The organism is Streptomyces sp. NPDC031426, from assembly GCF_055581585.1.
Genome location: NZ_JBVIJE010000001.1, coordinates 501,765 through 614,379, shown reverse-complemented (window position 1 = coordinate 614,379; position 112,615 = coordinate 501,765). Strand labels below are relative to the sequence as shown.

89 protein-coding genes, 7 pseudogenes and 1 riboswitch are annotated in these 112,615 nt (G+C 69.4%); of the genes and pseudogenes, 48 read left to right on the top strand and 48 right to left on the bottom strand.

Features of this window, described 5'->3' with window-relative positions; all coding sequences use genetic code 11:
* Positions 1-1,278 precede the first annotated feature (1,278 nt).
* From ACZ5NH_RS02960 to ACZ5NH_RS02945, 4 genes are all read right to left on the bottom strand, one after another.
* Entirely contained in the window at positions 1,279-1,551 is a 273-nt protein-coding gene (locus tag ACZ5NH_RS02960) for a hypothetical protein (protein WP_468772678.1), read from the bottom strand.
* A 169-nt stretch (positions 1,552-1,720) separates the two neighbouring features.
* A complete protein-coding gene (locus ACZ5NH_RS02955; protein ID WP_468772643.1) occupies positions 1,721-3,013 on the bottom strand; it encodes an NRAMP family divalent metal transporter in 1,293 nt (430 codons plus the stop codon).
* On the bottom strand, positions 3,010-4,356 hold the full coding sequence (locus ACZ5NH_RS02950; protein ID WP_468772641.1) for a magnesium transporter MgtE N-terminal domain-containing protein: 1,347 nt from the start codon (positions 4,354-4,356) through the stop codon (positions 3,010-3,012). The genes ACZ5NH_RS02955 and ACZ5NH_RS02950 overlap by 4 nt, the downstream gene beginning before the upstream one ends.
* A 346-nt stretch (positions 4,357-4,702) precedes the next feature.
* Positions 4,703-4,874, bottom strand: a riboswitch (M-box (ykoK) riboswitch).
* 109 nt (positions 4,875-4,983) lie between these two features.
* Positions 4,984-5,256 carry a hypothetical protein gene (locus ACZ5NH_RS02945; RefSeq protein WP_468772640.1) on the bottom strand — a complete coding sequence of 91 codons (273 nt, stop codon included), beginning with the start codon at positions 5,254-5,256 and terminating at the stop codon, positions 4,984-4,986.
* Positions 5,257-5,525: 269 nt separating this feature from the next.
* On the opposite strand from ACZ5NH_RS02945, the pseudogene ACZ5NH_RS02940 reads away from it, so the two are divergent.
* From ACZ5NH_RS02940 to ACZ5NH_RS02930, 3 genes and pseudogenes are all read left to right on the top strand, one after another.
* Positions 5,526-6,704: pseudogene (locus ACZ5NH_RS02940) on the top strand (NRAMP family divalent metal transporter); the annotation flags it as partial.
* 127 nt (positions 6,705-6,831) lie between these two features.
* Positions 6,832-7,260 carry a hypothetical protein gene (locus ACZ5NH_RS02935; protein ID WP_468772639.1) on the top strand — a complete coding sequence of 143 codons (429 nt, stop codon included), beginning with the start codon at positions 6,832-6,834 and terminating at the stop codon, positions 7,258-7,260.
* 139 nt (positions 7,261-7,399) lie between these two features.
* Entirely contained in the window at positions 7,400-7,972 is a 573-nt protein-coding gene (locus ACZ5NH_RS02930) for a HutD/Ves family protein (RefSeq protein ID WP_468772676.1), read from the top strand.
* 179 nt (positions 7,973-8,151) lie between these two features.
* On the opposite strand, the gene ACZ5NH_RS02925 is transcribed toward ACZ5NH_RS02930, so the two are convergent.
* Complete coding sequence (locus ACZ5NH_RS02925; protein WP_451557507.1) at positions 8,152-9,012, bottom strand: helix-turn-helix domain-containing protein; 861 nt, start codon at positions 9,010-9,012, stop codon at positions 8,152-8,154.
* Positions 9,013-9,324: 312 nt separating this feature from the next.
* Between ACZ5NH_RS02925 and ACZ5NH_RS02920 the strand changes: the two genes are divergently transcribed.
* A complete protein-coding gene (locus ACZ5NH_RS02920; RefSeq protein ID WP_468772638.1) occupies positions 9,325-9,690 on the top strand; it encodes a peptidoglycan-binding domain-containing protein in 366 nt (121 codons plus the stop codon).
* 279 nt (positions 9,691-9,969) lie between these two features.
* On the opposite strand, the gene ACZ5NH_RS02915 is transcribed toward ACZ5NH_RS02920, so the two are convergent.
* The 6 genes and pseudogenes from ACZ5NH_RS02915 to ACZ5NH_RS02890 form a co-directional block, all read right to left on the bottom strand.
* Positions 9,970-10,173, bottom strand: coding sequence for a cold-shock protein (locus ACZ5NH_RS02915; protein WP_055492756.1), 204 nt, complete (start codon positions 10,171-10,173; stop codon positions 9,970-9,972).
* Between the two features lie 230 nt (positions 10,174-10,403).
* Positions 10,404-10,928 (bottom strand): annotated as a pseudogene (locus tag ACZ5NH_RS02910) (IS701 family transposase); the annotation flags it as partial.
* An 86-nt stretch (positions 10,929-11,014) separates the two neighbouring features.
* Entirely contained in the window at positions 11,015-12,130 is a 1,116-nt protein-coding gene (locus tag ACZ5NH_RS02905) for a MerR family transcriptional regulator (RefSeq protein ID WP_468772637.1), read from the bottom strand.
* 107 nt (positions 12,131-12,237) lie between these two features.
* Positions 12,238-12,528: a hypothetical protein gene (locus ACZ5NH_RS02900; protein ID WP_468772636.1), complete on the bottom strand. Its 291-nt coding sequence runs from the start codon at positions 12,526-12,528 to the stop codon at positions 12,238-12,240.
* 354 nt (positions 12,529-12,882) lie between these two features.
* Complete coding sequence (locus tag ACZ5NH_RS02895) at positions 12,883-13,965, bottom strand: PP2C family protein-serine/threonine phosphatase (RefSeq protein ID WP_468772635.1); 1,083 nt, start codon at positions 13,963-13,965, stop codon at positions 12,883-12,885.
* Positions 13,966-15,864: 1,899 nt separating this feature from the next.
* Positions 15,865-16,035, bottom strand: a complete 171-nt coding sequence (locus tag ACZ5NH_RS02890; RefSeq protein ID WP_468772634.1) for a hypothetical protein — start codon at positions 16,033-16,035, stop codon at positions 15,865-15,867.
* A 22-nt stretch (positions 16,036-16,057) separates the two neighbouring features.
* Between ACZ5NH_RS02890 and ACZ5NH_RS02885 the strand changes: the two genes are divergently transcribed.
* Positions 16,058-17,950, top strand: a complete 1,893-nt coding sequence (locus ACZ5NH_RS02885) for a LuxR C-terminal-related transcriptional regulator (protein ID WP_468772633.1) — start codon at positions 16,058-16,060, stop codon at positions 17,948-17,950.
* Positions 17,951-18,499: 549 nt separating this feature from the next.
* Here ACZ5NH_RS02885 and ACZ5NH_RS02880 read toward each other — a convergent pair.
* A complete protein-coding gene (locus ACZ5NH_RS02880) occupies positions 18,500-19,336 on the bottom strand; it encodes an alpha/beta fold hydrolase (RefSeq protein WP_468772632.1) in 837 nt (278 codons plus the stop codon).
* 335 nt (positions 19,337-19,671) lie between these two features.
* Here ACZ5NH_RS02880 and ACZ5NH_RS02875 point away from each other — a divergent pair, with 335 nt between their 5' ends.
* From ACZ5NH_RS02875 to ACZ5NH_RS02860, 4 genes are all read left to right on the top strand, one after another.
* Positions 19,672-20,397 (top strand): alpha/beta fold hydrolase, encoded by a 726-nt coding sequence (locus tag ACZ5NH_RS02875; RefSeq protein WP_468772631.1) that lies wholly within the window; start codon positions 19,672-19,674, stop codon positions 20,395-20,397.
* Between the two features lie 37 nt (positions 20,398-20,434).
* The gene (locus ACZ5NH_RS02870; protein WP_468772630.1) at positions 20,435-21,415 is read left to right on the top strand and encodes a pirin family protein; all 981 of its coding nucleotides are present in this window, start codon (positions 20,435-20,437) and stop codon (positions 21,413-21,415) included.
* 10 nt (positions 21,416-21,425) lie between these two features.
* On the top strand, positions 21,426-21,767 hold the full coding sequence (locus tag ACZ5NH_RS02865) for a GNAT family N-acetyltransferase (protein ID WP_468772629.1): 342 nt from the start codon (positions 21,426-21,428) through the stop codon (positions 21,765-21,767).
* A gap of 202 nt (positions 21,768-21,969) precedes the next feature.
* The gene (locus tag ACZ5NH_RS02860) at positions 21,970-23,214 is read left to right on the top strand and encodes an MFS transporter (RefSeq protein ID WP_468772628.1); all 1,245 of its coding nucleotides are present in this window, start codon (positions 21,970-21,972) and stop codon (positions 23,212-23,214) included.
* A gap of 23 nt (positions 23,215-23,237) precedes the next feature.
* On the opposite strand, the gene ACZ5NH_RS02855 is transcribed toward ACZ5NH_RS02860, so the two are convergent.
* Positions 23,238-25,988 carry an ATP-binding protein gene (locus ACZ5NH_RS02855; protein WP_468772627.1) on the bottom strand — a complete coding sequence of 917 codons (2,751 nt, stop codon included), beginning with the start codon at positions 25,986-25,988 and terminating at the stop codon, positions 23,238-23,240.
* 237 nt (positions 25,989-26,225) lie between these two features.
* On the opposite strand from ACZ5NH_RS02855, the gene ACZ5NH_RS02850 reads away from it, so the two are divergent.
* From ACZ5NH_RS02850 to ACZ5NH_RS02820, 7 genes are all read left to right on the top strand, one after another.
* On the top strand, positions 26,226-27,590 hold the full coding sequence (locus ACZ5NH_RS02850) for a helix-turn-helix domain-containing protein (RefSeq protein ID WP_468772626.1): 1,365 nt from the start codon (positions 26,226-26,228) through the stop codon (positions 27,588-27,590).
* Positions 27,591-30,338: a helix-turn-helix transcriptional regulator gene (locus tag ACZ5NH_RS02845; protein WP_468772625.1), complete on the top strand. Its 2,748-nt coding sequence runs from the start codon at positions 27,591-27,593 to the stop codon at positions 30,336-30,338.
* Between the two features lie 91 nt (positions 30,339-30,429).
* Positions 30,430-31,191 (top strand): alpha/beta hydrolase, encoded by a 762-nt coding sequence (locus ACZ5NH_RS02840; RefSeq protein ID WP_468772624.1) that lies wholly within the window; start codon positions 30,430-30,432, stop codon positions 31,189-31,191.
* A 181-nt stretch (positions 31,192-31,372) separates the two neighbouring features.
* Entirely contained in the window at positions 31,373-32,581 is a 1,209-nt protein-coding gene (locus tag ACZ5NH_RS02835; RefSeq protein ID WP_468772623.1) for a sugar ABC transporter substrate-binding protein, read from the top strand.
* Positions 32,553-33,482 carry a carbohydrate ABC transporter permease gene (locus ACZ5NH_RS02830; protein WP_468772622.1) on the top strand — a complete coding sequence of 310 codons (930 nt, stop codon included), beginning with the start codon at positions 32,553-32,555 and terminating at the stop codon, positions 33,480-33,482. Before ACZ5NH_RS02835 ends, ACZ5NH_RS02830 begins: the two co-directional genes overlap by 29 nt.
* Entirely contained in the window at positions 33,479-34,294 is an 816-nt protein-coding gene (locus ACZ5NH_RS02825) for a carbohydrate ABC transporter permease (protein ID WP_468772621.1), read from the top strand. The genes ACZ5NH_RS02830 and ACZ5NH_RS02825 overlap by 4 nt, the downstream gene beginning before the upstream one ends.
* A gap of 161 nt (positions 34,295-34,455) precedes the next feature.
* Positions 34,456-35,430, top strand: a complete 975-nt coding sequence (locus tag ACZ5NH_RS02820) for an AraC-like ligand-binding domain-containing protein (RefSeq protein ID WP_468772620.1) — start codon at positions 34,456-34,458, stop codon at positions 35,428-35,430.
* A gap of 409 nt (positions 35,431-35,839) precedes the next feature.
* On the opposite strand, the gene ACZ5NH_RS02815 is transcribed toward ACZ5NH_RS02820, so the two are convergent.
* On the bottom strand, positions 35,840-37,501 hold the full coding sequence (locus ACZ5NH_RS02815; RefSeq protein ID WP_468772619.1) for an MFS transporter: 1,662 nt from the start codon (positions 37,499-37,501) through the stop codon (positions 35,840-35,842).
* A gap of 203 nt (positions 37,502-37,704) precedes the next feature.
* Here ACZ5NH_RS02815 and ACZ5NH_RS02810 point away from each other — a divergent pair, with 203 nt between their 5' ends.
* The 10 genes and pseudogenes from ACZ5NH_RS02810 to ACZ5NH_RS02765 all read left to right on the top strand — a co-directional run.
* Positions 37,705-39,069 (top strand): cytochrome ubiquinol oxidase subunit I, encoded by a 1,365-nt coding sequence (locus ACZ5NH_RS02810; protein WP_468772618.1) that lies wholly within the window; start codon positions 37,705-37,707, stop codon positions 39,067-39,069.
* A complete protein-coding gene (locus ACZ5NH_RS02805) occupies positions 39,062-40,342 on the top strand; it encodes a cytochrome d ubiquinol oxidase subunit II (RefSeq protein WP_468772617.1) in 1,281 nt (426 codons plus the stop codon). Before ACZ5NH_RS02810 ends, ACZ5NH_RS02805 begins: the two co-directional genes overlap by 8 nt.
* Positions 40,339-42,105, top strand: a complete 1,767-nt coding sequence (locus ACZ5NH_RS02800) for an ABC transporter ATP-binding protein/permease (protein WP_468772616.1) — start codon at positions 40,339-40,341, stop codon at positions 42,103-42,105. The genes ACZ5NH_RS02805 and ACZ5NH_RS02800 overlap by 4 nt, the downstream gene beginning before the upstream one ends.
* Positions 42,102-43,784, top strand: coding sequence for an ATP-binding cassette domain-containing protein (locus tag ACZ5NH_RS02795; RefSeq protein ID WP_468772615.1), 1,683 nt, complete (start codon positions 42,102-42,104; stop codon positions 43,782-43,784). Before ACZ5NH_RS02800 ends, ACZ5NH_RS02795 begins: the two co-directional genes overlap by 4 nt.
* A gap of 10 nt (positions 43,785-43,794) precedes the next feature.
* Positions 43,795-44,223: a hypothetical protein gene (locus tag ACZ5NH_RS02790; protein WP_468772614.1), complete on the top strand. Its 429-nt coding sequence runs from the start codon at positions 43,795-43,797 to the stop codon at positions 44,221-44,223.
* Complete coding sequence (locus ACZ5NH_RS02785) at positions 44,220-44,831, top strand: DUF6262 family protein (RefSeq protein ID WP_468772613.1); 612 nt, start codon at positions 44,220-44,222, stop codon at positions 44,829-44,831. The genes ACZ5NH_RS02790 and ACZ5NH_RS02785 overlap by 4 nt, the downstream gene beginning before the upstream one ends.
* A gap of 195 nt (positions 44,832-45,026) precedes the next feature.
* Positions 45,027-45,773 (top strand): hypothetical protein, encoded by a 747-nt coding sequence (locus ACZ5NH_RS02780; protein WP_468772612.1) that lies wholly within the window; start codon positions 45,027-45,029, stop codon positions 45,771-45,773.
* A complete protein-coding gene (locus ACZ5NH_RS02775; protein ID WP_403403520.1) occupies positions 45,770-46,108 on the top strand; it encodes a winged helix-turn-helix domain-containing protein in 339 nt (112 codons plus the stop codon). The genes ACZ5NH_RS02780 and ACZ5NH_RS02775 overlap by 4 nt, the downstream gene beginning before the upstream one ends.
* 89 nt (positions 46,109-46,197) lie before the next feature.
* Positions 46,198-46,725: pseudogene (locus ACZ5NH_RS02770) on the top strand (alpha/beta hydrolase); the annotation flags it as partial.
* 494 nt (positions 46,726-47,219) lie between these two features.
* Positions 47,220-47,676, top strand: a pseudogene (locus tag ACZ5NH_RS02765) (thiamine pyrophosphate-dependent enzyme); the annotation flags it as partial.
* Positions 47,677-47,763: 87 nt separating this feature from the next.
* Here ACZ5NH_RS02765 and ACZ5NH_RS02760 read toward each other — a convergent pair.
* From ACZ5NH_RS02760 to ACZ5NH_RS02745, 4 genes are all read right to left on the bottom strand, one after another.
* Positions 47,764-48,501 (bottom strand): YoaK family protein, encoded by a 738-nt coding sequence (locus tag ACZ5NH_RS02760; protein ID WP_468772611.1) that lies wholly within the window; start codon positions 48,499-48,501, stop codon positions 47,764-47,766.
* Positions 48,482-49,006, bottom strand: coding sequence for a DoxX family protein (locus ACZ5NH_RS02755; RefSeq protein ID WP_451556882.1), 525 nt, complete (start codon positions 49,004-49,006; stop codon positions 48,482-48,484). Before ACZ5NH_RS02755 ends, ACZ5NH_RS02760 begins: the two co-directional genes overlap by 20 nt.
* Before the next feature lie 56 nt (positions 49,007-49,062).
* Positions 49,063-49,725 carry a hydrolase gene (locus tag ACZ5NH_RS02750; protein ID WP_468772610.1) on the bottom strand — a complete coding sequence of 221 codons (663 nt, stop codon included), beginning with the start codon at positions 49,723-49,725 and terminating at the stop codon, positions 49,063-49,065.
* A gap of 149 nt (positions 49,726-49,874) precedes the next feature.
* Positions 49,875-51,761 (bottom strand): amidohydrolase, encoded by a 1,887-nt coding sequence (locus ACZ5NH_RS02745; RefSeq protein WP_468772609.1) that lies wholly within the window; start codon positions 51,759-51,761, stop codon positions 49,875-49,877.
* Positions 51,762-52,139: 378 nt separating this feature from the next.
* Here ACZ5NH_RS02745 and ACZ5NH_RS02740 point away from each other — a divergent pair, with 378 nt between their 5' ends.
* Complete coding sequence (locus ACZ5NH_RS02740; protein ID WP_468772608.1) at positions 52,140-53,111, top strand: alpha/beta hydrolase; 972 nt, start codon at positions 52,140-52,142, stop codon at positions 53,109-53,111.
* Positions 53,112-53,498: 387 nt separating this feature from the next.
* Positions 53,499-53,819 carry a transposase gene (locus tag ACZ5NH_RS02735; protein ID WP_468772607.1) on the top strand — a complete coding sequence of 107 codons (321 nt, stop codon included), beginning with the start codon at positions 53,499-53,501 and terminating at the stop codon, positions 53,817-53,819.
* Between the two features lie 341 nt (positions 53,820-54,160).
* Here the strand turns inward: ACZ5NH_RS02735 and ACZ5NH_RS02730 are convergent, their stop codons facing one another.
* Positions 54,161-54,703, bottom strand: a complete 543-nt coding sequence (locus ACZ5NH_RS02730) for a GNAT family N-acetyltransferase (RefSeq protein WP_468772606.1) — start codon at positions 54,701-54,703, stop codon at positions 54,161-54,163.
* A 253-nt stretch (positions 54,704-54,956) separates the two neighbouring features.
* Here ACZ5NH_RS02730 and ACZ5NH_RS02725 point away from each other — a divergent pair, with 253 nt between their 5' ends.
* From ACZ5NH_RS02725 to ACZ5NH_RS02710, 4 genes and pseudogenes are all read left to right on the top strand, one after another.
* Positions 54,957-55,535, top strand: coding sequence for a Dps family protein (locus ACZ5NH_RS02725; protein ID WP_468772605.1), 579 nt, complete (start codon positions 54,957-54,959; stop codon positions 55,533-55,535).
* A gap of 246 nt (positions 55,536-55,781) precedes the next feature.
* Positions 55,782-56,066, top strand: a complete 285-nt coding sequence (locus tag ACZ5NH_RS02720) for a LysR family transcriptional regulator (protein WP_468772604.1) — start codon at positions 55,782-55,784, stop codon at positions 56,064-56,066.
* Positions 56,057-56,413, top strand: a complete 357-nt coding sequence (locus ACZ5NH_RS02715) for a type 2 periplasmic-binding domain-containing protein (protein WP_468772603.1) — start codon at positions 56,057-56,059, stop codon at positions 56,411-56,413. The genes ACZ5NH_RS02720 and ACZ5NH_RS02715 overlap by 10 nt, the downstream gene beginning before the upstream one ends.
* A 33-nt stretch (positions 56,414-56,446) precedes the next feature.
* Positions 56,447-56,808: pseudogene (locus ACZ5NH_RS02710) on the top strand (helix-turn-helix domain-containing protein); the annotation flags it as partial.
* Position 56,809: 1 nt separating this feature from the next.
* On the opposite strand, the gene ACZ5NH_RS02705 reads toward ACZ5NH_RS02710, so the two are convergent.
* Positions 56,810-57,652: an NmrA/HSCARG family protein gene (locus ACZ5NH_RS02705; protein ID WP_388636936.1), complete on the bottom strand. Its 843-nt coding sequence runs from the start codon at positions 57,650-57,652 to the stop codon at positions 56,810-56,812.
* Between the two features lie 352 nt (positions 57,653-58,004).
* Between ACZ5NH_RS02705 and ACZ5NH_RS02700 the strand changes: the two genes are divergently transcribed.
* From ACZ5NH_RS02700 to ACZ5NH_RS02690, 3 genes are all read left to right on the top strand, one after another.
* Positions 58,005-58,703 carry a TMEM175 family protein gene (locus tag ACZ5NH_RS02700; RefSeq protein WP_468772602.1) on the top strand — a complete coding sequence of 233 codons (699 nt, stop codon included), beginning with the start codon at positions 58,005-58,007 and terminating at the stop codon, positions 58,701-58,703.
* Between the two features lie 930 nt (positions 58,704-59,633).
* Positions 59,634-59,948: a hypothetical protein gene (locus ACZ5NH_RS02695; RefSeq protein ID WP_468772675.1), complete on the top strand. Its 315-nt coding sequence runs from the start codon at positions 59,634-59,636 to the stop codon at positions 59,946-59,948.
* A complete protein-coding gene (locus ACZ5NH_RS02690; protein ID WP_468772601.1) occupies positions 59,920-60,090 on the top strand; it encodes a 2Fe-2S iron-sulfur cluster-binding protein in 171 nt (56 codons plus the stop codon). Before ACZ5NH_RS02695 ends, ACZ5NH_RS02690 begins: the two co-directional genes overlap by 29 nt.
* A 95-nt stretch (positions 60,091-60,185) precedes the next feature.
* On the opposite strand, the gene ACZ5NH_RS02685 is transcribed toward ACZ5NH_RS02690, so the two are convergent.
* A complete protein-coding gene (locus ACZ5NH_RS02685; RefSeq protein WP_468772600.1) occupies positions 60,186-60,800 on the bottom strand; it encodes an FMN reductase in 615 nt (204 codons plus the stop codon).
* Positions 60,797-61,912, bottom strand: coding sequence for an LLM class flavin-dependent oxidoreductase (locus ACZ5NH_RS02680; protein WP_468772599.1), 1,116 nt, complete (start codon positions 61,910-61,912; stop codon positions 60,797-60,799). The genes ACZ5NH_RS02685 and ACZ5NH_RS02680 overlap by 4 nt, the downstream gene beginning before the upstream one ends.
* A gap of 390 nt (positions 61,913-62,302) precedes the next feature.
* Here ACZ5NH_RS02680 and ACZ5NH_RS02675 point away from each other — a divergent pair, with 390 nt between their 5' ends.
* Complete coding sequence (locus ACZ5NH_RS02675) at positions 62,303-62,710, top strand: hypothetical protein (protein ID WP_468772598.1); 408 nt, start codon at positions 62,303-62,305, stop codon at positions 62,708-62,710.
* On the top strand, positions 62,656-63,525 hold the full coding sequence (locus tag ACZ5NH_RS02670) for a glycoside hydrolase family 6 protein (protein ID WP_468772597.1): 870 nt from the start codon (positions 62,656-62,658) through the stop codon (positions 63,523-63,525). Before ACZ5NH_RS02675 ends, ACZ5NH_RS02670 begins: the two co-directional genes overlap by 55 nt.
* A 300-nt stretch (positions 63,526-63,825) precedes the next feature.
* Here ACZ5NH_RS02670 and ACZ5NH_RS02665 read toward each other — a convergent pair whose 3' ends face one another.
* A complete protein-coding gene (locus ACZ5NH_RS02665; RefSeq protein WP_468772674.1) occupies positions 63,826-64,731 on the bottom strand; it encodes a LysR family transcriptional regulator in 906 nt (301 codons plus the stop codon).
* 145 nt (positions 64,732-64,876) lie between these two features.
* Here ACZ5NH_RS02665 and ACZ5NH_RS02660 point away from each other — a divergent pair, with 145 nt between their 5' ends.
* Complete coding sequence (locus ACZ5NH_RS02660; protein WP_468772596.1) at positions 64,877-65,995, top strand: PrpF domain-containing protein; 1,119 nt, start codon at positions 64,877-64,879, stop codon at positions 65,993-65,995.
* On the top strand, positions 65,992-67,407 hold the full coding sequence (dctA, locus tag ACZ5NH_RS02655) for a C4-dicarboxylate transporter DctA (protein ID WP_468772595.1): 1,416 nt from the start codon (positions 65,992-65,994) through the stop codon (positions 67,405-67,407). The genes ACZ5NH_RS02660 and dctA overlap by 4 nt, the downstream gene beginning before the upstream one ends.
* 323 nt (positions 67,408-67,730) lie before the next feature.
* On the opposite strand, the pseudogene ACZ5NH_RS02650 reads toward dctA, so the two are convergent.
* The 3 genes and pseudogenes from ACZ5NH_RS02650 to ACZ5NH_RS02640 form a co-directional block, all read right to left on the bottom strand.
* A pseudogene (locus ACZ5NH_RS02650) lies at positions 67,731-67,944 on the bottom strand (hypothetical protein); the annotation flags it as partial.
* Between the two features lie 3 nt (positions 67,945-67,947).
* Positions 67,948-68,085 carry a hypothetical protein gene (locus ACZ5NH_RS02645; protein WP_468772594.1) on the bottom strand — a complete coding sequence of 46 codons (138 nt, stop codon included), beginning with the start codon at positions 68,083-68,085 and terminating at the stop codon, positions 67,948-67,950.
* A 168-nt stretch (positions 68,086-68,253) separates the two neighbouring features.
* Entirely contained in the window at positions 68,254-69,747 is a 1,494-nt protein-coding gene (locus tag ACZ5NH_RS02640; protein ID WP_468772593.1) for an RICIN domain-containing protein, read from the bottom strand.
* Positions 69,748-70,059: 312 nt separating this feature from the next.
* Here ACZ5NH_RS02640 and ACZ5NH_RS02635 point away from each other — a divergent pair, with 312 nt between their 5' ends.
* The 3 genes from ACZ5NH_RS02635 to ACZ5NH_RS02625 all read left to right on the top strand — a co-directional run bounded on the left by ACZ5NH_RS02635 (position 70,060) and on the right by ACZ5NH_RS02625 (position 74,970).
* Positions 70,060-71,985: a glycoside hydrolase family 97 protein gene (locus ACZ5NH_RS02635; protein WP_468772592.1), complete on the top strand. Its 1,926-nt coding sequence runs from the start codon at positions 70,060-70,062 to the stop codon at positions 71,983-71,985.
* A gap of 137 nt (positions 71,986-72,122) precedes the next feature.
* Complete coding sequence (locus ACZ5NH_RS02630; RefSeq protein ID WP_468772591.1) at positions 72,123-73,376, top strand: RICIN domain-containing protein; 1,254 nt, start codon at positions 72,123-72,125, stop codon at positions 73,374-73,376.
* Positions 73,377-73,428: 52 nt separating this feature from the next.
* Positions 73,429-74,970: an alpha-L-arabinofuranosidase B gene (locus tag ACZ5NH_RS02625; protein WP_468772673.1), complete on the top strand. Its 1,542-nt coding sequence runs from the start codon at positions 73,429-73,431 to the stop codon at positions 74,968-74,970.
* A gap of 16 nt (positions 74,971-74,986) precedes the next feature.
* Here the strand turns inward: ACZ5NH_RS02625 and ACZ5NH_RS02620 are convergent, their stop codons facing one another.
* From ACZ5NH_RS02620 to ACZ5NH_RS02585, 8 genes are all read right to left on the bottom strand, one after another.
* The gene (locus tag ACZ5NH_RS02620) at positions 74,987-75,094 is read right to left on the bottom strand and encodes an RICIN domain-containing protein (RefSeq protein WP_468772590.1); all 108 of its coding nucleotides are present in this window, start codon (positions 75,092-75,094) and stop codon (positions 74,987-74,989) included.
* A 208-nt stretch (positions 75,095-75,302) separates the two neighbouring features.
* Positions 75,303-78,386, bottom strand: coding sequence for an RICIN domain-containing protein (locus ACZ5NH_RS02615; protein WP_468772589.1), 3,084 nt, complete (start codon positions 78,384-78,386; stop codon positions 75,303-75,305).
* Positions 78,387-78,673: 287 nt separating this feature from the next.
* A complete protein-coding gene (locus tag ACZ5NH_RS02610; RefSeq protein WP_468772588.1) occupies positions 78,674-79,552 on the bottom strand; it encodes an amidohydrolase family protein in 879 nt (292 codons plus the stop codon).
* 36 nt (positions 79,553-79,588) lie between these two features.
* Positions 79,589-79,936 carry an L-rhamnose mutarotase gene (locus ACZ5NH_RS02605; protein WP_468772587.1) on the bottom strand — a complete coding sequence of 116 codons (348 nt, stop codon included), beginning with the start codon at positions 79,934-79,936 and terminating at the stop codon, positions 79,589-79,591.
* Positions 79,936-81,918, bottom strand: a complete 1,983-nt coding sequence (locus ACZ5NH_RS02600) for a DUF8034 domain-containing protein (RefSeq protein ID WP_468772586.1) — start codon at positions 81,916-81,918, stop codon at positions 79,936-79,938. The genes ACZ5NH_RS02605 and ACZ5NH_RS02600 overlap by 1 nt, the downstream gene beginning before the upstream one ends.
* 65 nt (positions 81,919-81,983) lie before the next feature.
* On the bottom strand, positions 81,984-82,886 hold the full coding sequence (locus ACZ5NH_RS02595) for a carbohydrate ABC transporter permease (RefSeq protein WP_468772585.1): 903 nt from the start codon (positions 82,884-82,886) through the stop codon (positions 81,984-81,986).
* A gap of 55 nt (positions 82,887-82,941) precedes the next feature.
* Positions 82,942-83,856 carry a carbohydrate ABC transporter permease gene (locus ACZ5NH_RS02590; RefSeq protein ID WP_388635213.1) on the bottom strand — a complete coding sequence of 305 codons (915 nt, stop codon included), beginning with the start codon at positions 83,854-83,856 and terminating at the stop codon, positions 82,942-82,944.
* Positions 83,853-85,214, bottom strand: coding sequence for an ABC transporter substrate-binding protein (locus ACZ5NH_RS02585; RefSeq protein ID WP_468772584.1), 1,362 nt, complete (start codon positions 85,212-85,214; stop codon positions 83,853-83,855). The genes ACZ5NH_RS02590 and ACZ5NH_RS02585 overlap by 4 nt, the downstream gene beginning before the upstream one ends.
* Before the next feature lie 379 nt (positions 85,215-85,593).
* Between ACZ5NH_RS02585 and ACZ5NH_RS02580 the strand changes: the two genes are divergently transcribed.
* The gene (locus tag ACZ5NH_RS02580) at positions 85,594-86,391 is read left to right on the top strand and encodes a FadR/GntR family transcriptional regulator (RefSeq protein ID WP_468772583.1); all 798 of its coding nucleotides are present in this window, start codon (positions 85,594-85,596) and stop codon (positions 86,389-86,391) included.
* Between the two features lie 453 nt (positions 86,392-86,844).
* Here ACZ5NH_RS02580 and ACZ5NH_RS02575 read toward each other — a convergent pair whose 3' ends face one another.
* The 12 genes from ACZ5NH_RS02575 to ACZ5NH_RS02520 form a co-directional block, all read right to left on the bottom strand.
* The gene (locus ACZ5NH_RS02575) at positions 86,845-87,552 is read right to left on the bottom strand and encodes a FadR/GntR family transcriptional regulator (RefSeq protein WP_388635219.1); all 708 of its coding nucleotides are present in this window, start codon (positions 87,550-87,552) and stop codon (positions 86,845-86,847) included.
* Positions 87,543-88,556: an aldo/keto reductase gene (locus ACZ5NH_RS02570; protein WP_468772581.1), complete on the bottom strand. Its 1,014-nt coding sequence runs from the start codon at positions 88,554-88,556 to the stop codon at positions 87,543-87,545. The genes ACZ5NH_RS02575 and ACZ5NH_RS02570 overlap by 10 nt, the downstream gene beginning before the upstream one ends.
* Positions 88,557-88,617: 61 nt before the next feature.
* Positions 88,618-89,712: a PfkB family carbohydrate kinase gene (locus ACZ5NH_RS02565; RefSeq protein ID WP_468772579.1), complete on the bottom strand. Its 1,095-nt coding sequence runs from the start codon at positions 89,710-89,712 to the stop codon at positions 88,618-88,620.
* Positions 89,709-90,341 (bottom strand): bifunctional 4-hydroxy-2-oxoglutarate aldolase/2-dehydro-3-deoxy-phosphogluconate aldolase, encoded by a 633-nt coding sequence (locus tag ACZ5NH_RS02560; protein WP_468772577.1) that lies wholly within the window; start codon positions 90,339-90,341, stop codon positions 89,709-89,711. Before ACZ5NH_RS02560 ends, ACZ5NH_RS02565 begins: the two co-directional genes overlap by 4 nt.
* Entirely contained in the window at positions 90,338-91,099 is a 762-nt protein-coding gene (locus ACZ5NH_RS02555; protein WP_468772575.1) for an SDR family oxidoreductase, read from the bottom strand. The genes ACZ5NH_RS02560 and ACZ5NH_RS02555 overlap by 4 nt, the downstream gene beginning before the upstream one ends.
* Positions 91,096-92,139 carry a zinc-dependent alcohol dehydrogenase gene (locus ACZ5NH_RS02550; protein WP_468772573.1) on the bottom strand — a complete coding sequence of 348 codons (1,044 nt, stop codon included), beginning with the start codon at positions 92,137-92,139 and terminating at the stop codon, positions 91,096-91,098. The genes ACZ5NH_RS02555 and ACZ5NH_RS02550 overlap by 4 nt, the downstream gene beginning before the upstream one ends.
* Positions 92,136-92,573, bottom strand: a complete 438-nt coding sequence (locus ACZ5NH_RS02545) for an RbsD/FucU domain-containing protein (protein ID WP_468772572.1) — start codon at positions 92,571-92,573, stop codon at positions 92,136-92,138. Before ACZ5NH_RS02545 ends, ACZ5NH_RS02550 begins: the two co-directional genes overlap by 4 nt.
* Positions 92,564-93,466 (bottom strand): amidohydrolase family protein, encoded by a 903-nt coding sequence (locus ACZ5NH_RS02540; RefSeq protein WP_468772570.1) that lies wholly within the window; start codon positions 93,464-93,466, stop codon positions 92,564-92,566. Before ACZ5NH_RS02540 ends, ACZ5NH_RS02545 begins: the two co-directional genes overlap by 10 nt.
* Positions 93,459-94,784: an L-fuconate dehydratase gene (locus ACZ5NH_RS02535; protein WP_388635235.1), complete on the bottom strand. Its 1,326-nt coding sequence runs from the start codon at positions 94,782-94,784 to the stop codon at positions 93,459-93,461. The genes ACZ5NH_RS02540 and ACZ5NH_RS02535 overlap by 8 nt, the downstream gene beginning before the upstream one ends.
* Before the next feature lie 93 nt (positions 94,785-94,877).
* Positions 94,878-95,918, bottom strand: a complete 1,041-nt coding sequence (locus ACZ5NH_RS02530; protein ID WP_451555781.1) for an ABC transporter permease — start codon at positions 95,916-95,918, stop codon at positions 94,878-94,880.
* On the bottom strand, positions 95,911-97,476 hold the full coding sequence (locus ACZ5NH_RS02525; protein WP_388635239.1) for a sugar ABC transporter ATP-binding protein: 1,566 nt from the start codon (positions 97,474-97,476) through the stop codon (positions 95,911-95,913). Before ACZ5NH_RS02525 ends, ACZ5NH_RS02530 begins: the two co-directional genes overlap by 8 nt.
* Before the next feature lie 47 nt (positions 97,477-97,523).
* Complete coding sequence (locus ACZ5NH_RS02520) at positions 97,524-98,582, bottom strand: sugar ABC transporter substrate-binding protein (RefSeq protein WP_468772569.1); 1,059 nt, start codon at positions 98,580-98,582, stop codon at positions 97,524-97,526.
* 466 nt (positions 98,583-99,048) lie between these two features.
* On the opposite strand from ACZ5NH_RS02520, the gene ACZ5NH_RS02515 reads away from it, so the two are divergent.
* From ACZ5NH_RS02515 to ACZ5NH_RS02505, 3 genes are all read left to right on the top strand, one after another.
* Entirely contained in the window at positions 99,049-101,280 is a 2,232-nt protein-coding gene (locus ACZ5NH_RS02515) for an alpha-L-fucosidase (protein ID WP_468772567.1), read from the top strand.
* Positions 101,281-101,600: 320 nt separating this feature from the next.
* A complete protein-coding gene (locus tag ACZ5NH_RS02510) occupies positions 101,601-103,538 on the top strand; it encodes an autotransporter (protein WP_468772566.1) in 1,938 nt (645 codons plus the stop codon).
* A 174-nt stretch (positions 103,539-103,712) separates the two neighbouring features.
* Positions 103,713-105,494: an RNA polymerase sigma factor gene (locus ACZ5NH_RS02505; protein ID WP_468772565.1), complete on the top strand. Its 1,782-nt coding sequence runs from the start codon at positions 103,713-103,715 to the stop codon at positions 105,492-105,494.
* Positions 105,495-106,526: 1,032 nt separating this feature from the next.
* On the opposite strand, the gene ACZ5NH_RS02500 is transcribed toward ACZ5NH_RS02505, so the two are convergent.
* A complete protein-coding gene (locus ACZ5NH_RS02500; RefSeq protein ID WP_468772564.1) occupies positions 106,527-107,201 on the bottom strand; it encodes a hypothetical protein in 675 nt (224 codons plus the stop codon).
* Positions 107,202-107,478: 277 nt separating this feature from the next.
* On the opposite strand from ACZ5NH_RS02500, the gene ACZ5NH_RS02495 reads away from it, so the two are divergent.
* Positions 107,479-107,733: a DUF6332 family protein gene (locus ACZ5NH_RS02495; RefSeq protein WP_468772563.1), complete on the top strand. Its 255-nt coding sequence runs from the start codon at positions 107,479-107,481 to the stop codon at positions 107,731-107,733.
* 122 nt (positions 107,734-107,855) lie between these two features.
* Here the strand turns inward: ACZ5NH_RS02495 and ACZ5NH_RS02490 are convergent.
* A pseudogene (locus ACZ5NH_RS02490) lies at positions 107,856-108,070 on the bottom strand (hypothetical protein); the annotation flags it as partial.
* A 342-nt stretch (positions 108,071-108,412) separates the two neighbouring features.
* Here ACZ5NH_RS02490 and ACZ5NH_RS02485 point away from each other — a divergent pair.
* On the top strand, positions 108,413-112,585 hold the full coding sequence (locus ACZ5NH_RS02485; RefSeq protein WP_468772562.1) for a beta-galactosidase: 4,173 nt from the start codon (positions 108,413-108,415) through the stop codon (positions 112,583-112,585).
* Positions 112,586-112,615 lie beyond the last annotated feature (30 nt).

Sequence of the window (112,615 nt, the reverse complement as noted above, 5' to 3'; positions counted from 1 at the left end):
CCGCTACGAGCGCAAAGCCGAACACTTCATGGCCTTCACCGCCATCGCCTGCAGCCTCATCTGCTACCGCAGACTCACCAAATGAGACGAGGTCTTAAGAAACCAGCCTGGAACCAGGACGCACCCAGCAGGTCGCATGACATGCCGATCCACAGGTCTTGACTATTCCTCCGAGCAATTTCGTCGGCGGAGACCCGGCCCGTCTGTGGCACGGCGCGACGGACTCCTCCTGGTGCGGGCCCACCGATGCACTGATCGCCCCCCTCCTGAACCGGGTCATGTCCGACACGATCAACCGGCTCTTCTCCGCAGGACAGAGCTTCGCCGATCCCTCGTCACGCGTCATGACGATCGCGCCGACCAGCGCGTCCAGGCCGGCATCGCAGACTCGGCGAAATGACCCGCTCGATTCAGCGAGCCGTCGTCGAAATCGGCGTCCCCGGCGAGATGCGCCCTTCCGGCACACCACAGGCGTTCAGGCGCCCCGGTCGCCCGTCCGCCAGGGTCGACGCCTCATCGTCCAGGTCTGACTCCACTGCGCGGCCCTGAGCGTGCGTCCTATGCGGTGATCGGGTTGGTGGCGCCGCATGTCCGCCGTCGGTGCGCCAGGATGGCCGTCCTCAAGTCCGCAGGCGGATCTCACCGCCCCCGCCCTCCCCCGGACTTCCCAACACGCTCAGCGAGTCACGGCTTCGTGCGCTGCCTCGGCGCGGAGCCTCCGCACCGACGCCGTCACCTGCGCAGATGGTGGTCCAGCGCCGGCCAGGACAGACGCCGCCACGGAAGCGGATGGACCGGTTCCAGTCAGATGCTTCCGCGAAAATCAGACCGGCGTTCGTCGCCCATACCGGAGACGTCCGGAACCCCGGTGCCCACACCGCCGTCACCTCATCTTCCTCCATCCCGTATCCCACAGGTCGGGTGGGAGGCGTGTGCGACCGGGAGCGTGTGGATGGATACGCAGGTCACCGAGGTCCGCGTCCACCATGCCTGGCACCAGTCCGCGCTGGGCCGCCAGACGCCGCAAGGCCGAGCGCAGCTCGGCATGCTCGTCGGTCACCAGCCAGGCCCCCAGCGGGCCCCGGGCGGCTCCGCCTCCGGTCCGACACGCCGACGGCCGTATGCCAACAGCAGGCCGGCGAGCGCGAAACGCGGCGACGCCATGGCACCGATGCCCAGACGCGGACGCACGGTCTGCGGGCGGTGCGTAGCCAGTGCGGCGCCGCCGATGTCGTCTTACGGTCGTGGCAGGGGACTCAACAACCTTTCCGCCTCAGCTCATGAAGGGCAGGCGAGACCCATGGAAGCTCCCGGCATGCGCGTGATCGTCGTCGGGGCCACCGATGTCCACTGAGTGGCTGCGGGCGCGGATCGTGTCAGCGGGCAGCGAGGCGGTGAAGCCACCCCGTGGGTCACGTCGATCGGCCGGTACCAATGCAATGCACGCAGTCGCTGTTCTCGATCGCGGCGCGCGCGTGCGGCTCGCTCGCCCCGCCGTTCGGTCAGGCGTGCCCAGCCGTCCCAGTCGTCCTCGCCGAGGCCGTCCTCGATCGACCAGATCGGAAAGCGGTCGATCAGCTCCTCGTAGCGGTCGATGAGTTCGTCGCTGGGTCAGTGCCTCGCCCGCGACGAGTGGCGATCCAGGCGGACCAGGGCAGTACGTGCCGGGCAGGGGCCGTACTTCTTCACGGCGGGCCTTCTTCTCAGGCGGGGACCGGGGTCAGCCGAGGCCGAACCAGCCGAGGACGGTCTGGACGAGCAGGATGGTGGACATGCCCGCGACGCCGACGACCACGGCGGTGGCGCCGATCCGGTAGCGGGGGCCGTTGGCCGCCGCGCCGAGCACGGAGCGGCGGTTGGTGAGGACCAGGAGGTAGACCAGCACGACGGGGCTGATCAGGCCCTGGAGGACCTGGGTGCCGATGAGCAGCTGGATGACGTTCACCGGGGTCATGGCGACCACCGCGCCGAGCACGATCTGGACGGTGAACAGGCCCAGGAAGAGCGGTGCGTCGCGGAAGCTACGGGACACGGAGCGTTCCACTCCGGCGGCCTCGCCGACGGCGTAGCTGGCGGAGAGCGGGACGACGGCACCGGCGAGCGCGGAGGCACCGATCAGGCCCACGGCGAAGAGGAGTTCGGCGTTCTGACCGGCGACCGGTTTGAGGGCCTCGGCGGCCTGGGCGGCTGAGTCCAGCGGGCCGGTGCCGCCGATCGCGGCAGCGGTGGCGATGATGATCGTCAGGCTGATGAGGCAGGCGAACACCGCACCGATCACGGCGTCCAGCTTGATGAGCCGGTAGTCCTCGGGCTTGGCGCCCCGGTCGACGACGCCTGCCGCGGCGTAGAACTGCATGTACGGGCTGACGGTCGTGCCGATCAGGGCGACGGCGAGCAGGATGAAGCTCTTGTTGGGCTCGATGTGCGGGACGACGAGGTGCTTGCCGACCTCGCCCCAGTGGGGGTGGCCGAGGATCATCGCGATGGGGTAGGCGAAGAACGCCAGCGACATGATGAGGAAGATGCGTTCGGCCCACCGGTAGGAGCCGAACAGTACCAGCGACCAGAGCAGGATCGCGGCGGGCGGGATGACCGCCCACTTGGGTACGCCGAGGAGCTCGAAGGCGGCGCCGATGCCGGCGAACTCGCTGACGACCAGGCCGGTGTTGGCCAGCAACAGGCAGAAGACGGCGAGGGCGGTCAGCCGGAGGCTGAACTGTTCGCGGATCAGCGCCCCCAGGCCCTTGCCGGTGTGGGCGCCGAGGCGTACGGCCATCTCCTGGACCATGACCAGGGCGACGGTGACCAGCACCATGAAGAACAGCGTGCCGTAGGCGAATTGGGAGCCCGCAGAGGCGTAGGTGGCGATGCCTGCGGCGTCGTTGCCGGCATTCGCGGCGACCAGGCCGGGACCGGCGATGGCAGCGACCATCGCGAGACGGCCCAGGCCCCGCCGCCGCGTGGCGGGGGCGGCGGGGGACGCGGCCGAAGTGGTGTCCAGGTCGCCGGTCACTGCAGAAACCTCCGGAAGTGCAGACGCCCGCGCTCGGGCAGCAGATGGTCGAGCAGGTCATCGGCAAGGATCCGGCCGAGCGGGCGGTCGGTGTCGTCCACCACCAGAAGTGAGGAGGCGCGGGAGGCGACCAGCTGGTCAGCGGCCTCGCCGAGGGGAGTGTCGGGGCGGACGGTCACCGGAGGGCCGAACTGGGATCGCCAGGTCACCAGGTCGGCCATCAGGGTGGTGTCCTCGGCGACGGCCAGGTCGAACAGGGGCAGGTCGCACAGCAGCCGGCCGTTGTCGTCCACGACGGCGATCGCGTCGATCTCGGTGCGGTGCTCGGCCTGTTCCGCCAGCTGCGCCCGCACCTTGGCGACGGTCTCGTCCGGGCGGGCGATGATCAGCAGGGTGGTCATGGCACCGCCGGCGGTGCCCTCGCGGTGGGTCAGCAGCCTTCGCAGCTCCGCGGCCTCCCCGCTCGGCATGCGGGACAGCAGGGCCTCGCGCTCCTCGCGGGTGAGGTCGCGCAGGGCGTCGGTAGCCTCGTCCGGCTCCATCTCGTCCAGCAGGCGGGCGGCGTGTTCCGGCTGGGCCTCGCGCAGCAGGTTCTCCAACTCGTGCGGTTCCATCTCCTCCAGCGCGTCGGCGGCCTGCTCCGGCTCCAGCCAGCCCAGCAGCTGCTGGCGTTCGTCGCGGCCGAGGTCCTCGAGGATGTCGGCGAGGTCAGCCGGGCGCAGCCGCTGCAGGGCGGCCCGGGAGGCGCGCAGCCGGACCTCCGGCGGGCCCTCGGTGGCCTGTTCGGCGAACGGTGCCACGGCCTGCCAGTCCAGCACCCGCTCCGGGGTCGGCCGGGCCTGCCGGCGCCGCGGGCCGAGCCGACGCAGCAGGGTCGGCAGGGAGACGTCCACGCCGACCAGCACGACCTGGCCGACCAGGGGCGCGAGGTACAGGTCGGCGGCCCGGGTGACCTGGACGCCGTCCACGTCCACGAGCTGGTGGTCAAGGATGTCCTTGGCCAGCAGCACCTCGCCGGGGCGGCGGGAGAAGTCGCGCAGGTCGACGCGGGCGGTGCGCAGCTGTACGTGGCCTGCCTGCACCTTGCCGATCGCGTCCGAGGCCACGAAGGTCTGTCGGCGGCCGATGCGCAGGATCAGCCCGGTGACCGGCGGGTACGGCTCCGTGCCGTACAGCCGGGCGACCACGTCGACGACGCGGCCGACCTCCTCGTCCGCCTGGTTGGTGACCGGTCCACCGATCAGGCCGGCCAGCGAGACGAGGGAGGCGCGGACGGTTTTGGTGGCGGTGGCACGGCGTTCGAGGTGGACCCGGCGGTTGCGGAACCGAGCCTTGGTGGACATGAGCAGAGTGTGAGCAGCCAAGGTGAACACCTCCTTGCCCCGCCACGACGGGGCAACGGGCGGCCCTCGGCGGTGCTCTTCCTCCCCGTACCGGCCGGTGACCAGGTATTGCCAGGGCATACGTCGGCACGCCTGGACAAGCCGGTGCGCAGGCCGGACCACCGGGAACGAGCCGGACGGGTCAGGAAGGAACGAGCTACCGCGGGCCGCGGAAGGACGGCGCGGACAACACGAAGAGGGGCCGACTATGGCCCGGACTACTGTCCATGTCGCCTCCTCCCGGTCACGGCCGCGCACGAGGTGTCGCGGTCTTGCGGCAAGGGGCAGCCGGAGCACGCTCGGTTCCGGCACACCCCAACTCGTCAGAGCTTTGGCACTCCACGGCGTGATCCCCGTACGGGGAAGCCACTTGGGGTCACCCCTTGGGCCGGGGAGACCTGTCCTGATCCGGAGCGTCTCTCGACGGGTGGGATCAGTGGCCTGTGTCCGTGAAGACGCCTCACCGAACGAGGTGTCTGTTCAAACCGCCTAAAGCCTACGCCCGCCCTCACCCGCTTCCCTAATCCATGACCGGTCTTTGACCGAGGGCGGCCGACGGCAGGCCGTCACCGGCGTTGTCCGCCACGGTCATCTGTCGCCGGAGTGTCCTGGCGAGAAGCTGGCCGCCATCCACCCATGTACGACGGCCACGGGCAGGCGCCCGTCCGCGGCGATGATGTCCTCGGGTACGCCGGTGATCCAGGCGGCGAGTGCGGCCCTGCGCAGGTCGGCGGCGCGGGTGGCGAGCCCGGCACGATAGGCGTCCGCGGAGCCCACGGTCAGCTTCGGGGCGTCCTCGGCCAGCTGCCGGGCGGCGTGGCGCACAGCGCCGTGCGCGCACCGGATGTCGACGTCGCTCATGCCGCCGTGGTCTCACGTTCCCCGACGAGGCACGTGTCGTCCAAGTGGCACTGCAGATCGCGCACGACCGACCCTGACCGGCAAAGGCAAGTACGCATCCTCGCTGCGGCACGCGGTAACCACCACCTCCCTGCGCGGCACCCCAGCCGCGCCATGTCCACGGGCACTCCTGCGCCCGGTGGTGATGCTGTCTGCGCGTTCGGCGTGCGGGGGTGACGGCTGCTGCGTGCCCCCGGCCTCCCCCGAACCCGGGGGCCGTGGAGGCCACCATGACCGACACCACCGTGACCACGGTCGTCGCGCCACGCGTGGCGGTACTCGACGACGCGCACATCGGCGACATCCAGGGCGCGCTGGGCACCATCCGCTTGGACGACCACGACGAGCGCCGGGGTCTGTCGGCCAAGCCGGCCAGAACTACCGCACCCACCTTCGATGGACCCTGCTCCTGCTGGTGCCCGTGCTGTACATCAACCAAGACGTGGTGCTGCGCCTCGGCGCGGTCACCGGTGTCGGCCACCCGGCTGAGCCTGGAGCGGTTCGGGAAGTTCTGGGGCGCGTTCAGCGTGATCGACCTGTTCCTGCTCAACGCGCCCACTCTGGTGACCGAGTTCATCGGGATCACGCTGTCCGCCGGCTACCTGGGCCGGCCCAGGGCGGTGGTGGTGGTGGTGCTGGCCCCATGATCATCATCACGTCGGCAGTCACCGGATCCTTCCGCCGCTTCGAGCGGGTGGTGACGACGCTGTGCGCGGCGTCGCTGCTGTGGGTGCCGATCTACTTCATGGTCACCCGCCCGCCTCGCAGATGGCCGCCGACTTCATCACCCCGAACCTGCCGCGCGGCTCCGGGCACCTGTCCACGGTGACGCCGCTGATCATCGGCATCGTCGTCGTGGTCATCGGCGCTGCCGCGATGACGGGCTCACGGCCGCCGCGTTCTCGGGGACGCACGGCTTCGGCCAGGTCCCCGACACCGCCGGGATGGCGCACGGCCTCGAGGCCAAGGCAGGCAAGCTGGCCGGGGTGCTGTTCGCGATCGCGCTGCTGGACGCCTCGATCATCGGCGCGTTCGCCGTGCCGCTGTCGACCGCGTACGCGATCGGTGACGTGCTGGGCATGAAGCACTCCCTGCACCGGGGTGTCGGCGGCGCGAAGGGTTTCTACGCCGTCTACGCCGGGCTCGTTGCCGCCGCGGCCACGATCGTGATGATCCCGGGCTCGCCGCTGGACCTGCTGACCGAGGGCGTGCAGACCCTCATCGGCGTGCTGCTGCCGTCCGCGAGCGTGTTCCTTTTGCTGCTGTGCAAGGACAAACAGGTTCTGGGACCGTGGGTCAACGGCCCGAAGGCCAACGCCTTCACTGCGGCGGCGGTGGGGGTGCTGGTCATGCTGTTGGTGATCCTGCCCGCCTCCGTCCTGTACCCGGACATCAGCGCGGACGCGATCAGGAAATCTGGGCGGAGGGGTGATCCTGCACGACGGCGCCGGCGTGCGCTGACTGAACACGGCTGCCACCCTGTGGTGTTCGGCGGCGGTCGGCGTACTGGCCGCCCCCGGACGGCTCACCCTGGCCGTGCTCGGCACCCTGACCGTGCTCGGCATCCACATGCTGCTGCGCCCGGCCGGACGCCTGCCGGACCGGCCCCCGGCCGCCGGCAGCGACCCGGACACCCAGGTACCGGCCGGCGTGCACCTGCGCTGCGAGCGCAGGTCCCAGACCCACACCCGGGCCCTGCTCGCCCAGGCCCTGACCGACTCCGGGCTGACCGCGACCGGTCTGCGGGCTCGCCGCGAGCGCGAGGACACCACCAGCGTCCGCGCCGCCGTCACGGTCAGCGGCGACGCGGCTGCCGCGCTGGAGCAGGTCCTCTCCCGTCTCTCACTGGAGCCCGGGGTGCACGACCTGCGCTGGCACCCGCCTCGCCCGGTTCCTCCCCGACGAGGCGGACAAGTCGCTTGCGCCGACTGGCCTGCCTGCGTTCCGGCTCCCGCGAGGCGTTGAAGGCCGTCGCGTACAGTGCGGTGCCGAAGGCCCCACGCTCCGGGTTCGCAGTTCGCCCCACCGGGTCCTCTTCGTCTTGTCCGCAGCCGAGCCGGGCGGAACGGCTCTGGGTGGCCATCCCATCGGGGAAGGAAAGCACATGGCAGTGCAGGTTCTGCGGGCTGAGGAGAGGGCCCCCACGCCGTGGAAGAACGGCGGAGGTGTCACCTCCGAGGTGGCCGTTCACCCCGAGGGAGCGGGGACGAGCGATTTCGTCTGGCGCGTCAGCATTGCCGATGTCGCGCAAAGCGGTCCGTTTTCCATCTTCGAGGGCGTGGACAGGATCATCACCGTCGTCGAAGGTCTCGGCATGGCCCTGACGGTCGACGGCGACCGGCGCGTGATGACCGCCCCGTACGAGCCGTTCACCTTCTCCGGTGACTGCGAGACACAATGCGAGCTGCTCGGCGGGCCGATCGTCGACTTCAACGTCATGGTGCGGCGCGCCGATGCGACGGCACGGGTCCAGATCGCGCGCGACCGCGTCGCGGTGCGGCCGGAAGCCGGAACGTGCGTGCTCGCAGTGGTCCTTCAAGGGTCGGTCGTCCTCGGCGGGACGTCCGTCCGCCTCGACCGCTTGGATGCCGCGCTGTTCGCCGAGGGTGACGCCGCCGACATCGACGTGGCCGGGGTTCTCGCCCTGGTCACTGTCGACGACTGCGGCTCAGACTGATCCGGCGTGCCCCGTTTGCCCCGGGTGCCCCGCCATGTTCATCGCCCTGGCCTCCCCTTGAGCGGCTCACGAAGTGACGACCCGGCGGGTGGATCTCGACCGTAGGGCGGCCACCCGGGCAGCGCCATCGTAGGAGCTCCAGGTCTGGGTGAGCACCGCGGTTCCGAGCCGGGAAGAGATCAGGTCGGGTTCGCGAGAATGGCGCTCGTCACCTGTCCCCGGACGAAGTCCTGGGCGTCGTGCGGGGAGGCGGCCATGCGCTCCGAGCGAAAGGCAGTCGGCGTGCGGCCCGTCATCGCCTTGAACACGCGGTCGAAGTGAGGCTGATCGTGGTACCCGGCTTGCGTCGCGGCGTCGGCCCAGCTGGCACCGGCCTCTTTCAGGTGTAGAGCCGCCTGCAGCCGCATCACCTGCGCCGCCCCCTTCGGCGTCAGCCCTGTGTAACAGCGGAAGCGCCGTTCGAGGTGGCGACGGCTCCAGCCGATCTGTGCCGCGAGTTCCTCGACCCGTACCCGTCCACTGGTCCCCTGTATCTGGCGCCAGGCCCAGACCACCTCGGGGCTGACAGCAGGGCCTGCGTCGAGTGCAGCGCGCAGCACGCGGTCCAACACGGCGAAGCGGCTGTGCCAGTCCGGTACCTGCGCCAGCCGGGCGGGCAGGTCTGCCCAGGGCCGGCGACAGAGGTCCTCGGGAGGAACGGACAGCTCAGCCCATTCGGACATGGGCACTCCGAACAGCCGGTAGGCGGCGAGGGGGCTGAGCAGGACGGTCACCCCATGGATGAGGCCGGTGTGCTCGCCGATCGCGCCCCTCGTCCGGATGCCACCGGCCAACGAGGACCCGCTCCACGTGCGTCTCGGGTCGCAGGAGTCGAGAACGCGCAGCGGGTCGCCGAAGCCCAGCATCACCTTCACCACGCCGTCGGGGATCAGGAGTCTGCGCCGTGCTCCGATCGCATGGAAACGAAAGCCGCGATAGCCCAGGACCTGATCGCGTAAGTCAGGGGCAGCGCGCCGTTCGAGAAGTTCGTGTCTGTACATGGGTCGAACCCCCATAGGTCGACGTGAACACGGCAAAGACCGTAGGCGATACAGGCGCTGTAAGGCACAGACGAGGGGAATTTGGCCGAATCAGGCACCGAGGGCCGGTAGGTCGCATTCGTACAAGCCTGGCCACACGATCCTGGAAAGCCTTGGGTCAGCGCGGACGGCCGGTGACGCCGGCCGCGTCAAGGCTGCGCGGAATCCGATCGGAAAGAGGAAGCAATGCGATCTTCTCTGACTAAGGCGCTCCTCACCGCAACTGCCCTCGCCGGGATTGCGGCTGGGAGTCTCGCGGGCGCAAGTCCGAGCGTGGCGGCCCCGCAGGCGGCCGCCAGGCCCGCGGTCGGCAGCCGGCACATCTCCCCGCTCGCGGTGAACAACCTCGGCCTGAACACGGCCCGGGCAGAAAACTGGCAGAGCTGCCTGAACGCCTGGGGCTTCAACGCCGGCACCGTCGACGGGCAACTGGGCACCAACAGCTGGGAGGCGGCGCAGAGGATGCTCAACGCCTGGGGCTACAACGCCGGCACCGTGGACGGGATCGTCGGCACCAACACGATCAAGGCACTGCAGCGCTTTCTGAACGCCGTCGGCTACAACGCCGGTGCCGTTGACGGGATCGCCGGATCGCAGACCAGGACCGCGTTCTGGAACTACAACGCCACGGGCTGCTGAGTCAGCCAGCCGTGCAGCAGCCGGTTGCCGTAACCGGCGCTGCACGGTGCAGGCCTGGAACCTGCGTGGAAGCAGTGCCCGGCCAAGTAGGCCGAGCCGCCACCGTGGGGCCGCCCGCCTTCCCGGGCGGCCCCACGGCCGAACGCACGCGCCTCACGGAAGGGACGTCACCTCGGGGAAGGCCGAGGACGGACCGTCGAGCAGGCGCACCCGGCGGTTCCGCGAGACGGGCGAGCCCCAGCCGGTGGACGCACGGGCCGGGGCTTCTTCGTGGCGCCGTCAGGCGGGACGGATGTGCTCCGCCTGGGGGCCCTTCTGGCCCTGCGTGATGTCGAAGGTCACCTTCTGGCCTTCCTGCAGCTCCCGGAAGCCCTGGGCGTCGATGTTCGAGTAGTGGGCGAAGACGTCGGGGCCACCGCCGTCCTGCTCGATGAAGCCGAAGCCCTTCTCCGCGTTGAACCACTTCACCGTGCCTGTAGCCATGTGCCTGTCTCCCTCGAGGGACTCGTATCGGGCCCCGCACCGCGCGGGATCCGGAGGTGATCGCCCTGGTCCGGAGAGGCCTTGAACAGCAAAAACGCCCGTGACCGCGATCACGGGCGAACGGGACTTCGGAACCACGACTGCTGATCACGACGCTACACCGACTGGTGCGACTCGGCCAGTGGAACACGGCGTTGACCTCGTCGGGCTGCATTCGTCACCACTCAAATCCACTTCTCTTGATGGCCCGTGCCCTGCGGGACTCCGGCTTTGCGGCAGCGGTCCGGCTCGTCCGTCCACTCCCGGGGCAAATACAACTGCCAGTCCAGCGGACACGATGCCGTGTCCGTAGCGGCATGAACGCTGACCGCGACCTGGCAGTTCGCCCGCTTGCCCAACGCCCCGCAGTACCGGCGGGCCACCCCGACCGAGGCGGTGCCGCACTTGGGAAACGACACATCGTCGACCACCCACACCTCAGGACTGATCGCCTCACATAGCCGCTGGGCGATCCGCCGCCGCACCGGCTCGGGATCCCGCGGCGACTGGTTCACGAACTGCTGCAGGGCCTGCATGTTCCCGTCCGGCAACCGCTCGGCCATCGGCCTGGTCGACTTCCGCCGACCGTCCAGCATCAGACCCCGCAGATAACACTCGCCCCACCGCCGCTGATCCCGTCGCGGCACCGAAGCAAACACGTCGGCAACGAACTCCGATAACTCACCCCGGAGCCGCTCCACTTCCCCCAGCCTCACACCTCGAAGATGCCCACCACCAGGCGAGATCACTCGACGTAACGAAGCACTACTAGGAGTTGTACGGCGTTATCGCGCACGATGGTTCAGGCCACGAGCAGGCGCAGGCCCAGCTCTGCCGCGTCGAGGGCGACGAGGTCCCGGTTGCGTTCGGCCCACCGGCCCGAGGAAAGGTCGTCGCGGAGGCTGTCCACCGCCCGCTGCTCGGCCTGCGGGCCGACTCTGGTCCACACCGATACCGCGCGGCGCACACGTTCGTCCAGGTACGCCTCTGGCCGGCGCCAGTAGGCCTCGAAGAAGCCGTCAGCGCAGTCCCACGGGATGAGCACCGGCTCCGCGCGGCCCCCGATCGCGCGGGTCAGGTCAGCCAATGAAGGCCAGTCGACGAGAAGGTCAGCGAATTCAGGCAGGTAGTCGCGGGTGAGCCAGAACCGCTGAAGCCAGCCGGTCGAACTGGCGTCGTACGTGAACACCACCACGCGGCGAGCCACCCGCCGCATCTCGCGCAGCCCAGCAACGGGGTCCGGCCAGTGATGAACGGTGCTGACTGCCATCGCGGCGTCGAAGGACTGGTCAGCGAACGGCAGGCGCTCCGCACTGGCGGCCACGCACGGCGCCGCACCCGCGGGACGCTGCGCCCGCATCACCGCTGACGGTTCCACTGCCGTGACCTCGCGGTCCGGGGGCTCGTAGGACCCGGTGCCGGCCCCGATGTTCAGTACTGTCCGGGCGTCCCCGAGCGCATCCCAGATCCTCGCGGCGATCCGCGGCTCGGTGCGCCGCGTCGCCGGGTAGTCGGATCCGATGGATTCGTACAATTGTGCGCCGAACACTTTCAGTTGATCCTCCGGCGTCGTCTTGATCCCCATTGCCCGTGCCTCCAGTTCCTTGTCGATGGCCATCACCATGGCGGCAGCGCGTTCGCGCTGTTCCTCCAGCAGGCCGCGCAGCCTGCGCAGGTGCGCGACCGCGTCGGTGGCTGGGTCGTCCACCAGATCTGCGATCTCGCGCAATCCGAAGCCCAGCCGCCTGTAGCCGAGCACCTCCCGCAGCCGCTCCACGTCGCCCGCCGAGTAGGCCCGGTATCCGACCGCGGTCCGCGCGGACGGTCGCACGAGGCCGATCTCGTCGTAGTGATGCAGCGTGCGGACGCTCACGCCAGCCAGCTCGGCCACGCGTCCCACGGTCAGGTGTTCCTCCATGCCACCGACCATGCGGCATGACGCCACGTGAGGGTCAAGCGCTTCGCTCCTGGTCCCGCGCGTGGCTCCACGGCCGCGCCGACCAGTAGCTTCAGGCTGTCGAGCGGTCATGACCTCAGCCAGATTGCCAGCGACGCTGCGGTCACCGTGCCGAGGAAGACGTAGCCGCGCTTGTCATACCGCGTCGCAACGGCACGGGAGATCTTGGGGCTGTTGGTGGCGCGTTCGACGGTATTGCGCTTCTTGTAGCGCTCCTCGTCGAAACCCGGTGGCCGTCCGTCTTGTGAGCCCTTGCGCAGGCGAGCAGCCTGGCTGTCGGCCTTCTCCGGAATCGTGTGCCGGATGCCCCGACACCGCAGATACTCGCGGCAGGGGCCATTGCTGTATGCCCTGTCCACTGCAACGCTGTCGGGCTTCTAGCGAGGCCTGCCCGGGCCGAGGCGTGGAACGCGGATCTTCTCCAGCACCGGCACGAACTGGGTGCACATCGACGCCGACCACCCGCAGCTGGGAACGTCCGACTCGGCGAGTAGTGCGTCGTTACACGCAGTTATCTCGCCTCGTGGTGGGGGTGCCACCACGGCACCCCCTGATAGGTGTCGAGATCCGCCGTCCGACCGGTCCGCTTCCGGCCCGGGAAGCGTCCAGCCTCACCGCTGGGCCAGCTCAGCCGGCATCGAAGTTCTTGAAGTGGAAGCTGTACGTCATCACCGGAACCGATAACCCTGCCGCTTGTGTTGCGGCTGAGTAGTTCAGACGGCGGGAGGGCCATGCTGACTGCTTTCGCCTGCTTCGTTGAGCCGCTCGGCGAGGAGCATCGCAGCATCGTCCGCCAGGTAACCGTGGGTGTGGCGGATCAGTTCTCGGTGCAGCCGTTCCAGGAACTCGGACGGGGTACAGGGGTGCACCGATTCTGTGGTCTTGCGTAGGGGAAAGAAATCGCCGTCGGGGCTGCGGGCTTCGACCACGCCGTCGGTGTGCAGCAGGAGACGGTCACCGGGTGCGAATGGGTAGCTCTCCGCTTTGGCAGGCGGAACGGTCATGAATTCTTCCAGGCCCAGGGGCGGCAGTGGGCAGGCGGGGGTGAGGGCCTCCACCTTGCCCCGGCGGAGCACCAGCGGGGGCGGATGGCCGCGATTGACCACCTCGACCACGAAGGCGTCTGATACCTGAGCCACGAGCGCGGTGACGAAATCCTCGGTCAGGTTGTCTTCCTCGGCCTGATCAACCGCGCTGAGCGCCGCCCGCTCGCGTTCCAGCGCTGCCGCGCAGTGATTCACCACCTCCGCCAGATCCTCGTCGTAGTGCGCGGCCTCCCGGAACGCACCCAGCACGGCTGCGGCCAGGCGCACGGCGGGCAGCCCCTTGCCGCGGACGTCTCCCACGATCATCCGGACGCCGTACCGAGTGTGCACTGCCTCGTACAGATCGCCGCCGATCTGCGCGCCCGTCTCTGCCGCGAGGTACTTGCTGGCCATCTGGACGGGACCGAGCCGGGGCGGTACAGGCCGCAACAGAACCCGTTGTGCTGCCTCGGCGACTCGGCGAACCTGGTTGAGCTCACTCTGCCTGCGCGTGCGCACTGCATTACTCATGGTGACACTGGCTGCCGACACCACGAGGAGGGAGATGAGGTTGCTGTAGACCTGGCCTCCCCAGCTCTGGTGGAGGGTGGCCGTGATGACGGTGACGGCGAAGGCTCCGGCCGCTGCTGAAAGGGGGCCTTTGGGGCCCATCGTCAGCGAGGCCAATGCCGGCATGGCGGCGAGGAGAGGACCGGTGATCACCGCGTGTGCAGGGGAGAGTTCAATCCCCAGCGCGAGCAAGATGATCACGAATGGCACACACTGCGCGAGTCTGAAGAGGACCAGGCTATGACCGCCCGCCGCTGATGGACTGGATGGGCGGATGAGCGACCGCATGACTACAGCCTGCCCCTCCGATGTTGGGTGTTCCACCCGGCGCGGTCGTGAGCGCTCGGAACGCCATGCGGCCGCTGATGCCGGCCAAGTCGTTGGCTCGATTCCTTTTCCCGTGCGGGCGGTCCGCGGTCGAGGTGCCCACTGAGGCCTGCGAACTTCGGTCGGGTGGCGGGTCGAGGAGCGAGCGAGGCGTACGGCAGAATCCCGCTGCGAAGTCCACCGGGGCCTGCCGATCCGGAAGCGGGCATGGCAGAGCTGTCCACGCCGATGCGGGTGTAGGTGGCGGCCGGGCGGTTCACCGAGCCGACCCGACCCGCGGGACCCGGCCGCGCGTCGATGCCGGCATCGCGAGGCGCGGCGTACGGGGCCTCGGCTCCGGCCGGCGTGCCGCGCCGCCGACCAGAGCCCACCGGCACTTCGCGGGCAGCTGCTTCCCTGGTGGGCCTGACCGTTGCCTGGACAGTCGGCTGCACCGTTGCACCGAGAGTTGCCGCACCCGTCTCCTCGCTTCTGGCGTTCCCCCAGCTCACCCCCGTGGACAAAGCCCTCCACCCTTACCCGACACCTCTTTTTCCGCGCAGGCCGGAGAAGAGGACGTGGTTCAGCACAGGCCAGCCCAGAGTTCAGCCCTGACTGGCTCCCGCCCGATCCCGCGCCGTCGGGGCCCCGCCGACTCATGCGGCATCTGCGCCCGCCGGCGGGCCACAGGGGCGCCGTGGGCGGGGGTGCTCGCCCCTGTGCGGGCGGCGCAGCGCGGGTCGCTGACCCCAGCGGAGATTCTCGAAAATACACGCCGAAAACACTTCCGCTTGGTGATACATAGCGCGGTGTATTTCTCTCGTTGCGTTGGTTGGAGCACGGCCCCCAGCGCCGAAGCACACATCCCAATCACTGAGAACTGCCGCATACGGACGCGCACACAATCCTTGCCTCGAATACCGACCTGCATCCGGAGCGGCAAAGACTGAACATGACAGGTCGCGCGGTTGCCGTTCAGCTCGATGACCGCAGCGCGGTCCCGGGCCTCGGACTCGCGGAGTACGAGCCGCTCGGTCTTGATCGGGGCAGGCGGCCAGGCGACGGGTCCAAGTTCAGTCATGCCGACCAACCAATCGGCAGGCTCGGCAGCGATCAAGACTCGCGGACGGATCAAGCCACCGGCCCGGGCCCCACACTCACCAACGGGGCCGCTCAGTCCCGATCCGATCCATCTGCCAGTCACCAGGCATGGCCAAAAGCTAATGGGATGTTCCTCTCCACGTATGACTCATCGAGAACCTCTACTGCCCGGCGTACCGGCCGGGTGGCCGAGACGATGGTGAACCGTCGGCCCTGGCGGCGTGCGCAGGTGTCCGAGTCGGCCACCCAGGACCCAGCCCCGCACCGTCGATGAAGTGCCCACACCCCACGTCCATAGTGATGTGCGTGACCCGGTCGGCGCAGTCGCGAAGGACCGCTTGGAGCCGGGGCGCGGTGGCCACGTCCAGTTCGCCGCACACGACGACCAGCGCGTGACTGCCATGACGGGTCACCCCGATGCCAGGGTTGCTCCGGTCGCGGGGCCGGGACGATGGACGGCGCACAAGGGGCCGTGAGTCTCACGGCGGATGCGCGGCAGCACGCCGCCGGATCAATTCCGAAGTTCGTGGTGAATGGGCGCCGAAGCGGACTTGGACGACAGCCGACCCGGCGCCTGACGGGGCCGAATGCCCGGGGTGGCCGAGCGCTCGCCGTCGAGTCACTCGGCCGCCGTCGTCGAGTCAGCGCCTGTCCGGCGGATCAGGCGCGCCGGTCAGGGGGCAGACGCTCCGGTCAGCGGAGTGACCGCAGGCCCGCGCGGACCTCCTCGACGAGGAGCTCGGGCTGTTCCCAGGCGGCGAAGTGGCCGCCCCTGGGAACCCGGTTGTAGTGGACGAGGTTGGAGTAGGCCTGCTCCGCCCAGCTCTTCGGGGCCTGATACATCTCATCGGGGAAGACACTCACGGCAACCGGCAGGTTCACGCCCTTGGCCCCGAAGAAGGAGGTCGAGTTCTCCGCCAGGCTCGTCGAGCTCGGCACCAGAGTGCGGTTCTCCCACCCCCTGGTGCGCTCGGCCATCTACCACAGGACATCCGCGCCGGACCACCGGGCGGCGCACCGAGCACTCGCCGAAGCCACCGATCCCGGCCTGGATCCCGATCGCAGGGCATGGCATCGCGCACACGCGGCAAGCGGCCCCGACGAGAGCGTCGCCCTCGACCTGGAGCGCTCGGCAGGCCGGGCCGAAGCACGAGGAGGAGCGGCCGCACAAGCCTCGTTCCTGCAAACCGCAGCGGAACTCACCCCCGATCCCGCACGCCGTGTCACCCGCGCACTGGCCGCCGCTCAAGCCCACATCGACGCCGGCGGAGCCGACCAGGCCCGCAACCTGCTCGCGGCCGCGGAGACCGGCCCCCTCGACGACCTGCAGCGCGCGCAACTCGAACGATTGCGAGCCCGGTTGGTGTTCTCCCAGGTACGCGGCAGCCAGGCGCCCCGGCTCCTGCTCGACGCCGCACACCGGCTGGCGCCTCTCGACGCCGCCCTCGCCCGTGACACGCTGCTGGAAGCGGCCGGCGCGGCGATCTACGCCGGCCGTCTGAGCGAAGGCCCCGGACAGCGGGAGGTGGCCGAGGCAGCCCGTGCCGGACCGCCGCCGCCGACACCGCCGCGGCCTGTCGACGTCCTCCTGGACAGTATCGTCAGCCGGATCATCGACGGCTGCCCCGCCGGCGTCCACGCGCTGCGGCGCGCACAGCATGCCGTCCGACAGGAGCACAGACCCGCCGCGGCGGATGCGGACATACGCCGGCTGTGGCTGGCGTGCCGGCTGACACCGGAGCCACTTGCCACGGAACTGTGGGACGACGACGCCTGGTTCGAGCTGTCGACCAGCGCGGTCACCCTCGCCCGCGAAGCGGGGGCACTTGCCGTCCTGCCGATGGCGCTGAGCTACCAGGCGTGCTTCCAGGTGCATGCCGGCGAACTCGACACCGCAGCGGCTCTGATCGACGAGGCCACGGCGATCTCGGAGGCAGTGGGCGGGGTACCCATGATGTACGCATCGCTCGTACTCGCCGCCTGGCGGGGCCGGGAATCCGAAGCGCTGGACCTCATCGGCACCACTGTCGAAGAAGTGCGCGCCCGGGGAGAGGGACGCTCCCTCGCCCTCGCCGAGTACGCAACCGCGCTGCTGTACAACGGCCTCGGCCGCTACGATGCCGCGCTGGCGGCCGCGATGCGCGCATGCCGGTACGAGGACCTGGGCTTCTTCGGCTGGGCCCTGGCCGAACTGATCGAGGCGGCCGCACGCAGCGGGCAGCCCGAGACCGCCGCGGCGCCACTGGGCATGCTGACCGAACACACCCGCGCCGGCGGAACCGCATGGGCCCTGGGCGTCGGGGCATGCTCCCGCGCGCTGCTGAGCGACGACGAGGCCGCAGATGCGCTCTACCAGGAGGCGATCGAACACCTCGGGCACTGCCGGATCACCGTCCACCTGGCCCGTGCCCGTCTGCTGTACGGAGAGTGGCTGCGCCGCCGTAACCGCCGCCAGAAAAGCCGTAGGCAACTAGGGCCCGCCTACGAGGTGTTCAGCCGCATAAGGGCCGACGGCTTCGCCGAAAGGGCCCGCAGGGAGCTTCTGGCAACCGGGGAGACCGTACGCAAGCGAACAGCCGGCGCCCTCGACGAACTCACCAGCCAAGAGAGCCAGATCACCGGGCTGGCGAGGGACGGCAACACCAACGCCGAGATCGCCGCTCAGCTCTTCATCAGCCCACGCACCGTGGAATGGCACCTCGGCAACGTGTTCACCAAGCTCGGAGTCAGCTCCCGCAGGCACCTGCGCACGGTGCTTTCTTCTCCCCAACAACCGTAGGCACAAGGCGTCTGCCCTAGAGCATGTCCTGCCGCATCTGCCCGCCCTGCACCTGCGCCTGACCGGTCACATGGATCACCCCGGCCGGCTGCCGTGACCAGGGACGCAATACAGCCGCCCCCACCTGCCCAGGCAATCGCCCATCTCCGCAGTCAGGAGTCCTTGCTCGCCTACGACCCGGCGACCAGGCCCCTGACCGCAGACACCCCAGGCAGAAAGGATCACCATCAGCTGACCAAAGCAAGCCCACCGAAACGATGGCGAAGGGAGAGGCCAGACCGCAGGCGCCAAAACGACGAACACCCGCCCGGCCGGGAGCCGGAAGTGGGTGCCGATGTCCCCTGCCCTGAAACAGGGCGCCGTGGGGCAACTCTGTGTCCGAAGGGCGAGTTGACCACTGACGACAGGGGCGGGTGGCGCAAGGAAAGCTACGGCCCTGATTCTCTATCCGGGTGCATACGTGCCGGGTGGGCGGGTCGGGGGGCAGTGCCCGTGGTGACCTTCAAAGTGTTGACCGCAAGCCCGCCGGGGCGGGCCTGCGGCGGGAGGTCACTTGCTCAGGAAGGCCAGGAGTGCCGTGTTGACTTCCTGCGCGTGGGTCCACAGCAGGCCGTGCGGGGCGCCCTCGATCTCGACGTAGTCGGCGGACGGGAGCGCCTTGTGGAACGGGCGCGCGGTCCCCTCGACGGGCAGGATCCGGTCGCCCGTACCGTGCAGGATCAGGGTCGGCACGTCGATGGCCGGGATGTCGGCGCGGAAGTCGGTGTACCAGGTCGACGGCGCGGCGGCCGCCGCGAAGAAGCCGCCGCCCGCGGCGACGTTCCAGCTGTTGCGTACGGCCTCCTCGCTGATCCTGGTGCCGAGGTTCTCGTCCAGGTTGTAGAAGTCCTTGTAGAAGTCGGTGTAGTACGCGTAGCGGTCCGCCTTGACGGCCGCGACGACGCCGTCGAAGAACTCCTTCGGGGCGACCCCGTCGGGGTTGTCGTCGGTCTTGAGCAGGCAGGGCTCCAGGGAGGCCAGGAAGGCGACCTTGGCGACCCGGGCGGAACCGTAGGTGGACACGTACCGGGCGACTTCTCCGGTGCCCATGGAGAAGCCGACCAGGACGGCGTCGCGCAGGTCGAGGGTCTCCAGCACGGTGTTCAGGTCGGCTGCGAAGGTGTCGTAGTCGTAGCCGGTGGTCGGCTGGCTGGACTGTCCGAAGCCGCGGCGGTCGTAGGTGATCACGCGGTAGCCGGCGTCGAGCAGCACGGCGCTCTGCCGCTCCCAGGAGTGGCCGTCGAGTGGGAAGCCGTGGATGAGGACGACCGGCTGCCCGGTGCCGTGGTCCTCGTAGTAGAGGTCGATGGTGGTGGAGTTCTCCTGGCCCACGGTGATGTACGGCAAGGTGTCGTTCCTTCTTCTGGAGTGACTGGCGTGTTCGCGGCATACGCGGCACGGAATGTCGTCAGGCTAGGGCGGACGTCTCGCCGCCTGTTGTCCTTCAGCGCATCGCTGCTTGCCTGGGAGTGCCAGGAAGAGCTGGTGGAGGACGAGTGCCGGAGAACCGCCGCGCAGGCCTTTCGAAGGTGTCCCTCGCCCGCAACCCTCACAGGCGCGGATGGACCACAGACCGTGCACCGGCAGACAAGGCGTCCTCGCCGGGGGCCCCTAGTGTGCTGTTCGAGCCCGCGGCCCGCATCAGCCGATCACCATGACCGACATCCCCAGGGAGTTGTGCCTTGTCCCGTTCCGGCAGCCCGACCGTCGTGCTGGTCCACGGCGCCTTCGCCGACGCGTCCAGCTTCGCCCGTGTCATCCCCGAACTGATCGCCCGCGGCCTCGACGTCGTGGCCCCGGCGGTGCCCAACCGCAGTCTGCTCGGCGACTCCGCCTACATCGCCTCGATCGTCCGTGGGATACCCGGACCGGTCGTCCTGGTCGGGCACTCCTACGGCGGCGCCGTCATCACCGTCGCCGGTGCGGAGGACAACGTCACAGCGCTGGTCTACCTGGCCGGCTATGCCCTGGAGGAGGGCGAGAGCCTGGGCGAGCTGCAGGGCGGCTTCCCGGATTCCGACCTCGCCACCGCGCTCGTCTACACGCCGTTCCCGATCGAGGGCTCCACCACTCCCGGCACCGATGTGTCGGTCGAGATCGACAAGTTCCCGTCCATCTTCGCCGCCGATGTCGATCCCGACCTCGCGGCCGTCCTCGCCGTCTCCCAGCGTCCCCTGGCCGCACAGGCCTTCGCCGAGAAGGCGCCGAAGGCGGCGTGGAAGACCAAGCCCTCCTGGGGTCTGGTCGCCACGGCCGACCACACCATCAACCCGGAGGTGGAGCGTTACGGCTACCAGCGTGCCGGCATGACCACTGTCGAGGTCGATTCCTCGCACCTGGTGATGCTCGCCCACCCGGAGCGCGTCATCGAGTTGATCGAGGAGGCCGTGCGGGCCACCGCCCACTGAGTTGAATACGAAATCACATTCGGATGCGAAGCCTTCGATGAGCAACGTCGAAACGGATCCCATCGCGCTGCGCTGCGGTGCCTCCGACCACGGTGAGGCCGCGCCGCAGGTCGACGTGCTGACCCCGCGGGACGTCCCGTTGGGCGGGCCACGAGCCATGACGGTGCGGCGCACGCTGCCGCAGCGAGCGCGGACGCTGATCGGTGCTTGGTGTTTCGTCGATCACTACGGCCCCGACGACGTCGCCGTCACGGGCGGCATGGACGTCGCGCCCCATCCTCACACCGGTCTGCAGACCGTGAGCTGGCTGTTCAGCGGGGAGATCGAGCACCGCGACAGCCTGGGCAGCCACGCGTTCGTACGGCCCGGCGAGCTGAACCTCATGACGGGCGGGTACGGCATCAGCCACTCGGAGGTCTCCACCGCCGCCACCACGATCCTGCACGGCGTCCAGCTGTGGGTGGCGCTGCCGGAACAACACCGGAACGCGCGCCGGGACTTCCGGCACTACGCGCCCAACCCGGTGCGGGTGGGCGGGGCAGATGTCAGGGTGTTCCTGGGATCACTCGCCGGTGACACCTCTCCGGTGCGGACGTTCACGCCCCTGCTCGGCGCCGAACTCGTCCTCGACCCGTGCTCGACGACCGCACTCCCGGTGGATGCCGCCTTCGAGCACGGCCTGCTCGTCGACCAAGGGAATGTGCGCATGGGGGGAACACGCCTGCGCCCGGCGGAACTCGGCTACCTCGACACGGGAAACGACACCCTGACGCTGACGAACGAGTCGGACACCCCCGCTCGGGCGGTGCTGCTGGGCGGGACACCGTTCGAGGAGCAGGTCGTCATGTGGTGGAACTTCATCGGCCGTAGCCACGAGGACATCGTCGAAGCCAGGGAAGCCTGGGAGAACGCGTCCGACCGCTTCGGCAGCGTCGAAGGTTACGACGGCCACCGCCTCCCCGCCCCCGCCCTTCCCCATGCCACCATCGCGCCCCGCAAGAACCCGACGCGCCCCTGAAAGGCTCACGATGACACAGCCCGCCGCGGCTCCGACCGTCCAGCGCGTGGATGCCAGGCACCGGTACGAAATCCTGGTCGACGGCAGGACCGCAGGCCTCACCGCATACCGAGACCACGATGACCAGCGCGTCTTCTACCACACCGAGATCGACGACGCCTTCGCCGGGCAAGGCCTGGCGTCGATCCTCGTCCAGCAGGCCCTGGCCGACGTACGTGCCGCCGGGAAACGCATCGTGCCGGTCTGCCCTTACGTGGCGAAGTTCCTCAGGAAGCACGACGAGTTCGCCGACATGGCCGACCCCGTGACCCACGAAGTCCTGCGCTGGCTGGAGACCGAGCTGGCGCGCTGACCCGAGGCACCAGCGGTACGGGCTCTGCGCTCGCTCATCTCTGATGGAGATGACTGACATCCCGAACCATCGCCACAGACGAGGAAGCATTCAGGGCGGACCGGCGCTTACGCCTGCGTGACGGCATCGAGGAAGCTGCCGGCCATTCCACGGCACTACCGCCCGCGCCGGTCTCCCGGCTCGCCCCGCCAAGAAGGTGCACATGTCCGCATCATCCGACCTCAGGACCTCGCGTCGGCCCGCAACGGCAACGGCCCCGCACGGCGTGCCAGGGTGGCTGGTCGCGCTCCTGGCCGTCGCCTCCGGCATGACGGTCGCCAACCTCTACTACGCCCAGCCCCTCCTGTCCTCGCTGAGCGGTGTCTTCCACACCAGCACGGCCACCGCCGGGGCACTGATCACGCTCACTCAGGTCGGGTACGTGATCGGCATGCTCTTCCTGGTCCCGCTCGGCGACCGGCTGGAAAAGCGCAATCTCGTCACCGTCCTGCTGGCGGTCACCACCCTCGCCCTCGTGGCGGCGGGAGTCGCCACCAGCTTCCCCATGCTGCTGATCGCCTCGCTGGTCAGCGGCGCCACCTCGGTCGTCGCCCAGATCCTCGTGCCGTTCGCCGCCGGCCTCGCTCCTGACCACGCCCGCGGCCGCATCGTCGGCCGGGTGATGAGCGGCCTGCTCACCGGCATCCTGCTCTCCCGCACGCTGAGCAGCCTGGTCTCGGACGTCGCCGGCTGGCGCGTCGTCTTCCTCGGCTCCGCCGCCCTGATGGCCGTGCTGGCCGTGGCCCTGCGCGCGGCCCTGCCGCAGCACGCGCCGACCACGGCCATCCCGTACCACCACGTACTGCGCTCCACCCTCCGGCTGGTGCGCACGCACCCCGCACTCCTGCGCCGCGGTCTCTACCAGGCGGCGATGTTCGGCGCGTTCAGTGCCTTCTGGACCACCGTCTCCTTCGTCCTGACCGGCCCCCGCTTCCACTACTCCCCCGTCGGGGTCGGCGTGTTCGCCCTCGTCGGTGCGGCCGGAGCGGCCATCGCCCCGTTCGCCGGGCACTGGGCCGACCGTGGGCTCGTCCGCCCCATGACCGGCATCGCCTTCGTGGTCGCCGCCCTGGCCTTCGCGCTCGCCGGGTTCGGCGGACACAGCGTCGTGCTGATCGCCCTGGCAGCGATCGTCGTCGACATGGCCGTACAGACGACCCTGATCCTCGGCCAGCACACCGTCTACCAGCTCGACCCCGCCGCCCGCGCCCGCCTCAACAGCGCCTTCATCGCCATGTTCTTCGTGGGCGGCGCGGGCGGATCGCAGCTGGGATCCGTCGTCTACCACGCCGGAGGCTGGACCGGCCTCACCGCACTCGGTGCCGCCCTCCCCCTCATCGCCCTCCTCTACTGGACCACCGAACCTCGCAGGGCGGCGGCAGGAGAGCCGAGCACGGCAAGCCTGTAACCCCGGGTTCGTACAGGGCCAGTTCAGCTCGCGGTCAGCTTGTCCCTCAGCTGGCCGCGAGCGGTGATCCCGAGCTTCGGGAAGATGCGGTACAGGTGCGCGCCGATCGTTCGCGGTGACAGAAACAGTTGCTGGCCTATCTCCTTGTTGGAGAGGCCGTCCGCTGCGAGCTGGGCGATCTGCAGCTCCTGTGGTGTGAGCAGGTCCCAGTCGGTTCGGCCTTGACGCTTGCTGCCCTCGCCGGCTGAGCGGAGTTCCTGGCGTGCCCGTTCGCACCACGGCTCCACACCGAGGGCCGCGAAGGACTCCCGGGCGATCCGGAGCGGAGTGCGGGCTTCCATCACGCGGCGGCGCCGTCGGAGCCAGGCTCCGTGAGCGAGCATCAGCCGGGCGCGGGCAAAGGGCGTATGGGACATGTCCAGATCGAGTGCCGATCGGAAGCGTTCTTCCGCATCCTCGTCGTCGGCGAGCACCGCATGGGCGAATCCCAGGTTGATCCGGACCAGTTGGGCCTCGCTCGATCCGGCGGACGCGTCGAGCTGGTGCAACGCGGCCCTCGCCATGGCTCTTTGGTCATCGCCCGTTGCGGCTTCGGCCAACTCCGCGATGGCGATGGTCTGCAGGAACGGGTGGTAAGCCGGATCGGCCGGGTCGAACACCCGCCAGACGCAGTGGAACGCCTCTGCGTGGTTGCCGGCGGCGAGGCCGATGAGGCCACGTGTGATCTGGATGAACGCGAGATTGGAGGAGTTGGCCACGGAGAGCCCTTGCCGTTCCGCCTCGCCTATGACGTCGAGCGCCGTGTCGAGATCTCCGTGCAATGCGGCGAACTGCGCCTTCGCGATCCGCGCACCGGTCAGCCAGCGCGGCTGGGCGTTCTCCTCGGCCAGACGCATCGCCTCGGCAGCAGCCGGGAGTCCGGTCTCCCAGTCGACGGCGTGCACGGTGCTGAAGGCGAGGGACACCAGAGTCTGAGCCAGCAGCCCCAGACGGCCCTGACCACGCAGGCCGTCCATGGCGTGCCGGAGAAAGCCGGTGGCGTGGTCGTACGCGTTCGCCATCGTGGCCGCAGTGCCCAGGGTGGCGGCGGCCAGAGCGTCGTAGCCGCCCTGGCGTTCGAGGCGCTCCAAGCGTTCGAGCACCGTGGCCGCCCGTTCCAGCGGGGTGGCTGCGGCCAGTGTGTACACCAGGTCCGGGTGGAGTTCTGCAACCGGTAGCCGCTCGGCCGCAGCCACCACGCGTTCCCGCAGATTCCGCCCCGGGTCCGACCACCAGCACCGTCGCGCGGCCGTGCGCAACAGACGCAGGGCCAGTTCGGGGTCGCCGGCCTCGCAGGCCCGCTCCGCTGTGGTGATCAGCAGATGGAGCCGGGGTGTGCTCGTCGCGACATCCACTTCGAGCCCCTCGCGCAGCAGGAGCAGCCGTGCCCGCTCCAGCACGCCGAGTTCCAGTTGTTCGGCCTGCTGCAACAGGCTGGACACGCGGTCCGTGCGGCCGAGTTCGAGGCCCAGTTCCGCGGCGCCCAGGAGGCGCGCCACTCTTGCGGACGGGACTTCGCTCAGTGTGGTGGCGCGTTCCAACGCCGTCATGGCCACTGCGGCTGCGCCACGCCCTCTCGCTCTGAGAGCCACCTGGTCCAGTTGCCGCGCCACCGCTTCGTCGGGACGGCCGATGGCCGCAGCCCGGTGCCATGCCTGCCGGTCGGGCTGTGCGTGAAAGACATCGGCGAGGGCGCCGTGGGCGGCAAGACGGTCCGCGAGCGTTGCCGCGCCCAGGACGGCGGAGCGCACCAACGGGTGGGTGAAGCCGATGCGGAACTCGTCGGCGCACACCAGACCCGCGGCTATGGCCGGCTCCAGGGACTGTACGGACAACTGAGTGCCGGTGAGCATCGATGCGGCGGCGAGCACCTCGGTCAGCGCCCCGTCGTCGTCGGCGGCGGCGGTGACGAGCAGCGCATGTCGTGTGCCGGAGGGAAGATCGGCCAGCCGCGAGGCGAAGGCGCGCTCGAGTTTGGCGGTCAGCGGGAGCGTCGGCGATGCCAAGGACTCGGAGGGCACTGCGTCCGCGCCGAGAGTGACCGGGAGCTCGATGAGCGCCAAGGGGTTGCCGGCGGACATCTCCACCACACGGCGGCGTACGCCTGGGTCGAGACCTGGATTACGAGCTTCCAGCAGAGCGTCGACGGCGGTCGACTCGAGAGGCTTCAGGTGCAGTTCGCGGAGGTCGGGGGCGCCCAGCGACGCCGTGCGGCCTTCGCGGTGGGCAAGGAGCAGGCCGAGGGGCTCGGCGCCCAAGCGGCGTGCGATGAATCCGAGGACGTCCAGGGTCGGTGTGTCGAGCCACTGGGCGTCGTCCACGACCAACAGCACCGGGGCTCCGGCGGCCGCGTCGCCGAGCAGGCTGAGTGCGGCCAGGGCGATCATGAAGAACTGGGGCACGGAGGCACCGGGGGACGGCTCCGCCATGCCGAAGGCGCCCAGCAGAGCATCCGCCTGGGTGGGGGGAAGGCGCGAGACGCGGTCCGTCATGGTGTGGGTCAGCTGGTGCAGCCCCGCGAACGGAAGATGGGTCTCGGCCTGTACTCCCGATGCCCTCAGGACGGTGAAGCCTGAGTTCCGGGCCCGGGTGGCGGCGTGGTCCAGGAGGCAGGACTTGCCGATCCCGGGGGCTCCCTGAATCAGCAGCGCGCTGCCACGCTCTGGCAGTCCGTCAACCAATTCGTCGACAGTCCGCAGTTCCTCGTCCCGACCGAACAGTATGGTGCCAGCCATCCGATGTTCCCCCGTGCCACTGTTCTGACCTGGACAGCTGCAGTCTATGTGCACGCAGAGAACACCTCGGTGCGCTGAGCGTCAAATGCCCGTGTGCGCATCGCCTCGTCACAGTCACTTCGCAGTCATCATGCCGACGACGTAAGTCATGCCTTGTTCCAAGCTGGATACTGTGCCGAGTCGACTCCCGTGCGGTGACAGAGTCGGGTTCCGGCACGCGATCGGCTGAGGGGGCCCATGACACCGGTGATCGACACGACCGGATTCCCGGACGGCGGGAACAGTGTTCGCCGCTGGAGCCGGGCTGTCTCCAGAGCCACTGTGCCGGTGACTGTTGCTCCGTACGGGGCGCCACCCACGGAAGGCCGGATGACGACCCAGCCGCTGGGGCCCTTGCTCTTCGTCACGACAGACGCGGATCCGCAGTGCTTCACTCGCAGCCGACGACGGATCGCCCGTGACGCCGGGCAGACCGAGGGCTTCGTGGTGGTCGCCGTCGTGGGGGCCACCGGTGCTGTGCTGCAGCAGGACGGCAGGACAGCCGAGCTCGCCGCCGGATCGCTCGCCCTTTGGGAAACGGAACGCCCGCATGTGGTCGACTTCCCGCGCGGCGTGGACATCAAGGCCTGCCTCGTCCCCCGCCGCGCCATCGGCGTACGGGACGACGAGTTGGAACGGGTCACGGCCACCGTGATCGACGCAGATGGTCCGGTGGCTGCCCTGGTCGGACCGCTTCTCGTGACCCTGGCCGGCACAGCCGTGGACTGCCCCGAGCACGTGGCCGACCGACTGGCCCGCAACTTCACCGACCTGGTGGCCACACTCATCACCGAGCGGGCCGCCGGGGACGTGGCGGACACGGCCCAGTCCCGATACGGCCAGGCGCGGGAAGTCCGCGCCTACGTGGACCGGCGCCTCGGGGATCCGGAGCTCGGGCCGGAGACCATCGCGGCTGCGCACAGCATGTCCGTCCGGTCCCTCCACAAGCTCTTCGAGGGGGAGGGAACCACGGTCAGCCGCCTGATCCAGCGCCGTCGGCTGGAGGAGTGTGCCAGGGATCTCGCCCGGGGCGACAGCGGTGAAAGGACGATCTCCGGCGTGGCCCGCCGTTGGGGCTTCAGCAGTCCGGCCCACTTCAGCCGACTCTTCCACGCTGCGTACGGCATGCCTCCGAGCCGGTGGCGCGACACTCACGGCGCCGCTGCGTCGTCCGACCCGTCAGCCGTGGTGGACGGACCTCGCCCGACTCCAGCGGAGAACGATCGCATGGCACCGGGCGCTCCCCGTTGTCGCGAGAAGCGCGACTGGGGGCCCTCAGTGGCGAATCGGTCGGAAACGGGGGGCTTGACCTGCAGCGATGAGGCGACGCACGGTGGGCTCGAGGGGAGTCGCGGCCCAGGGGACTCCTCACGCGGCGGCCTTATCCGTCTCCCCACCGACGGAGGACTTGACCTCACCGTTGATCTGCTGTCCGACGCGCTCGCCGACCCGCCCCGCGGCGAGACCTTCCCGCACCGGCAGGCGAAGCCGATGGGCGGGGCCATCGGTCGGCGTGGGCCGAGCCCGGCTTCGGCGGGCCAGTGCGGACAGGAAGGGGCATAAGTGTCGGGGTCGAACGGCTCACTGTCCCGTAGCGGTCTGCGCGGCCGAGAGGGCGAGCTCGAAGAGCTTCAGACGCTGACCGACTCGGTGGCCCGCACCGGAAGCGGTGCCTTGGCCCTCCTCCAAGGGGAACCCGGCATCGGCAAGACCACGCTGCTCACCGAGGCCGTCTCGCGGGCCAGGGCGGCAGGATTCTCGGTCGGCCTCGGCAAGGCCGACGAGTTGCATCACATCGTGCCGCTGTCGTCGCTGGCGGCCAGCGTCCTGAACGGCGACCAGCCACTGCTGTCCGGCGACGCCTTCGCCGATCTCGCACGGAATCAGGATCAGCGGATCTGGCTGGTGGAGCGCCTCGCGGAGGCGATCGAAGCCAGAGCCAGCAGGGTGCCCGTGCTGATCGCCCTGGACGACGTGCAGTGGGCCGACCCGCTGAGCCGGTTCGCCCTGAAGCAGCTTCCGGCACGCCTGCGCACCTCGCCGGTCCTTTGGATGCTGGCCGGGCGACCGGATCCCACAGGGCCGGCGGAAGAGATCGTCACAGCCGCGGCCGGCACACTCCCGACGGTCACTGTGTCCCTGGGGCCGCTGTCCGGCGCGGCCATCAGCCAGCTGGCCGACGACGCGCTGGGGGCAGCCGTCGACGAGCGGGTACGGGACCTGCTGGACGGGGCTGGAGGGAACCCGTTTCTCGCGGTCGAGATGCTCACGGGACTGGGTACCGCCGAGGCCTCGGGTGATCTGGTGCCCTCCACGCTCGTGGTGGGTGTGCGCGGCAGACTCAGATCCCTGCAGCCCAGCACCCTGCGCCTCCTTCAGATGGGATCGGTGCTGGGGCGCAGGTTCGGCTTCCATGACGCAGCCGCGCTGTACGGCCAGCCGCCCGCCACGCTGATCCCTGCGCTGGAGGAGGCGATCTGCGCCGGACTTCTGGACGACGACGGCGACGATCTGGTCTTCCGGCACGATCTGCTGCGCCAGGCTGTCTACGTCGACATCCCTCCGTCAGCCCGGAAGGCTCTGCACCGAGAGGCCGCCGGCCACCTCGTCTCCGCGGGCCGCCGGCCGACCGACGCGGTGCCGCACATCCTCAGGGGCGCCCTGCCCGGAGACGAGGAGTGCGTGGCGCTGCTGCGGCGAGCCGCGGAGGACGTGCTGCCGGTCACGCCCGGCCTCGCGGCCGACCTCATGACGCGCGCCCTGGAACTGGCGCCGCCCGCAGGGCCGCTGAGGTTCGAGGCGGGTGAGCAGGCGATCCTCTTCCTGACCCGGGCAGGCAGGAACCGAGAGGCGCTGTCCATCGGCGACCGGCTGCTGGCCTGCCGACCGTCGCTGGAGGTGTTCAGCCGGTTGCAGGCCGCCCTCGGCGGGACACTGTGGAACCTGGATCTCGCCGAGGAACTGCGTCGCCGGACCGAATCCGCCCTCGGAATCGGGGGCGCGTCCCCGGAGATCGCGGCGAGGTTGGCCGCGCTGCGGGCGCTGGCTCTGTCCCGGGGGCGTGATCTTGCCGCGGCGCGTGAGGCCGGTGAGACCGCGCTGCGGGCCGCCACCGCGACCGGTGACCGGGAGGCGCACGTCCTGGCCCTGTCCGGGCTCGGCGAGATCGCTCAGAACGCGGGTGACAACGGGGTCGCGCTGGAGCGCTTTGCCGCGCTCAGCGCCATCGATTCCGCTTTCCTTCCCGAAGAGATCGTCGCGCACTTGCACGTGGACGACTTCGCGTCCGGTGGACGACTGCTCCTGCAGGCAGCGGACAACACCGGGTCGATGCGTCAGGCGATGATGCTGTGGGCGCAGGGCCAGTACGACCTGGGGCTCGGCCGGCTCGATGACGCCGACGCCGACTTCGCGACCATGGAGCGCCTGGAAGACGACGTACAGACTCCCGTCCAGCAGGTGAACGGTCGCGTGATCCGCTCCCGGATCGCCCTGCTGCGCGGCGACCGGGAAGCGGCGCGGGAGCACCTGGTCGCGGCGCGGGAGAGATTGGTGGTCAAACCGAACCCGGGCAACACGGCCGCGGTGCGCTTCCTGGAGGCGGTCCACGCAGAGGCCGACGGGGACATCGGGCTTGCCGTCGACAAGATCCAACAAGTGCAGCAGGAAGGTCTCTTCATGCGTTGGCGGCTGTTGCGCGACTGGGTCGACTGCGCGATACGCATGGCGCTGCGCGGCGCCGAGCGCGAACTCGCCGAGGACCTGGCGGCGCAGGCCGAGGCCCACGCCGCGCGCAATCCTGCCGTGCCGACCGCCACGGGCATAGCGGCACAGGTCCTCGGGCTCGTGAAAAACGATCTCGCCATGCTCGAACATTCCGTGGAACTCCTCAAGGCAACCCCTCGCCCGTTGGTCCGGGCCGCCGCCTGCGCCGATCTCGGACGGGCGCTCCTGGCGGCGGGGCGCAGACCTCAGGCGGTGGCCGCCCTGACTCAGGCCCATGGCACGTTCGCCGAGTCAGGCGCCCATGCCGCGGCGGCGGGCCTGCAGCGGGATCTGGACGGTGCGGGAGCCGGCAGCCGCAGGGCTGCGACCGCGCAGCGCCCCGTCCAGGGATGGGGGGCTCTCACGGCCTCGGAGAAGAAGGTCGCACGCCTGATCGCCGAGGGCCACACCAACCGGTCGGCCGCCGACGTCCTCGTCGTCTCCCCGCACACGATCAACACGCATCTGACCTCGGTCTTCCGCAAGTTGTCGGTCAACTCCCGGGTTCAGCTCGCCAACCTGCTCATGACCCTGCCGAACGGCTGAGCGGCCTGTGGGTGATTGGTACGTTCGCGCGATGCCCGCCGCCCGTGAACCCACTTGGCTGGGAAGCCGGACTCGATCGGAGGGCACCGCCATGCCACCTGCTCCCCCACCGCCCACCATCGTGCTGGTGCACGGGGCGTTCACCGATGCCTCGTCCTGGGCGGGGGTCATCAGCATCCTTCACACCGCCGGACTGACCGTGCGCGCACCGGCGAACCCGCTGCGCGGCCTGGCACAGGACGCCGCCTACATCAGGAGCGTGGTGCGGGACATCGAGGTCCCCGTCGTGCTGGTCGGCCACGGCTACGGCGGCGCGGTCATCACGCACGCCGCCACCGACGCCGACAGCGTCGTGGGGCTGTGCTACGTCGCTGGGTTCGGCCTCGACGCCGGCGAGAGCGTCCTGGACATCACACACCGCTTCGCCCCCGCGCCGGTGGCCGACGCGACCATCACCGCCGCCCTGCCCACCCAGGTGCCCGGCGGCCCGGACAGCGAGCTCTACATCCGTAGGGAACGGTTCCCGCAGGTGTACGGCGCCGACCTGCCGTCCCGCGTGAAGGATGCGATGTCGGTGGCCCAGCGCCCGATCGCCCACCGGGCGCTGACCTCCAGATCGGGCCCGCCGGCATGGGCCTCCAAGCCGTCCTGGTACGCCATCGCGACCGCCGACCGGATGCTCAACCCCACCGCTCAGCGCTTCATGGCACAGCGCATGGCGGCCACCGAATACATGCTGGACGGCTCGCACGCCGTGGTGCTGTCGCAGCCCGCCGCCGTCGTGGCGATGATCCGGGAAGCCGCCGAGCGGGGCCGTGGTCGCGGCGGCGACGTGCTTCGACAGGCCTTCTGAGCAGGTGAAACCCTATAACATGCGTTCGAACGGAAGGTGCCGGTATGGACGACCTCGACGGCACCCCTGCCGTTCGCCCACCCTCGCGACACCGACCCCGCCCACAGACGTCACGTCACTCGGTAAAGGCACCAGCATGATCTCACCGGCCAGACCGCCTGCGCGTCGGATCGCCGCGCTCTTGACCGGAACCATCGCCCTGGCACTCGCCGCAACCGGGTGCGGCGGCGGAACCAGTACCGGGTCCGCCCCAGGCAAGGTCACCTCCATCACCGTGCTCGACTACTACACCGACGAACCCGAACGCTCCCAATGGGGCGAGATACTCACCTCCTGCGGCAAGAGCGCCGGTGTGCGGGTCGAGCAGACAAGTGTTCCGGGGGCGTCGCTCATCCCCAAGGTCCTTCAGCAGGCGTCGTCCCGGACCCTCCCCGACCTGCTGATGCTGGACAACCCCGACCTCCAGCAGATCGCGCAGACCGGCGCGCTGACCCCGCTGGACCAGTACGGCGTCGACTCCGGCGGCTACGCCAAGGGCATCCTGTCGGCGGGCACCTACAACGGGAAGGTGTACGGACTGGCCCCCTACGTCAGCACGATCGCCCTCTTCTACAACAAGGACATGCTCGCCAAGGCCGGTGTCGCCGTGCCGAGGACCTGGGACGAACTGAAGACGGCGGCGGCCAGGCTGACCCGTCCCGGACGCTACGGCATGGCGGTCGACGCGAACGCCACCTTCGAGGGCACCTGGCAGTTCCTGCCCTTCCTGTGGTCCAACGGCGGGGACGAGAAGCATCTGGACACCCCGCAGGCGGCGCAGGCACTTCAGCTGTGGGTCGACCTGGTGAAGAGCGGATCCATGTCGAAGTCGGTGCTGAACTGGACCCAGGCCGACGTCCACGATCAGTTCGTCGCCGGCAGGACGGCCATGATGATCAACGGCCCCTGGCGGATCCCCGCCCTGGACAAGGACAAGAACCTGCACTGGGGAGTGGCCCCCATCCCCGTCCCCCGGACGGGGCAGACTCCTGTCGCACCGCTCGGCGGTGAGGTGTGGACGGTCCCGCAGAGCGCTTCCAGGGCCCGGCAGGAGAAGGCCGCCCAGGTGCTCGCCTGCCTGAACAGCTCCTCGAACATGCTCGCCCTGGCCGAACAGCACTTCACCGTGCCCTCCCGCCCGGCGGTGGCCGCACAGTACGCCGGGCAGGTTCCGTCGATGGCCGCCTTCGTCAACAGCGTGGAAGCGGCACGGGCCCGTACCGGCGAACTCGGCGTCAGGTGGCCCAAGGCGGCGACCGGCATATACACCGCGATCCAGTCCGCGCTGACGGGCGAGCAGACACCGGAGGAAGCCCTCAGGCATGCGCAGCGGATCGCGACCAGCAACTGACCCGCGCCTGTGGGAGCGGCTGGCCCAGTGGATGTTCCTCGTGCCGGCCGCGGGGTACCTGCTGCTGTTCTTCGGCTACCCGATCGTCAAGAACGTCGTGATGAGCTTCCAGCAGTACACGACCACGACGTTCTACACGGGCGCCGCGCCGTTCGTGGGACTGCAGAACTATGCGAAGATCCTGGCCTCGGACCTGTTCGCCAAGTCCCTGCTGACGACGCTCCTGTTCACTGCCGGCTCGATATGCGGGCAGTTCGTCCTCGGTCTGGGCTTCGCCCTGTTCTTCCAGCGCCGCTTCCCGCTCGGCGGCGTTCTGCGCTCGCTCCTGTTGCTGCCGTGGCTGCTGCCGCTGGTCGTCTCCGGAGCGACGTGGAGATGGATGCTCGACCCCGACACGGGAGTCGTCAACGCGGTGCTGCGCGCCCTCCACCTCTCGTCGTCCGGCATCCCCTGGCTCACCGGCACCTCACAGGCACTGGTGTCGGTGATCCTGATCAACATCTGGATCGGGATCCCCTTCAACACCGCGATCCTCTACGGCGGTCTCCAGGACATCCCCACGCACCTGTACGAGGCGGCGAAACTGGACGGCGCCGGCCCGGTGACGTCGTTCCGCCATGTCACTTGGCCACTGCTGCGGCCCGTGGTGAGCGTCGTGCTGGTGCTGGGCGTGGTCTACACGATCAAGGTGCTGGACATCATCCTCGTGGTGACGGGCGGCGGACCCGCCGACGCCACGGAGACCCTCGCCACCCAGTCCTACGAACTGTCCTTCCAGCAGTTCGAGTTCGGCCGCGGTGCCGCGATGAGCAACGTACTCATCGTCATCTCGCTCGCCTTCGCCCTCGTCTACCTGCGCGCCAACCGTCGCGCCCGGAACGTCGGAGAGGCGATCACTTGAAGCGCGCACCGGGCCGTGGCTGGCCCTCCACCATCGTCGGGGTCGTCCTGCTCGCGCTGATGCTGTTTCCCGTCTACTGGATGGTGAACGCCTCCCTCCAGCCGACGGGAAACACGCTGCGGGCGGACTGGCTCCCCCTCCACCCGGACTTCAGCGGTTACGCCACCGCACTGCGCGATCAGGGACGCAACCTCGCCACCAGCCTCGTCGTAGCCCTCGGCAGCGTCGCTCTCAGCCTCGGGCTCGCGGCGCCGGCGGCCTACGCGCTGGCCCAGTTCCGCATCCGCGGAACCAACCTCGTGCTCTTCGGCATCCTGATCACGCAGATGGTGCCGGGCATCGTCGTGGCCAACGCGCTCTACAGCGCCTACAACGACCTGGGGCTCCTGAACTCCTACGTCGGTCTGATCCTCGCCGACTCCACCGCGGGGGTCCCCTTCGCGATCATCATTCTGCGTGCGTTCATGCGGAACATTCCCAGGGAGATCGTCGAGGCCGCGCACCTGGACGGCGCCGGCAGGCTGCGCGTCTTCCGCTCCGTGGTGCTGCCGGTGAGCAGGAACGCGTTGATCACCGCCGCCGTCTTCACCTTCCTCTTCACCTGGAGCGACTTCCTCTTCGCCCTCACGCTCACCACCACGCAGACCGTTCGGCCGATCACCCTGGGCATCTACCAGTACATCGGTGCCCATACCAACCAGTGGAACGCCATCATGGCCACCACGGTCATGGCGTCCGTCCCCGCCGCCGTCCTGCTCGTCATCGCTCAGCGCTACGTCGCCGCTGGTGCCACCAGCGGACCCATCAAGTGAGGGGCGTCTCAGTCCGGCACCCGTGATCTAGCGGATTCACGCGATGTGCCGGCCCCGGCCGGCTGACACGGTGTTCTGGAAGGCACACCGGGTCTTCGGTGATCGGGCTGTCCGGTGGCCGGATCCGAACCGCCTGCCGATCACGATGTCAAGGGGGCCAGATGTCCGTCGTCCTTTCCACCGCGGCACTGTCAGCAGCCGACCGGATAGAGCGCTGGCATGAAGCGGTGTCCCAGACGTTCGTACCGCTCGATGTCGATATCCTGGAGGAAGATCCGTCGCCAGGAAGAATCGTCACCCACCAATTGGGTGCCACACAGGTGTCGGACGTCCAGGCCGGATCCCAAGAGGTGACGCGCAGCAAGCGCCTGATAGCCCGGGACGGAAAGGAATACCTCATCCTCACGCTTCAGCGCAGGGGCAGCGCCGTCAAGGAGCAGGACGGGAGAGAGTGCCTGGTTGAACCGGGAGATTTCTCCATTTCTGATTCGTCTCGCGTGTTCAGAAAGAAGCTGGAGGGCGAGTTCTGCTTCACCTCCTTTCAGTTCCCCCGGAAGGAGCTTCGCGTGCGGGACGAGGACCTGCAGGCGTCGACTGCGAGAGCGTTCTCGGGTCGTGAGGGAAGTGCCGCGCTGGTGGCGACCTATTTCGCGCGCATGGCGCGCGAAGCAGCGGGCTTCGACGAATTCGTCGGCCGTCAGTTCCTCGCCACCGGGCTCGACCTGCTGGCACTGTTCATCAACGAGCGGCGCGGCCGCTTCAGGCCCCAGGCTCCTGAGACCGCCGCGGCCATGATGGTGCGAGTGAAGGACCACATCGTGCAGAACCTCTCCGACCCGGACCTGTCACCCACCACGATCGCCGCCGCTCACTTCATTTCGGTGCGCTACCTGCACAAGTTGTTCCAGCTGGAGGGAACCACCGTCGGGGAGTGGATCCGCACGGAGCGACTGGAGCGGTGCCGTCGGGATCTTCTGCGGTCCCCGGCGCTGGGACTCGGGGTGGCGGCCGTCGCCCGCCGCTGGGGGTTCGTGAGCCCCAGCCATTTCAGCCGTGTTTTCCGTGCCGCTTATGGCATAGCGCCTCGCGACTGGCAGATTCACGGCCTGTCCGGTGAACAGCGCACGGCTGAGTGACGTCTTCTCGGCGGAACGATTCACGCGGAGCGGCTCACGCAGAGCCCGCGCCGCCCACCGGAACCGGGAACGGTCTGCAACCGGCGCGGCGCTGACCCGGCATCGACCTTGCCCTCGCCGAGCTCACCGGCAGGCGGGACTGAACCGGCCTGGGCCGAGGACGGCGGAGACGACGATGCCAAGGACGAGCGGACGTGGTCCGCATCCCGCCCCGCCTCCGAGATCACCACGGTGCCGGGCATCAACCCGTTCGCCTTGACCGCAGAAACACGGGTGCGCGCGACACCGGCGTTCCGCCCTCACCTCGCCCCACCGGCGCTGGGGGCCGTTCCCTCCACCCGACGGCATCAGTTGACCTGGCGTCGTCCGGCGCGGCCGTGCCCGTCCAGGCCCGGTCGTCCAGCGGGCGTCACCCCGACGTGTTCATCGCGTCGGCCGTATCCTCCGTCCCCGGCACCACCGGGCCCGCGGCAGCATCGAATGCGTGGGTCACCTCCGGTGCCGTGCCCTTCACCAGCAGGCGGCGGGCCCGCTCCTCGTAACGGCGGTCGGTGGCCGTGAGCCGGCTGTGGTGCTGGGCGACATGCTCCGACCACGAGGCGACCAGATAGTTCTCGATGAACCGCTCCGGGGCGTTGCCGTCCTGGTAGAGCCCCCAGGTGACGGCTCCCGTACGCCGACGTGAACGAGCCACATGATCCATGCAGTGGGTGAAGGCGGCCCGGTTCCCGGGGGCGACCCGGTAGACCACGGAGACCAGCACGGGGCCGTCGGCCGGGCCGGGCTCGAACACCAGGGGCGGAACGGGCCAGTGGTCGGACGGGCTCGGGTCGATGGCCTTCGTGTCATGCAGCGGCCAGCGGCGCACGCTCACCGCACCGGCCAGGAGCAGCCCGCTGCCGGCCAGGAGGGAGACGGTCAGCCCGAGTCCGTCGGCCAGTGCACCCCACACAGGTGCCGCCAGGGCCTGCCCACCCTGGAAGACCAGCAGGTACACGGCGAGTGCGCGGGCCCTGACCCAGCCGGGCAGCCTCGTCTGGAGGGCGGCGTTGAGGGTGGACAGCACACCGATCCAGGCCAGCCCGGCGGGCAGCAGCACGACCACCGCGAGCCAGGGGCTCCGGGTCGTCGCCAGTACGGCCAGCACTCCGGCGAAGACGACGGCGCCCGCGGCGAGAGTGCCGTTGGCGCCGAGAGCCCGGCGGACGGCGGGCAGCAGGAAGGCCCCACCGACGGCACCGACGCCGACCGCGCCGAGCAGCAGCCCGTACCCTCCCGAACCCAGGCCCAGGGAGCGGCTCGCGACCAGGGGAAGCACCGACCACAGCGCACCGCCGCCGGGTATGAACAGCACCGTACGCAACAGGACTCGACGGACGCCGGGCGCGTACCACACGTAGCGGCGGCCGGCGTGCAGGGCCGTCAGGAGCTTCTCGCCCTGAGCTGCGGGCGCCTGGCGCTGCGGTCGCCTCCAGAGCGTGAGAACGGCGGCGATGCCGAGGTAGGACGCGGCGTTGAAGGCGAAGACCCAGCCCGCGCCCGCTGCCGCGACCACCGCTCCGCCGAGGGCGGGGCCGAGGGCGCGGGCCAGGTTCATGTTCACGGCGCCGAGCGCGGCCGCCTGTCCCAACTGGCTGCGTTCCACGAGCTCGGGCTGGATCGCCTGCCAGGCGGGGCCCATCAGAGCGGTGCCGCATCCCAGCAGGAAGGTGAGGCCGAGCAGCAGCCCCGGAGTGAGTTCGTCCATGAACGCGAGCACCGTCAGTCCGGTGGAGACGCCGAGCATGGCGAACTGCGCGGCCAGCAGCACCCGGCGACGGTCGTACCGGTCGGCCAGGACGCCCGAGGGCAGGGCCAGCAGTACGACGGGGAGGCTGGAGGCGGTCTGGACGAGTGTCACCAGTGCGGCGTCGTGCCCGACCAGCAGCCACTGCGCGCCCACGGTCTGCATCCAGCTGCCGATGTTGGAGACGAGTTGCGCGACCCACAGCGCGCGGAAGACACGCGCCGCGAACGGGGCCCAGGCCGAATCGTGTTGTGGGCGGTCTTTCGGTGACCGTGCAGCGCTCATGCTGATCCCTGCCGGAGCCGTGCGGGCATAAACGATGGCAACCATAGGAGCGATCGGTGCCATCCGGTTGACCGAGAGTGCACCGCCTGTGGCTTGTGAGCGCGTTGCGCTGCGGGAACACGTGCCATGCGCCGAGAGACAAAGGACGCCCGCCAACCGGCCCTACGGTGCCCCCAGGACTCGCTCGACCAAGGGGAAACACCATGGCATCGCCCGCAGTGGTGGAGATCTCACGATGGCAGTTCGCCATCACCGCTGTCTTTCACATGAGCTTTCCCGCACTGACCGTAGGACTCTCCGTCTTCCTGGCCGTGATGTACACGGTCCACCTCAGGACCGGGAATCCGCTGTACCTCCAGATATTCCGTTTCTGGAAGAAGATATTCGCGGTCGGATTCGGCCTCGGCGTGGTCGCAGGAACCGTCATGACCTTCGAGTTCGGCCTCAACTGGGGAAGCTACGCCCACGCGGTCGGTCCGATCCTCGGTGTCACGATCGGCATGGAGGTCATCACGGCCTTCTTCCTGGAGGCCGGGTTCATCGGCATCATGCTGTACGGCGACGGCCGGGTACGCCCCCGGACCATGGCGCTGGCCTGCTGGATGCTCGTCGTCGGCACCTTGCTGTCCACGACCTGGATCCTGTCCGCCAACAGCTGGATGCAGGACCCGGCCGGCTTCACCGAGGTCGACGGCCAGTTCCGGGCGAGCAACTGGTGGCACGTGCTGTTCAACCCGGCGTTCGCCTACCGGTACCCGCACATCCTGCTGGCGGTGCTGATCAGCGCCAGTTGGTTCATCGGCGGGATCGCCGCCTGGTACCTCGTCAAGCAGCGAGCACTGCCCTTCGCACGCCGCACCCTGTCCATCGCCCTGGGAGTACTGGCGATCCTGATGCCCGTACAGCTGTACGTGGGCGACGCCACCGCCGCATTCATGGGTGTCCACCAGCCCGCCAAACTGCAGGCTTTCGAAGGCAACTGGAAGACCGACAACAACGGCTACAACCTGCTCGTGGTGCCCGACACGGACAAGGGCGAGAACAAGTTCCACGTCGAGATCCCGCACCTGGGCGCCGTCATCGGCAAGGACCTGTCCGGAAAGGCACACGTCCCCGGACTGCTGCAGACACCCAAGAACGAGCGCCCCGACATGTGGTCCGCCTTCTACGGCTTCCGGGCGATGTACTTCACCGCCCTGGCGATGTTCGGCATGGCCTTCGCCGGATTGGTCTTGCGGCTGCGCGGCAGGCTGTACACCGCCCGGCGGTTCCATCGGCTGATGGTCTGGATGGCGCCCGCCGGTGTCGTGGCCATCAGCGGTGGCTGGATCACCGCCGAGACCGGCCGGCAGCCCTGGGTCGTCTACGGCCTGATCCGCACCAGCGACGCCGTGTCCCACCTCTCCCCCGGCGCGGCGATCGCCGGCCTCACCGGCTTCGTCACCGTCTACGCGCTGCTGCTCGGGCTGTGGATCCGCTACATCGTCCGCACGGTGCGGACCGGCCCCGAGCACCTGGTGACCGACGCCGGCGCCACTGTCCACTCCACGGAGATCAGCCATGCTTGAGTACGCGTCATACGCCTTGGTCCTGCTCGCGCTCGGCGCCTACGTCCTGCTCGACGGCTACGACCTGGGCATCGGCATCCTGAGCCTGTTCGACCGCAGCGACCGGCGGCGCAAGGAGTACAACGAGCTGATCGCGACCGCCTGGGACGCCAACGAGAGCTGGATCATCCTGGCGGGTGTGGTGCTGTGGGCGGGCCTGCCCAGTGTCTACGCCACCGTGCTGCCCGGCGTCTACCTGCCGCTCATCCTCATGCTGCTCGCCATCGTGCTGCGCGGCACGGCCATCGAGCTGCAGAGCGCCGCCCCCGGCTACCGGCACGGCTGGGGCCTCGTCTTCGGAATCTCTTCGCTGGTGGCGACTGTGTGCCAGGGGCTCGTGGCCGGGGCCGTCCTGTCCGGACTGCCCCACCACGGCGGGGTGTTCACCGGTGGAACCTGGCACTGGCTGACGCCCTACAGCATGCTGTGCGCCCTGGGACTGGTGGCCGTGTATCTGCTGGCGGGTGCCGCATGGCTGCAGGACAAGACCACGGGAACCGCCCACGAGTGGGCGGGCCGGCTGGGGCGACCGCTGCTCCTGGCGGTCGCAGTGGCCGGCCTGGTCCTGGGATTCGGGCTCCGGCTCGCCGACCCGCAGCCACTGCGCCTCGACCAGCCGCTCCGCGCTACCCTGTTCGGCCTCGCGGTGGCGGTGGCCGTGGTCTGCGCGGCGATCGCCTGGCACGGCTTCGGCCGCCGGCCCGACTGGCGTCCGTTCGCCGCCGTGGCCGGTACGGAGGCCGCGGGCCTGCTCGCGCTCGTCGCCGTCACCGCACCCGTCGTCGTCCCGCCCGACCTGACCGTGCACGCGGCCGCCAGCCCGCACGGGTCGCAGCTGTTCCTGCTCATCGGGGTGGGCGGGTGCATGCCGGTCGTCCTGACCTACAACATCTACGCGTGGTGGGTCTTCCGAGGGAAGTTCGCCCGGCCACCGGCCACCACCGCCACAGCCGACCAGCCGTCCGACACCGCGGCTGCCACGGGGCAGCCCGCAGCGGTGGTCTCGGCCGCGGGCGACGGTCCATGGGCGGTCGTTGTCGCCCGGCGCGTACTCCTGACCCTTCTGGCCGTCGCGGTGGCCGCCGTCTCGCAGGACGTCTTCGGTGGCGTGCGGGTGTGGATCGGCCCGGTGGGTGTCGCTGTGTTCGCCATGACCGCGCTGGCCGTGTGGATCCGGTCCGACCGCCGGTCGGCGGCCGTCGGCGAGTTCGACCTCCAGGCAGCCGACCAGTGACCGTGACCGACATCCCCGACCATCTCGACCGCCTCGGCCGGGACGACGAAGGGCAGCAGCGGGCGGCGGGACTGCTCACCCGATGGGCGGCGGTCGGCGAACCCGCGTTCCGGCGCGCCGGCACCCTGCGCGGACTGGCGGCCGCGGGTCATGTGCTGTGGGCGGCGGGGCTGGGCTGGACGGCGCAGGCCGCACTGCGGGCCCCGCGCGGGGGTGTGGCCCTGGCTCCGGTGCTCTCCGGTGCGGCCCTGGTCACCGTCGGGCTGCTGCTGCGCGCGGTTCTGCTCGCGGCGGCCGACCGGGTCGCCGAGGACGGGGCGGCTGCCGTCCAGGACCACCTCCGAGCCCGCCTTCTCCTGGCCGCACTCCCCTCCACGGGCACGCCCGCCGAGGAGGTGTCCGACGCCGCTCTCGGTGAGGCGCTGGACAGCGAGGTGGGCCGGCTGAGCCCGTGGCTGACGACGTACGTCCCAGCGCGGCGGGCGATGCTGCTGGGCAGCGGCATCATCCTGGCCGCCGTCCTGGTGGGCAGTTGGGCCGTCGCACTGATGCTGGTGCTGGCGACCCCGCTGCTGCCGTTCAACCTGAAGGTGATCGGCATGGGGACCCGCGCCGCCGTGCACGCCCAGCTCACCGCCACCCGGAGGCTGAGCACGCATCTGCTGGACCAACTGCGCGGACTGCCCACGCTCGTCGGCCTCGGAGCCGGTAAGGAAGCGGTACGCGCGACCGAGGCAGCCGACAGGGAACTGGCCAGGCGCACCAACGCCGTACTGCGGGTGGCCTTCCTCTCGACCGCCTGGATCGAGCTCCTCATCACCGTGGCCATGGCCGTCGTCGCCACGTACTGCGGGCTCGCCCTGCTCGGCTACCTCGACCTGCCGGTGGTCCCGTCCACCATGAGCCTGCGCACCGCGCTGTTCGTCCTGGTCCTGACCCCGGCGTACTTCGCGCCCGCCCGGGAACTCGCCCGCGGCTACCACGCCCGTGCCGAGGCCTCCGCGGCGGCCGAGCTGATCGCGGAGATCATCGACCGGACCGCCGTCACACCGGCCGCCGGCCCGCCGGCCCGCGTGCACGCCGTGCGCCCGCCGAGCCCGGCCGGTGTGCTCCTGGAGAAGGTGACAGTCCGGTACCCGGGTCGCGACGACGCGGCCCTGACCGACGTCACCGTCACCATGCGACCGGGTTCCATCGTGGCCGTCAGCGGGCCCAGCGGCGCCGGAAAGACCACGCTGCTCTCCGTGGCGGCAGGTCTGCGCGAACCGGACCGCGGGCGGTGCCTGCACACCATCGGTTCCGCGACCCTGCCCGCCTCACCGACCATGACGGCATGGGCCGGACAGCCCTCCTACCTCCTCCCGGGCTCATTGCGCGACAACCTGCTGCTGGCCCGGCGCGGCGCCGACGACGAGCAGCTGACCGCGGCGTTCACGGCACTGGGCTTCGAGGACCTGCTGGCAGCACTCCCCCAGGGACTGGCGACCCCGGTCGGCGAGCGCGGCTGGGGGCTGTCCTCCGGGCAGACGCAGCAACTGGTCATCGTCCGGGCGCTCCTCCACGACACACCGCTGCTGTGCCTGGACGAACCCACCGCCCATCTGGACCCGGACGGCGAGGCCCGGATCATCGGCGCCATCCGGACACTCGCGCGTACCCGCACCGTACTGCTGACGACACACAGCCCGGCACTCCTCGACATCGCCGACGACATCGTGCGGTTGAGCCAGGGACGGTTGTCCCGGATCGGGGAGACGCTGTGACCGCGTTCAGGCTGCTGTGGACTGCGGCGGACCACCGGGCACGCCGCGACCTGCTGTTCGCAGCGGTGCTCGCCGGCACCGCCGAACTGTGTGCCGCCGGTCTACTGGGGGTTTCCGGCTGGTTCCTGACCTCCTGCGCGGTGGTCACCGCACAGGCGAACACCACCTGGTCGTGGATGTATCCCTCGGGGACGGTACGCGCTCTCGCCCTGGGCCGCACCGGTCTGCGCTACTCGGAGCGCCTGGTCAGCCATGGCGCTCTGCTCGGAGCGACCGTGTCGCTGCGTTCACGGCTGGTCCGCGCCGCGACCACCGTGCCGGCACGCGAACTGCGCACCCACCGCGACGGCGCCCTGATGGGCCGGCTCACCAGCGACGTCAGCGCGGTGGGCGGGATGGCCGGCCAGGTCGTCCCACCGCTGGGCGGGATCGGCCTGACCGCCGCTGTCGTCGTCACTCTGCTGATGGCGGCGAGCTGGCCGTCGGGTGCGGCCGAACTGCTGCTGCTCGCGCTCTCCGCAGCCACGGCAGTGACCGGAGAGCGGCGGATCCGTGGCCATCAGCGGACGGCCGCAGAAGCCTGGGCCACGGCCCGCACCGCGCTGCTCAGCGCGCGCTCCGCTCTGCCGGAACTGCGCTGCCTGGACGCGGTCGACCTGGTCCGAGAGCAGGTCGCGCACGCAGTCGGCCGAGCCCGGCGGGCCGAGACCGAGGCCGAGTCGCTGATGCGCCGGTCCAGGCTGCTGCTGCGGCTGCTGGCCGTGGTCGGCCAGACAACGGTCCTGGTGCTGGCGCTGTCCGGTCCGGTCTTCACGCAGCCGGCTGCCGACGCCATCGGCGAGGTACTCCTGGTCGCGGCCGCGTACGAGCTGATGGAGGCGCTCCCTCACGTGCTCCGCGACCACGGCCTGGCCACCGACGCCGCCCTGCGGCTGACGGACCTGGCGCACCGCGTCCTCCCGGACGAACCGTCGGCCATGTCCCCGTCGAAGTCGCCGCTCGCGGGCGCGACAGGAGCACCCCTGGTGGCCCGCCACCTGCCCCTGGGCGTCGGCGACGACCGCACCCGGTGGTCCGCGGTGATCGAGCCCGGCAGCGTCGTCATGGTCACCGGACCCAACGGCAGCGGCAAAAGCACCCTGTTGGAGACTCTGGCGGGGCGCATCTCCCCCGCCGCTCCCCGGTCGGTGCTGCTCGACGGCGTCCCGGTCGAGTCCCTGCCCGCCCATGCGATCGCCGATCGCCTCACCCTCGTCGAGGCAGAGGACTGGATCGCCGACGCGACCATCGCCGAGAACCTCCGGCAGGCCGCCCCGGACGCGGACGACGACACACTGCGGGCCGCGCTGGCGGCCGCGGCCTTGGAGCGGTTGCCTCTCGACACCCCGACGGGCCCCCTGGGCCATGCGCTCTCACAGGGTCAGCGACGCCGCCTGGTGATCGCGAGAGCAATCCTGCGGACACCGGCGGTCCTCCTGCTCGACGAGCCGACGACCGGCCTCGACGCACCTACGGCGGTGCGGATGCTGACGGGCGTGCGTCGCGCCCTGCCGGACAGCGCCCTGGTGATCGCCCTTTCGGACCGGCACGACGACCTGATGCCCTTCACCGCCACCCAGGTCCTGCGGCTGAAGCCCACTTCCCAGGCGGCGATCGCGGATTGGCCGGAGGTGCACTGAGAGACATCCCTTGGTGCAGCGGACGGCGACTACTGCTTTCGAGGCCCGCTCCGTCGCGGTCCCGTTCGGCAACTGCATCGAGCCGTCGAACGTCAAGGCCGGGGGAACCGCCTGCCCGATCCGCTTCCAGTGTTCCGGCTGCGGCTTCTGTCGCCCGGACCCGTCCTACCTCCCCGCGATCGAGGAACACATCAACTCCCTTCGCGCCGACCGCGAGACCGCCCAGGCGATGGATGTCGACGGCTTCGTCATCCGCAACCTCACCGAGCAGATCGCCGCGTTCCAGCAGGCCATCGCCACCATGCAGAACGAGCTGGCCAGCCTGCCCGACGACGAACGGTCCGAGATCGAGGAAGCCGGCGCGGTCCTGCGGATAGCCCGTCCAGCCCACGGCCGCACGACATTGCCGCTGGCCGTCGTCAACCGGAGGCCGTCGTGAACCCTCACCCCACGGCTTCGTCCGCCGGCGGTTCGGCCAGCCGAACACCGGCCCAGGTCCTGCGCGAGGCCCGCCGTCGCGACAGCCGCACCAAGCGCGCTCGCGTCCTGGATGCCGTCCAAGAGATGGCGCGCCACGGCGACCGCGTTACCTTCGCCGCCGTCGCTCGCGCCGCCAACGTCTCAACGTGGCTCACCTGCGCCGACGGAGTGCGCGAACACATCGAGTCCGCCATCAAACAGCAGCAGTCCACGCGACCGCAGCCGGCCACGACGGCTCAGGCCAGCCCCGCGGGCCTTCGCACCGACCTTGCACTCGCTCGCGAGGAGATCCGCCGGCTCCGCGCCAATCGCGACCAGCTGCAGCAAAGCGTCCGCCGCCACCTAGGCCATCAACTCGACCAACTCGGCGCCCGGGACCTTGCCACCCGCGTCCAGGAGCTCACCGAGGCCAACACTCGCCTCGAAGCGAACCTGCACGAAGTGACTGTCGCGAAGTCCCGCCTCGAGAGCCACATCACCGATCTGGAGGACGAGCTCGGCGCGGCACGGACCAGCCTCCGCCGAATGATCAAGAACCGGAGCAAAGGGGAAGCGTCCCGAACGTGACTCACATGCCTGTCAGCACTGACCTGCCGTTCGGGTCAGTCGGTGGTGAGCTGCTTCGGAACGCGGCCGAAGGCGCGCGGTTCCTACAGGTCAGGGACGTGGATGTCGACCTCGGCCCGTCGGTTTCTCAGGACCTGACCTTGGAGGACACGCGGGTTTCTTGCCAGAACTAGTTTGTAATGCAAAGCTCATGGCATGACAGACGCATCAGTGCCCTCGCCGGGCACTCCCCGCGAAGTCCTCGCCGGCCTTGATGACTTGACCCGTCGGGTTCGCTCCGCGCAGCGTGGCGCGTGGTTTCCCCTTCTGCTGCTGGGCGTGCTCACGCTGGGCGGGATCCTGGTCGGCCGCTTCACCTTCAGAGTTGAGACCGTGCCCTGCCCGGCGACCGACCCTGCGGCAGGCAGCGGCTGCACCCTGGTCACGCAGGGCTCGCCGGTGTACTGGCCCATCGGACTCGCCCTCGCCTACGCCGCGACGGCGTTCTTCTACATTCGCCGCTCCCACAACCGCGGAGTCGGCACCCCGGTCCGGCCGTACATCCTCACCGGGATCGCGCTGGTCGGTCTGGTGACCGCCACCGAGCTCTGGAGCTTCCGCCACGGGATGCCACAGCCCGGCGAACAGCTCGACTTCTGGGGACTGCACCTCGACCCCACCTCCGGGGTGACGAGGTTCCTCGAGCGACTCACCGGGAACGCCACAGCTGTCGGGCTGCCGCTGATGGTGCTGTCCTGGGTGGAACGCAGCCGCATCCTGCTGCTGCTCACCGCGGTGTATCTGGCAATCGAGCTGGTGCCGCTCACCACCGGCTGGGCGGGTATCCCCTTCACCTCGCCCTGGTCCGCCGTGCCCCGCTACGGCGTACCCGGCGTGCTGCTCCTACTCGGCGCGCTCGGTTTCGCTCTGGCCGAGCTGTCCCGTCAGCGCGACGCCTCATGACCGATCAGCCCGAGCAACACCCCGTCACCGGCCTGGACGACATCGTCCACCAGCGCGTCCGCCTCGGCATCCTCACCGTGGCCCACCAAGCGCGCCGAGTCGAGTTCGGCTTCCTGCGCACAGCCCTCGGCCTGACCGCCGGAAATCTCAGCCAGCACCTGGCCGTCCTGGAGAAGGCCGGACTGGTCGACATCGAAAAGGGCTACGAAGGCAAACGCGCACGTACCTGGCTCTCCCTCACTCCGGCCGGTGACCGCGCCCTGCAGGACGAGGTCACCCAGCTCAAGCGACTCATCCACCAGATCGAGCAAGGCAGCTCAGCCCAGGAGTCCTGATCTGGACTCCTGCAAACCATGGGGGCCGTGAGCGACTCCCGCCGACGTCCAGCGAACCGAACACCATCCAACAAACCTGGGGAGGACACGTGACCAACACACCGGTCATCAAGACGGACCTGACGCGCCGTCGCTTGCTCGCAGCCGCGCTGGTGACGGGGGTCGGGGCCGCCGTGCCGATCAGCGCAGCGCGCCAGACGTGGGCGGCTCCGACCGCCCCCGGTCCGTCGCAGCTCACGCTGCCCAGGCCCACCGGGCCGCACCCGGTGGGCACGGTGCCTCTCCACCTCGTCGACACCTCGCGTCCGGATCCTGTGGCCGGCCCGGGGCATCACCGCGAGTTGATGGCCAGCGTCTGGTACCCCGCTTGCAAGACCAAGGACCTGCCGCGTGCTCCCTGGATGACCCAGGGTGCGCTGCGGGCGCTTCTGGCGGACGTCGGCTTCCCCCTCGATCCCGCCCTCGGCCCACTCACCGCCGCACACGTGGACGCACCCGTGCACCAAACGCGCCACCGCCTGCCCGTCGTCGTGTACTCGCACGGCGCGGGCAGCCATCGCAGCGACCACACCATCATGGTCCAGGAACTCGCCAGCCACGGCTACGCCGTGGTCACCGTCGACCACACGTACGACGCGTTCAGCGAGTTCCCCGACGGCCGGCTCACCGTTCCGGCAGAGGTCCCGCCGTTCCTGGGGCCCCGGGACTTCGCCACGGACCTCCGGTTCGTGCTCGACGTCGTCGAGGGCCTTGCCGCCGGGCACAACCCCGACGTCGACGGCAGGCCACTGCCCCAGGGACTGCTCGGCGCTCTCGACCCGAGGTGCATCGGCGCGTTCGGCTGGTCGAAGGGTGGCACCGCCACCGCGCTCACCATGCTCGCCGACCAGCGCGTTGGCGCTGGGCTCAGCATCGACGGTCCGATGCAGCCGACCATCGCCACCGACCTGGACCGGCCGTTCATGATGCTGACCGCTTCGTTTACCCGGGCCGCCATGCCGGACGTCGCCGAGTTCTGGACACACCTTCGCGGTTGGCGGCTGAACATCCAGGCCGACGGGGCCATCCACAAGTCGTACGGTGATGACGCGACGCTGATCCCGCAAGCGGCCGGCAGGTCGTCTCCCTCTGCGGCGACGGCGGTTCTCCATGCTGATGGGCGACTTCCTCACGCTCGTCCAGTACGACCTGCCGGTGAAGGTGGTCGTCTTCAGCAACTCCTCCCTGGGCATGGTCGACCTGGAGATGATGGTCGACGGCCTGCCGCCGCACGCCACGACCTACCCGCACACCGACTATGCCGCCATCGCCACGGCGGCCGGGGCGCGCGGTATCCGGGTGGAGAAGCCCGGCGAGGTGCGCGACGCCCTGCCCGAGGCTTCACCCACGAGGGGCCCGCGCTGGTCGACGTCGTCACCGATCCCGCCGCGCCGGCCGTTCCCCCGAAGATCTCCACCGAGCAGATCAGCGGATTCGCGCTGTCGGCGAGCCGGACGGTGTTGAGCGGGGGCGTCGGCAGCATGGTCCACCTGGCCCGGGCCAACCTGCGTACTATTCCGCGTGCTTGAGCGCGGACACGCCAGATGCGTCTGAGCCCCCTGGTCCAGGGGGGCTCAGACGCATCTGGCGCCCTCGTGGGGCGAGCGGTCCCGGCCTCAGGAAGGTGACCGGGTCCAGTCCGGGTCGGCGGACGAGAGATGGTGGGTGGTCACGGAGACGAGGGCGAGGAGCAGCAGGGCCAGGCTGAGGGTGAGCACGAGGTGGCCGTGCAGCACCAGTTGCGCTCCGACGAAGGCGCCGAGGAGCATCGCCAGCACGGACAGGATCCGGCGGCCCGGCCGTGGCGCCGCACCGCCGGCGGGGGTGGAGTCCGCGGCCAGTCCCGTCAGGGTCAGGGTCAGTACGGTCGTGGTGAGGTCCGGGACGCCGAGGCGTCGGGCGACCGCGTTCTGCAGCCCCATGCCGAGCCCGAGGAACACGATCAGGGTGTACTGGACCCCGGTGGTGACCCGTCCGTCGGTGACCACGGCGGCGGCCACGGTGACGGCGACCAGGACCGTCTGCACGGCGGTGGCCGTTTTCAGCAGGTTTCCGCGGTGCGTCGCGAAGCGGGTGCCGAGCCTGCCTCCGGTGAGCGCGCCGAGGAGGAATGCCGCCAGCGCGACGATGGAGGCGAGCGCGGAGAGGTTCGCGGCGCCGACCAGCGCGAACCCCAGGAACACCACGTTGCCGGTCATGTTGGCGACGAAGACGTGCCCGAGCGCCAGATAGCTCACCGCGTCGACCAGACCGGTGACCACCGTGAGCGTCAGCATCAGGGGAGGCAGCGGGCCGTGGCGGTCCTCTCCGGTCGGTACGAGTGTGCGTACCGCGTCATTCAGCAGCCTGCGCATACCGCTTCCTTTCCGTTGCGGTGGGCGGACGGTGCAGTACGACGCGGGTGAGCAGTCCGCTCACCGGGCCGGCCACGATCGCGGGGAGGACGACCCACAGCGGCCAGGGCGTGATACCCAGCGCCTGGTCGAGCGACCAGCGGCCGGGCCCGGTGAGAGCCAGCGCCGCGGAGACGACGACAAGGACCATCGGGTATTCGTAGCCGTCGTTCTGCACCCACAGGCCCTTGGGCCGTTTGACGGTGCCCGCGACCGTCATCACACCCATGGCCGCCATCGCGGCCAGGGGCGTGAGCAGTCCGGCGGTCAGGAACAGGCCGGCACCGATCTGACTGGCACCCGCGACGATCGCGGTCAGCCGACCGCCGCGGAACCCGTCGTGGCGGAACTCCTCGGTCCCGCCCGCCAAGCCGTGGCCTCCCAGCCGGAAGCTCACCTTCTGAACCCCGTGTCCGGCGATGAGGAGTCCCGTCACCAGCCGGAGGACCAGCAGTCCAGCGTTCATCTTCTCCTGCCTGTTCCTGACGCTCTGTCCCTGACTGCTCTGCGAAGGTGCGGGGATCAGCCGGCGGCGTGGGCCCCGATGACGGCCTGCGCGTAGACCACGCCGAGGCCGTAGGCGCCCGCGTGCTCCTTCACCACGTCCATGACCGACATGTAGGTCTCGCCGCGGGCCCAGTCGCGCTGGAGCTCCAGCAGCACCTGCACCCAGGTCACCGGCGCCGCGCCGCCCTGGACCATGCGCTGGATGGCGTGCTCGTGGGCCTGCGGGCTGACGCCGCCGGACGCGTCGGTGACCACGTAGACCTCGTAGCCCTGGGCGAGGGCGGAGAGCACGGGCAGAACGACACAGACCTCGGTCCACAGGCCGGCGATGACCAGCTTCTTACGGCCCGTGGCCTTGACCGCCTCGACGAAGTCGACGTCCTCCCAGGCGTTCATCGTGGTGCGGTCGATGATCTTCTGGTCGGGGAAGACCTCGGGCAGCTGCGGCATGATCGGGCCGGAGAAGGACTCGGCGGCCACGGTGCTCAGCACGACCGGCACGTCGAACGCCTTGGCGGCCTTCGCCAGGCCCACGGTCGAGTTGATGATCGCGGTGCGGTCGCCGCTGCCGGTGCCGAAGAACATCTGCGGCTGGTGGTCGATGAACAGCACCGCGCAGTTGTCCGGGGTGAGCAGGTCGGGGCTGGGGGCCGCGGTGACCTCGGAGACGTTGACCATGACAGTGGCCTTTCCATGTGTCTGGTGATCGCGGACGGCGTCCGCTGTCGAGCGCAACCGCGCGGCGCGCGGCGCGAGTTGGGGTGGCGTCCCGGGAGGGGCGGCTCGTGACCGGGCCCCTCCCGGGAGATCGGAGGGAGAACTGCGGATCAGAGGGAGAAGCAGGGGTCGAAGAACGTGCTCGCGGGCCCGGGGGTGAGGCCGCGTCGGGCACGCCATTGGCGGTGCTGCTCCGACTCGGCGACGGCCTGGCCGAGCAGTTCGGCCTGACGGGCGCCCGACAGGCCCGTACCGGGTGTGGCCTGGTAGCCGCCGAAGTGCGCCACCGGGCTCCACTCGGGGCTGACCGGCGGCAGTTCCTCGTCCAGGCCCGCGTACTCGGCGGTGGCGTAGACGATCCGGCCGCCGACGACCGTCAGCAGGGACTCGATGTGCGCGATGTCCGGCTCGGGCACGGTGAAGTAGTCCTCGGACAGGACGGCCAGGTCACCGAGGAAGCCCGGACGCAGGACGCCCTTGACGCTCGTCTCCCCGGTCAGCGCGGCACCCGCCTCGGTGAACATCGCCAGCGCGGTACGCCGGTCGACCCGGTTGTGCGGCGGGCGGACGACCAGGTCGCCAACCGTGCGGCCGGTGACGAGCCAGTGCAGGGCGACCCACGGGTTGTAGGTGGAGACCCGGGTCGCGTCGGTGCCGGCGCCGACGGTCAGCCCGCGCTCCAGCATGGCCCGGATCGGAGGCGCGTCCGCGGCGGCACCGGGACCGTAGCGGCGTACGAACGCCTCGCCCTGGAAGGACAGCCGGTTCTGGACGGACATGGCGCCGCCGAGAGCGGCGATGCGGTCGAGGCTGTCCGCGGAGACGGTCTCCGCGTGGTCGAACAGCCACCGGTTGCCGGCCGGGAAGAGCCCTTCCGCGGCGAGCTTCTCGAAGACCGCCAGATCCCGGCGGATGGTCTCGTCATAGGTGGCGTGCAGCCGGAAACCCCAGCCGTTTTCCATGAGCAGGCGTACGGCCTTCTCGAATTCCGCCTCGTAGTCGCCCAGTTCGGGGCGTGGTTCGGCGAAGTTCTCGAAGTCCGCCGCCGCCCACGTCAGATTCTCGCCCGCACCGTTGAGGCGCAGCCATTCGTCCCCGTCCTCGGGGCGGGCCATCTCGATCCAGCGGGTGAGATCGTCGATTTCCTGACCGGCGGTCTGCGGGAAGAGGTGATAGGCGATGCGCAGCGACAGTTGACCGGCCTTCGCCAGTTCGACGACCGTGCTGTAGTTGTCGGGGAAGTTCTGGAACCCTCCGGCCGCGTCGATCGCCGAGGTGAGACCGAACCTGTTCAGTTCGCGCAGGAAGTGACGGGTGGAGGTCTTCCTGTCCTCGCCCTCCAGGACCGGGGCCTTGGCCAGGGTCGAGTAGAGGATGAGGGCGCTGGGGGCGGCCAGCAGCATGCCCGTCGGCTCACCGTCCCGGCCTCGTACGATCTGGCCCCCCTTGGGGTCGGGGGTGTCCCGGGTGAATCCGGCGGCCTTGAGCGCCGCCCGGTTGAGCACCGCCGCCTGGTACAGGTGCAGGACGAACACCGGGGTGTCCGGCGCGGCGGCGTTCAGCTCGGCGACGGTCGGCAGCCGCCGTTCGGCGAACTGCTCGGCCGACCATCCGCCCACCACCCGTACCCACTGGCCCTTGGGGGTGCGGGCGGCCTGCTCGCGCAGCATCGCCAGGCCCTGGCGCAGGGTGGGGACGCCGTCCCAGCGCAGTTCCAGTACGTAGTTGAGACCACCCCGGATGACGTGCAGATGCGCGTCGTTGAGGCCGGGGACCATCCGGCGCCCGAGGGCGTCGACCACCTTCGTGTCCGGGCCGACATGGGGTGCGACGTCGTTGTCGTCGCCGACGACCGTGATGACACCGTCGCGGATGGCGATCGCCTCGGCCTGCGGGCGGACCGGGTCACCGGTGTGGATCTTCGCGTTGCGGACGACCAGGTCCGCGGCGTTGTCGGTGGCGCGGGGAACCAGCCCACCGACCGGCATCGTGGACACCTTTCGACAACCTCCTGCGGGATGAACGACGTCGAATGCGTCTGCATCGACTTCCATGTGCGTCGACAGCAGCGGGTCCGCATTCCGGGGCGGGCTACCGTGCACCGCACAGGCCCGTACCCGGCACCTCGACTGCTGCGCCGCCAGGCTATTTCGCGCCAAAGCGTCTCTTTGTCCCGGCAGTGCACTGCATGCGTTCCGACAGTGCACTGCTTGTCCGTGCACTCTGAGGACAACGCCGGTGCGCTCATGGACATTCGCCGTCACCTGAGCGGCCTAGCGTGGCGATCGACGACTCGTCAGATCCCCCGGTCTGATGCGAGAGTCGCCTCACTGCGCCCGCGAGCCCGGCGCGCCACACGAACTGGGGAGTTACACATGTCCGACGCCGTAGAGCCGGTGCAGCCGGTCCTGGAGCCGGCCGCAGCCGCGTTCGCCGAGGCCACCGCCAACCCGCCCTACCTCTTCGACCTGCCCCCGGCGGAGGGCCGCAAGGCGGTCGACGAGGTGCAGTCCGGTGAGATCGCCAAGCCGCAGATCGACGAGGAGTGGATCACAGTCTCCGGCGGTCCGACGGGCAGTGTCCGGGCCCGCATCGTCAAGCCCGCCGGCGCCGAAGGGATCCTGCCGGTGGTCCTCTACATCCACGGTGCGGGCTGGGTGTTCGGCAACGCCCACACCCACGACCGCCTGGTACGCGAACTCGCCGTGGGCGCGAACGCCGCCGTGGTGTTCCCCGAGTACGACCTGTCCCCCGAGGTCCGCTACCCGGTAGCCATCGAGCAGAACTACACGGTCGCGAAGTGGGTCGTCGAGCAGGGCGATTCCAAGGGCCTGGACGGCTCCCGGCTGGCCGTGGCCGGCGACTCCGTCGGCGGCAACATGACCGCCGCGCTGACCCTGATGGCCAAGGAACGCGGCGACCTCCCGCTCGTCCAGCAGGTGCTGTTCTACCCGGTGACCGACGCGAACTTCGACACCGGCTCCTACCACCAGTTCGCCACCGGCTACTTCCTGCGCCGCGACGGCATGCAGTGGTTCTGGGACCAGTACACGACCGACGAGGCCGAACGGGCCCAGATCACCGCCTCCCCGCTGCGCGCCACCACCGAGCAGCTCACCGGCCTGCCCCCCGCCTTGGTGATCACCGGCGAGGCCGACGTGCTCCGCGACGAGGGCGAGGCCTACGCCAACAAGCTGCGCGAGGCCGGCGTCCCGGTCACCGCCGTCCGCTTCCAGGGCATCATCCACGACTTCGTGATGCTCAACGCCCTCCGCGAGACCCACGCCGCCGAGGCCGCCATCACGCTGGCCACCGCCACCCTGCGCGGCGCGCTGCACGCCGGCTGACAGCGCGGTCCGCGCTCACACCGAGGGGTGCGACGCAGGGCCGCGCGGACGGACGCCCGTTACGGCGTCCGTCCGCGCGGCCCTTTCGTCATGGCTCAGGGCGGTGCCCCGCCGTCGGCCCCGGTCACCGGCGCGGCACCGTGACCACCGCGACCGGGCTCGCCAGAACCACACCGGCGACAAGCGCGGGTGCCGGAGACCAGGCGGCCGCCAGGACACCGGCCCCAGCGAGGGGAAACAGAATGCGTTCGGCCACGCTCCGTTGGTGTGGCCGCAGGTGCACCATCCACACCGTGATCAGTAAAACGGCCGCCGGAGCGGTGACCGCGGCGCCGGCGGCAGTCGGTGAGGTCCCGGTGTGACGCGTGACGTGATCGGCGTACGCGGATGATCCCGGTTCATGGGCAGGGCGATCTCACGGATGAGCAATGGGCGGTGCTGGAGCGGTTGTTGCCGAAGAGGAGGAATGTGGGGCAGCCGCCGGTCCGGTCCCGGCGGCAGCTGATCGACGGTATACGGTTCCGGGTCCGCACCGGGGTGCCACGGCGGGACGTGCCCGTCGAGTACGGGCCGTGGGGCCGAAGGAACCACCGGGTGGTGTCTTCGACGAGCCCGATGATCACGGGCTGGGGCGTTCGCGCGGCGGGTTCCCGGCCAAGCTGCACTTGGCCGTCGAGCAGGGTCAGAAGCCCATGTCGATCACGGTGACGGCAGGGCAGCGGGGGGACTCGCCGCAGTTCGATCGGGTGCTGGAGAAGGTCCGTGTGCCCCGCTTGGGGCCGGATCGGCCGCGTCTCTGCCCCGACCGTGTGCGGGGTGACTAGGCGTACGCCTGCCGGAAGAACCGCGCCTACCTGCGCCGCCGGGGAATCCGCTGCACCATTCCGGACAAGGCCGACCAGGTCCGCAACCGCAGGAAGCGCGGGTCCAGCGGTGGCCGGCCACCGAAGTCCGCCCCAGAGGACTACAAGGCCCGGCACGCGGTCGAGTGCGGCATCAATCGCCCGAGAGTCTCAAGAGACATCGAGCCGTGGCCACCAGGTACCCCATCAACGAGTGGTTGTGAGGTACTGGTCCGACGACAACTCGAACACCCGTACTGGCCGACCGCCGGTGGGATTGACGGTTTCACGGACCGGATGCATCCCCAGTTTGGTCATGATCCGTTCGGAGGCGTCGTTGCCCACTTGAGTGATGCTGACGATCCGCTCCAGCCCTCGCTCCTCGAACCCGAACCGTACAGCGGCCGCAGCGGCCTCGGTGGCCAAGCCCTGCCCCCAGTGGGAACGTCCCAGCCGCCAGCCGACCTCCACCACCGGCAGTATCTCCGGCAAGAAGTCGGGCACCGACAGGCCGGTGAACCCGGCCAGCTCGCCAGTGGACCGGATCTCCACGGCGAACAGGCCGAAGCCCTGTGACTCCCACTCGCTCTCCCATGCCTGGATCCCGAGGCGAGTCTGGTGTTCGTCACGGACGCTGCCGTCACGGATCCACCGCATGACCTCGGGGTCGGCATTGATGGCCGCCATGGGCGCAACGTCTTCCTCGCGCCAGCGACGCAGGATCAAACGGGGAGTCTCAAGCGTGACCATCCAATCATTCTGGATCACAAAATGAACTCTCCGCCATCTTTACCAGGCACCGTCGATACACGCCCCAGAGCTGCCGGAGAACCGCCCGAGTCCGCCGGCGCGCGGATGCTTGTCCGAGAGTGAACGGCCAGCAGGAGCACCGGACCCAGTGCGCGGGCAGGCACCACCACATGCACTGCGGGTCAAGCCGTGCCTCGACCAGGCACCTAGCGTCACCGGAGTACGAACAACACGGCACCGCAGGAGGCGGACCATGACCACCAACCCCCCATCCGCCCGCAGCAGCCAGCCCTGGCTGCACCAGAAGGGCGAGGTGATCCAGGAGTTCGGGACCGTCAAGCAGTTCCCGGTCGCCCTGTCCTACGAGGCGCGGATGTATTCCTGCCAGCGCCTGAACAAGGTCCTCGCGGACACGCAGATCCTCTACGGCCTCTACAAGAAGCACCACTGGCTGATGCGCGGCGCCACCTTCTACCAGCTGCACCTGGTCCTGGACAAGCACGCGGGTGAACAGCTGGAGATCATCGACACCATCGCCGAACGCGTCCAGTCCCTCGGTGGCGTGGCGGTGGGAGATCCGCGGCACGTCGCCGAGATCACGTCGATCCCGCGGCCCCCGGACGGGGTGGAGGAGGTGCCGGCCATGCTGTCCCGGCTGCTGGAGGCCCACGAGACCATCCTCATCGACGCCCACGACGCCAGCGCCCGGACCGCCGAGTGCGGTGACGACGGCACGATCGACCTGCTGGTCTCCCAGGTGATCCGGACGGGCGAACGGCAGGCGTGGTTCTTGGCCGAGCATCTGGTCGACACACCGCTGGTGCGTGCCTGAGGAACGCCTCCGGCCGCTGCTCGCCCTGGGTGAGCAGGTACCCGGAGCGGCATGAGCCGCCGGGAGCGGCACGGCGCGCCGCCGCCAGCATTCGGTGCAGCGAGATCGAAGACCGTCGCCTTCGTGCCGGACGGAGCCGGGCGACGCGCTGCTTGACCGGGAGCGGACGATGCATCTGCGGCAGGAGGAGGTCGTCGTCGCGGTGGCCAGCGCGGGCCGTTCACGGCGGCTGCACGGCGGCTGCACGTGGTCCGGTCCGCCGTGTCCGGCACGGTCCGCGCTCTCGAACGCGAGCTGAGCACCCCGTTGTTCGACCGCACCACACACCGCGTCGCCCTCATCTCGGTCGGCGAGGCGTTCCTGACCGCCCACGCGCGACGCCCGGGCCGCCGAGCCGGCACGGGAGGCCGTCGATGCCGTACGGGGGCAGTCGCGCGGGCGGGTGACGGTCGGCAGGATGCAGAGGGCGTGGGCTGGGGCTCCACCGCGCCCTGGCCGCGCTGCGTGCGCAGCATCCGGGCGTGGTCGTGACACCTGCGGCAGGCGGCCGTCGTCGGGATCTGGCAGGCAGTGCGCGACGGCACGGTGGAACCTGGCCCTGGGTCGCGCTGGACCGCCGGCAGCAGCGCGGGCTCGCGACCCGGCTGCTGTCCCGCGGCGACATGGTGCTGCTGACGTCGCCCCGGCGGGTGCTCGCCGGGGCGACGCCGAACGGCGAGGTCCGGCTCGCCGACATCGCCCAGTTGCTCTCGGTGGACTTCACACCCGGCTGGGCCATCCGCTACGCCGTCGACCGGGCCTTCCTGGCCGCGGGCGTCGACCGCAGCACGACGTTACTGACTTCGGCTCGTTGGAGTGATCTTCCTCGAAGTGCCTGATGGGCCTGGAGTGTTGTCTGTATCCCGTGGTGTATGAGGTATGCGGATGGGGGCGGGCCGACTCCTGCGGGACGTCAGCGCCGGGAGACGGTACGGATGCAGGCGGCCGAGCTGTTCGAGCAGAAGATCAAGCCGACAGAGGTCGCACGGCGGCTGCGGGTGAGTGCGAAGTCGGCCTACCAGTGGCACCAGCTGTGGCCGGACTCATCGCGATGCGGCCCGGCTCCCGCACCCGGCACGGCCCTCGGCGTCGCGGCGGAGGGGGCCAGGCGAAGCGGTGTAACACCATAGCGGCGCCCGCCAACCAGGGCCCGAAGGCCGCCGTCCGCAACCGGGTCGCCCTCATCGCCACCGCCCGGGAGATCCATGCGGAGCACGGACTTTCGGGGCTGACCACTAAGCGAACGTGCGGCGCGCCCAGTCTGCGAATCCGGTCCATGGAATTTCCGGGTGAGCACCGTGCAGTGCGGGAATGTCCACGCGGTAGCCGGGTCCATTCAGGAACGTCCACATCGCATGCATATCCGGATTGCTGATCTCTGCCAGCGGTACGTACTCGTGACGGACCTCCCGTCCCAGCACCGCGCCTAGCGTGGCCGCCATCTGGGCGGGGGTGGGCGCATCGCCGGCCAGCTCGATACGCCGCCCGACATAGGGGGCGGGATTGAGCAGGACTTCCGCAGCGAACGCACCGAGGTCGGGGCGGGCCAGTTGCTGCAACGGCCGGTCGGGTGGGAGCGGCAGATCGAGAACGCCGTTGAGGATGCGTTCCGCGCCACCCAGGGCGTTGTCGAAGAAATACGTCGGCCCGAGGATCGTGTAGGGCACGTCCCCGGAGACCAGCTCAGCCTCGATCCGAGCCTTGCTGTCGAAATGGGGTACGCCGCTCTTTTGGTCGGCGCCGGCTACCGAGCTGAACACGAGATGGGGCACGCCCATTTCCCCGGCGGCAGCCAGAATTGCCCGCCCCTGAGCCACTTCCGCCTCCACACCGGCCTCGAAGGGAGTGGTCATCGCGAAGACGCCCGCCACTCCGCTCATCGCCGCGGCGAGCGACGCGCGATCGTTCAGGGAACCGGCCACCACCTCGACGCCTTGGCGGGCCAATTCCCGTGCGGCGCCTCGCAGGGGGTCACGTACCAGTGCCCGGAGCCGGGCTTCGCGGCCCAGCAACGCGTCGGCCACGGCACCGCCCTGACCGCCGGTAGCCCCCAGTACCAGGATCGGCCCATCGAGCATCGCAGAACGTCCTTCCTTGCGGCCAGGCATGGCAGTGGATCAATGCATCAGGCCCCACCGTAACCGTCTGTCTCGGACGGCAGACGCAGCCGCGCGGCTGCCCGATGGTAAGCACCTCACCGCTCGGAGCGCGGACCGTCTTCTTCCTCGTCGGCACACCGATGTTGCTCCCTGTCCGCGCACTCAGGAGACCAGCTCGGGGGCGGGCCGGGAACCGAACTGTATGAGCCTACAGCCTTGCCACCCGCTCCTTCGTGTCCAGAAGTGCACAAGGCCCCGCTCGTTGGCGCAGTGAAGGAGACAGCGCACGGATACTTGTTGAACGACATGAGTCTGTACGTCAGGAGACGGCTTGTCCCGCACCCATCCCCGCAAGTTCTCACGCTCTGAGACCACACGGGCCGAGGCATTCAGTGACGGTGTGTTCGCCATCGCCGTCACGCTTCTCGTCCTCAATCTCGCCGACCCTCCGCACAAACCGGGCGGCCTTGGCCGGGCTTTGCTGGCTCAGTGGCCTGCCTATCTCGGCTACCTGGCGTCCTTCGGCTATGTCGCGGTGATCTGGCTCAATCATCACCAGGCCTTCGTCCGGATCAGGACCATGGATCGCGGGCTGCATGCCGCCAACCTGTTTCTGCTGCTCACCACGGGGTTGTTGTCCTTTCCGACCGCGGTGGTGGCGGACGCGCTGCAGGCAGATCCCATGGGCACGGACGCGCGGGTGGCCGTCGCTCTGTACGCCGGCATCGCCGCAGCGATGTGCCTGAGCTGGGTGGCCTTCTACCAACAGATCTCCCGCCGGCCCGAGCTGCTGGACCCTGATGTGGAGGACACGTACGTGCGGCACGGTCGGCTTCGTTCCTGGGCCGGTGCCCTCGCCTACATCGCGGCCGGGCTGATGGGGGTGCTCATCGCACCGCTGCTGGCGATCGCCGTGTTCGTCCTCCTCCCTGTCTTCTACTTCGTCACCAGCGAAGGTCTGCCCAGTGGGACGGCTCCGCCTGGTGCCGGACATCGGGCCGACGAGACAGGTCGTGACGGTGTGGTCTGACGCGCTCTGGCCTCGGTGGCCTGGTAGCCGGGCGGACGCTGCCGCACGGGCGTCCAGCGCCCTGGGTCGGCCGAGGTGCTCCGCTTGCGGCCTGCGACGCGGCCGAGCCTCGCCGACTGTGACGTGACTCGCCAGGACACTCGTGGGCAGTGTCATCGGCGCCGACTCCGCCGCACCGGCGGGCGATGCGGATCGTGGACGGGGAGCGGCGGAGGAGGCGGCGGGTGGGCCGGTTTCACGGGCGGTCGCACCACCTGAGGCTCACGATGGCACCCGTCCCACCGGGATCAGATACAGGTAATCGTCATACGGGGACGCGACGGCCGGCCGTGTTCCTCCTGGTGAGGGCGTCGGGGAAGCCGTGCACGGTCGGCGCGACGAGCGGCAGCACCCGCTCTGCCCTGAGCGTAGGGTCGGCCTGTGGCGGTCTTCATGGAGCGGTGACCGAGACGTGAGCACGAACGGCTGCTCACCGGACGGGGCCGGTACGTCGCCGACTTGTCGGTGCCGGGGTGTCTGGACGCGGCGTTCGTGAGGAGTCCGGTGGCCCAGGGAGAACTGCGTGCGGTGGACTGCGCCGGTGCCCGCCGGGTCGCGGGGGTCGTGGGGGGCCTGGTCCGCGGCGGATCTGGCGGAGCTGTCGTGCTGCGCGCATGCGGCCGCGGACCTGCAGGACCTTCTTCCGTCCCGCACACGCTGCCGGCCAGGTTGTCGACGGAGGAGGCAGTGGCGGGCCGGGAGTGGCCAGTGCTGGTGGGTAGCGGCTCGCGACTGGTTCCGCGGCCCTCTCCAGACGGCGCGCCGCCCCGGCGAGCTGATCACGTCGATGCGGTTCCCACTGCTCGGCGAGGACACCGGCGTCGGTTTCATCGAGCACCGGCGCGCACCCACTTGTGCTTTGCGCAGGTGGCCGTGGCCGCGGCGCTGACCATGCGCGACGCGGTGATCGAGGAGGCGCGGACCGGGCTGGTCAACCGTGCCGACCGGCCGGTGCGGGCACGCGCCGCCGAGCAGGCGCTGACCGGCGCCGAGTTCGGCTCGCCCCCACCGGTCACCGGCTGCCCGACGAACGCCTGTTCGTGCGCGCGGGCCGTATCGCCGCAGAACAGGACGCCGCAGCCCCGGCCGAGCCGTACACCGCCCTGGAGTACCGACGGCATGCCCTCGCGGTGCTGGTCGGCCGAACGCTTCGACAGGCCGCGCAAGGAGTCTCCACGTGAAGATCACGCTCACGGTCAACGGTGAGACCTACCCACTCGATGTCGAACCGCGGCGTGTTCTGGCCGACGTACTGCGCGAGGACTGCGGGCTCACGGGCACACACCTCGGCTGCGAACACGGCGTCTGCGGGGCCCGCATGGTCCTGGCGGACGGTGAGGCCGTCTGACCCTGCCTCATGCTGGCCGTGCACTGCAACGGCAGTTCGGTACGCACGGACCGTGGAAGGACTGGCCGGACCAGACGGCGAATCCCATGGCGCGCTCAGTCGAAGCGCAGATCGGAGAGCTGCTTCTTGGACACGGTGAGGTCGTCCTCGGGCAGGGGATGGGCTGCTCTGGTGGCCAGGATCGAGGCCATCTCCCGGCCCGCACGGCGTATGCGTGCGGGCAGGCCTTCGGTGTGCGCGGCGCTGCCTGAACCCCAGTCCTCCGACGCGGCGTACACGCCGGCCGGGAGGACCACGGTCCGCAGGTAGGTGAAGAGTGGGCGCAGCGCGTGTTCCAGGACGAGAGAGTGGCGGGCAGTACCACCCGTCGCTCCGATCAGGACCGGCTTGCCCGTGAGGGCGCCCGGATCGATCAGATCGAAGAAGGATTTGAACAGCCCGCTGTACGAGGCGCTGAACACCGGCGTCACGGCGACCAGGCCGTCGGCGCTCGTCACCGCTTCGATCGCGCCGGCCAGCTGAGGTGGGGGGAATCCGGTGACGAGGTTGTTGGCGATGGCGACAGCCAAGGCACGCAACTCGATGACCTCCACGTCCGCCTTGTGGCCTTGATCGGCGAGCGCGTCGCGGACCGTGTCGGTGAGACGGTCCGCCAGCAGGCGGGTGGAAGAGGGGGTGCTCAGACCCCCGGATACGGCGACGACCTTCATGCGGCGGTCATCCCTTCCGAAGCGGTTTCCGGAGTGGCTTCCGCAGCCGCTGCGAGCAGGGACTGATGGGTCGGCGCTTCCGGCACGTCCGCGGGCCGGGCGTTCGCAAACTCCTTGCGCAGTACTGGTACGACCTCCTCGCCGAGCATGTCGATCTGCTCCAGGACGGTCTTCAGCGGCAGCCCGGCGTGGTCCATGAGGAAGAGCTGGCGCTGGTAGTCGCCGGCGTACTCGCGGAAGGCGAGCGTCTTCTCGATCACCTGCTGCGGCGAGCCGACGGTCAGCGGCGTCTGGTCGGTGAAGTCCTCCAGGGACGGTCCGTGTCCGTACACCGGCGCGACATCGAAGTACGGGCGGAACTCGCGCACCGCGTCCTGGGAGTTCTTCCGCATGAACACCTGGCCACCGAGGCCGACGATCGCCTGCTCGGGGGTGCCGTGCCCGTAGTGCGCGTACCGGGTCCGGTACAGCTCGACCATCCGCTTGGTGTGGTCGGCCGGCCAGAAGATGTTGTTGTGGAAGAAGCCGTCTCCGTAGTACGCGGCCAGTTCGGCGATCTCCGGGGAGCGGATGGAGCCGTGCCAGACGAAGGGCGGTACGCCGTCCAGCGGGCGCGGGGTGGAGGTGAAGCCCTGGAGTGGCGTGCGGAACTTGCCCTCCCAGTCCACGACGTCCTCGCGCCAGAGTCGGCGCAGCAGGCTGTAGTTCTCGATGGCGAGGTTGATGCCCTGGCGGATGTCCTGGCCGAACCAGGGGTAGACCGGCCCGGTGTTGCCGCGGCCCATCATCAGGTCCACGCGCCCGTCGGCCAGGTGCTGGAGCATCGCGAAGTCCTCCGCGATCTTCACCGGGTCGTTGGTGGTGATCAGGGTGGTGGACGTGGAGAGGACCAGCTTGTCCGTCTTCGCCGCGATGTAGCCGAGCATCGTGGTCGGCGAGGACGGCACGAACGGCGGGTTGTGGTGCTCGCCGGTGGCGAAGACGTCCAGGCCGACCTCCTCGGCCTTGAGCGCGATGGCGACCATGGCCTTGATCCGCTCCGCCTCGGTCGGGGTGCGTCCCGTGGTGGGGTCCGGTGTGACGTCGCCGACGCTGAAGATGCCGAACTGCAAGGTTCCTCCGGTTATCAGGTGATTGAGTGGTTCTCGAACGGTAGGAGTTCACCGCGTGGCCGGGATGACCGTGCGTGCACGGGAAGTGGTCTCACAGCGTTCTTCTCGGGGTGCCCTGGTCATCGGGGAGGAACTGCTGAGTCCCGAGCCGAAGTGCGCATGCGGTCAGGAGAAGGCACACGGTCCGGCACGACGTTCGGCGCGGCGACGCCGGGACGACCGGGAGGCCGACAGGCGTTCCCGTTGCCGTCAGGCGATGTGGCGCGGCAGCGCGGCGAACACCGGGGGTGCCTCGCCAGGAAGCCGCACCACCACGATCTCCCAGGTCGGTGCGTGCCGGTCGAGCCGGTATCGGGCCGATCGGGGAAGCGGTTCGAGATCGACGTGGGCATGACACAGATGCCCCAGGCCGTCGACCGGACCCCCGTGCTGGTCGCCTACGACGCATACCCGGCCGGGACTGCTCGCAGTAATCCAGCGGCGGAGCCGCGTCCTCCGCCGCCTACCGCCAGTGGATCGACGCCCTTCGCCGCCGGCATCGGCGACGACAGAGCGGCGGTCGTCGTCGAACCCGACGGCCTGGCCAACCTTCCCAGGGACTGCGGGTCCACCACCGATCCGACCGGCGAACTCACGGCCGCCCGCATCGCCGACCTCGCGTACGCCGTGGAGACCCTGAAGGCCAGACCCCCACCGCGGTCTACCTGGACGCCGGCAACGTCAAGTGGCGCGCCGTCGGCGACGTGGCCCAGCGGCTGCTGGACGCCGGGGTCCAGCACGGCGACGGCTCCGCCCTGAACGTCTCCAACAACCACCCCACCGACCACAACGCCCGATACGGCACCTGGATCGCCGAATGCATCTGGTACGCCACCGAAGGCCCCGAGCAGGCGCGCGGCCACACCGACTGGTGCGCCAGCCGGTACTACTCGTCCGCCGCCCCCAACGACGGCCCTCCCGGCGACGTCTCCCCCACAGACCCCACCACCTGGCGGTGGACCGACGCCTGGTTCGACCAGAGCGCAGGCACCCCGCCGGCCGACGAACTGCACCACTTCGTGATCGACACCAGCCGCAACGGCCGGGGCGCCTGGACCCCACCGCCGGGCAAGTACAGCGGGGCTCCTGAGACCTGGTGCAACGCACCCGGCCGCGGTCTCGGCCCGCGCCCCACCGCCGACACCGGCGTGCCGCTCGTCGACGCCTCCCTGCGGATCAAGACCCCGGTGAGTCCGACGGCAGCCGCACCCGCAACACCGGCGGCACGATCGCCCCGAATACGGCATCGTCGACCCGCCCGTCGGCGCCCGGTGGCCCGACCAGGCCCATGCACTGGCCCGCAACGCGGTACCGCGCCTGACCTTCGACCGCTGAGCCGGGTCGGACACCTCCGTACGCGTCCGGTCGCCGAGGTGTTTCATCTCGTGATCGCCGGTCACCGGGTGCGGGTGGGTGGGCTTCGGGTTGCTCGTGCCGGCCGCGTGCGAGTCTGTGCCGCCTACCGTCGCGGGCAGGGACCCGGCTCCACCGGGCCGAGCCGGATCTCGACGTCGACCATCCGCACCCCGCCGCGTCTCTACGCGCCGGCGAAGGAGCCGCTCCGTATGGCATGACCGGCGATCGCGGCTCCGACCAGCCGCCTCTCGAAGGACTGGAGTAGCTGTTCAAGATCCGTCGCGTCGAACGACGTCGCATCCGCCTCGAGACTGATTCCGGCCGTCTCGGACATGTCCCACACAATGAGGGAACCTGCGCGCCGCGCACTCGGACAAGGCGCTGCCCCGAATCCGCTGACCGGGCGCGCTCCCGCCAGGTTGCTTGCCGCCGCCCGTTGCTCAGGTCCAGCGCCGAGGTGCGGGGCTTGGTTCGGCGGTGAGCACGACGGTTCCATCACCGGTGGGCGGGGTTCGGTGTCAGAGGGTTCGGGCCGCGGCGGTGTCACGGAGGAGTCCGGCGAACGTCAGAGCGGCGGGGGTGAGCGAGTGGTCGGCCATGCGCACCAGCAGAATGCGGCGGACGGGGGCCGGCGGCTGGAGGGGCAGGACGGCGACGCCGGGTCGGATGCCCTCCAGGGCCAGTGTGGGGGCGAGGGCGACGCCGATGCCGGCGGCGACCATGGCCTGGGCTTCCTGGTAGTCGTGGGCCTCGTAGGCGATGTGGGGCTCGAAGCCGACGGCGCGACAGCCGCGGACGAGGGCTTCGGCCACCGGGTGATGATCGGCGCGGGTGATCCAGGGGTCGTGTGCGAAGTCGGCGAGTGAGGCGGCGTCGCGGTCGGCGAGCGGATGGTGGTCGCTGACGAGAAGGGCCGGCGGGTCGTCGAGGAGTGGGGTGACGACGATGTCCTCCCGGTCGATTCGGCTCCAGTCGTAGTCCCACATCAGCGACATCTCGATCTCCCGGTTCTCCAGCATCGTCCAGAGCCCGGCGATGCGGGCGCTGCGGACGGTCAGCCGTATGTCGGGGTGGGCGTTGCGGAAGGCGATCACGGCCTGCGGGAGGAGCGAGGCGCCGACGGTGGGGAAGGTGCCGATGCGCAGGGTGCCCGCCCGCAGGCCGGCGAAGTCGGCGAGTTCGTTTTCCGCGGCCTGGAGTTCGCGTTCGATCCGTTGCCCTCGTTCGGCCAGCGCTCGTCCGGCGTCGGTGAGGGTGACGCCCCGGGCGTGGCGTTCGAGCAGGGGCTGGCCTGCCTCTGCTTCCAGGCGGCTGATCTGCTGCGATACCGCTGACGGGGTGTAGTTGAGGGCGCGGGCTGTCGCGGTCACCGAGCCGCGCCGGGCGACCTCCGTGAACAGCAGGATGCGCCGGACGTCGAGCATGCCACCCTCTCCAGCGTTCACTTGAGCTTAATAGCCATGCAGATTTCCGAGATTGTACTTCACGCTGCTGTAACCCACCGTGGAGGACACCACGCACGGCGAGACCGTCGGTGGCTTCCCCTTCCACGTCTGTGAGGAGTCAGTTGTGCTGCGTCTGCAGGGCGAGATGATCCGCGGAGGAACCAGCAAGTGCTGGATCTTCGACCACCGCGACGTGGCCGCCACGGGCGTGGATGTCGATGCCCTCCTGCTCGCCGCCTTCAACGCCGCCGACCCCCGCCAGATCGACGGTGTGGGCGGCGCCTCCTCCACCACCTCCAAGGCCGCCGTCGTACAGGCGTCGACCCAGGCCGGCGTGGATGTCGAGTACGCCTTCGCACAGGTCGGGATCGGCGACGAGCGCGTGGAGTGGGCAAGCAACTGCGGCAACTGTGCCACCGCCGTGGCCCTGTACGCCGTCCACCACGAGCTCGTGCCGATCACGTCGGACACCACCACAGTCCGCATGCTCAACGTCAACACCGGGGCCCGCCTCACCGGCACGATCCCCACCCCCGCGGGCGTGGCCCCGGAGGAGGGCACGGCCGTGGTGCCGGGTACCTCGGCGCCGGGCGTGCCGGTCCTGCTCGGGTTTCAGGACCCGGCGGGCTCGACGACCGGCCGCGCTCTGCCGACCGGCCGGGCACTGGACGAGCTGACCGGCCCGGACGGCCTTGTCGAGGCATCCCTGGTGGACGCAGGCGCTCCGGCCGCGCTGTTCGAGGCCAAGGCGTTCGGCCTCGACGGCACGGAATCCCTCACCGCGTTCGCCGCCGCAGTGCCCGCGCTGACGCTGCTGCGCCGCCAGGCAGCGCTGGCCATGGGCCTGGCCCGCGAGGGCGATCCGGTCAGCCACGCGGTGCCGAAGGTGGGCATCGTCGCCCGGCCCGCCCCCTATCGCAGCACACAGGGCATACTCGTCAACCAGGACGAGTACGACCTGGCCGTGCGCATGGTCTCCATGCACGCCCCGCACCCGGCGATCGGCCTGACCTCGGCCGTGGCCCTGGCCGCGGCCGCCGCCACCCCTGGCACCCTCGCCCACCGCGTCGCCCGGCAGACCGCCGACGGCACGCTGCGCCTGGGCACCCCCGCCGGCGTGGTCACCACCCAAGCCGTCCCCGCACCGGACGGCGCGTCCCCCACGGTGCTGCTGCACCGCGCCGCCCGGCGTATCGCCCGAGCCGAACTCCTCGTTCCCGTCCTGGAAGGACGCCCCGCATGAGCCGCAACGACGCCGCCCCGGGTACCGTCACCGCACCACCGGGCCGCATCCGCCGGATGCTGTCCCACCTCTACATCCAGTGCCTGATCGCCGTCCTCCTCGGCGCCGCCGTGGGTGGGCTGTGGCCGTCCGTCGGCGCTGACCTCAAGCCGCTCGGCGACGGCTTCATCGCGCTGGTGAAGATGTTCATCGCGCCGATCATCTTCTGCACGGTCGTCCACGGCATCGCCTCCATGGGCAACGCCCGCGCGGTCGGCCGCGTGAGCCTGAAGGCTCTGGTCTACTTCGAGGTGCTGACCACCGTGGCCATGGTGATCGGCCTGGTCGTCGTCAACGTGGTCAAGCCGGGCAGCGGTCTGCACATCGACCTCTCGACCCTGTCCGCCAAGGGCCTGCCGCCGGAGGCGACCACGGCCCACGAGGGCTTCGCCGCCTTCCTCCTCGCCATCATCCCGGCCACCCTGGTCAGCGCCCTGACCGGCAACGAGATCCTGCCGGTGCTGCTGGTGTCGGTGCTGTTCGGATTCGGACTGCACGCCGGCGGAGAGGCCGGCCTGAGCATCGCCCGGGGCGTCGAGAAGTTCTCCACAGTCCTGTTCACGCTCATCCGCTGGATCATGCGGCTGGCCCCCATCGGCGCGTTCGGCTCGATGGCTTTCACCATCGGCCACTACGGCCTGGGCACCCTGCGCCACCTGGCCCTGCTGGTCGGCTCGTTCTGGCTGACGGCCCTCTTCTTCGTCCTGGTCGTCCTCGGGACCGTGATGCGCCTGAACGGACTGAGACTGCTGCCCTTCCTGCGCTACATCAAGGAAGAGCTGCTGATCGTCCTGGGCACCTCCTCCACCGAGCCCGTTCTGCCCCGCATGATGGCCAAGCTTCAGCACGCGGGCGCCTCGAAACCGGTCGTCGGCATCACGCTGCCCGCCGGGTACTCCTTCAACCTCGACGGCACCGCCATCTACCTGACCATGGGCTCGGTCTTCCTCGCCCAGGCCCTCGGCATCCACCTCAGCCTCACCCAGCAGCTGGCCATGCTCGCCGTCATGCTGCTCACCTCCAAGGGCGCCGCAGGCGTCACCGGCTCCGGCTTCATCGCCCTGGCCGCCACGCTCAGCGCCGTCCCACACGTCCCGGTCGCCGCCCTCGCCCTGATCTTCGGCGTCGACCGGTTCATGTCCGAAGCCCGCGCCCTGACCAGCCTGGTCGGCAACGGCGTCGCGACCCTGGCCGTCGCCCGCTGGGAGGGCGAGCTCGACGAGGACCGCGCCAAGGCCGTCCTGCGCGGCGAGATCCCCTACACCCCCACCCCCACTCCCTCCACGGTGCCGGCCGAGCCCGATCCCAAGCAGACGCCCGCACCCGAGGCAATGCCCGAACCAACTCGCGATCCGGTCCCCGCCGCAAGCTGATTCGCGTGGGCGGGCCGGCCCAGAGCAGATGCTCCGGGCCGGCCCGCCCACGTCTCAACAGGGCGTCGTACTCGCCGTCCTGGCTGATCAGGAACGTCTTGCCTTCTGGTACGCCCAGTCGTCCAATCGCCGATCAGGTCCGGCGAACGCCTCCTAGCCGGAGACCCGGCAACCGAATGCATCCTGCCTGCAGGACCGCGGCCCCTGGCTCGTCCACTGCGGCGAACTCCCCCTGATCCGCAGCAGGTTGATCCGGCTGAAGGTCGAGCATCTGCCCGGCGATCGCGTCTGTTGCCGCCGCACCCCTCGGCTCGTGGATGGCTTCAAGCGGTGTGTCGGCGCGCCCCGTCCACGGCGAGGTGGGCCGGGTGTGGGGAGCGGAGCACGCACAGGGTGATCTCGCTGGGGGCGAAGACGCGGAACAGCGGGCCCCGGAAGCCTGGCTGGCGTGCCAGGAGCAGGACGGGCAGGTCGGTGCGCGGCTCCGGCGAGGTGGGCGCGGTGGCCTGCCAGGCCGGAGGACTCTGCCGTGACGTCAGCCTACAACCGGGCCACGGGATGCCCGATGAGCACCTCGGCGACCACCCGCCCCGCCACCGCCGGGGACAGCACGGCCGTCCACGGCTGTGCGTAGCGCTCGTGGCCGCGGAGGCTGACGAGTTCGCGGCCTCGGTCCACCTGGGCAGGCGGTGGGCGGCGGCGAAGTAGCACAGGTGCTGCTCGACGGTGACGACCTGGCCGCCGTGTGCCGGATGACGAACTCCTCGGCCGGCTGGAAGCGTTGCGGGGTGAGGAACACGTGGCCGACGTGGTCGTTGATCCGAGTCAGCGGTCCTGGCGCGCGTGTCAGGAAAGACTCCACTGCTGGCTCGTCGCGCCGGTGCCCGATTCCTGGTCCACGGCCGCCCCGCTGATGGTCGAGGCGCTCGCGACACCGATGTCCAAGTCGCTGCCCACGCCGGCGAGCATGTAAGTGTTGCCGGTGTAGCTGCCGACGAGGTCGAGGAACCATTCTTGGTTGGTCCCGCCGTTGCAGGTCCACTGCTGCAGTTGCAGGCCGGTGGCGGTCGACTGGTTCGGCACGTCCAGGCAAAGGCCGCTCTTCACGCTCTTGAGCGTGTAGATGTTGTCCCCCACCCGCGTGAGCGTCCACTGCTGGTTGGTACCGCCGGTGGACGGCCACTGGATGATCTTGGCGCCGTTCGCCGTGGAGCCGCTCGACACATCCATCAGCATGGAGCTGTTGACATCCTTCAGGGTGTGGACGCCCTCAGCGGGGATCCCGCTGTCGGCCGTCCAGGTTCCCGCTGCGGTGTCGAGCGACCAGGTGGGGTACTGGCCGAGGTTCACCGTCGTTCCCCTGATGGTCAGGGGCAGCCAGATCAGTTTCGACGCGCCGAGGTCGGAGGTGTTCCAGCGGTCGCCGGCGTAGATGTAGGTGGTGCCGGAGGAGCCCTGGACGGTGATGACGTTCGCCGTCTGGCTGCCGTAGGTGTGGGTGCCGGGTGCGGCCAAGTCACGGAACGACGACCAGGGGCCGCCCAGTGACGTGGCGGTGGCGTAGATGTTGTCGTTGAGGCCCCAGCCCGTCAGGTGCGAGCCGAAGACGTAGTAGGTGCCGTTGGCCTTGACCATGGCGGGCGCCTCGACGCTGCCGCTGCTGCCGCTGCTGCCGAGCACCGCCACAGCGCTGTCCACGGACAGGTAGTCGGCGGACAGCTTGTCGATGCGCAGGCCGTTGTTGCGGTCCTCGCTCAGCAGATAGGCGGTGCCGTCGGTGTCCTGGAACAGGCCGAGGTCACGGCTGAGGTTGCCCAGCGGCCGGAAGCTTCCCCGGTAGGTGTAGGGGCCGCAGGGGGTGCTGCTGGTCGCCACACCGACCTTGGCCTCGGAGTAGTTGGTGCTGTCGATGTGCATGTACATCACGTAGGTGCTGGTCGAGGCGTTGTAGATGACCTTGGGTCGCTCCACGACGCGGCTCGGCCCCAGGTCGCCGCTGCTCTGCTTGGCCAGGGCGACGCCCCGGTAGGTCCAGTTGGCCAGATCCGTCGAGGTGTAGCAGGGGATGTCCTGGAACGACGTGTCCGACGACGTCTCGCCGGTCTTGTCCTCCCCGAAGCCGTACCAGGTGCTGCCCACCTTGATGATGCCGAGGCCGTGCAGTTGCAGCGCGTTCCCGTTCTGGTCGGTGCGCGCGGCGCCCATGGTGAACGACGCCGAGGCGGCGTGCGCCTCGGTCGCCGGAAGCAGGAGCGCCGCAAGGCCTCCCAGCAGGGTCAGTAACGCGGCGGCTCTGCGCCGCCATCGGCCGGCGGGCGTCCGGGCAACTCCCTTGAACATGTGCGTCCCTCTCTGTCGAGGTTGACGGTCCCTTGGTGTCGGCGGAGACCCATGAGAGTCGTGGCATGTTTGCGGCGTCAAGGATGGCGTTCGAATTTGTTTAAGCTTGACCGGCTCGCGGGACACGCAGCCGGGCTCGCCAGGGCCGCAAGTCGCCCGGACTGTCCAGGATTTCGGACATGTGAGGGGAGGATACGAGGGGTTGACCTCTGGTTCGGGATAGGCGTAGAAACTTCGGGGCAGTCGGAATCTGTTACTTGCTGGTTGAGTTTGTTGGAAACCATATCCAAGCGAGGTGGAACGACTGTGAAGGTGTCAGGGCCTCAGGAACCCTCCCGCCGCAGGGTGCTCAAGGGCGCGGCCGTCGCCGCCGCAACGGCCGCGCTGGGCATCGGCAGCACATATCCGTCCGAGGCCTCGGACCCCTCCGTCACCGCGACATCGCCCGACGGCACCACCAGCATCACCATGTCGCTGACGGGCGGCTCGCTCCAGTGGTCGGCCCGGCGCAAGGGCGCGACAGTCGTGGCCGGTTCGGCCATGGGCCTGCGGCTGAGCGACGGAACCACCCTCGGCACCGACGCCGTTCTGACGAACTACCAGCACTGGCACGTCGACCGCACATGGAACCCGGTGTACGGCCGCAACGCGACCGTCTTGGACGCCTACCAGGAGATGCGCTGGAACCTCCGGGACAAGCGCACCTCCATCAACTTCGGTGTCCAGATCCGGGCCTACGCGACCGGAGTCGCGTTCCGTTATGTCCTGCTGGACTCGGGCACCGCCACCATCGCCGGCGAACTGACGACGTTCGCCTTCCCGGACGGCACCCTCGTCTACAGCGCGCGGGACGAGGACGACTACCACCCGGTCGCGCCCGGCTCCATCCCGCCCACCGGAACCTCCTCCACGGACAGCGGCCCCCTGACCGACCTCCCCCTCGCCGCGACCTACAGCGGCGGGCTCATCGCCTGCGTCTGCGAGTCGGACCGCGTCAACCACCCGCGGCTGATGCTCAGTTCGGTCTCCGGACAGCCCAACACCCTCGCCGCGTACCTGATGCAGCACACCGCGCGCGGCTCTGGAACGGCCCAGACGACCTCCACCGTCAGTACACCGTTCGTCACGCCCTGGCGCGCGGTGGTGATCGGCTCCACCCACGCCGAACTGGTCGACAACGCGGAGCTGGTGCTCAACCTGGCCCCGGCCGGCGCCCTCGCCGACACGTCGTGGATCAGACCGGGCAAGGTCTTCCGGTGCAACCTGACCACCGCGGACGGGCTGGCGGGCGTCGACTTCGCCGCCGCCCGCGGCCTGCAGTACATCGAGTACGACTCGGGGTGGTACGGCCCGGAGCACACCTCGGCCGACGCCACGCAGCCGATCTCCGCCATCGACCTGCCCAAGGTCATCTCCCACGCCACCGGCAAAGGAATCGGCGTCCTCCTCTACGTCAACCCCATGGCCCTGAGCAGCCCGGACAGCCTGTTCGCCCTCTACCAGAGATGGGGCGTCGCGGGCGTCAAGCTGGGCTTCATCAACGACGGCACACAGGCGATGACGAACCGGATCACCGCCTGGGTCAGGACAGCGGCCAGGTACAAACTGCTGATCGACACGCACGACGACGTACGGCCGTTCGGCTTCGAACGGACCTACCCCAACTGGATCAGTCTGGAGGGTGTGCGGGGCAACGAGCACTTCCCGACCGCCACCCACAACGTCACCCTGCCCTTCACCCGCAACATCGGCGGGCCCATGGACTACACCATCTGCTACGGCCAGTCCCGCGACCGGACGACCAACGCCCACCAGATGGCGATGGCCGCCGTGTACTACCAGCCCCTGGAGTTCCTGTACTGGTACGACGCCCCCTCGAAGTACTCCACCCCCTCCAACTGGCCAGGGCTGCCCTGGTTCGACGCCATACCCACCGTCTGGGACCAGAGCAGGACCCTCGCCGGTGCGATCGGCGAGTACATCGCGGTCGCCCGGCGCAGCGGCACCACCTGGTACCTGGGGGCGATGACCAACGAGACCGCCCGGACCCTCCCGGTCCCGCTGTCCTTCCTCGGCAGCGGCACCTACACCGCCACGATCTACGCCGACGGAACACCGGGCAGCAGCCCGTATCAGACCCCGGTCGTCGTGAGCACACGGACCGTGACCTCGTCGACCACGCTGAGCGTCGCGATGGCCCCTGCGGGCGGCCAGGCGGTCGTCCTGACCCAAGGATGAGCGGTCGTGCGCTCGAGTCCCCGGAATGAGTACTACTTATTTTGGGAGGGAGCGGCCTCGGCCGGGGCTGCGGTCGGCGGTCGATCGCCACCGAATACAACTCATAAGTAGCGGGTTTGGAGGAGGGGACAGCACAGATGAGACCCCTACGCATCGGCGCAGGGACGGCCAAGGCCCTCGCGGCGGCCACCGTCGTCTTCGCGGCCGTACCGCCCGCTCAACCCGCCTACGCGGCCACGACGAACTTCTACGTCGACCCTGTCAACGGCAGTGAAAGGAACTCGGGAACCAGTACCGCCGCAGCGTTCAAGACCATTCAGGCCGCCAAGGCCGCGGTCCGAGCCGTCAACGCGAACATGTCCGACGACATCGTCGTGAACCTGCGCGGAGGCATCTACCCCCTCACCACCCCCATCACCTTCGGCACCAGTGACTCGGGCACGAACGGCCACACAGTCGTCTACCAGGCGTACAACGGTGAGACGCCCGTGATCACCAGCGGCAGGGCGATCATCGGCTGGACCGCGGCGGCGGGCGGCGAGTACAAGGCGCCCGTGGGCACCCTCGACTTCCGGCAGATGTACGTCAACGGGGTCCGCGCCACCCGGGCCCGCTACCCCGACATCGGCTCGGACTTCCAGCTGCAGGGCAGTGACAAAACCAGGTCGACCTGGGGCAGGCCTACCAGCTCGTTTTCACTGACGACCCGTCAGGACCTGGATCGGCCCGCTACCCGTGGCCACTTCGAGATCCGGGCCTCCAACGACCCGTCGTTCGCCACGTACACCGTCCTGCAACGCCAGACGGACACGCTGCCGCTCGCCTCGACACTCACGGGCAACATCGACGTCCGCCAGAAGTTCCGCTATGTGCGGGTCGCCAAGACCGACGGCGCGTACTTCTTCATCGCGGACTTCAGCGTGCAGCAGGCCGGCGAGGCGCTGGAGGACTCGACCGGTACACCGAACATCAACGCGTCGACGTACTACACGATCAAGAACGTCAACAGCGGGCAGCTGATGGACGTGTACCAGAACTCCACCGCCGACGGCGCGCACGTCGTCCAGTGGCCGAGCAACAGTGGTGCCAACCAGCAGTGGGACATCGTTCCGGTCAGCGGTCAGCTCTACAGGATCGTGAACCGGAACAGCGGCAAGGTCCTCGACATCAACGCCTCCAGTCACCGGAAGGGGACCGCCCTGCAGCAGTACACCTACGGCGGCGGCAACAACCAGCTGTGGTACTTCGAGCCGACCAGCGGTGGGTACGTCATCCGCAACTTCGAGAGCAGGCAGGTCCTGGAGGTCGGCGGCGGATCGACGGCTGACGGAGCCGCCATCAGTCAGTGGATGCCGCTGAACCAGTCCAACCAGGCCTGGACCATCCAGTGACCTGCTGTCCCCGTATCGACTAACAAGGGAGTTCATCGTGCCTGCGCTGCTCATGCTCCGACGACTGCGCCGGGGGGTGGTTGTCCGCCTGGCCGCGGTGGCGCTCGCCTTCGCCGGCCTTGGCGCCTTCAGCGGTGCTGCACAGGCCGCCACGCAGGGACCCTGCGACATCTACGCGGCCGGCGGCACGCCGTGCGTGGCGGCGCACAGCACCACCCGCGCCCTGTTCGCCTCCTACGACGGCCCGCTCTACCAAGTGCAGCGGGCGTCGGACAACACGTTGCAGAACATCGGGGTGCTGTCCGCCGGAGGTGTCGCCAACGCCGCGGCCGAGGACTCGTTCTGCGCGGGCACCAGCTGCACCGTCACCCGCGTCTACGACCAGACCGGCGGCGGCAACACCCTGGTCTACCAGGGACCCGGCGGGACCGGCGGCGCCGACACGGCGGCCACCGCGACCACCGAAGCGCTCAGCGTGGGCGGCCAGAAGGCTTACGCGCTGTACATCAACCCCGGCAACAGCTACTTCGCATACAACTCCACCGGGGGCGTGCCGACCGGCAGCTCGCCCGAGGGCGCATACATGGTCACCAGCGGCACGCACGTCAACAACAGCTGCTGCTTCGACTACGGCAACACCGAGATCGACCACAAGGCCGACGGCAACAGCGCCATGGACGCGATCAACTTCGGCACGGAATGCTGGTTCGGCGGCTGCAGCGGAACCGGACCGTGGGTGCAGGCGGACCTGGAGAACGGCCTGTTCTCCGGCGGCAGCAAGACGTGGAACCCCAACCAGGTCTCCCAGACCAGCCGCTTCGTCACCGCGATGCTCAAGAACAACGGCACCACCCAGATGGCGCTCAAGGGCGCAAACGCCGAGTCCGGGAGCCTGACCCAGCTCTACAGCGGCGCACTGCCCAGCGGATACAACCCGATGCACAAGCAGGGCGCCATCATCCTCGGCAGCGGCGGCGACTGCTGCCAGACCAACCGCAACGCGAGCGCGGGCACCTTCTACGAGGGCGCCATGGTCAAGGGCTACCCCTCCGACACCACCGACGCCGCGGTCCAGGCCAACATCGCCGCGGCCGGCTACAGCACCGACACCGCCACCCCCTTCACCCCGGGCACGAAGGTGTCACTGCGGGCCACCACCTCGTGCTGCACCAGCGACTACCTGCAGCACGACACGAGCGACGACAAGGTCGTGATCGCGCCGGTGACCTCCAGCAGTTCCGCCACCGACAAGGGCAACGCCACCTGGATCGTCCGCACCGGCCTGGCCGACAGCAACTGCGTCTCCTTCGAGTCGGCCAACACACCCGGCCGTTACCTCAGGCACTACGCGTTCCAGCTCCACCTGGAGCCCAATGCCGGCACCAGCCAGTTCGCCGCCGACGCCACCTTCTGCCCCAAGCCGGGAAACAGCGGCACGGGTTACTCCCTGCAGTCCTTCAACTACCCAGCCAGGTACATCCGCCACTACCGATTCACCGGCTACATCGCGAGCAACGGCGGGACCAACGCCTGGGACACGCCGTCGTCGTGGGCCCAGGACACCAGCTGGCTCGCCGCATCTCCCTGGAGCTGACGAGCAAGCGGCACGCTCAGCCAGTGACGCGGTGGAAGGTCCACCGCTGGTTGGAGCCGCCGGTGTCGCGGTACTGGATGAGCGCGGCACCGTCGGCCGTACTGCCTCCGCTGACGTCGAGCACCTTCCCGCTGTTGCGATACGGCCATGCCGGGCGAGTACCCGAACGTGCTGGTGATGCCGTAGTAGTCGGCGCCGACCCGGATGCAGTTCCAGTCGCTGAAGTCGCCCGGGAGGATGGGATTGACGTAGGTGCCGTCGCCTTGGTCGCCCCACGTTCCGGCCGGGGGCACGGCTCTGGTGATGTCCACGATGTCCGCCCTTGGAGGGAATCAGTCCACGTTCACCGCTTGCCACAGCTGGCCGGCGGCGTTCGTGTCCGTCGTCTGCACGAGCTGGGCGCCTGCTGTCGTCGACGAGCCGGACACCGCGAGCAGCTTGCCGCTGTTCACATTCTTGATCTTGTAGTGGCCGTCTCCGCCGGCGACCAGGGTCCAGTGCTGGCTCGCACCGTTGTTGTCGGGCTGCTGGATGACGGTCGCGCCGTCAGCGGTGGACCCGCTGGTGATATCCAGCAGCTGACCGCTGTTCTGGTTGACGATCTCGTAGCTGCCGTCACCCACCGCGACCCACCGCCAGCGCTGGTTCTGCGCTCCGGTGTCGTTCCACTGGATGACGTTCGCCCCGGCGGAGGCCGATCCGCCCGAGACGTCGATCGTCTTGCCGCTGTTCTTGTTGAGGATCTTGTAGAACGCGTTCGTGGAGGGGAAGGGGATGGAGGCGAACGCGTCCAGCGCGCAGACGGTGTCGGAAGAGGCCGCGTTCTTCGTTCCGGCGCACACGACCTTGATCGTGTGGGGGCCCGCGGCGAGATCCGTCTTCTCGAACAGCGGCACCTGTTTCGTCACCGTGGAGGCATAGGCGTCGATGCCCGGCTGCGCCAGGGCGCCGTCGATGTAGACGTCGACCTTCCCCATGTTCGGCTGCTTCATGCCGAGATACCGAACGCCCGAGCCGGTGAACGCGTACTGGACGTAGTCGCCCGCCCTGCTCGTGTACTTCTCGGATCCCTTGAAGTCGCGTGAGTCGTTCCAGTTCGACCAGCCGGAGGAGTAGGTGGGACCGGAGTCCTTGTCGTCGACGTAGGCCCATCGCTGCCGTACGAGCGACTTCGACGCGGGGGATGCGTTCCCCTGGGCGTCCACGACGTAGAGGCGGTAGTCGCCGGGCGTCGGCGGGACACCGATGGTCGTCGCGGTTCCGGCTGCCTTCGTCATGGTGGGGCCGACGGCGAACGTCGTCGTACCGGAGGGAGCCAGCCAGTAGGTCCTGGTCGCGTCACCGATGGTGCGGAGGGGGATGGACGACACGCCCTTGCCGGTGAACGTGCTCGCGGGCAGGGCGTAGTCCTGCAGGCCCAGGTTGCTCCGGGGGACGATGTCCTTGTAGGCGTCCTCCAGGCCGGAGTTCACGGCGATGTCGTACGCCTGTGGCGGCCACACGTTGTCCGCGTACGCGTGCACGTCCTGGATGGTGCTGTTCGGGACGTTCTTGCTGGCGATCTTGTTGACGGTGCCGTAGGTGTTGGTGATGCTCAGGTCGTGCTGCCGGCCCCAGGTGCCGGAGTTGATGGTGTAGGCCAGGTTCGGGTCGACATCGAGCACGTTGTCGTGCTCGTTGATGTAGGCGGAGCCTTCATCGGGGTGCATTCCGTACTTGTGACCGGCCGGAACGCCCTGGATGTAGTTGTTGCTGATCTCGGTTCCCGGCTGGCTGCCCAGTGTGTAGATCGGAGCGGAGTCGTCGAGCAACTGCATCGTGTCGACGATCTGGTTGTGGCTGATGGTGTTGTTCCTCGCCGTGGTGGTCGGCACGCCGGGGCGGATCGAGTTCGCAGATCCGTCGAAGTTCCACCATCCCCAGCCGAGGGTGACGCCCGCCCATGGGGACTTCTCGATCCGGTTGTACTGCACGGACAGGGAATCGGTGAAGTACGCCGACACGGGGCTGGACCCCTGGAACAACACCGCGCTGTCGTAGAGGTAGTTGTCCGTGATCGAGATGTTCTTGCAGACGCCCTCGACGTTCACCGGGTACTTCTCGTGGTTGGTAGAGGTGTGGTCCCCGATGTACACGTGCTGGGGGTGTCCCACGGTGATGGCGGATCCGGCGGTGTCGTTCGTGACGTTGCCGGTCAGCTGCGAGTCCGTCACATCGTTGACCATGTTGATTCCGTCGGCGCCGGTGTGCTGCACCGTGTTGCGCTGCAGGTCGATCCCGTCGGCGTTCTCCATCTGTACGGCACCCGGCGGCAGGTCGACGTTGCGGTAGGTGTAGGCGTGGAAGTTCTGCCTCGCGTACACGGTCGAGTCGGCGTTGCCCTGCTGGCCCTGCCGGAAGACGGAGCCCGCGACATTGACCAGGTTCCAGTCGGAGTGCTCGATCGTGAGCCCGGAGAACGTGATGTTCCGCGCGTGGTCGGTCGTGGACGTGCCGGCGATCCTGATGAGGGTGGACACGTTGTTCGGCGCGAAGACCTGCGCCGACGTCATGTCCTCGGAGCCGGACTTGTAGTAGTACAGCGTGTGGCTCGTCCTGTCGAAGTAGAACTCGCCCGGCCGGTCCAGGAATTCGTACGCGTTCATGAACGTGTGGCTGCCACTGCCGGCGTTGAATCTGCCGTTCGGCGGTCCCTGGGCAATGGCCGCACCCGGCTGCTGGAACAGGGCCACGCGATTGGCGCCGTCCGAGCTCGTGGTGATCTGCCGGACCCCCACGATGGCCGTGGTCCAGGTCGTCGCCGACTTGATCTCGACGTCGTCCTGGTTGGCGGCGACGGCGGGCAGATCCGAGAGGCTGTACTTGGCTCCGTCGCACTGCGAACCAGACTCCCAGGCCCAGGGAGCCTGACCTGCCGTGATGGAGTAGGTCCCGTAGCATCCGGCCGAGTTGATCGTCTTCGAGGCCATCTGGGCGCGTTTACCGTTGACGTACAGCGCGCGGAGCTTGTCGTCGCGGTTCAGCGGGGCCTTCCAGATGTTCCCGCTGTGCTGGGTCCAGCCGGTCACCTGAACGCCTCCGTTCAGCACCGGCTTCTCGTTCTGGTAGGCGGCGTACACCACACGGTGGCCGTTCGTTCCGGAGTCGGCCGGCGTGAAGTCGATGGTGCTGGTCACCGGGTAGTTGCCGCCGCGGAGATAGACGTTGATGTCTGCGGTCATGTTGCTGTTGACCGTGCGCACGACGTCCCGTGCGTGCTGCAGGGTCCTGAACGGCGCCGTGATCGTCCCGGCGTTGGCGTCGTCGCCGTCGGGGGCGATGTAGTAGGTAGCCTGGGTCGCGGCCGAGGCCGGGGCCGGCGTCGTGAGGGATGTCAGCAGCACCGCGGACAGAGCCGTCGAAAGCACTGCTGACACCGTGCGGATGGTGGAGGTGAGGGGCTTCATCGTCTGCCCCTCCTGCTGCTGCGGACGGTCGGGAACGCGTTCATGCGGCGGCTCCGGGGTTGTTGTCAGTGCGGTTGACACGGATCTGCATCCGCCCGGCACTTGAGCGTCCCGATGGCTCGGAAGCGCCGGTGAGCGGCGACCTCGCGGATCAGGGACGACTCTCGGCAGGCTCGGGGTCCGGGGTGCGGGCGGCGGGGTGGCGGACTGGGAGTGTCATCGTGTTCTCAGGGTCCCTTCAGCACGAGCGCCGAAGGTCAGCTGCGGGCGGGAAGGCCGTAGAAGGCGGTCGCGGTGCCGGCGAGGACAGCGTGGATCTCGGTGGCGGAACAGCCGTCGAGCAGTGCGTCCACGGTGGCGGCCCAGCGGTTCCAACCGCCCGCGAGGTTCGCGACCGGCCAGTCGGAGCCGAACATCAGGCGGTCGGCGCCGAAGGCGGTGAGCAGGATGTCCCAGACCGGGCGGATGTCGGCGGACGTCCACCTCTTGTGGTCCGCCTCGGTGATCAGCCCCGACACCTTGCAGACCACGTGTGGGTGTGCGGCCAGCAGAGACATCTGGCGTTCCCAGTCGGCCAGGTCACCGTCGGCGATCGGCGGCTTGCCCGCGTGGTCGAGTACCTGGGGCAGGTCGGGGAAGCGTTCGGCCAGCCGGATCGCCTGGCCGAGCTGGTGGCTGCGGACGAGCACGTCGTAGCGGAGCCCGCGGTCCCGCACAGCCGCCAACCCGCGTTCGACGTCGGGGCGTTGCAGCCAGTCCGGGTCCGTCTCGCCCTGGACCAGGTGACGCAGGGACCGCAGATGTGTCCCGCCCGGCCCGGCGAGCAGTCGGTCCAGTACCTCGCCGATCGCCGGCGACGTCAGGTCGGCCCAGCCGACGACGGCCCCGATCAGCGGTTCCCGCTCCGTGAGCGCGAGCAGGTACTCCGTCTCGGGCACGTCCGGTATGCACTGCACGGCCACCGTGCTGTGCAGACGGCGGCCCGCGACGGTCCGGCTGGCGGTGGTACGCAGGTCGTCGGGGGTGAAGGTGCGGCGGATCGCTGTCAGGACGGGGTCGTCGAGCCAGGGTTGCGGACGCTGGTCGAGGTCCCACAGGTGGTGGTGGGCGTCGATGAGGGGCAGGCTCGAGGTCACGGGGGATCCAAGTCGGGTCGGTCCGGTGCGGGCGGGTCAGGCCGTGGCGTCGTCGCCTGGCGGACTCAGGTGCCAGATCTCGGTGAGTTCCGTCCACTGGCGCGCGTCGCCCCGGTCGGGCCACGGCTCCTGGCAGGGGTCGGTGAGCTTCCACCACTCCTGGGTTTCGGGGTCGGCTTCCAGTGCCGCCATGTCGGCCTCGAAGTCGTCGCCGTGGTACTCGAGGTAGGCGAACAGCACATCGCCGTGGAGGAAGATGCTGTAGTCGCGGATGTTCGACCGGTGCAGGGCGTGCTCGACGCCGGGCCAGACGGCGGAGTGGAGTTCGAGGTACTCGCGGCGGCGTTCGGGCCGGAGCCTGATGGTCTGGGCGATGCGTTTCATCACGCACTCTCCTGAGAGGTGAAGGGCGTCCGGTAGCCGGGGGTGTTGGCACGCAGCCGGAGGCGCAGGGCGAGTCGTATGCGGGTGGACGCGGGCAGCCGGACCGTCAGGTAGGCGCTGTCGCAGACCTGCTCCGTCTCGGTTACGACGGGCTCGCGGTGGCCGTAGTCGTACATGTCACCGATCCAGCCGTCGTCCACGCAGGTCGTGTACCGGACAGCGGTGATGGTGTGCTCGGCGAAGGCGCCCGCCTGGACGATCACCGTGCGCTCGGCCTCAGGGGATAGGTTCACCAGCTCGACGGTCGTCGCCTCGGGGTCGATGGAGGTGACCAGTGCGGCCACGTCCGGCGGCAGGCCGGCGCGGCGGGCCTCGGCGTCGTGGTAGCGCAGCCGGGCCTGCTGCAGGCCGCCGTTGTACAGCACCTGGGGCCCGCCCCAGGTCAGCTGGACGAGGGCCTCGGTGACCACAGGGTTGGACTGCTGCCAGACGTGGATGTCGGCCTCGGGCACGTCCAGGTCGCGGTAGCGGTCGATGCGCCGCAGGCGGTGGCGGACCTGGGCCTGGGCGATGGCGAGGATCCGCTCGGGATAGCCGGGGTCGTCGCCGGCGAGGAAGGCGAACCACGCCTTCTCGTGCCCGGACTCCTCCTTGGCCCGGAACGGCCGGACGGTGCGCCAGTCGATGCCGTCGGCCTCACGCAGCCGCTCCAGCCGGGCGCGGTCGGCGTCGGAGGCCGTGTGGTGCCACAGGGCCACCGGTACGGGCGCGGTGACGGGGTTGTAGTCGAACCAGCCCGAGTCGTTGTGGCGGAACGGCAGGTGCGGTGTGGGGGTGCGGACGTCGGGGCCGAGTTCGACCGCCCACTTGGAGGGAAGGCTGGAGTCCGCCTCGGTGTGCGGCATCACCTTGGCGTGACCGATGAGGGTGTCGAGCGAGGTCGCGACCATGGAGAGGTAGCCGTCGTCCCCGGTGACCGTGGCCGCCGCGAGCGCCGCCACACAGGCCGCGTGGCCCACGCTGTGCCAGCCGTGCGGCCAGGACCAGCCGTAGTGGCCGCCGTACCAGCGACCCTCCAGCAGGCTGCCCACGACCCCGTCCGGGCCGGCGTTGTCCGGGACGAGACCGCCGTTGGCCTCGGTGCGCTCCCGCCACGCGCCCACGTACTCGGCGATCCACTCGCGGTAGCGCTCCTCGCCGGACAGGATCCAGGCGTTGAGGACCAGCCCGGTCGCGGCGAGGTTGACCGCGGTGTCGCCGACGGCCATCCGGTCCCGCATCTGCGTGCCGAGGCGTGGGTCCGCGGAGAGCGGGTAGGGGCCGCCGTCGGCCTCGGGGATCCAGTCGAGCGGGAAGCCGTACGTCTGCGCTTCCCTGGGCAGCCAGGGATAGACGTCGCCGTCGAACAGGCCGGTGCGGTCGGGGTCGCTGCCGTTGTGCGGGCGGGTGATGACGCGGTGGGCGGGGTCGTAGTTGCCCTTGGCCGGGTCGACGTACAGCTCGGCGAAACGCAGGGCGCGCTCACGCCAGCGGTCAGGGGCGGCCATGCACAGGAAGTAGAGCAGGAGCAGGCTCTCGCCCTGGTGGAACCAGTCGTAGCCGCGTTCGAACTCGTCGTGCAGCATGCCCAGTTCGGTGAGCTGCCGGGTCACGCCCTCCCAGTGCTGCTCAGTGGCGGGCAGCAGGTCGTCGGCGCCGCCGAGGAGGTACAGCTGGGGCCAGTTGAAGAACACCTCGTAGAAGTCGTCCACACCGTCGCGGGTGGTCAGCGGGCCGGTGTACTTCAGTCGTCCGTCGGGGCCGGTGAAGTCGCGGGCGAAGCGGCGCCAGGCATGGTCGAGGAGGTCGAAAAGGGACCGCTGGGCCACGGCCCAGCCCGGTGGTTCGAGCAGCGGCACCCCCGCCTCGATCTCGGGTGGCGCGACCGGGTGGTCGCAGGCGGCGTCCTCGGCCGTGGTTCGGTCGGCAGAGCTGAAGGGCATGGGAGAACTCCGTTCGGGGCAGGCGGCGGGACGGCGCACGCCGGGACGACGGCCGGGACGGGCCGCTATTCCTTGGTGGCGCCGGCGAGCATCCCGCTGACCAGGAAGCGCTGGGCGAAAAGGAAGACGATCAGCACGGGCGTGATGGCCACGAGCGTCGCCAGGGCCAGCTGCGGGCGCTGGATCGCCAGGTCACCAACGGTCGGATTGAAGGACGGCACGTTGCTGAGCAGGGTTCCGATTCCCACCTGGATGGGCATCTGGCTGCTCTCGGGGAGCATGACGTACGGCAGGAAGTAGTTGGTCCAGTTGGCGACGAAGCTGAAGAAGCCCACGAGTGCGACGACCGGGGTCGCCAGCGGCAGCGCGATGTGCCAGAAGACGCGGAACTCCGAGCAGCCGTCCACCCGCGCCGCGGCCAGCAGGTCCTTCGGGACGGCGGTGGTGAAGTAGATGTACGTCAGGTACACGCCGAACGGATAGAACGAGTACGGCAGGATGATCGACCACATGGTGCCGATCAGATGCACCGCGTTGATCTCCAGGAACAGCGGCACCACCAGCGTGGCGTTCGGCATGAGCATCACGACCAGGGTCGCGACCAGCAGGGTGTGGCGGCCGCGGAACTCGGTCATGGCCAGGGCGTATCCCGCGGGAACGGCGACACCGAGGGTGATGACCAGCGAGATCACCGCGTAGAGGGCCGAGTTGCCCAGCCACTGCATGACGGCGTTGTCCTGGAACCCCGTGAGCGCATGCCAGTTGGCTTTCAGCGCGTGCCACGACCCGAAGGACAGCGGGTTGTCGTGGACCAGCTGCTGGTCGGTCTTGGTCGCCGCGAGGACGAGCCACAGCACCGGCAGCACGAAGAAGGCGAGGAACACGGCCAGTACGGATCCGGTCAGCAGCCGGGAGGGCAGGTGCCCTACGGGCCGGCTGTGCGGCGGCTGGTGGTGAGATCGGCTCATGAGGGGCGCTTCCCGTTCCGCGTTCGCTGTGCCGGTGACTCGGCGGCCAGAGGTTCTAGTCGGCATCGAAGAACCCCGACCGTGCGACGAAGACGGCGGCGGCCGACACACTGACGACCAGGAGTTCCACCGAGACCGCGGCGGCGCCGTTGATGTTGTTCATCTGGAAGGCGAAGTCGTACGTCAGCTGGTTGAGCGAGTAGTCGCGTCCGGCCACGCCCACGCTGGCGAGGGAGAGCAACTGCGGCTCGACGAAGAGCTGGGCGCCGCCCGCGAATGCCAGGATCAGCATGTACACGATCCACTTGCGGAGCATCGGGATCTGCACGTGCCAGGCGGTCTGCCAGGCGCCCGCGCCATCGATGCGCGCGGCTTCCGTCACGTCCGTGGGGATGTTGTTGAGCGCGCCGTACATGACGACGATCCAGCCGCCCGCGCCGGTCCAGAACGCGATGATCGTGAACAGCAGGGGCAGGTTGCCGGGCGCGATCACCTCGCCGAAGGTGTGGAACCCCAGCGCGCCCAGCAGGGAGCTGACCGGGCTGACGGTCGGGTCGAGCATGAACAGCCACACCAGCACACTCGCGGCGCCGGCGAGCGCTCCGGGGATGTAGTAGAGGAAGCGCAGCGCCTTGCCGGCGGAACCCGAGGCCAGGCGGTGCAGCAGCAGCGCCAGGGCCACCACGAACACCATCAGGGACAGGAGCCAGAAGGCGAGGTAGACGGCGACATGGCTCACGGCGTCCAGAAAGCGGAAGTCCTGCGCCGTGGTGACGAAGTTGGCGAAGCCGGTGACCGTGCCCCCGGCGTCGGTGAAGGAGAAGTAGACCGCGTAGGCGGTCGGAAGGACGCCGAAGGCGACCAGCAGGAGCACGTAGGCGGCGACGAAGGCCATACCGGCCCGGCTCTGCCGGGCGGCGCCGCGACGGCGCCGGGTGGCAGAGCCTGCCGGGGAATGGGTGAGGGTCACTGGGAGACCTTGTATCCGTTGGACTTGGCGTACTTGACGATGGAGTCCTGCCAGGCCGGCAGCATCGAGACGACGGTCCTGCCCTGGGTCAGGCCGGGCTTGACGGTGGCGGCCCAGATCGCCTCCTGGCTGAACTGGCCCGAGCCCCAGCCCGGCCAGACCTGGGAGGAGGCGGCCTTGAGGGCGCTCAGGTCACCGTTGAAATAGCCGGAGGCGTCCTGTCCCTTCAGCCACGCCTCGGCCGCCGGCGCGTACGCGGGGAAGCCCGGGGCCTTCTGGCCCTGGTAGGCGTTGTCTGTGGTGACCCACTTCAGGAAGTCGGTGGCGGCCTTGATGTGCGCGGAGTGCTGGGACAGCAGCCAGGTGCCGCCGCCGACGTTGCCGGTGGACGGCGAGGTCTCCCCCTTCCACTGCGGGATGGGAGCCGCCGCGATCTGCTTGGCCGGCGTCTTGAAGGTGCCCTCGAACAGCGCTCCGCCGTACCAGGCCGGACCCGGCATGAGCAGGACCTTGTCGGCCTCGTTCTTGCCGAAGTCGGTGCTGAAGACCCCGCTGATGGACAGGGACTTGTTCTTGATCAGCACGTCCATGAGCTTGGCCATCTTGGTGCAGGCCTCGCTGGTGGTGTTCACCGAGACGGACTTGGGGCCGGTGATGTGGTTGGCGCCGCACTTGCCCGCCCACAGGTAGATCTCGGGGGTGAAGGCGTCGCCCGCGTCGCCCACCAGGTAGCCGGGGTGCTCCTTGGCCACCTTCTCGCCGAGCTGCTGGTACTCCTCCCATGTCGTGGGAACCGTGTAGCCGAACTTCTTCAGCAGCGGCGCGTTGTACCAGAGCACTGCCTGGGAGAGGTCGTTGCGCAAGCAGTAGACGGTGCCGTCGACGGTGCAGACGTCGTTGGCGCCGTCGGCGAAATCGGCCAGGGTCGCGGAGGGGATCAGGCCCTTGTCGAGCGGCGCGGCGAAGCCCGCGTCGACCGCCCAGGAGGCCTCGTTGTTCTGGGAGCTGAAGACGACGTCCGGCCAGCCCTTGCCGGTGCGGTTGAAGAGCTGGACCTTGGTCTGGAGGTAGTTGGAGCCGTTGGCGTCGCCGTCGTAGGTGACGATGTCCAGCTTCACGCCCGGATGCTGCTGCTGGTACAGCTTCGCGGCCGCCACACGGGTCGCGTCCACCCAGACCGTCAACGCACCGTCCTTCTGCGGTACCTGAGCGAAGCCGTCCTTGGTCGTCGTACCCGTGGCGCCGGCGCCGCAAGCAGTCAGAGCAAGCGCCGCGGTGGCCGCACAGCCGACCAGCAACGCCGCGCGCCTCTTGCTGGACACTCTCTCCTGGCCGGACGAAGGCTTGTTGACGGTCATGTGCGACTCCACTGGTTTCACAGGGCGCCCCGAGCAGATGGGCAGGCGGCGCGAGGATGAGGCGACGCCAGGCCGTACCAGTCGGCGTCGGGGGGACCGTGGACGGCCGGGCCCACTTGCCGTCGCGGAAGAAATTAGGCGCCTTATCGAGAGATCCGTCAAGGGTGTGTGCCGTGTTCTTCCTTCTGATCGACGACCGATACTCGGGATCCATCAGGGAGAATGCCCGACACATCCTCTATTGTGCCTATCGCGACTAAAACCCTGCGAAGTGGATCTACAAGCAATGAGTACTACTCATTATCGAGCGGGGGGTAGAATGAGCGCGGCTCCACAGCGATCAACCGCCCTCGTAGCAGTCATCCCGAAGGCAGGACAGATGAACGACACGCCCGCGACCGAAGCCGCCCTGTCGGCGCAGGCCTCTCCCGCCGCGGCAGCAGCGGTGAACGGCTCGGCCGAGCGGCGTGACTACCGCCCCGGATACGAAGTCGTGGCGGAGCGGATCCTCGAGTTCATCGCCGAGGCCCGTCTGGCGGCAGGCGATCGGCTGCCCACGGAGAACGATCTGGCTCAGAGGCTGAACACCAGCAGGGCCGTGGTGCGGGAGGCCGTCAAGATCCTTTCGGCGCTCGGCCGGGTCCGGGCGCACAAGGGGCGCGGACTGTTCGTCGCCGACGACGAGGGCATGCTCATCACCAGCCGCTGGGGCGGCTTCTTCCGGCCCGTCGACCTCGATCATGTACTTATGCTGTTCGAGTTCCGCAGGGTTCAGGAGATGGCCGCGAGCAGCCTGGCCGCCACCCGTGCCACGCCCGCCGAGCTGCGGAACATCGAGGTGGCCGTGCAGCAGTGCCGGCACGGATTCGTCCACGGTCAGGTCGACGAGTTCAATCAGGCGGACGACGACTTCCACGAGGCCGTGGCTGCGGCCTCGCACAACGCCTTCCTCGTCAGCGCCGTGCGGGACGCGCGACGCCTGCAGCGGCAGTCCAGCGCGATCGGGATCCATGACATGTTCGGCGATGGCACCGAGTCCGCGGTCGTGGAGCACGAGGTGATCTACCGCGCCATTCGCGACGGCCGGCCCGAGGAGGCGGCCGAGGCTACGGCGGCACATCTCGACAGGACACTCGAGGACTACCGGCGGGAGATTCAGCGGCGCCTTTTCGGATAGCGTCCTGTTCGGTTCCCACCTGACCGGCTGGATCCTGAACGCCAATGCGTCCCCCGGCCGAGAAGCCGATGGCCGCGTACGCCTCGCGAGCACGAAGGTCCGGCCCGGAGACGCACCCTCAGCAGCGCTCGCGGACGCGGCTGCCGTTCCGATGCGGCGGCGCGCCGTCGGGAACGGGCGGGGGCGGAAGAGGCGGGGGACGTCACTCCCCGACCGAGCCGTCGCGGTGATCGACCGCCACAGCACCGGCCCCGATCCGACCCGGTTCCACCAGGCCGAGCCGGATACACAGGGCCGGCCCTCAGCCCTGCCAGGCACCACCGTCGCCGCCCCCGGCGACCTGGACGCAGAGCGGCAATGCCCTGGACCGCCCGACGACACTCCCTCCTGCACCGGACATCCGCGTCCAACTGCGCAAGGGCACCGCGCCTGGGCAGGTGAAGCTGTCGACGTCTACCGAAGGGGAGGAGCCTGACCGGAGCGCAGGTGTTCTCTGAGCCACTGTTCGGTGTTGTTCACGTGCAGCAGTGCGGCGGCCTGACTGAGGGAGGCGTCACGGGTGGACAGGGCATGGAAGATCGCCTCGTGCTCGGCGAGTGTCCGGCCCGCGGCCTGGGTGTCGACCAGGCCGCGCCAGATACGGGCGCGCAGAGTGCGGCCGGAGATGCCCTCGAGGAGGGTGAGCAGGGTCTCGTTGCCCGTGGCCGTGATGACGGCGCGGTGGAAGGCGGCGTCGTGGATGTTGAGCTGCTCGACGTCGTCGCGGGCCTCGCGCATGGCGTCCAGGTGCCGCTCGACCTCGGCAAGCTGCTCGTCGGAGATCCGGGTGGCGGCCAGGGCGGTGGCGACCGGTTCGAGGAGACGCCGCACCTCCATGAGGTCCTGCAGCGCGGCGGAGTCGCCCTGCAGCAGTTCCACCGCTCCGCCGAGCCCTTCCAGGAGCAGGCTCGGCTGCAGACTGGTCACGTACGTGCCGTCACCCCGCCGGACCTCCAGAACCCGCGCGACGGCCAGCGCCTTGACCGCCTCACGGGCCAGGTTGCGGGACAGACCCAGCTGAGCTGCCAGATCCGGCTCCGGCGGCAGCTTGGAGCCCGGAGGCAGCGCACCCGTGCGGATCAGCTCGCGGATCTGCGCTATGGCCTTGTCCGTCAGAGACACTGCGAACTCCTTCCGGGATCGTTCGCCGTGGGCACGTCCGACCTGATCAGTCCTCGGCGACGGAGATCATCCCAGAGATCTTCAGGGGTCCGCAGATCGTGGAGTTCCACGTTTCGGGCAACCTGCTCCGCATTCCGCATACCGAGGGTGATGTTGATGATACTGGGATGGGTGCGCGGGAAGGCGATCGCGGCGGCGGGCAGGGTCGTGCCGTGCGCCGCGCAGACGTCGGCGATCGCCCGAGCGCGGGCTACCAGGGCAGGCGGGGCGTCCTGGTAGTCGTACTTCATGCCCTCGGCAGGGCGGTCGCTGGAGAGCAGCCCCGAGTTGAACACGCCCACCGCCACGACGCTCTTGCCGAGATCCCGCGCGGCGGGCAGGACATCGTCCAGAGCCGACTGGTCGAGGAGCGTGTAGCGCCCGGCCAGCATGACCAGGTCGGCTGCGGTCTCGCGCAGGAAGCGGGCCAGCATGGCCGACTGGTTCATACCGGCGCCGATCGCGCCGATCACCCCCTGGTCGCGGAGGTCGGCGAGGGCAGGCATGGCCTCCTCTGCGGCCTGTCTCCAGTGGTCGTCGGGGTCGTGCAGATAGACGACGTCCAGGCGGTCCAGGCCGGTGCGTTCCAAGGTCGCCTCGATGGAGCGGAGCACTCCGTCACGGCTGAAGTCCCACTGCCTGCGCAGGTCGTCCGGCACCACGAAGCCCTCGGTGTCGATGCCGCGCGGCTGCTCGTTGGGAACGAGCAGGCGGCCGACCTTGGAGGAGACGGCGTACGCGTCGCGTGGACGGTCCCGCAGGGCGGCTCCCAGGCGTCGCTCGGAGAGACCGAGCCCGTAGTGCGGTGCCGTGTCGAAGTACCGGATGCCGGCCTCCCAGGCCGCCTCGATCGCGGCCTGCGCGTCGTGAGGAGGGGTGACACGGTAGAGATTGCCGATCACGGAGGCCCCGAAGCCGAGTTCCGTGAGCTCGACGGGGGTGTTCGTGATCTTCCGGTGTCCCATGGTCCGATGTGTCACCTGTGCTCCCCTGCTGGTGCGGTTCGGTACGGCGGCCGAGGGCCTGTCATCGTCTGACGGCGGCCGAGCCACCTGCCATGAGCGCCTCGACCTCGGTGAGTGAGGCCATGGAGACGTCACCGGGCGTGGTCATGGCCAGTGCGCCGTGGACGGTGCCGTAGGCCAGGGCGCGCTGCAGGCCGGCGGCGTCGAGGTTCGCCGCGGGCCTGGCGCGAGCCGCCGAGCCGCCCTCCTCGCCGTCGCCCGTCAGCAGTCCGTAGATCAGTCCGGCTGCGAACGCGTCGCCGGAGCCGATGCGGTCCAGGACATGCAGGCCGGGCATGTCGGGGCCACGCACGCAGCCGGTCCGGGCCGACCAGGCGGCCGAGGACCAGTCGTTCACCCCGGCCGAGGGCACCGTGCGCAGGGTCGTCGCCAGCACCTCAGCCTGGGGCAGGTGTCCCGCGACCTCTGCGAGTGCGTCCTGCACCTCGTCCTCCTCGACCCGCGGCGCCCCTGAGTGCGGTTCGGCCAGGCCCAGGGCACCCACGACGACATCGGCGTGCCGGGCGAGCCGCAGGTCGACCTCGCGGGCGGCGTCGGCGCCGCCCCGGCCGGCCCAGAGACTTGGGCGGTAGTTGGGGTCGTAGGAGACCGTCACCCAGTGCCGCCGCGCGGCCGCCATGGCCTCGTCCGCGACGTCCGCAGTGGTGTCCGACAGACCGGCGAAGATGCCGCCGGTGTGGAACCAGCGGGGTCCCGACGAGAAGACCGCGTCCCAGTCGACATCCCCTTTGCGCAGCTGCGAGACGGCTGTGCCCGCGCGGTCGCTGACGCCCAGTGCGCCCCGGATGCCGAAGCCCCGCTCCACGAAGTTCAGCCCGTTGCGGGCGGCGCGGCCGATACCGTCGTCGGACACCCAGCGGATCAGGGAGGTCTCGACTCCGCCCTGGAGGATCAGGTCCTCGGCAAGCCTCCCCACCGCGTTGTCGACCAGGGCGGTCACGACGGCCGTGCGCAGCCCGAAGCAGCGGCGCAGTCCCCGCACGACGTTGTACTCGCCGCCGCCTTCCCAGACCTGGAAGGTGCGGGCGGTGCGGATCCTGCCCTCGCCCGGGTCGAAGCGGAGCATCACCTCGCCGAGGGCCACCACGTCGGTCACGTCGCGCTCCTCTGTACGGCCTCGGCGGTCAGCCGGCGGATCTCCTCGTACTCGCCCCGTTCCAGATGGGCGGCGGTGGCCATCCAGCTGCCGCCGACGGCGAGGACCGCCGGGTCGGCGAGGTAGGCGGTCATGCGGTAGGCGTCGATGCCGCCCGTCGGCACGAATCGGGCCTGCGGGAAGGGCGCCGCCAGGGCTCGCAGCATCGGGATGCCGCCGAGCGGCTCGGCGGGGAAGAGCTTGACGGTGTCGAGGCCGGCCCGCAGCGCGCGCATCAGCTCGGTGGCGGAGGCGATGCCGGGCACCACGGGCACCCCCAGACCGCCGCACCTGGCGACGACTGCCTCGTCGAAGCCGGGAGAGACGACGAAGCGGGCCCCGGCCGCCACGGCCAGGTCCACCTGCTCGGACGTGAGGACCGTACCGGCGCCGACGGTCAGCCCGCCGTGGGCGGCCATCGTCTTGAGCACCTGCTCGGCATCGGGGGTGCGGAAGGTGACCTCGGCGCACCGTGCGCCGCCCGCCGCGAGCGCGTCGGCCAGCGGGCCGGCGGTCGCGGCGGAGGCCACGGTCAGCACTGGCATGACGCGGGCGCCGGCCAGTACGGAGGCCAGGTCGGTGCCACTCATCGGCCGAGCCACCCGCCGTCGACGGGCAGGACGGTGCCGTGCACGTAGGCGGCGGCGTCCGAGGCGAGGAACACCGTGGCGCCCGCGAGGTCGTCGGCGCTGCCCCAGCGCGCGGCGGGGATGCGGTCAAGGATCGCCTTGCTGCGGACGGGGTCGTCCTGGAGGGCTTGGGTGTTGTCGGTGGCGATGTAGCCGGGCGCGATGGCGTTGACGTTGACGCCGTGCGGGGCCCACTCGTTGGCCAGGGCCTTGGTCAGGCCGGCGATGCCGTGCTTGGCGGCGGTGTAGCCCGGAACGGTGATGCCGCCCTGGAAGCTGAGCAGCGACGCCGTAAAGATGATCTTCCCGTGGCCGCGCGCCACCATGGCCGCACCCACCGCGCGGGACAGGGCGAACTGGGCGTTGAGGTTGACCTGGAGGACCAACTCCCAGTTGTCATCGCTGTGTTCGGCGGCCGGGGCGCGGCGGATCGTGCCCGCGTTGTTGACCAGGATGTCCACCGGGCGCTCACGCCCGGCGAGGTCCGCGCCCAGCGCCCGTACGGCGTCCGGATTGGCGAAGTCGGTGCGGATGGCCTCGAAGGTACGGCCCGCGGCGAGAACGTCCTTCTCCACCGCGCTGCCGGACTCCTCCAGTGAGGCGCTGACGCCGATGACGTCCGCGCCGGCCTCGGCGAGCGCGCGGGCCATGGCGCGGCCGATGCCGCGCCGGGCTCCCGTGACGACGGCGAGCTTCCCGGTGAGGTCGAACGCGGTCATACGGCGGCTCCCTGAGCGTCGTCGGTGCAGTCCACGAGGATCTTCATCACGTCACCGCCGCCCTCCAGGGCCTCGAAGGCGGCCGGCGCCTGGGTGAGGGGGACGACCTTGCTGATCAGCCGATCGGCCGGGATGGTGCCGTCGGCGACCACGGCGACCGCCCGCTCGAAGTCGGAACGGTCGTACAACCGGGCGCCCACGAGCGTGAGTTCACGCCAGAAGAAGCGGTGCAGGTTCACCTCGCGCGGGCGGGCGTGGATGGCCACCAGGCACAACCGGCCGCGCACGCGGAGAACCTCGACGGCGGTGTCCACTCCGCCCTGTGCGCCGGAGACTTCGAAGGCGACGTCCGCGCCTGCGTCGCCGGTCCACTGCCGGACCAGCTCGGGCACGTCGTCGGCACCCGGATCCCAGGTGGCCAGCCCCAGCTCCTCGGCGAGCCGCCGCCGGTGAGGGCTCGGCTCGACCACCCGGACGTCGGCTCCGGCTGCCCGGGCGACCAGGGCGATGAGGACGCCGACGGGGCCGCCGCCGACCACGACGGCCTTCTCTCCGTCGCGGACCTGGGCCCGACCGACGTCGTGCACCGCGACCGCGGTGGGCTCCACGAGGGCGGCGTGGTCCAGAGGGAGGGAGCGGGGCAGCCGGATGAGGGTGGTGGCGGGCACGGACCAGCGCTGCTGCATCGCGCCCGGGGAGTCGATGCCGATGAAGTCCAGGTGCTGGCAGATGTGCCGATGCCCCGCCTGGCAGGCCGGACAGGTGTCGTCCCAGCGCAGCGGCATCACGGTGACCGCGTCCCCGGGCGACCAGCCCTCCACGCCGGGGCCGACCCGTACGATCCGGCCGGACATCTCGTGGCCGAGGACGGCGGGCACGGCCACCCGGGCGTCCATGTCGCCGTGGAAGATGTGCAGGTCGGTGCCGCAGATACCGACGTAGGCGGGGGCGATCTCCACCTGGCCGGGGCCGGGGGGCGGGTTCTCGGCGGGCGCGGTGTCCAGGGTGCGGGCGGCCAGGTAGCGGACGGCGAGTGTCATGGTGTTCTCAGGGTCCCTTCAGCGCGGACGCCGATGGTGAGCAGCAGGTTGGCATAGGTGCGGATGTCGGCGGTGACGACGGCGAGGGTCAGGTCGGGTGAGCGGGCGGCGTCGTAGAACTCGAAGCGGCCGAGCGTCTCGACCGGGACGGGCGCCAGCATCGAGCGGTACTCCGTGATGGCCGGCGGCTCCGGCTCGCCCTCGGGCGGCACCATCACATGCGCTGACTCGACGGGCAGGGCGCGCAGCAGGACGTCGAGCACGGTGGTGACATCCAGCAGACCCGGCGCCAGGTTGAGATGGACGGTCCTGGTTCGCGGACCGGTGGCCGTACTCGCCGGATAGTGGCCGTCGGCGAGCAGCACCCGGGCTCCATGTCCGGCGCCCGCCAGGGCTTCGAGGATCCCCGGGTGCAGGAGTTCGGTCAGGAGCATGGAGTCCGTCTCTTCCTTTCAGCGGCGTCGAGGCGGTAGAACGTGGTGGCCGTGCCGGCGAGGACCGCCTCGGTCTCGGCGGCGGAACAGCCCGCCAGGAGTTCCTCCACGGTGGCGGCCCACCGGTTCCAGCCGCCGGCGAGGACGCAGACCGGCCAGTCGGAGCCGAACATCAGCCGGTCGGGGCCGAAGGCCGCCAGCAGGACCTCCCACACCGGCCGGATGTCGTCGATGGTCCACTTCGCGTGGTCGGCCTCGGTGACCAGGCCGGAGACCTTGCAGCGCACCTGGGGATGCGTGGCGAGCCGGCGCACGCCCCGCTCCCAGTCGTCCAGGTCGTGCCGGGCGATGGGTGGTTTGCCGGCGTGGTCGAGGACCAGGGGAAGTTCGGGCAGGCGTTCTGCCAGGCGGATCGCCTGGGGGAACTGATGGCTGCGGAGGAGCAGGTCGTACCCCAGGCCGCGTTCACCCACCGCCCGCAATCCCCGCTCCACTGAGGGCTGTTGCAGCCAGTTGGGATCGGACTCCCCCTGGACGAGGTGACGTACGGCTCTCAGATACGTACCGCCGTGCCCGGCGCACAGCGCGTCCAGTACGTCGCCGATCGCGGGGGACGTGAGGTCCGCCCAGCCCACGACCGCGCCGATGAGCGGGTCGCCGTCGGCGAGGGCGAGGAACTCACGCGTCTCGTCGACCGAGGCGACGCACTGGACGAGCACCGTGCACTCCAGCCGCCGTCCTGCCAGGGTCGCGGTCGCGGCTGTGCGCAGGTCGTCGGTGCCGAAGGTACGGCGGATGGGCTCGTGCCCTGGTTCGTCCAGCCAGGGTTGCGGCCGGAGGTCCAGGTCCCACACGTGGTGGTGGGCGTCGACGAGTACCTGGGTGTCAGGCACGAGCGCTCCAGACGGGGCCGTCGGGGTATGCGTACTCCTTGAGCGAGTCCGGGTGCATCTGCGCGCTCAGTCCGGGCAGGGTCGGCGCGAGATAGTGACCGTCGACGATGCGGACGGGGTCGACGAAGTGCTCGTGCAGGTGGTCGACGTACTCGATGACCCGGTCGTCGGTGGTGCCGGACACGGCGATGTAGTCGAACATCGACAGGTGCTGCACCATCTCGCACAGACCCACACCGCCGGCGTGCGGACAGACCGGCACCCCGAACTTCGCGGCGAGCAGCAGGATCGCGATGTTCTCGTTCACGCCGCCGACCCGGGCCGAGTCGATCTGCACGATGTCCACCGCGCCTGCCTGCAGCAGCTGCTTGAAGACGACCCGGTTGGCGATGTGCTCACCGGTGGCGACCTTGATGGGGCCGAGCGCCCGGCGGACGGCCGCGTGGCCGAGGACGTCGTCGGGGGAGGTCGGCTCCTCGATCCAGTACGGCTCGTACGGCGCCAGGGCGCGCATCCAGTCGATGGCGGGCTGGACGTCCCAGCGCTGGTTGGCGTCGACGGCGATGCGGATGTCCGGGCCGACCGTCTCGCGGGCGACGCGCATGCGCCGAACGTCGTCCTCCAGGGAGGCGCCGACCTTCAGCTTGATCTGGGTGAAGCCGTCGGCGACGGCCTCGCGGGCGAGGCGGGCCAGCTTCTCGTCGGAGTAGCCGAGCCAGCCGGGGGTGGTCGTGTAGGCGGGGTAGCCCTGGTCGATGAGACGGCCGATGCGGCGCTCGCGACCCGGTTCGGCACGGCGCAGGATGTCCAGCGCCTCCTCGGGGGTGAGGGCGTCGCTGAGCCAGCGGAAGTCGACCTGGGCGACCAGTTCCTCGGGCGACATGTCGCTGAGGTAGCGCCATACGGGCTTGCCCGCGCGCTTGGCGGCCAGGTCCCAGGCGGCGTTGACCACCGCGCCGGTGGCCATGTGGATGGCGCCCTTCTCCGGCCCCAGCCAGCGCAGTTGGGGATCGTGCACGAGGGAGCGGGAGAACGCGCCGAGGTCGGCGCAGACCTCCTCCACCGACAGGCCGACCACGTGCGGGGCGAGCGCCGCGATGGCGGCGGCCTGCACGTCGTTGCCGCGTCCGGTGGTGAAGGCCAGGGCGTGGCCCTCCAGTCCGTCGCCGGCGTCGGTGCGCAGGACCACGTAGGCGGCGGAGTAGTCGGGCTCGGGGTTCATGGCGTCCGAGCCGTCGAGGTGTTCGGAGGTGGGGAATCGCACATCCAGGACATCCAGGGCGGTGATGCGGGCGGATGGGGGCACGGTGGAGGACATGGCGGCAACTCCTGTGAGGGGCAAGGGGAATTGGTCCCCGTGCGACGAGACGTGAATGCGGCGGAGGTCGGGCGGCCGGTGGGGCCGCCCGGGTCACTCCTGGACCTTGCCGCCGGTGATGCGGGAGATGGCGAGGGCGACCAGGATGATCAGTCCGTTCAGAGCGCCGATCCACTGAGCGGGGACGCCCGCCAGCGTGAGCACGTTCTGGATCATGAAGAGCAGCAGGATGCCGCAGAACGCGCCGAACATGGTGCCCTTGCCGCCGTTGAGGCTGATTCCGCCGATGACGGCGGCGGCGAAGACGGTGAAGATGTAGCCGTTGCCCTGTGCGGAGGCGACCGAGGCCAGCCGGCCTGACAGCATCAGTCCGGCGAGGGCGGCGAGCACGCTGCCGGTGACGATGACGATCCACAGCACCCGGTCGGTGCGGATGCCGGCTGCCTTCGCCGCGTCGACGTTGCCGCCGATGGCGTACAGGGAGCGGCCGAAGCTGGTCCAGCCCAGGACGACGATGGCGACGGCGAACAGTGCCAGGCATATCCAGATGGAGGCCGGCATCCCGAACCACTCCGTGGTACCGATGTAGAGCATCGACTGCGGCAGCTGGAAGAAGGTCTGGCCGCCGGAGATGCCGGTGAGAATGCCGCGCAGCACGATCAGCATGCCGAGCGTGACGATGAAGCCGTTGAGGCCGAAACGGATGATCAGCAGTGAGTTGATCACGCCGACGAGCGCGCCCACGGCGAGGGTGAGGGGGATCGACCAGGCGCCGGGGAGCAGGCCGAGTCCGTGTCCGGCGCCCGCCGGAACGACCAGCCAGGCCGCGACGCCGGGCGCGAGGCCCATGGTGGACTCCAGGGACAGGTCCATCTTCTTGACGATCAGGATCATCGTCTGGGCGAGGACCAGCAGGGCCATCTCCGACATGGTCTGCAGGACGTTGATGAGGTTGTCCGCCTGCAGGAAGACCGGGTTGACGATCTGGCCGACGATCGCGATGACGACGATCGCGGGGACGAGTGCGAGGTCGCGCAGGCGGGCCAGGGGGATTCGGCCACCGAGCAGCGCGGTGCGCTTGTGCCTGGGTTCCACGGCCTTGGCTGCCGCGTCCGCGAGGACGGTCTCAGGCATTGAGGTCCACTCCTTCCATCGCGGCCACGAGTTCGTGGTCGTGCCAGCCGCGGGCCATCTCTGAGGTCACACGGCCCTGGAACATCACCAGGACCCGGTCGCACATGCGCAGGTCGTCGAGTTCGTCGGAGGCGATGAGCACTCCGGTGCCGGTTTCCGCGGTCTCCTCGACCTTGCCGAGCAGGAACTCCTTGGAGCGCACGTCCACGCCCGCCGTCGGATTGATCAGCACCAGCAGGCGCGGGTCGTCCGCCAGGGCGCGGGCCATGACGACCTTCTGCTGGTTGCCGCCCGAGAGCGCGGAGACGGGCAGCTCCGGTCCAGGCGTCTTGATCGCCAGCCTCTCGATCATGTCGCCGGCGAGCCGGTCCCGTCGGTCACGGCTGAGGAAGCCGTTCTTGCCGAGCCTGCGAGGAACGGACAGCGTGGCGTTGTCCGCGATCGACATGTCGGGCACGAAGCCCTGGTGGTGCCGGTCCTGCGGGACGAACCCGGCGCCCGCCGCGAGCGCGGCGGGCACGCTGCCCGGCCGGGGCCGCCGCCCGGCGATCTCCACCTCGCCCGCCTGTGCCGCCCGCAGACCTACGACCGTCTCGGCGACCTCGGTGCGACCGCTGCCGGCGGCACCCGCGAGTCCGACGATCTCCCCTGCGCCCACCTGGAAGGTGACATCACCGTAGGCGCCGTCACTGCCCAGCGCCTGCACGGACAGCGCGGGCGTGGCGGTGCGGTCGAGGGTGCTCGACCGCACCTGCAGCCGGTCGGCCGCCGCCTCGCCGGTCATCGCGGCGACCAGCTCGGTGCGGGGGAGCTCCACGACCGGCGCGGTCACGATGTGCCGGGCGTCGCGGAACACCGTCACCATGTCGCAGATGTCGTAGACCTCCTGGAGATGGTGGCTGATGAACAGGAAGGTCACACCCTGGCGCTGCAGGTCGCGAATGCGGTCGAAGAGCCGGTTGATGGCCGCGCCGTCGAGCTGGGCGGTCGGCTCGTCGAGGATGATGAACCGGGCTCCGAAGGACAGCGCCCGGGCGATCTCCACGAACTGCCGCTGCTCCACGGTCAGATCGCCGGCCGAGGTCTGTGGGTCGACGTCCACCGACCACGTCGACAGCAGCTCCTGCGCCCGCCGGCGCACACCCTGCCAGCTGATGAGCCCGCTGCGGCCGTGGTCGTGCCGGTTCAGGAAGAGGTTCTCTGCGACGGTCAGGGTGGGGATGATCGTCGACTTCTGGTAGACGCAGGCCACGCGCTGTCGCCAGGCGTCGCGGTCCGCGAGTCGTGGTGCGGGGCCGCCGCCGAAGGTGACCGTTCCCTCGTCGGGGGCCTGCAGGCCGGTGAGGACCGACACGAGCGTCGACTTGCCGGCCCCGTTGCGGCCGACGAGCGCGTGGGTCTCGCCGGGCCTGATGGTGATCCGGGCGCCGTTGAGTGCCACGGTCGGACCGAATCGTTTGACTATGCCCGTCGCCTCGACGACGGGCGGGCCCACCGGCGACCGTCCGTCGTCCGCCGGGGCGGGCGCGGGGCTGACTGCTCGCTCCCCGTCGCTCATCACAACCACCTTGTAGTCGTTATCCGTTGGGCGCCTGACAGGGCAGGTCAGCCGTGGTTGTTGCCCCACAGGGAGGCGTCGCTGCTCTTGACGCTGGACACGCCGCCGTAGGTGCCGCCGTCGACGGTGACCAGCGGAGCGGAGAGCTGGTCCTCGAGCAGACCGGGGCGGACCTGGATGATGGTGCTGTTGTGGTCGGTCTTGCCGGGCTTGAACGTCTTCCCGTCGATCGCGGCCTTCAGGTAGTACAGGGCGTACTTGGCGTAGAGGTCGGCCGGCTGGGACACGGTGGCGTCGATCTGGCCGGCGGTGATGTCCTTGAGTTCCTCGGGAATGCCGTCGTTGGAGACCACGAACACGTGCTTGGGGTCCTTCGGGCCGACCAGCAGCCCCCTCTGCTTGAGGACCTGCAGCGTGCCGGACAGGGCGAAGCTGGACTGCATGTAGACGCCCTTGATGTCCGGATTGGCCGTCAGATCGGTCTGCAGCTTCTGCGCGGCGACGGCACCGTCCCAGTTCGTGGCCTCCCCGAGCACCTTGATGCCGGGGAAGTTCTTCTGCATGCAGTCGTTGAACGCCTCGGTTCGGTCACGGCCGTTGATCGAGTCGAGGCCGCCCTCGAGCATGACGACCTTGCCCTTGCCGTTCAGCTTGGTGCCGAGGAACTGGCAGGCCTTCTCGCCGTAGGCCCGGTTGTCGGCCCGCACCACCATGAACACCTTGCCGCTGTCGGGGCGGGTGTCGATGGTGACGACGGGGATCTTCTTCGCCTCCAGCTGCGCCAGCGTCGGCGCGACGGCGGCGGTGTCCTGGGGCGCCATCGCGATGCCCTTCACACCCTGGCTGATGAACGTCTGCGCGTTGGCGGTCAGCTTGGCGACGTCGTTCTGCGAGTTCGTCGTCTTCAGCGACAGGCCCAGCTGTCCGGCGTACCTGGGCGTGTACTTGATGTACGAGTTCCAGAAGTCCGTGTCGGAGCGGGGGTAGTCGACGCCGACCAGCATGGAACTGCTCGACGAAGCGGTGCCCGAGCCGCTGCAGGCGCTGAGCAGTGCCAGGGCGGACAGGACTGAGGCGGTGGAGCAGAGGGCAGTTCTGAGTCTCATCGGTACTTCCTCGCGCTGGTCCCGGAGCGGGAGTTGGTGTGCAGGGCGACAGCTGTGTGCCGCCACATCGAAGACATGGGATGTATGTATAGGCGGCGACCGATGGCGCTGTCTAGGTGTCGGGTCAAACCACTGAAAAGAGAGGCGCTTGGAGTTCGCAGCGGCACACCGGGGGCAAATCAATCCCATCAATCATGTGCATTCGCGATGGGGTGACGGCTTGTCTGCGGACTCCCCGTGTGGCGAGCCTCAATCCGCACACCCCTCAGACATTCCATGTCTGGGATCCGATAACAGGGATGATGGCACTCATATGCGACAAAACTGCGCGCCAGCGGGGTGCTTTCATCCCTGCACGCCCGTTGACATCAGGGCGTCACATGCTCGAACTTCGTGCGTAACGTCCGGCGCTCCAGTGCCGTGGGCGCCGTGTCTTCCCTTTGTCCCCCACATCAGGGATGTCCTCATGTCGAGCTCGTTCAACAGACGTCAATTCCTGGCCGCCGCCACGGGTGTAGCGGCGGCGGCCGTCGCCGGCGGCGGCCTGGGGTCCGGCGTCGTACAGGCGGCAACAAGCACCTACACACCGGCGTGGCCCTCGGTCGACCAGCACCCGCCTGCCCCCGAGTGGTTCCAGGACGCCAAGTTCGGCATCTACTTCCACTGGGGCGTCTTCAGCGTTCCGGCCTATGGGAACGAGTGGTATCCGCGCCGCATGTACATCAGCGGCGACGCGGTCAACCAGCACCACATCGCGACCTACGGCGACCCGTCCGTGTGGCCGTACCACAACTTCATCAACGGGGCGAAGGACCTGGCGGGCAACTTCGTGCAGTTCGCACCGAAGCTGAAGTCGGCGGGCGGCAACTTCGACCCCGACGCGTGGGCGCAGCTGTTCACCGACGCGGGAGCGAGATTCGCCGGACCGGTCGCCGAACACCACGACGGCTTCTCCATGTGGAACAGCCAGGTCAACGAGTGGAACTCGGCCGCCAAGGGCCCGAAGCTCAATCTGCTGCAGCTGTTCGCCACGGCGATCCGGGCCAAGGGTCTCAAGCTGCTGGTCGCCATGCACCACGCGTACAACTTCAACGGCTACTACGACCACGTCCCCGCACAGTCGGACCCCAGCCTGCAGAAGCTGTACGGGCAGTTGGGCAGGACGCAGGAGAACCAGCTCTGGTACGACAAGCTGAAGGAGGTCATCGACCTCGCCCAACCGGACATCCTCTGGCAGGACTTCGACCTGAGCGCGGTCGACGAGACACAGCGCCTGAACTTCCTGTCGTACTACTACAACCAGGCCAACGCGTGGGGCCGCGAAGTCGTCGCCACCTACAAGGACGGTCTCGACAGCAAGGGCGAGGTCTTCGACTACGAGCGCGGTGGCCCAGCCGACCTGACCGCCCCGTACTGGCTCACCGACGACAGCATCTCCAGCTCCAGCTGGTGCTACACGCAGGGCATCGGCTACTACAGCACCCAGCAGATGCTGCACTCGCTCATCGACCGGGTGAGCAAGAACGGCAACATGCTGCTGAACATCGCGCCGATGGCGGACGGCACCATCCCGCAGGGACAGAAGGACATCCTGCTCGGCATCGGCGACTACCTGAAGCGCTTCGGCGAGTCGATCTACTCGACCCGGCCCTGGACGTCGTACGGCGAAGGCCCGACCAAGATGGGCGGGGGCTCCTTCACCCATCCGACGGCCGGCACCGCGGAGGACATCCGCTTCACCCGGAACAAGAACAACACGGTCCTGTACGCCACCGTCCTCGGCTGGCCCGGCAGTTCACTGACGATCAAGACGCTCAGCTCCGACCGGATCGGCCTCTCCTCGCTGACGTCGGTCAAGCTGCTCGACTCGACGGCCGGCAGCTACATCAGCCTTGCGACGCCCGCGCAGGACGCCTCCGGGCTGAAGGTGACCCTGCCGTCGTCGGCGCCGTTCAGCGCCAACGCGTACGTTCTGAAACTCTCCTTCTCCGGGCAGATACCCAGCCTGCGGCCCCTCTCCGGCGCCGTGGTCTTCGAAGACGTCGACTACTCGGGCCCGACCGCCGTGCTCCCTGCCGGCGACTACACCGCGGACCAGTTGACACTCGCCGGTCTCGGCCCACTCACGCTCTCGTCCCTGCGCCTGGCTCCCGGCTTCCAGCTGATCGGCTACTCAGGGGACGACTTCACGGGCACCTCATGGTCCTTCACGGCCGACAACGCCGATCTCCGGGGCACGGGGAACAACGACCGGATCACCTCGCTGAAGGTCCAGTTCAATCCGTCGACGTACTTCCGGATCACCAACGTCACCGACGGCCTTGCCCTGGACAGCGGCGGCGACGTGGCCTCCGGGTCCAACCTCAAGCAGTGGACCTGGGACGGCAGTCCCAACCTCCAGTGGCAGGCGGTAGAGGTCGGCGGCGGCTACTACAAGCTGGTCAACCGCACCAACGGCATGGTCGCCGACGGTTGGGGGGACACGGCCAACGGTTCAGCGGCCAGGCAGGCACCGTGGAACGGCGGCACGAACCAGCAGTGGAAGATCACCCACCGAGGCGACGGCCGCCACACGATCGCCAACCGCACCACCGGCCTGCTCCTCGACGGCGGAGGCAACGTGGCCTCGGGCTCCGTCACCAAACAGTGGGCCTACGGAAGCAGCACCAACCTCCTGTGGACCTTCACGGCCCTCTGACGGGCACGAGGCTCTGCCCACGGCCCCCGGCGAGGACGGATACCAGCGCCTCTTCCGCGAGGGGCACAACGCGCCACCGCGCTCATTCGACCGCGGGTTGTCACCCGCCGTGACTGCGTACACATCCATTACCGGCTCGTGGGCGACGAGGTCGCCCACGAGCAGTCAGTGTGTCAGGTGCCTCCTTCGAGCCGGCCGGGCCCGGATGGGCGGCCTGGGCGGAACCTGAGAACTTCTCCGGGTTTTTGAGATCCCGGTGGCCGGCCACCGGTCTACACGTCCGTAAGGATCACCAGCACTTCAGGAAGCACCCTGACTCGATGAAGCGATCTTGGCACCTTGTCCTGGCGTCGGCTCTCGTCGCGGGAGCCGTCACACCGGTGGCTGCGGTGGGCAGCGCAGTCGCCGCAGACGGCGACATCACCTCGGCCGTCCTGGCGAACCGTGATGTCGTCCTGACCGGCGACGCGGTCGTGCGCGTCCCGCAGGGAACCCACACGTACACCGGCGTGATCAGCGGTGAAGGAACCCTTCGTGTGTCCGGCACCGGTACGCTGGTCCTCACCAAGGACAGCACCTTCACCCTGCCGCACTCCCGGCAGCACCAGAGGGTCCAGATCCCGGGCGACAACCACCCGTACGTCGTGGTCGACAGTCCCGACGACCCCGCGGTCACCGTGGACGCGGGGGCAACCCTCCAGTACGGCACCGGCGGTACGACCGGCCTGATCGGGTCCTTCCCGTACAACACGCCCGGCTACCAGCAGAACCAGGACAACGTCCGGGTGGACGGCACACTGCGCCTGTCGCTGACCCGCCTGTTCAACCTGGGCGTCATCAGCGGCTCCGGCCTCGTCACCCAGCCCCGCAACATGTGGGGAACGCTCCAGATCTGCGGCACCAACCCGTTCTCCGGCATCTTCGACAACGGCACGGGCGTCAACTTCGCGAGCACCACCTGTGCCGCCGACCTGCCCAACGCCCGCTCCGTCGTCAACCGCGGTTCGTGGATCATCGACACCCCGCTCAACCACACTGTCGTACAGCGCCAGAACTTCTACAGCCACGAGTACGGCAACGACGTCAACGTGCATTCCCGCCCGGGCAGCAAGGTGATCCTCACCGGCGTCTACAGCTGGAGTGACAGCGGCGACGGGGCGGCGCCCTCGCTGAGCGACCCCGGACTGAACTGGCGGCCCGTGGCCCACAAACTCAACAAACGCGGCACCAACGTCGAGGGCGCCGACGTCCAGTGGGGCGACGGGACCACACACCAGATCTTCATGCCCGGCACGGCGCAGACGGTCTACATCAACCTGCACGCCAGACGGCAGCGCTCCCGGCTCACCTTCGACTACAACGGACCGGTAACCCTGGGCGCGCCCATCGGCGGCGGCATGTACCACGACACCCTCAGCGCTCCCGGCGCCGGGGACGTCGTCATCGCCGACACCAGTGGCAACGACGTGACCTTCGCAGCGGCGCAGTACTACGACGGATCCACCACCATCGACAGGAACGCGACCCTCCATCTCGGCTCCGGGACCGCGGGCGGCGACGGAAGCCTCCACACCGGCGGAACCCTCGACAAAGTGATCGACAACGGTTCACTCGTGCTCCGCAACACCAGGACACCCACCTCCCTCCCGGCGGTGACCGGTGCCGGATCGGTGACGCAGAGCGGAGCCGCGGCCACCACCGTCACCAGCGCCGCCTACACCGGCGCCACCACCGTGGCCAAAGGCAGCCTGATCGTCTCCGGGACCTCCCTGCGGACATCTGACGCGGTCGCTCTGACCAGTCCCACGGCCGTCCTGGACCTCAGCGGGGCACGCGACACGACCCTGCGCAGGCTACAGGTCGTCAAGGGCGCGAAGATCCTGCTCTCCCGGAACTCCCCCGAGCTGACCGTCGGTTCGGCGACCGCAACAGTCTCCGGTACCCGTCTCGCCATCGGCGGGGCACGCTTCTCCGTGAGCCAGGGCGACGCCCACACCGTGCTCACCGCTCTCACGTCCACCACGGCCGCACAGCCGTCCTCCGCCGCGACAGGACCGGCACCCTCCCCCGCCCGGACCGGCCGAGCGGCCACGCCCCTGGCCTCCGCCACCGGCACCATGGCGGACACCGGCAGCAACTTCGGTGCTCTGTGGACCGTCACAGGACTGGCGGGCGTCGTTCTCGCCGGCGTCGCCGCGGTCTTCGTCTTCGTACGCAGTCGCTCGCGCCAGCGTACGGCCCCCCGTCACTCCCGCTGATCCCCGGCCGCCACGGATTCCACGGCCCGCGCATGGCTGTCAGCGCTCACCTCTTACGATGGCATCGCTGCCACGGCGCCCGTGATACCGACGGCGGTTGCCCGAGGACCCCGCACCCCGACCCGGTCGGCGCGAGCGGGGCCTCGTACCCGCGGCAGGTCGAAGGGAGAACCGATGCCAAGGCATGCCGAGCCCGCGGCCGACGTGATCGCCGCGGCTCGGGTCGGCGAACGCGGCGCCCTGGAAGAGCTCAGCTCCCGGACGCTTCCGCTGATCTACAGCGTCGCGGCGCGTGCGCACCCGTACCGCGACGACGTCGACGACATCGTCCAGGAGACGATGATGCGCATCCTGCGCGGCATCGGGGGACTGGAACGCCCGGAGGCGTTCCGGTCCTGGGTGATCACCATCACCGTGAACGAGGTCCGTGACCACATCCGCAGGCGCGACAGGAGGGAGACGACGGGAGCGGCGTTCGACGCGGCTGAGCACCGGCCCGATCCGGCCGCCGACTTCGCCGAGGGGGTCATCCTCAACCTGCGGCTGTCCGGGCAGCGCGAGGAGACCTTGCACGCGACCCGTTGGCTCGACGAGGACGACCGGGAGCTGCTGTCACTGTGGTGGCTGGAGACGGCCGGCCGGCTCGCCCGGGCCGAGCTCGCTTCCGTTCTGGACATGACCAGCCATCAAGCGGCTGTACGGGTGCAACGTATGAAGGAACGCCTGCACACCTCCCGCGTCATCGTCCGAGCCCTCGCGGCCAGGCCCGCATGCGGGGAACTGACCCGGCTGGCGCTGGACTGGAACGGGGCCCCCAGCGGCCTGTGGCGCAAACGCCTCGGCCGCCATGTGCGGCAGTGCCCCCGGTGCGTGCGCCACGAGGAGGGCATCCTGGCGCCCGAAGGCCTGCTGGCGCCCCTGGCCCTCCTGCCCGTGCCGGCGGCACTGCTGGCCTGGCACCCGTGGCAGTCCGCGGGAACGCACGCCGCGGCGGCCGACCATGCCGGCACCGCGGCCACTTCAGGCGGCGGGGGTTCCGCGACGGCGGGAACGGCAGGGACTGCAGGGACGAGCCTCACCGCGAAGGTCGTGGTGGCGGCGAGTGCGCTGCTCGCCGTGGGCGGCGCGCTCGTGGCCGCGGCCCCATGGTCCAGCTCGTCGGCGCGTCCGGCCACCGCCCCGACGGCTTCCAGCCCGGCACACGCGCCCTCGCCCACCGCATCCGCATCCGCATCACCGTCGCGGCCGGCACCGGTACTGGGCTCAGCCGTCTCGCGTCCCTCGCCCCGGCCCCAGCCCCGGCCGCGGTACGGGCCCGTGGTCGACACCGTGGACAGCGCGCCGCCGCCGGACCGGCCGCCCGCGGCATTGCCCCACCGCCCGCAGACCACGGTGACGATGACGGGGCTCAAGAGGCACCTGGACGGCTACCAGCTCGTCCACCGCGGGGACACGGTGGTACTGCGCGGGAAGGGCTACTTCACCGTCCACTGGGACGTGATGTACGGGCTGCGCCCCGGGCTGCTGACCATGCCCTCGTGGACCGGACTGCGAGGAAGGCTGTTGCACGTGGCCTCGGGCGGCGGCCACCGCATGGACGACCGCCGGCCGGGCGCGACCGCCGGCGGCACCTGGATGGGTAACAGGCAGCAAGGACTGATCACCCTGCCGCCGGGAGCCCAGCAGATGTGGCAGAACGAGTACTACTACCTCGACGGCAGCGTCACACTCCACCTCAACGAAACCCAGGCCGACTACAACCTCGACGTCCTGCCCTCCTCCTGGCAGGAGACATCCGACGACATCGCCACTCCCCCGACCCCGCACTCCGCCGACCGCGAACGGTACGGACTCGTGCGCGACACCGGCCGCGACGACGCCCCCGTGCCCCAGTACACCACCCGCTCCACGCCGACCAACGCGGGCACCGTGCCCCAGCACTCCGTCGTGTCCTGACCAGCTGGTGCAACAGCGCCGCCATGACGGTAGGGGTGGTTGGAAGGGCAGCGACCAGCTGCGAGGTATGACGGTCAGCCGCCCCATCGCGAGCTTCGGCAGCGTGCGTCGGGGCACCGGGTACGGTGAGGCGAGCGCGGCGGCGAAAGCGGCGACCAGGTCGTGGGGACGCCGGCGCTGAGGTCGGCGCACCACAGGTATCCGGCGCCCAGGACCGGGTGCGCCCATGCCTGTCAGCCCACGAGGTCGGGACGTGGTCGGCGTCCTGGATGAGCGGCGGCTGATCTCCAGGGAGACGCTGGAGCGTAGCCGGGGTCCGTGGCGGTAGTCCTCGGCCGGTCCACATCGCGGATCCCCCGCGCCCAAGTCGGTCAGCACCGCTTCCGGTCCCGTGAGCTCGGCGTCGGCGCAGGACGATGGTGGGTTCTCCACCCGGGCAACCGAACTGCGCCCCGCCCCTTTGACCAGGGAGAATGAACCACCTACCCGGCATGCCCGTGATGATCGGGGCTCCCAGCCGTGCTGGGAGCCCTTGTGCTCAAGGGACAGGTCAGGCCATGCCCATGAGGCGCCAGATCTGGCGACCGGCCAACCGAGGAGCCGACCCACTGGGCGCTGCGGCGCTTGACCAGCCCGGACGCAGACATGTGTGCTTCAGCCGCCCCGTTTCCGCCGCGGCGCTGTCGGCTCCATGATGTGTGTCCCGGGCTCCACCGCAGGGTCACTGGCCCAGATCGCCCCCCCGGCGCACCCTCCGGGCCGTCGCGACCAACGCGCCGTGCACGGCCAGCGGGTTGCAGGCGACCGCCCGGCACTGCGTGTACCAGGGCGGCATCGCCTAGGTGGGCCGCCCTCACGTACCTGACTTGAACCCGGTCGAGGGCGTCTGGTCGCTGTTACGGCGGGACATGACCGGCGGCCGTGATCTCGGGCACGGTGCCGCGGCTACTCGCGCTGACCGCCCTGCTGAGCTGCCCCGGACTGCCTCGCGGTTGTACGGGCTGCGAGGCAGCCAGGCGCGCGATCGGTGGATCAGCCTTGGACGACGAACGTCTTGGCCTTACCCGAGCGGCTGGAGCAGGACCGCTTCTCCTCCGCGGTCATCTTGCTGGACTTGACGACCACCGCGTTGCTCTGGCCGTCCGTCCCGTTCGGGGCAGGCCCGGTGATGACGTCGGGGACGAACCAGAAGTAGTGACCCCACTTCCGGTCGTCGTAATGGGTCTGCCATGTGCCGGAGACGGTCTGCATCACCTGCGCACGGGAGATCCAGCCGACTTCGCCGGGCTTCACCGTCATGTTCACGGAGCTGGTCTCCGAGTGCGTGCTCGACCAGGTGTGGCTGTAAGTCGCCGTCACGCTCAGGTCGATGATTCCCGCTATCTTGCCGCCTGCGGTCACGGATACGCCCGCCGAGTCCGTGGAACCGACCGTGTCGGACCAGGTCATCGACTGGGTGGCAGGCGAGGTGCTGCAGTTGTAGAGCGAGTCGGAGACCCGGTGGAAGCCTCCGAGGTACGCCTGGCCCAACTGCGGGTCGTTGAAGGTGCACTTACCTTCACCCGAGTCGCAGTCGGCTATGAGTTGTGCCCGGGTAGGCTGGTTATCGGCCGAGGCCGGAACGGCTGTCGCCGCGACGACGCCCAGGGCAGCCGCTGCGAGCGTCAGCATCCGTCCGCCGTAGCGCATCCTGCGGTTGTTGGCCATACATGTGCCTTTCGCTGTGCATGAGGGGGGTCGGCGATCGCGCGACGAGCGACTGAAGTTCCCGTGATCACCGCCTGCTGCGATCCAGGAGATGCAACAACTGACGTATTGGTTGCGGTGACGGCTTCTGAGAGATGCCAGATGTCCGGCGAGATGCCTGCCGCTTACCGGCACCCGCTCCGAGCACGCCGCGGAGGTGAGGGCCATCACCGACGCCAACAGTCAGGTGCTGTTCGGCCCAGGCGCCATGGCTTGACCGTGATGTGAGACTTGCAGCATGGAGATGGGGCGTGAGTCGCGGTGGGAAAAGGACGCAATGACGGTAGAGATCGTTTTCGCCCTGGTGACTGCCGTCGCGCTGGCTGCGGCGGTCTTCGCCGTCGCTCTGGCTCTCGCACTGGCCCTTGGCATCTCTGGTTCAGCGGAGAAGGGCGTGTTGGTGGGGGGCGCGCTGCTCGGAGGGACGGCCGGAGTGTGGCGTCTGGTACGGGTGCTGCGTCGGTTCGACGCACAGCGTGGAAGAGGCCACTGACTGCGGGCCTTCTCCATCAGGTCGGTAGCTGCCGACGTGGGCATCGTTCGGCGGCTGGTGCCGGATGAGTTGTGGCAGTTGTTCCAGCGGCTGGTTGCGGAGGCGCCTTCGCGGCCGCAATCCTCGTCAACCATCCGGCCGCCCGCAATGTCGTTGCCCGCGACCTGAGCGGCCGAGTTAGCCGGACCACCGGTGTGGTCGTTGGACAGCCGGAACACGTTGAAGTCGGCAGGACCGATCCTCTCGAAGTCCTGCTCCAGATCTGCTCCTTGTAGATGTCCGGCACGCCGGTGTCGAACTTCGGGAATCCCTGCACCGACACGTCGTTGAGCGACGGGCCAGCACGACCGGCACCATCACCAACGGCGATATGAGGTTTTCGGCAGGGGAACCGCCTGGGCGCACGGCACGCGTGCCGAACACGAAGCCATCCATATGCCCCCTGGGAAAACGTGCGCGACCTCGGCATCTCGGCGCAATGCCCACCCCACTCCGCGCCGTTCGGCAGCCGAGTCCCGTGACGAGGGGTCAGTGGACGGCCGGGCGTACGGCTTTCAGGCCAACCCTGCCGCCTCAACCGCCTCCTGCCGACCCATTGTGTTGAGCCTTGTGCCCCTTTACTGTTCGACTTTGCCTGAGTCTGTTTGATGATGATTACTCAGGCGGTATGGAGGCCGTAGTGCGGAGTAATCGGATCGGTACAGAAACTGCGAGACCCAGTCGCCGTCGGTGGTGGAGGGCGGTCCTCGCGACGGCCGCGACCATCGCGCTGACCGCGGGCTTGACCGCGCCCGCGGCGGCGGAAGATGTGGGCGGGCAGACGCCCACCGCCGCGTCTGCCGTCAGTCCCCGGGCGCACACGGTGAGTCTCGACGGCTACTCGTTCCTCGTCGACGGCAAACGCACCTACCTGTGGTCCGGCGAGTTCCACTACTTCCGGCTCCCGAGTCCGGATCTGTGGCGCGACATCTTCCAGAAGATGAAGGCCGCCGGGTTCAACGCCACCTCGTTGTACTTCGACTGGGGATACCACTCGCCGAAGCCGGGTGTGTACGACTTCAGCGGCGTGCGTGACGTCGACAAGCTGCTCGACATGGCCCAGGAGGCCGGGCTCTACGTGATCGCGCGCCCGGCGCCGTACATCAACGCGGAGGTCGACAGCGGTGGCCTGCCCGGTTGGATGACCACCAAGGCCGGGCACAACCGCAGTGACGACCCGCAGTTCCTGAAGTACGCGGACGAGTGGCTGACGCAGATCGACCGGATCATCGCCCGCCACCAGCTCACCAACGGCACCGGGTCGGTCATCGCCTACCAGGTCGAGAACGAGTACTACAACGGCTCGGCCGCCGGCCGCTCCTACATGAAGCACTTGGAGGACAAGGCCCGCGCCGACGGCATCACGGTACCGCTGACCGGCAACAACAACGGCACCTTCAACTCCGGTACCGGCGCCCTGGATGTCGACGGACCGGACTCCTACCCGCAGGGCTTCAACTGCTCGAACCCCTCGAAGTGGAACGGCGTCCCCGACATCAGCTACGACCATCCGGACGGCAAGCCGCTGTACTCGCCGGAGTTCCAGGGCGGCGCCTTCGACCCCTGGGGCGGGCCGGGCTACGACAAGTGCGCCCAGCTGATCAACGACCAGTTCGCCGACGTGTTCTACAAGCAGAACATAGCCGTCGGCGCTACCGCGCAGAGCTTCTACATGACCTACGGCGGCACCAACTGGGGCTGGCTCGGCATGCCGGAGAACTACACGTCCTACGACTACGGGGCCGCGATCCGCGAGAACCGCCAGCTCGATCCGAAGTACTACGAGGACAAGCTGATCGGGTACTTCACGCAGTCGGTCGCCCCGCTGACCAAGACCGATGCCATCAAGGCGACGCCGCCGGATGACTCCGCGGTCATCGACACCGCCCGGATGAACCCCGACACCAAGACGCAGTTCCACGTCCTGCGGCACGGGAACTCCACGTCCACGGCGGTCGACAAGACCCACATCTCGCTGGACTTCAACGCCCAGCCGTCCGCGGACACCACCTACACCTGGGACGACCCCGACTCCGCGCTGCAGTACACCGCTTCGTGGTCGCACGTCGCCGACCAGAGCTACACCGGCGGCGACTACAAGCACACCGAGTCGTTCTCCAACCAAGCCGGTGACTCGGTCACCGTCCCCTTCGACGGCACCGCCATACGCTGGATCGGTTCGAAGACCAACAACCACGGCTACGCCGACGTCTACCTCGACGGCACCAAGGTGGCCACGGTCGACGACTCCGGCGGCGAGGACCAGGCGGTGGTCTTCCAGAAGACCGGCCTGACGTCCGGGGCGCACACGCTGAAGATCGTCGTCGACGGGACCCACAGCTCAGGCTCGACGGACAACTACGTGTCCATCGACGCCATCGACATTCCGACTGCCGCCAACGCGACGCCGACCTACCCGGTCGTGCCGCAGCAGCCGGGCACCGCGATCACGCTCGACGGGCGCGACTCACACGTGATCGTGGCGAACTACCGGCTCGGGGACTCGCGGCTGCAGTACTCGACGTCGGAGCTCATGACCCACGCGACCATCGGCGACCGGGACGTCGCCGTGCTCTACGGCGACCCCGGCAGCGACGGCGAGACCTTGCTGCGCTACTCCTCCAAGCCCACCGTGACCACCAGCGGCGGCACCGTCACGACCACCTGGGACGCGGCCACCGGTGACCTGCGGCTGAACTACACGCACAAGGGCTTGATCCGCATCGGCATCAGCGGCGGCGGAGCACGCCCGCTGCTGATGCTCGTGGGCGACAAGGCCACGGCGGAGACGTTCTGGCGTCAGGACACGGCGGCCGGCCCGGTGCTCGTGCGTGGCACCCACCTGCTGCGGACGGCGACCAGCCTGGATGACGGGCACACCGTGGCGCTGACTGGCGACAACGCCGACGACAAGGACATCGAGGTGTTCACCTCCGCCGACCACGTCACCTGGAACGGCAAGGCATTGGACACCCAGGCCACCGACACTGGAAGCCTCACCGGGAAGATCCCGGTGGCCGCCCCGACACACCTGCCGACGCTGACGAACTGGAAGCACGCCGAGGAGTCCCCGGAAGCGGCCCCCGGTTTCGACGACTCCAGCTGGCAGGTGGCCGACAAGGCGACCACCAACAGCGCCTCCGGCATCAACTCGCTGCCCGTGCTCTACGCGGACGACTACGGTTTCCACACCGGCAACACGTGGTATCGCGGCCGCTTCCGCGCCACCGGCAAGGAGACCGGCATCCACCTGGTCTCGGACTCCGGCGGCAAGGCGCAGGCGTTCTCCGCCTGGTTCAACGGCACCTTCCTGGGCAGCTCCACCACAGGCAGCGCCGACTTCGCCTTCCCGGCCGGTTCGGTCAAGTCGAAGGGTGACAACGTCCTCTCCGTGCTCACCGTGAACATGGGGCACGAGGAGGACTACAACTCGACCAACGGCAACAAGACCGCGCGCGGCCTGACCAGCGCCTCCCTCGTCGGGGCACCGCTGACCCCCGTCACCTGGCGGCTGCAGGGCGTACGAGGCGGTGAGGACCTGCGGGACACGGTGCGCGGCCCGCTCTCCACGGGCGGCCTGTACGGCGAGCGGGCCGGCTGGTCCCTCCCGGGTTACCCCGACGAGAACTGGAACCGGGTATCCCTGCCGACGACCGACACCCGTCCCGGGGTCTCCTGGTACCGCACCGACGTCAACCTGGACCTGCCGCACGGCCAGGACACCTCGCTCGGTCTGACGTTCACCGACGACCCGTCACGCAAGTACCGTGCCACGATCTTCGTGAACGGCTGGCAGGTCGGCAACTACGTCAACTACCTCGGCCCCCAGAGCACGTTCCCGGTGCCCAACGGGATCCTGAATCCCAACGGGAGCAACAGCATCGCCATCGCCGTGTGGAACCTGGACGGCAGCTCCGGCGGGCTCGGCAAGGTGTCGCTCACCAACTACGGCAGCTATGCGTCGTCCCTGCGGGTCGCGCAGAACGACAGCCCCCGCTACGACCACCGGAAGTACGCGATGCCGAAGCGTCCGGGAGTGGATGCCACCCTGGACGTGCCGAACACCGCCCAGTCAGGACAGGCCTTCACGGCCAAGGCGACGGTGCGGGTGCCGGCGGGCGCGCCGTCCGCTTCCCGGCTGACGGCCTCGCTCTCCGCACCCGACGGCTGGAGCGTGAGCGCCACAAGCCCCACGTCGGTCGAGCGCCTGCAACCCGGCGAATCGGCCACCTTCACCTGGAAGGTCCAGCCGCCAAGCGGGACGCTGCCCTCCGCCTCCGCACTCACGGCCACGGTGCACTACCTGCAGAACGCGCGGCAGTCCGCCGCCGGTGACGAGCGCGTCGTCGGCGGAATCCCGCCCGCTCCACCGGCCGGGAAGAGCGCGGTGAGCGACCTGCCCTTCCTGTCGTCCACCAACGGGTGGGGCCCGGTGGAGCGCGACACCAGCGTCGGCGAGCAGGCGGCCGGAGACGGCCGTCCGATCAGCATCGCCGGCGTCCGTTATACCAAGGGCCTGGGCACCAACTCCGTCAGCGACGTCGAGCTCTACCTCGCCGGAAACTGCTCCCGGTTGACGGCGGACGTCGGTGTCGACGACGAGACGAACGGTGCGGGGACGGTGACGTTCTCCGTGATCGCCGACGGCAAGACCTTGGTGACCACACCGACGCTCCGCGGCAAACAGGCTGCGGTGCCGATCGACGTCGACGTCAGCGGCGCCCAGGTGGTCGACCTCAAGGTCGGTGACGCCGGCGACGGCAACGGCAACGACCACGGCGACTGGGCGATGCCGACGCTGACGTGCAGCTGACGGACGACAGGGGCACGGGCCTGCAGTAAC

Excerpts from the sequence above, each read along its gene's own strand:
- ACZ5NH_RS02950 (WP_468772641.1), bottom strand. The coding sequence starts at position 4,356 with ATGTCCACCAAGGCTCGGTTCCGCAACCGCCGGGTCCACCTCGAACGC.
- ACZ5NH_RS02945 (WP_468772640.1), bottom strand. The coding sequence starts at position 5,256 with ATGAGCGACGTCGACATCCGGTGCGCGCACGGCGCTGTGCGCCACGCC.
- ACZ5NH_RS02930 (WP_468772676.1), top strand. The coding sequence starts at position 7,400 with ATGGCAGTGCAGGTTCTGCGGGCTGAGGAGAGGGCCCCCACGCCGTGG.
- ACZ5NH_RS02925 (WP_451557507.1), bottom strand. The coding sequence starts at position 9,012 with ATGTACAGACACGAACTTCTCGAACGGCGCGCTGCCCCTGACTTACGC.
- ACZ5NH_RS02915 (WP_055492756.1), bottom strand. The coding sequence starts at position 10,173 with ATGGCTACAGGCACGGTGAAGTGGTTCAACGCGGAGAAGGGCTTCGGC.
- ACZ5NH_RS02905 (WP_468772637.1), bottom strand. The coding sequence starts at position 12,130 with ATGGAGGAACACCTGACCGTGGGACGCGTGGCCGAGCTGGCTGGCGTG.
- ACZ5NH_RS02870 (WP_468772630.1), top strand. The coding sequence starts at position 20,435 with ATGAGCAACGTCGAAACGGATCCCATCGCGCTGCGCTGCGGTGCCTCC.
- ACZ5NH_RS02865 (WP_468772629.1), top strand. The coding sequence starts at position 21,426 with ATGACACAGCCCGCCGCGGCTCCGACCGTCCAGCGCGTGGATGCCAGG.
- ACZ5NH_RS02860 (WP_468772628.1), top strand. The coding sequence starts at position 21,970 with ATGTCCGCATCATCCGACCTCAGGACCTCGCGTCGGCCCGCAACGGCA.
- ACZ5NH_RS02855 (WP_468772627.1), bottom strand. The coding sequence starts at position 25,988 with ATGGCTGGCACCATACTGTTCGGTCGGGACGAGGAACTGCGGACTGTC.
- ACZ5NH_RS02850 (WP_468772626.1), top strand. The coding sequence starts at position 26,226 with ATGACACCGGTGATCGACACGACCGGATTCCCGGACGGCGGGAACAGT.
- ACZ5NH_RS02840 (WP_468772624.1), top strand. The coding sequence starts at position 30,430 with ATGCCACCTGCTCCCCCACCGCCCACCATCGTGCTGGTGCACGGGGCG.
- ACZ5NH_RS02830 (WP_468772622.1), top strand. The coding sequence starts at position 32,553 with ATGCGCAGCGGATCGCGACCAGCAACTGACCCGCGCCTGTGGGAGCGG.
- ACZ5NH_RS02820 (WP_468772620.1), top strand. The coding sequence starts at position 34,456 with ATGTCCGTCGTCCTTTCCACCGCGGCACTGTCAGCAGCCGACCGGATA.
- ACZ5NH_RS02815 (WP_468772619.1), bottom strand. The coding sequence starts at position 37,501 with ATGAGCGCTGCACGGTCACCGAAAGACCGCCCACAACACGATTCGGCC.
- ACZ5NH_RS02810 (WP_468772618.1), top strand. The coding sequence starts at position 37,705 with ATGGCATCGCCCGCAGTGGTGGAGATCTCACGATGGCAGTTCGCCATC.
- ACZ5NH_RS02805 (WP_468772617.1), top strand. The coding sequence starts at position 39,062 with ATGCTTGAGTACGCGTCATACGCCTTGGTCCTGCTCGCGCTCGGCGCC.
- ACZ5NH_RS02780 (WP_468772612.1), top strand. The coding sequence starts at position 45,027 with ATGACAGACGCATCAGTGCCCTCGCCGGGCACTCCCCGCGAAGTCCTC.
- ACZ5NH_RS02775 (WP_403403520.1), top strand. The coding sequence starts at position 45,770 with ATGACCGATCAGCCCGAGCAACACCCCGTCACCGGCCTGGACGACATC.
- ACZ5NH_RS02760 (WP_468772611.1), bottom strand. The coding sequence starts at position 48,501 with ATGCGCAGGCTGCTGAATGACGCGGTACGCACACTCGTACCGACCGGA.
- ACZ5NH_RS02755 (WP_451556882.1), bottom strand. The coding sequence starts at position 49,006 with ATGAACGCTGGACTGCTGGTCCTCCGGCTGGTGACGGGACTCCTCATC.
- ACZ5NH_RS02750 (WP_468772610.1), bottom strand. The coding sequence starts at position 49,725 with ATGGTCAACGTCTCCGAGGTCACCGCGGCCCCCAGCCCCGACCTGCTC.
- ACZ5NH_RS02740 (WP_468772608.1), top strand. The coding sequence starts at position 52,140 with ATGTCCGACGCCGTAGAGCCGGTGCAGCCGGTCCTGGAGCCGGCCGCA.
- ACZ5NH_RS02735 (WP_468772607.1), top strand. The coding sequence starts at position 53,499 with ATGATCCCGGTTCATGGGCAGGGCGATCTCACGGATGAGCAATGGGCG.
- ACZ5NH_RS02730 (WP_468772606.1), bottom strand. The coding sequence starts at position 54,703 with ATGGTCACGCTTGAGACTCCCCGTTTGATCCTGCGTCGCTGGCGCGAG.
- ACZ5NH_RS02725 (WP_468772605.1), top strand. The coding sequence starts at position 54,957 with ATGACCACCAACCCCCCATCCGCCCGCAGCAGCCAGCCCTGGCTGCAC.
- ACZ5NH_RS02705 (WP_388636936.1), bottom strand. The coding sequence starts at position 57,652 with ATGCTCGATGGGCCGATCCTGGTACTGGGGGCTACCGGCGGTCAGGGC.
- ACZ5NH_RS02695 (WP_468772675.1), top strand. The coding sequence starts at position 59,634 with ATGCGCGACGCGGTGATCGAGGAGGCGCGGACCGGGCTGGTCAACCGT.
- ACZ5NH_RS02685 (WP_468772600.1), bottom strand. The coding sequence starts at position 60,800 with ATGAAGGTCGTCGCCGTATCCGGGGGTCTGAGCACCCCCTCTTCCACC.
- ACZ5NH_RS02675 (WP_468772598.1), top strand. The coding sequence starts at position 62,303 with ATGACACAGATGCCCCAGGCCGTCGACCGGACCCCCGTGCTGGTCGCC.
- ACZ5NH_RS02665 (WP_468772674.1), bottom strand. The coding sequence starts at position 64,731 with ATGCTCGACGTCCGGCGCATCCTGCTGTTCACGGAGGTCGCCCGGCGC.
- dctA (WP_468772595.1), top strand. The coding sequence starts at position 65,992 with ATGAGCCGCAACGACGCCGCCCCGGGTACCGTCACCGCACCACCGGGC.
- ACZ5NH_RS02640 (WP_468772593.1), bottom strand. The coding sequence starts at position 69,747 with ATGTTCAAGGGAGTTGCCCGGACGCCCGCCGGCCGATGGCGGCGCAGA.
- ACZ5NH_RS02630 (WP_468772591.1), top strand. The coding sequence starts at position 72,123 with ATGAGACCCCTACGCATCGGCGCAGGGACGGCCAAGGCCCTCGCGGCG.
- ACZ5NH_RS02625 (WP_468772673.1), top strand. The coding sequence starts at position 73,429 with ATGCTCCGACGACTGCGCCGGGGGGTGGTTGTCCGCCTGGCCGCGGTG.
- ACZ5NH_RS02605 (WP_468772587.1), bottom strand. The coding sequence starts at position 79,936 with ATGAAACGCATCGCCCAGACCATCAGGCTCCGGCCCGAACGCCGCCGC.
- ACZ5NH_RS02600 (WP_468772586.1), bottom strand. The coding sequence starts at position 81,918 with ATGCCCTTCAGCTCTGCCGACCGAACCACGGCCGAGGACGCCGCCTGC.
- ACZ5NH_RS02595 (WP_468772585.1), bottom strand. The coding sequence starts at position 82,886 with ATGAGCCGATCTCACCACCAGCCGCCGCACAGCCGGCCCGTAGGGCAC.
- ACZ5NH_RS02585 (WP_468772584.1), bottom strand. The coding sequence starts at position 85,214 with ATGACCGTCAACAAGCCTTCGTCCGGCCAGGAGAGAGTGTCCAGCAAG.
- ACZ5NH_RS02580 (WP_468772583.1), top strand. The coding sequence starts at position 85,594 with ATGAACGACACGCCCGCGACCGAAGCCGCCCTGTCGGCGCAGGCCTCT.
- ACZ5NH_RS02570 (WP_468772581.1), bottom strand. The coding sequence starts at position 88,556 with ATGGGACACCGGAAGATCACGAACACCCCCGTCGAGCTCACGGAACTC.
- ACZ5NH_RS02560 (WP_468772577.1), bottom strand. The coding sequence starts at position 90,341 with ATGAGTGGCACCGACCTGGCCTCCGTACTGGCCGGCGCCCGCGTCATG.
- ACZ5NH_RS02555 (WP_468772575.1), bottom strand. The coding sequence starts at position 91,099 with ATGACCGCGTTCGACCTCACCGGGAAGCTCGCCGTCGTCACGGGAGCC.
- ACZ5NH_RS02550 (WP_468772573.1), bottom strand. The coding sequence starts at position 92,139 with ATGACACTCGCCGTCCGCTACCTGGCCGCCCGCACCCTGGACACCGCG.
- ACZ5NH_RS02545 (WP_468772572.1), bottom strand. The coding sequence starts at position 92,573 with ATGCTCCTGACCGAACTCCTGCACCCGGGGATCCTCGAAGCCCTGGCG.
- ACZ5NH_RS02535 (WP_388635235.1), bottom strand. The coding sequence starts at position 94,784 with ATGTCCTCCACCGTGCCCCCATCCGCCCGCATCACCGCCCTGGATGTC.
- ACZ5NH_RS02530 (WP_451555781.1), bottom strand. The coding sequence starts at position 95,918 with ATGCCTGAGACCGTCCTCGCGGACGCGGCAGCCAAGGCCGTGGAACCC.
- ACZ5NH_RS02525 (WP_388635239.1), bottom strand. The coding sequence starts at position 97,476 with ATGAGCGACGGGGAGCGAGCAGTCAGCCCCGCGCCCGCCCCGGCGGAC.
- ACZ5NH_RS02520 (WP_468772569.1), bottom strand. The coding sequence starts at position 98,582 with ATGAGACTCAGAACTGCCCTCTGCTCCACCGCCTCAGTCCTGTCCGCC.
- ACZ5NH_RS02515 (WP_468772567.1), top strand. The coding sequence starts at position 99,049 with ATGTCGAGCTCGTTCAACAGACGTCAATTCCTGGCCGCCGCCACGGGT.
- ACZ5NH_RS02510 (WP_468772566.1), top strand. The coding sequence starts at position 101,601 with ATGAAGCGATCTTGGCACCTTGTCCTGGCGTCGGCTCTCGTCGCGGGA.
- ACZ5NH_RS02505 (WP_468772565.1), top strand. The coding sequence starts at position 103,713 with ATGCCAAGGCATGCCGAGCCCGCGGCCGACGTGATCGCCGCGGCTCGG.
- ACZ5NH_RS02500 (WP_468772564.1), bottom strand. The coding sequence starts at position 107,201 with ATGGCCAACAACCGCAGGATGCGCTACGGCGGACGGATGCTGACGCTC.
- ACZ5NH_RS02495 (WP_468772563.1), top strand. The coding sequence starts at position 107,479 with ATGGAGATGGGGCGTGAGTCGCGGTGGGAAAAGGACGCAATGACGGTA.